Origin of the sequence: Meridianimarinicoccus zhengii, assembly GCF_003254465.1 — a bacterium.
GTDB lineage: Bacteria > Pseudomonadota > Alphaproteobacteria > Rhodobacterales > Rhodobacteraceae > Meridianimarinicoccus > Meridianimarinicoccus zhengii.
Map to the genome: position 1 here is coordinate 1 of NZ_QDFI01000009.1, position 86,897 is coordinate 86,897.

Here is an 86,897-nt window from a genome sequence, read left to right on the forward strand (position 1 = left end):
ATACTCGGTGATCGCGTTGCCGCCATTCTCGGGTGCCGCCGGCCGCGGGAACCGGATCGCGCTGGCGCTCAGCACCTCCGGCACCGGGGCGGCCATCGCGTCGGGCGCCTCGTAGGCCGGAACCGACGCGGTCACAGGGTCGGTCTCGATCTCGCCCGCCGTGTTCGTGACGGTCCACACCGCCGCCAGCGCCTGCGCCGCCAGCGCTTTCGGGATGATCGCCTCGCCGTCGGTCACGGCCAGCACACCGCCGTCGATCGTCGCCGCGAGGACGTCGCCCGGCGCGGGCACGCCCGACAGCTCGGGCACGACGAAGGTCGCCCGCACGGTCGTGCCCAGGTCCTCAATCTCGATGCGGCCGGGCGTCACCACTGCCGGCGCGCTTTCGCCAACAGTATAGAGGAACGAGACGGTGACCTCGCCTTCACTGTTCGATCCGGTCACGATGATCGTTTCTGTCTTGACGTCGACAACGCCCTCGGCGGTGAGGGTCACGCGGCCGACATCGTCGATGCTGGCCCCGGCGCCGGACACGCTCCAATCCGTTGCACCCGTGATCACCGCGGCGGCGTTCACGGTCACGTCGGGCGCGCCACCCGGCAGCGTCACGTCGGCCAGCTCGCCGATGACCTGTGGCAGCTCAAACAGCATGTCGCCGGGACTGGTCGTGCGAAACCCAGGGTAGCGTCGGCGCGGGGTGACCACGGCGACCGCGTACTCGCCGTCAAAAAGCTGCAGCGGCTCTCCGGCGGCGACGTCTTTCCAGACCCGACCGCTTGCATCCGTGGCGGCGATTACGGCACCCGGCGCAACCGTCGTCGAGCCGGAATATGCCCACCGATGTTTGACGGGCGTGAACGTGACCTGGGCATTGCCGATTGGCCTGCCGTCGGGATCCTTGATGGTGGCGATCAGCGTGCGCAGCATGTCTGGTTCCTTATTCGTGGCGCGGCGCGAGCTTCACCGTCGCCATGCCCGTGCCGTCGGCCTGAGCGCCCGTCATCACGTCGAAGATCCTGCTTCCAACCTGAACGATGTCGCCACGCTGGATGTCGAAGACATCGGATTCACGGCAGGTCAGGCGGGGCTGCGACGTGTCCAGCCGGTATTCGCCCAGCTCGGCCTCGAGAAACGGATCGTCGAAGATCGCGGACACGTCGCGGTGCGACCCGTCCCGCAATGTGATCCGCGCTTCGATGGCGAAGTCTCCCGTATCGAGAAACACGCTCAGATCGTCAAAGCGCGGATGCATGTCACACGCCGTCGGCCTGTGCGCGCAGCGCGGCGATGATGTCAGGCTTGCGCGCCCCATTGGCAAGCTCGACACCCCGCTCGTCGGCGAGTACCCGCAGTTCGGCCACGGTCATGTCGCCAAGATCGCGCGCCTCACCAGGTTCGGCGATCTCGTCATGCGCCACGACGATGGCCTTGCGCCGTGCCAGCAGGCGGCGGGCGACACTCTGCGGCACCGGGATCACATCGCCCTTTCGGGCGATGCGACCGTCGATCATGACGCCGGAAGTGATCTTGATGTGCATCGGCAGTCTCCTTGGCCGTGGCGATCAGGCCGATCAGGTTGCGGTTGCGTCGGTGCCGTACGCGAAGGCCTGTTCGTGCAGCAGCGCGATGTCCACGGACTGGAAGGCCGTGACCCTGATGCGCCCGCGACGGCTGTGCGTGTAGGGGTCGGCCAGAAGGTCCAGGCCGCCCCACATCCCGACGGCGGCCTGTGCGAACGCGCCGAAGAACAGATCGCCAGCGGCGACCTGGTTGGTGATCTCCGTCGCATAGCCGTTCACGGTGTTGCCCGGCTCCCAGATGGTCTGGCCGTTCGAGCCCGCAAACTTCTCGGTCGTCTTGAAATGACCTCGCATGGGCGCGCCCATCACATAGGCCATCGACCCAATGTCCGCGTTGTCGGCCGCGATCGCGGTCTCCATTTCCACGACGTCCGCATAGGTCGGCATGTCCGTGGTGTCCGCGCCCGATCCATCGTCGAAATCGACCGCATTGACGCCGGTGTAGTTCACGATGCCCTTGGGCTGTCCACCGGACCCGGTGCCGTAGAAGCCCGCGAGGTCGATGGTCTCGGCCATGGCGATCGCGAGGTTCATCCGCGTGAACGCCTCGGCGTCGAGCGACGTCTGAAGAATGAACTGCCGCGTGAGCTCAGTGAATGCCGCGACGGTCTTGGGCGACATCGCGATCTGGCGCAGGTCGAACGTGTCTTCCGTCGACTCGTCGTCTTCGTTCGCGATCCAGTACCCCGACGGCGCGAGGGACTGTCCGGGGATTTCAACGTTCCCCTCGAGATTTTGCATCGGACGGGCCAGCCGCATGAACACGGTGCGGTTGCGCAGCATGTCGATGAACGAGCCGCCGAGATAGTCCGTCGCGATGGCGAACCCACCCGTGTCGCCGGGATTCGTGCCGGTCACTGTCGTGTTTACCGGGGCCCGCTGCTGAGCCATCGGCGCGCGCAGCACGTCGGTCGGCACGACAAAGCCCTTACCGCCATTCGGCGCCTCGCGGGCGGCTGCCTCGCACGCCTCCATCTCGAAGCGCGCCGCTTCCTGCGCCGCGCGGCTGGTCGGTTCGGCCATTGCGCGGATCAGTCGGTTGAAGCTGAACCGCTGGGTCTCGCGCTGCGACATGCCGATATCGTGGCTGCGCGACAGCGTGGCATCGGTGCGCTGCGCCATGCGCTCGAGCAGGGCCTCGCGCATGTCCTCTGCCGAACGGCTGTCCCCGATCATCTCGAGCGCAAGGTCCGGGGCATTGTACTGTTCGCCCAGGCGCCGCAGCTCGGACACACGCGCGCGCTCTTCCTGCTGGGCGGCGGTGCGCGCGGCCTGCGTTTCCGCACCCGCCTCTTCGAGGATCTCGATCGTCTCGACGATGCTGCCGTCGTCGTCCACCTTGGCGCGAACCAGCTGGCCCGCCTCGTTCCGCATGATGCGCGTTTTCATGTGCTGCCCTTTCCTGCTTGCACGTCCCTCGGGCGGGCTGCCCGCCGGATTGCTCGTGGAGCCACCCTGCCCCGTGTCAGTTCTCGGTGCCTCTGGCGCGTCGCTGCCGTTCCTGGACCGCCCGACACCCACAGTCGGGTCCGCCGCAACCGACACGAAGGACACCTCGTAGGGCTCCCAATCCGTGACGCGCACCAGGTCGTGCTCGCCATCGCGAACCTCGATCTCGATCGTGTGCACGAGGTAACCGACGGAAATCTGCCTGCGGATGCCGTCAATCACGTCCTGGAAGATTTCGGACGCGCGCGCGCTCTGCGAAAAACGGACGCGGCACCGTCCGACTCCATCGCCATCGATCCGCGCCTCTTCCACGACGCCGACCTGATCGCGCATGTTGTGATCCATGAGCAGTGCCGCGCCGTCGTTCAACCGCTCCAGCCGCACCGCGTCGGCCGTGTGCACGAGCACCTCGTCGCCGAACCAGCGCTCCACCACGGTTTCCGACGAAAAGGCGACCTCGACCGTCCGGCCGGCCTGATCGATGCTGCGCACCGAGCCGGTCCGCCGCAGACCGCCCTCGGCGCGGCGATTGATCTGCTCGGGCGTGACCGATCGTGTCAGCGTCCGCCCGACGATCCCGTGCGCGGGGTGCTGGCGATCAGTCGTCGCCGGTTCCGTTGGCTGCGCCGGCCGCTCCGGCGCTGCCTGCGTCTTGCGGTCGGTCATTGCCGCCTCCTGTGCTGATGAGCGAATTGATGATTGCCTCGGGAATGCCGGCATCGCGCATGGCGTCGATGTCGGCCGCGATCTCGCGCCAGACGGTTTGCGGATCGTGGCCGCGCTCGCGGATGATCTGCCCCGGAGACGTGAAAAGGTTGTTCTTGGCCTCGATCGCCGCGCGCACATCCTTTCCGGGGTCAATCCAGTCCCAGCGCCGGCCCTGCCAGGCCACCCGGGAAAAGCGATCGAACCTGTCAGGCCGCGCGGGCGTGTTTCCGACAACGATCCTTCCACGCAGCAGCGCCTGCCGAAGCCACGCCAGGTATATCGGATGCACGACGGACTCGATCAGCCACTCCTGCAGATCCTTCCAGTGTTCGCGCTCGTCGAGCGTCCCCTGCCGGATGGACGAGAAGTTCACACCCTCGAGGTCCGTGGCGAGGTTGTTGTAGGCCACGCCCATGCCCGAAGCGACGCCGCGGAGCATCGCCTTGTGGAACACCGCGAATTCACCCGACGGGTACGTCGGATCATGCGCCTTGAACCGCAGGCCCGCCGGCAGCTCGTGGTAGGTACCGGCTTCGGATTCGATGAGGACCTCTTCGTCGTCATCGGGATCGGGACCGTGACCCTCTTCCCATTCAAGGAAGCCCTGCTTGTTGGCGCTTTCGCGCGCGTTCACCAGCGACGCGTTCTCGAACTCCGTAAGCTGGCCCATGCGCCACAGCGACGTTGCCACCCAAGGCAGGCCGCGGCGCTGCCCTGGGAAATCCTCGACGAAGGCATGAATGATTTCCGTGGCGGGCACCCGCACGAAAGCCTTGGCGCCGTAGTGATAGTTCGCCTCGCTGGTATCGAGCGTGGTGAACAGGTATGCGACCGGGCGGCCCCAGCGGTTGTATTCGATGCCGCTGCGAATGTAGGCGCCGTCGCGCATGTTGTCCTGGTCGTGGTCGACGGGGCATCGCTGCGGGTCGAGCACCTGCACTGCGAAACCGTCCTCTGACGCATCCGCGGCATAGACCAGCCGGATCATTATCTCGCCATCGCGCGCGGCCGTCGCGACAGCGCCGTGCAGCATCATCCGGAAGCTGTGCCGCCCAGTGACCTCGCATCGCCCTTTGCGTGTCCAGCGGTGCCAGGCGGCCTCGATGGCGTCGTTCTCGCGCTGCGACAACCGGCCATTCGCCATCCGCGCCTGCGCCTGCAGCGTCACCCCGCGCGAACCCACGACGTTTTGTCGTGCCATGCGGAGGAACGCTCGCATGTAGTCGTTGTTCATTGCCTGGTGACGCGCCCTGGCCACAAGCGGCTTCTGATGACGGCGAACGATGTCGTCGATCGGCACCGGGACGGTCGGCATCTTCTGGGAAAACCGATCCGGCAGGGCGGCCATGAACCCGCGAGCTGCGCGATGCATCGCCTTGCGCACGGCGCGGAAACTGCGGGGTGGCCCGACTGTCGTTTTCTCCGCCATCACATGACCACCTTGATCCGGCGGCCATAGCCCTTGCCGCGCTTCTGGCGCAGTTCCGCGCGATACCGATCGCGCAGCATGAGAAGATCCTTGATGGGCGTCAGCGCCAGCTGGCGATTATTGATCGTGTAGCTTTGCTGATCCTTCGTCGCACGTCCTTCGATGACGGCCTCGATCGCATCGAGCACGCGCTGCGCGTGATTGCGGCCGTCATACCCGGCGCCCTGAAGGGCCATGTCGTGGCGCATGGTCAGCTCGCCACGCGCGACCGTCAGGGTGTCCGATCCATCCGTCGCGCGCAGCTCGTACCAGTATCGGCCCGGAAGCCACGTCGTGGTTTCAGACGCATCCGCTTCCAGCATGTGCGCCGCGCCGTCCGGTATCGAGAGGATATCAATCGATATGACACCTCGCAGGAATGCCGTGACCGTCCACAAGGGCGCCGGACGCTCCGGCAGCAGCACACGCGCCGAAAAATCGGACCCGGCGGACACTTCGCTCGGAAAATAATCTGACAAGACGGCCCTCGATCAACGGCGGCGCGCGCGCGGCTTCCACTTGCGCTTCTGGACAGTCTGCCCCTGCTCCACCGTCTTCGCCTCTGGCGCGTCCGTCTGCGCCTGTGCCGCCGTCAGCGATTTCAGCAGTCGCGGTATGTTCGGGTTTAGGATCTTCAGTGCAGCGTAGGCGTAGACCCGACAGTCCAGCGCTTCGTTGCGGTCGCGTGTCTTGTGCCATTCGCGCCGCGTGAATCCCTTGACGACCCGCCGCCTCAGGGCCTCGGCCGTGGCCTGCTCGGCCCATTCCGGCGACCGGTCGAGCGGCACGTGGCAATACCCGGGGCCGTGTTCTTCGATGCGCCATCTCTGGCTGACGATCATCTTCGCTTCATCGACCCCGACCGGGAAGATGTCGACGGCGCGCACCCGGCGGCCGCGGCGGCGCGCCGGCGGCCCGACAACGGGACGGCCCCAGCCCCCCACACCCTTGATCGCGAAAAGACGGCGACGCCCCCCACCGCGGGCGTACTCATAGGCTGCCTGCGTCATGCCTTCGGTGCCGCCCGTGTCCAGGCAGGCCGCAGAGATGCCCAGCTTCGCGCCCGCCTCGTGCTCGAATGTTTCGTCGAGAAGATCATCGAGCGCCGACCATACCTCGGGACGCATCGGATCGCCCCAAAGTACGCGGTAGTCGATCGACCAGGACTCTTCGCCAAGCCCCCAGCCGACGACCTCCACCTCGAGGCGATCGGCCTGCATGTCGACGCCCGCGGTAATGACCGCGACGCCGGTGGGCGCGGGCGCCGCGAACGCTTCGGCGCGTGCGATCAGGGTCGAGGATTCGACCTGGTCGCCTTCTTCCTCCCAGGTCTCGGCCAGCGACACGTTGATGAAAGTCTGCAAGTCTCCCGCCGCCTTCTTGTCCAGGAACGATTGAGCGATGTCGCTCAGAGCGCGAAAGCAGCTATAGAGTTCGGAAAGATGGTAGGACGCGTGCCCGCGAAACGGCCGCTGCGCCACCCACGCGCCTTTCCGGATTGCGCCTATGCGCTCGTGATCGGACCAAAGCACGCCGCACCCGGTGCAGATGTAACCGGCCGTTTCAGGAAAATGCGTGCCGTCTTCATCCTTGCCCCACCACACCTGCGCCCAGTCGAGGGGCTGTTCGACGCCGCAATGCGGACATGGCACATGAAAGCGCCGCCCGTCGCCCTGGTCGTGCGCGGCCTCGATCCAACTGCCGCCCTTGATCGTCGGCGTGCTGATTTCCATCAGAAGGCGTTGATCACCGAACGTCGCGGCCCGCTGCCACAGCAGCCCCACCGGGTGCCCTTCGTGGGTCCGGTCATAGCCGTCGGTTTCGTCGCAAACGACGAAAGGCGCGGACCGTCCGCGCATGGTTTTCGGCGATCCCGACCACGAGAACATGATGAAGCCGCCGGGATAGGACTTCATTTTCTGGTTGTTCACGCCATCGCGCCCGCGCGGTTTCGCGATCAGTGCGCGCAACTTGTCGTTGGCCTCGACGAGCGGATTGAACTTGGTCTCAAGCCATGTCTCGAGGTCGCCCTGCGAGGGCTGCATCATGATCTGCGAACTCGGCCGCTGCTCTATCCGATACGCCTGCGCGCATAGTGCGAGCATCGTCTTTCCCACCTGAGCGCCCCACATGAGCGTGATCCGGTGGCAGTCCGGGTTGATGGTCATATCGAGCGGCTCGCGCTGGTACGGTGCGTTGTCGAACCGGATCAGGCCCGGGATGGCGTTGCCCACGGGCACGTAAACGGACCTCTCGGCCCATTCCGACGGCAGAAGCCGGGGCGGCGGCGCCATGCGCGCCATCACCCGCGCGACCGCGGCACGGCACGGAGCGTCGAACCTGGTCACTCCGCAGGCTCCGCATCCGCCGCCAGGACCTCGTCGATATCCGCATCGGCCAGAACCTGAAGCGCCAGCTCGACCTCCTCGATGACGATCCGCTTGATGGCGGTTTCCCCGTCGACGCCGATGAGCCGGCGCGCCAGCCGTGGTGGAAATGCTCCCAGCAAGGTCGCCCGGACTTCACCGGATATCAGCATCCAGCCCCGTTCGACCTGGTCGGCCGGGATCACTTCGCCACGGCGTTCGGCGGCGTCGAGCTCGGCCAGCTCGGCCTCGGCCGCCAACTTGCGCTTCTTCAGCTCGTCGATCGAGTGGTCGTTGGCGGACAGCGCAGCGCGCTCTTCGCGGATGTCCTGTTCCCGCCACCGGATCACATCGGCGCTGTTGAACTTCCACTGCTTTCCGCGGCCGCCGCGCTCGCGGACCGGGCAGCCCCTTCGGACCCATTCGTCCAGCGTCGGCATCGCGATGCCCAGGTAGTCGGCCATGCTGGTGCGGTTCAGGATCTGGCCCCGGCCCTTCCGGGTAGACATGGCGCGCGCCTCTCAGGGTTCTAATGACCGATCAACCTGCGGCCTCGCACAAATAAAATTCTGCGGTGTTCCCTACCCGCATGCCCCCCGCCCCTCGGAAGGACCCATTCGCCGCGCCTCACACGCCGCACAGCGCATCGAAGGTTCGAAGGAAGGCCGCGCCCTCTGTGCGGGACTGCGCGGTGTCCTGCGTCGACCATGTCGGCAGGTCTGCGCGAAGCTCTCCGCATATGGCCCCCTCAGTCGCGGAGCCGCCCGTATCCGCGCAGCTGCTCGTCATCATCGCCGCCGCCACCAGCCCGGGCCACGTCCGCCTTGCGCCGCATGTCCTCGGCTCGCTCGAGGTCCCCCACCCTTTGGTCGCGACGTTCATCCTTGCGCCCCTTGCGATGGATACCCCTGTCGCGCAGCAACATCGCCGCAAACCCGACAATCGCCGCGAGCCAGCGCCAACGCCTCTTGCCCATCAGCCATTCGATCATGCCTCCACGTCCCATGTGCGCCAGATCAGGTAAGCGAAACCCGCCACGATCACGCCCGCCAGAGCCCACTGCACCGGCTGGGCGGCACTTCCAGAGGCGGCAAGAACGGAAGCCGCCATGCCGGCGCCGCCAGTGACGATCTTGCGCAGCTCTGTGCGCAATTGGGATTTCACGCTGGGCCTGTCGTCTGCCTTCGGCGTCTCAATCGGCGCGATGTCATCGGCCCCGGTCTCGGCGCCCGATGCGAACAAAAGCGCCTGCCGCTCGACACCCTCGGTACGGCGGGTCCATCCGCGTCCGAATTTCGACCAGGTCTTCAAGGCGCGGTAATGCGCCATGCGGCCCTGGCCGAACCGCACGATCACGTCCCTCGGATCAGCCGCGCGTGCGGCGGCAAGCGTCATCTCCCCGGCAATGCCGTCCGCGTCGACACCCAGCACCCGCTGCAAAAGCTTCACGGACCGGGCCACGCCGGCATTGACGCCAAAATCGAACACGACGAGGTCGATGCCAACCGGCAGATCGTCGCCCTGCACGGTCTTCCAGTAGCTGCGATGATATATCGCCTTTGCTTCCGCGCGCGTCAGTTCGCGCACGTCCTGGACGCTCACTGCGCTGCCCCGATGGGCGGCCAGCGTCCCATGCGTGATCCCGAAGTTCGTGGCGCCACCCGGATCATCCGGATGGTCGACGAACCCGCCCTCATGCGCCAGCACGATCCCGACACAGGCCTCGAAACGCTGAGATTTCATTGTGCCGCCCCCAGATAGCTCCGCAGGAACGACTCGACCGCCTCGAGCGACCGCGCTGCCTCTTCCTGCGTTTCCTGTATCGCGATCATCCGCTGTTCCATGCGGACCGATCCCCGGCGAACCTCGGCCAACTCCTCGCGGTTCGAACGGATATCCTGGCGATCCTCGGCCTGCCGAGCGGCCAGCGCGTTGAGCGCCTTCGTCTGCGCCTCGATGGCGCTGCTCTGCGTCGCGTCCCGGGTGCCGAACCAGAAGGCGGCCGTGACGATCGTGACCAACATGCCCCAGCCAAGGCTCTTGTTGATCGTGAAGCCCCGATCGCTGCTTTCAATCATCGGTGGTGTCATGAGACTCCGCCATGTCCTCGATCTCCGCGCCGCGTTCTCGTGTCGTGCGTCCAGTGCTAAAGACCCGGTCATCGGCTCGCCTCTGGCGGGATCATCGCCGCCACGGCGCGCTCCGAACGGCACAACTCCACGGCGATCTCGGGCACCGTCCAGCCCTCCGCGTGCCAGCGCGCCGCCAGCCACGCCTCGTAGGCCTGCACGAGTTCGCGGCATTGCGGCAGCTCGACCACCATGTGCGCATGCGTGACGGAGAGCGCCCGCGCCGCCTTGAGGCCGATCATGGCCGCGAGCGGATGGGCTTCGTGCACGCGCTTCGGGATGTAGACCTGGCGCCGCCTTGGGCGGGCCCCTGTCTGGCGCGCCGCCTCGACCATGCGGATCGCGGCATGACGGCCGATGACCGTGGCGATGTCCTCGACCACCTCGGGAAGCCGGACGTCGGCCCCATCGCGAACGGCGAAATCCGCAAGCGGGAAGGCCGTGCGCGCTGGCAGGCTGCGGGCATACTCCGCGTCCGGATGCGGTGCGTTGTTGGGCAGCCGCGCCAGTGCGGTGCCGGTGCGTCCGGTGCCGTTCCCCGCCATCACGCGTGCACTCCGATCTTGCGCAGGTCCGCACGATCGACATGCCCGCCCTCGATCATGGCCCGCGCCAATTCGCCCCCGATCGCCGACGGCGCGACGAACACACCGGCCCGGATCTTGGCCGCCCAGAACGCCGCCCGCTCCTGCAGCGTCGCCGGGGGCGCCCCGCTCCGACCCGAGGCGCAAGTCGCGCCAGGCGCGCCGCCGTCCGCCCAGCCGCCATCCCGCAGCCAGTTGGCTGGCTTCTTGCGAAACCGCTCCTCGACGTCCTCGTTCGCCAGGGCCTCGGCTGCCGCGACCAGCGCCGCCGGGTCGGCGCCCCGCTTGATCGCATCGCGCCACGCCCTTTCCGCAGCAGCCCGCTCCACCGGCCTCGGATAGACCTCCCAGAAATCGTCGAAGGAAAAATCACCCTCGCGCGCTGGCACGCGCGTTACGGGTTCTTTTAGAGGTTCCCTTACAGGGTTAGTGTCCAAATTCTGGACACGGGATGGCCCCGAATTTGGACACGGGGATGTCGAAATTTTGGACACGGACCCATGTCCAGTATCTGGACACGGATCGCCCTCATGTTCCTCTTCCGTTCCGGTTTCGCCGTGTCCAACATCTGGACACGGGACTTGTGCGAACTCTTTCTCGAAGCCCAAGATGTAGCGGGTCGCAAGCTGCTTGCCGGTCCGATCATCGATCTGCCGAACCCGCCGGATCAGCCCCATGTCCTCCAGCTTCGCAAGCTGGTTGTTGATGCTCGACCGGCTCATTTCGCACTCGTGCGCCAGCGTCACCTGCATCGGGAAACAGCCGTAGGACGGGTTGTGATGATCCGCCAGGTACATGAGGACCAGCTTGGCGGACGGGCCCAGACCGCGCTGCTTGAATGCCCAGTTGGTCGCCTCGTGGCTCATGAAGGCACCTCGGTTATCGTCACGTCCACCGCGCCGTTCTTCACCGGTGCGGCCATATCCATCGACAGGCGGAATTCGGCGTCATCGACGCCCAGCGCGTCGGCCAGACCATCAAGACCGGCCTTCATCGTCGCGATCAGGTTGTCCCAGTCGCGCCGCCGGCGGTCGGGCGGACGGAACAGCAGGTGCACGGACAAACGCCGCCCCGCGAGGTTCCGCGCCCCGAACTTCCGTGCCAGCCACCCACAGTCGTGCCTGTAGGACTTGCGCAGACCGGACACCGCGCGACGGTCCACGCGCGCATTCGGCGACAGCGCGCTGGGCGGCCATGGCAGCACCACGCGCACAAGCGGCGGCGCGCGCTGGGCGCAGACGGGACACGCGGGCGCTACTGCGGACGGATCAGCCATGAATATCCTTCCTGCCCGCATCGACGGGATCGGGCCTCGCGGCACGCTCGACCGCGTCCAGCAGCTCCGTGCCCAGCGCGTGCAGGGCCAGCTCTCCTGTGCCGTCCACCTCGATCCGCGTGGCGAACGCGTCGATCGCATGGCGTAGTGGCGTATCGTCCACCGTGCGCATACGGTCCTGCAGCGCCTCGAGCTCGCGCAGATCGAACGACCCGCAGCGCGCGGCCATCGCCAGCGACAGAGCCGACAGGCGCGCGGCATGCACCGGGCAGCGCGCGCTCACGGCTCCAGCCCCTCGATCACGTCGCCCAGCGCGCTGAATTGCGCCCCCAGGCCCTGCGTCACCGGCATCGAGGCGAACAGCCGCCACGCGCCGCCGGCATCGTGCTGCCCGATCTGCAGCCAAGGGCCGCCCTCGTGCGCGGGCATGACCCGAACGACCCACGGGTCCAGCGGCATCTCGGTCACCGGGCCGGTGCGGACGGGCTGGGCGGTCATCGCAGCGCACTCCCGTGGCTCGACCAGTGCCAGTCGCCGTTCAGCGTTCCGCCGCCGCGCGTGTAGGTGTCACCCACGATCTCGGCGCTCTCGACCGCGTCGGCCGTCCGGATGCGGTGCATGACGCCAAGCACAGAATTTCTGGTCATGCCCATGCGATTGCCGATCTCGAGCGCGGTAAGGTCTTCCACCACGTGCATCTCGAGGATGCGCAGATCGCGTTCGTCCCGCGCCTCCAGCGATGGATGCCGGCTCATGTGCCCTGCCCTTTCAGATGGGATGCCCCTGCCGCCCGCGCGTCTGCGGCGCGGTTCACGACAGGGGCCCACGCGACCGCCACCGACCGGGAGGAAGGAGCCATGCGGACGTGATCTCGATGTGTGGGATATGTGCGGGGGCCAGTGCGCAGCGACGGCGCCCCCGCGGTACCGCGTACCGGGCTATGGCGAACCCCGCCGCGCCTGTCGCGTCGGACCTCAAGAGTGTTGCGCGCCCGAACGGGACTGCGCGACCCTGAAGGCATCGAATCACGAAAGGAATTGCCGATGTCCGAATTCTCGAAATACAGCGCCGCCCGCCTGAACGATCGCCAGACCACCGAACTCGTCGGTATCGCACGCGGCCTCGTGGCCGACGGCATCCTGTCCGACGCCGAGATCGAATTCCTCCACCGGTGGCTGGTCGCGGCCACCGTGGCGACACCGAACCCGCTGCTTGAAAAGCTGTTGCTCCGGATCGAGGACATCCTGTCCGACGGCATCGTGGATCCGGAGGAGCGCGCCGAGGTCCTCGAAGCGCTGCATGCCATCACTGGCCCGGACTTCGCCATAGGCGAAATGCTCAAGCCGACCACGCTTCCCTTGTGCAACCCCGCGCCGGACATCGCCTTCGACGGGCACCGGTTCACGTTCACGGGTGCTTTCGTCTTCGGGAAAAGGAAGGAATGCGAACAGGCTGTCATCGAACGTGGCGGCGACGCAGGCTCGCTGCGCAAGGACACGGCGTTTCTGGTGATCGGAGAATACGCCAGCGACGACTGGATCCACTCGTCGTACGGTCGCAAGATCGAGAAGGCGATGCAGATGAAGCAGGGCGGTGTGCCGGTCCGGATCGTCTCTGAGGCGCATTGGCGCGGATTTCTGGGCTGACGCGCCCATCTTGCGGGCACGGTCGGGATTTCCACCGTCGCCTCAAACGCCCCTGCCGTGACAGGGTCAGGGCAACAGGCGGCAGACCCGGCCGAGGGGGATGTTGCACCAATCCATCGCGCACCGATACGTGTGCGACAAGCCGGATCGCGCCATGACGGCTTCACAGCATCGCCCTGCCTCATGCCGCGTCCCGATCCGCACTCGGCGCCGCGCGACGGGCGCGCTCATCGGCCATGAACCGCTCCACGCGGGCGCGCGTTTCCGGCCAGATGCGACGGCGCAGGCGCAGGCGCTCGACCAGGCGACCGTTCGACACCGCGCAGAACCCGAAGCGATACGCGGACATGCCGGTCTCGCGAAGGAACAGTTCCACCTGAGGCAGAAGATCATCGTCTTGCATCATCATGGGGCGAAACTTGCACGCTTTAGCGTGCAGGTCAACGCACGCTATAACGTTCGTTCGCCGCACGCTGTCACGTGCTAGGCGATTAAGCATGACAAAGAACGCAACGGAAGAAATGCTGGCGCGGCTGCGCGAAGTTCTTCAGCGGGGCCTCGACGAGAATCGGTACTCGATGCGCGAGCTGAGCGCCCGCGCAAAGAGCGGTACCAACTATGTCCAGCAATTCATGAAGGGCAACAAACGCAACATGTCGCTCGAGAAATTCGGGCTAATCATGATGGCTCTCGATCAGGAGGAGATGCTCTACGTAATGATCGGGCAGCGGCTCACCGAGACAGATCGTCATCTGATGGCGCTGATTTCGAGTCTGCCCGACTCCCTGCGTCCGAATGCTGTCGGGATTCTCGAAGAGATCGCTGCGATGGGTCAGGAAGGCCGTGATCAAAGGTCAAATCTCGAATCCGTGCAAGCGCCTCCGATTTCTGGTCGGGGGACAAGCTCGACATAATTGCCAAGGCCCTGATAACATCCATGAAGCCTCCCTGTGTTCTTAATATGTTCTTATACGCTCCGGCGTGCGCGCACGTCAATCAAACCGAAGGCGCAACCACCTGCCGGGGCCGATGCTGCGCAGCCTGATAATGCGCCGTCGTGCACGCGTCGTGTGGCCAACCGCCTGGCCGGCCAGCGTCCGTCTTGCGGCGATCAAGGCTGGGATCGTGCTGGTGCCGTCGTACACGGCGGCATGGCTAACGGACAAGATGGTCTATGTCGTGCCGACCCTCGCCGCCGCGGGAATCGTGGCCGCGCAGATCAGCTTTCAAAGCGATACGCAGCGTCGCACCGATGAAGAAAGCGACCACGACGGCAACCCGAACAGCGACACACAGGTCGACGTAACCGACGACACCGACGGCTGAAATAGGCTGCGATTCGAGCGCTGGGCGCAATCGACTGAGTGAACCGCACGCTATGGCGTGCAAAAGGGATTGCACCGCACGCTTTGGCGTGCATACTGCCCCCATCACACCGATGGGAGGCCCCGATGCGCCGACAGACCGATTTCACCCCAGACCCGGCCGCGCAGGTGCGCACTGCGCTGGACATGCTGCGCACAGCACTTGCCGCAGGCCCTGACATCGACGAGCTGACCGCCGCCGCCGGCGACTGGGCCGAAGACGTGGCACACAGCGATGCCACCGAGGTCGACAAGGCGCAGTGCCAGGCGCTCGCGTGGTCGGCCGACGCCATGTTCCGCCTTCTTGGGGCGCATGACAAAGGCCTGGGCATGATCTCGGTCACGGCGCCGGGCTTCAACGGGTTGTTCTTCGAATACGACCGCAACGGCCCGAACCCGCCCGACATCGTGGCAGGCGTGGAGAACGCCGTCCGCACGGCACTGGGAAAGGCGGTGCATGCATGACCGCGCAGCTTATCCCGTTCCGCCAGACCCCGGCCATGCGCGCCCGCCTTGCGCTGATTTCCGGGTCACTGGTCCGCCGCCGCGATCTTGCACAGACGGCCGTCGACCCGACCGCCGATCCGGACGACCGCGCAGCAGCCGTGGCCGAACTGATCGAAACCGCCCTGCACCCCGACCAAGCCGCGACCTGGTCGCGCTTCGGCTGCGAGATGCTCGCCGCATGGGGCTGGACGCACGGCACCGCGCCGGGCGGTGCGGCATGACCCGGCACATCACGACATTCGGGCGCGACCTTATGCGCGCGATCAGCGGCACGCCGCTGGCCGGGCACCTGCGGCTGCGCGGCATCGTGGCCGACGCGGTGCACGGGGCCAACGGATCGCTCGACCGCGCGCTGGACAAGGTGGAACGCGCCGTGCGCGACGAACCGCGGCTGCTGGTCGAACTGCTGGACGAGCGCAAGTTCCTGCGCGCCCTGTGCCGCAGCTTCACCGAGTCCGAAGCGCGCCGCCATGGCGTCACCCTGCGCAAGTCCGACGCGATGAAGCCGGGCACACAGGATCGGCCCGCCGCCACGACTGGCGCGGCCACCACGACTTCGACCGGCCGGGCCAAGCACAGCATGTCGCCCACTCACTCATTGCCCCGTCGGTCGGGGGCCATGATGGCCGGTGCGGCGGGGGCCGCGCGCGTCGCGCTGCTGGACGTGATGCGCGTGAACGGCCAGCCCCTTCGCGCCGTCACGGCGGGCGAAGCGTTGAAATACGCGGACAAGACGAAATCCGACGCCGTCACGATCGAACGCATCTGCGCCGGGCTGAAGGAACGCGTCCCCGTGGGCGACCAGATTGACGACGCCGAGGCCGCGCGCCGCGCCGCCCCGTCGTGACCGAGATGCGCGGGGCCAACCAAACTGTGACTCCCTTTTGCGGGCTGCCCCCGCGCAGCAACATCCCGGCGAGGGCCGCTCAACTATTGACGCCCAAGTTCTCGGTGCCCCCGCCGGGACACCCCACAACCGGAGACACCCGATGACCCACATTCCCGAGACGGCCGACACAGGCCACGACATGCGCGGGGGCCACGAAAATGTTGACACCCTGACAAGCAGCGCCCCCGCGCAACCCCATCCCGGCGAGGACCAAGACCCAGTTGACGCCCAATTGCGGTGTGCCCTTGCCGGGACATGCGACGCGCTGATGGAGCTTCAGGTCCGCCGCCGCGCCTTCATCGCCGATATCGGCACGATCGAACGCCGCCTGGGGGCGCTGGCGCGCCGGATGCTCGGCTGGCACGCCGCTCTGCCCGAAGCCGAAAGAAAGCGCCTGAACACCCGCGCCGACAAGCTGGTGCGCGACCTGATGGCCGGAAAGGACCCGGGCGACGACGCCGCGCTGGCCCGCCAGACCGGGCTGGTCGATCACGTCGCCATCGCCGTGCAGGGGCTCGCGGCCTTTCGCGCAGGCCGCAAGGCGACAGAGAAAGATATGGAACGCCTTGCCGCCGACCTGCCCGCCATGGCGCTGGTCACCGCAACGCGCGGGTTTTCGGCTCGTGGGCTCGCGATCATCGTGGGCGAGGCCGGGAACCTGTCGGACTACGCCAACCCCGCGAAGCTGTGGAAGCGGCTGGGGCTGGCCCCGATGAACGGCCGCGCCGGATCGACCTGGCGCATGAAGGGCGGGCTGACCGCCGAGGAATGGATCACGCTGGGTTACAGTCCGGCGCGGCTGGGCCAGATTTACGGTGTCGTCACCGAACCGCTGATGAAGGCGAACGACGGCAAGTATCGCGCGCTCTATCTGCGCGAGAAGGCCCGATTTGCCGATGACGGCAAGGCCGCGCGCCCGATGCACGCGCACCGCCACGGCATGCGCGTGATGACCAAGGAACTGGTGCTGGACACATGGCGCGCATGGCACGGCCTGCCCCCGCGCGTCCGGAACGGGCTGCCCGCGTGCAGCCCCGGCGGGGGCCTGCCTCTTTGCGCCGCCCATACCGGGAGTGCCCCCGCCGACGACACGCTGCTGGAGGACGTCGCATGACCCACGCACACCCCACCGACCGCGCCCTGCGCACCCGCCTGCGCCGCCTGACGGACAAGGGGCTGAAGGCCGAACTGGCGCAAGTCGCGCCGGACGGGCCCACGCCTTGCACGCGCCGCCACAGGATCATCGAGGACGAGATCACGCGCCGCGCCTTCGATCTGGGATGCCAGGCGGCCCGCGCCGGGCACCGCCTGCGCGACAACCCCTACCCGGCCCGCCACGCTGCGCTGTTCTGCGCATGGCGGCAGGGCTTCGTGGCAGAGGCCGAACGGACCGGTCCGCAGCAGGTGGCGTCATGAGCGCGTATGCCGGCGTGGCCGCCGCCGCGGACCGGATGGTCGCGGACCTGCGCGCGGCGGGCCTGACGATCGAAAACGTCTCGATCGCCGTTCGGGGCGAAATGACCGCGACCACGTCCGTGGTTCGCCTCTCCGTCGAGCTGCGCGGCCGTGAGGACAGCGAACAAGATGACGACAGCACACGGATCGAGGTCACCGGGAAAATCGGTGATGTGGCGTGCGACAGTCATACGCTGACGCCGCCGGCCGCCGACATGGTGACGAGGATGGCCGATGCGAAGGCCCAGGCCGATATCGGCTTTCCGATATCGCAGGTTGCGCCGCCGCCCAGCGCACCGAACGGACCAACGTGTAAGCTTCCGGAAAAGCCCCGTTCGGAACCGGAGCCCCTGCACAAGGGCCCGCTTTCGAGTGACGAGCGAGCCCTTGTGCGCGACATGCTCGAAAAGGGCGCGACCGGGAAAGACATCGCCGCGCGCCTGAACCGCGATCCACGCCAGCTTGGCGGCGTCATCGGAGCAATGCGCAAGCAGCCCCGGAAGCGGGTCCTGACACCCCCTGCGCCGAAAGCGGCAGCATCGCCCGCGCCTAGGCCCGATCCGGAGCCTCCGCGATCGGCACCAGCAGCGGCGCCCGTCGCGGAACCGCCACGCGCTGCGGCGCCACGGTCCGACGCGGGACCGGACAACACGACTTCGGCGCGCCTGCGGGACCTGCGGCAGCGGCTCGACGCGCTGGACGGCGTCGACGGCTGGAACGCCCAGCGCGATGTTGCGCTGATCGGCTCGCTGTTCATGGGCGAAGGGCTGGACGCGGCGACGGTCGCATCCGGCGCGGCGTCGCGGGCCGATGCACGCGCGCGTTTCGATGCGCTCTGCCCGGACAAGACGATCGCGGCGCAACAGGACCTGTTCAGGGAATTGAAGCGCCGCGCGGGCGACGCGGAGGAAGCGTCATGATCCCCCGCACGGGCGATCGTCGTCGCCATCCCATCCGCACCGCCGAGAGCGCCGACCAGATCGACCCGCCGCTGGCATCGGTCTGGTCCGACCGCAACCGCGCCGACGCGCGCTGCGCCCTGATCCGCCGCTGCCTGCTGTGGGCCTGCATCGCCGCCATCGTCGCCCTGTGGGCATGGGCCGCGGTCTACGCGGCGGGCGCGGGCCTGACCGAAAGGATGCCGATATGACCGAGATCGACGCACACATCTTCCCCGGCGCGTCCGGGCTGTGGCACATGGCGCATCCCGATTTTCCCGAATTGTTCGTGTCGGGCGAAAGCCCGGATGAAATCCGGCAGGCCGTGCTGCCGGTCGCGGTCAAGATGCTTCAGGCCTACAAGCGCGATGCGCTGGAACTGCGCGCCGAACGCGACGCCCTGCGCCAGCAGCTCGAGGCCGCCGAATGCCACGCGGAGGCGCTGGAGGACGCGCTGAACGAACCGCTCTGGCGCTTCGACAACCCGATCGCACCCGTCGCCCTGGTCGGCGCCGCGCTGCTGCTGGGCTGGCTGCTGTGGAGGGTCGTGGAATGGACGATCTGACCGAGATCGACACGAGCACAGATGCCGTCATCGTTCTTGCCGCTGCGCTGCCGCACAATCCGTCGCTGGAAACCAAATGGCTGGCCGGCAACACCCTTGCCGAACTTGCCCGGGAACGCGACCGCCTGCGCGAGCTGCTTGTAGCCGCCGAGAGCCATGCGGCGGAATTGAACGAGGCTATTTTCAGGATCCAAAGCTCTTTTTCTGCTGCAGCCGCATCTGCCGCGGCGACGACCGACCTGATCTATTCAGCGCGCAACGGCGACACCGCAACAAGAAACGTGACTGATGGCGAGACTGTCATGGGCCTTGCGGCCGCACTTCGCCAAACCATGGCGCTTGCGAAATCGCCGCTCGGTGCGGATTTGCGCGAGGCGCTAGATGAATACCTCGAAGACAGAAATTCCGTGAAAACGACCGGATTCGAGGAACGAAGAGCGCGCCTCAAGGCGGTGCCGTCGCCTAAAGACCCCCATATCAAGGCCGCCCGTGTGCGCGAAATTTGCGGCGGCATCTCGGACATGACGCTATGGCGCTGGCTGGAGAACGCCGAAATGGGCTTTCCGCGTCCGGTTTACATCGGCCGTCGCCGGTACTGGCGCGAAGCCGATGTTGTGGCGTGGCTGGAACTTCAGAGGGAAAGCACATGACCAACAGTCTCAAAGATCTGAACGATCACCTGTTCGCGCAGCTCGGGCGACTGTCCGGCGACGACATGACCGCGGAACAGATCACCCAGGAAGCGCAACGCGCCGATGCGATGGTGTCTCTGGCCGACCAGATCACGCGCAACGCGGACCTGCAGCTCAAGGCGGCGAAGCTGTTCGCCGAACATGGCAACGTCGTCCTGCCGATGCTGCCCCAGATCGCGGGGCCGAAGGAATGAAGGGCCGCCACGTTCCCTACAGCGCGGCCGAGCTTGCCTGGATCGAACAGCGCAAGGAACAGCCGCGCCGCCAGCTGCACGCGGCGTTCTGCGAGGCTTTCGGGCGGAGCGACGTGTCGTTCGACAACTTCAAGGCGCTCTGCACGCGCCGGGGCTGGAAGACCGGTCGCACTGGGCGGATCGAGCCCGGAGCGACGCCGCACAACAAGGGGGTCAAGGGATGGCGCGCGCCCGGCTCGGAAAAGGGCTGGTTTCGCAAGGGCGAGCGGAGGGGCAAGGCTAACCGCCTTTACAAGCCGATCGGCACGGAACGTGTGAACAGGGACGGCTACCTCGAGCGCAAGGTGAACGACGACATGCCGCTCCAGGCCCGCTGGCGCGCCGTGCATCTGATCGAATGGGAGCGCGTGAACGGTCCAGTGCCCGATGGCCACTGCCTGAAATGCCTGGACGGCGACAAATCGAACACCGACCCGTCGAACTGGGCGCTGGTCCCGCGCGCCATGCTGCCGCGCCTGGCGGGGCGCTGGTCGCTTGGCTACGACGAGGCCCCGCCGGAACTGCGCCCGACCATCCTGGCCGCCGCTCGCCTGCAGCACGCCGCCCGCGAGCGGCGGAAGGGTGACAAGACATGACGGTCCGCCTCAAGGCGGACGACATCCGCGCGGCCATGGCAAAGCGATGGTCCAATCCGGAATGGGCGATCATGTGGGAAGTTGGCGAGGGCACGGGCGCGAAGTCCGGTCGCTATGCTGACGCTGTGATGATGAGCCTGTGGCCGTCGCGCGGTCTTGAACTGCATGGCGTCGAAATCAAGGTGACTCGCGCGGACTGGAAGCGCGAAGCGGCTGATCCGTCCAAGGCCGAGGCCATCGCGCGCTTCTGTGATCGCTGGTGGATACACACGCCGCCGGGTATCGTGGATGACCTGTCCGACCTGCCGCCCGCATGGGGCCTGCGGGAGTTCGACGGCAAGGCCTGGAAAACGATCCGCGAGGCTGACAAGACCGAAGCCGCGCAGGTCTCGCGCCCGTTCCTTGCCGCCATGCTTCGCCGCGCGGACGGGCTGATGAAGGGCATGATCCGCGAAGCCATGCGGGAGGCGGATGAAGCCCGCTATGCCGAAATGGAGCGCGCTCGCGCTGGGATCGAAAGTCGCGTTTCGAAAATGGTGAGCGCCAGAACCAAGGATCTTGAAAGGGCGGCCGAGAATGTCGCGGCCTTCGAGGCTGCCTTCGGGAAGGGCTCTTCGACTGGATGGAGTTGCCGCCCGGAGGCATGGGGCGCGGCGGCGAAGGCGCTGGCGAACGTCGGTGCCACTGGATACGGCCCGCTGGCCGAGCGGCTACGGAAGGCGGCAGATGAGATTGATGCGCTGGCCGCACTTTCCCGCGCCGCCGATGCGGAAGGGGGTGCGGTGTGAGCGATGCGATCATCAAGCCGTGCCCGTTTTGTGGCGACCCAATGTTTCGCGGTAAATTCGGTGACAGCATCCAGCACGTCGATCAGGGAAAATGTCTGATCGGCTCAATGGCGGTGCCTGTCGAGCGGATAGCTTTCTGGAACACCCGCGCCACCGACGACACCGGCTTGGCGATAGACGAATGGCGCGCGATGCTCTGCGCGCCGGACGGGACCCGCGCCACCGAGGCCGAAGCGGAGCTTGTCCGGTCGGCGAGCGAAAAGAACGAGCTCCGGTTGATGGTGGATGCGCTGGAGGCGGAGCGGGATAATCCACCGCGAGTCCGGCCCCTCATTTGGGAAAGCCCGAGCAACATCAACAACTGGATATATCAGGCTCATGCGCCTTGGGGAACGTATGGCATCCACATCTGCGGCGGAAAGCACCAAGCATGGCTTGAAGCGCACGAGAAACCGTACGAGCGCTGGCTAGGCGATGGATATGTTGGATCAGTGATGGAGGCGCAAAGCGTTGCCGACCTAGATCACCGGCGCCGCGTACTGGACCTGCTCTGCGACCGCGCCGCACTGACCGGGGAGCCGCAGGGATGAGCGACAGCACTGGATTCGTCGCTGGGCTTGGCCGATGCGGCACCACGATGGTCATGGCGATGCTCGACGCTGGCGGCATTCCCGTCGCCGGTGAGCCGCCAGACTACGAGGACATGAGACTGCGCCCCGGCATCACGGACACGCGCTGGCTGGCTGGTCAATCCGGAAGGGTGGTGAAATGGATCGACCCCACGACGACCTTCGTGCCTGACGGTCGGTATGGACCCATCGCATGGCTGGATCGCAACCCGGAAGAACAGGCGCGCAGCCAGCTTAAACTGGTGGCGGCCGATCAACCAGGAATGTCCGTATCTCGCCGCCTGCGCCGCGCATGGGTCGCGTCTTTGCGCGGCGACCGAGTGAAAGCGCGGCGAGAGGTGCAGCGCCGGGGCACCGTGCTGACACTCAGCTTCGAGGCGATCCTGCGCGACCCGCACAAGTCGGCCGAGTCGCTTGCCGCGCACTTCGCCTTGCTTGGAGCGCTCGACGTGGCGCGCGCGGCTTCCGTGGTTGAGGCGCGGTCACCGGCCTGCACTCCGGACCTGCACATGGAGGCGCGGTCAATTCGCGCCCTGACCGGGGCTGGCAAGGGATGAACCAGGACACCCAGAGATACTACGACGCCGCGGCCAAGGTGCTCGACGGCCGCGATCCCATCGCCGATCGCGGCGAGATCATGGTCACGCTCGAGGGCGCCGTGACGGCCGTCCTGCTGATGGTGATGAACGGTGACCCGCGCAAGGCCGCGGGGATGCTCAACGAGGGACTGGTGCAGGGGGTCGAGGGCCGCCTGGCGCTGTGGGCAAGTCGGAAACAGGCAAAGGAAACGCCATGACGAAAATGCTGTCGACCGAACCCTGTGCGGGGGGGGGTGAGATGCCTCGCATGAAATACACCGCAGCGGTCGAAGCGCTGAAGGCGGGCGACAGGCTTCGCGTGACGCTGCCGAACCCGGAACGCGCAAACGACCCCGGCGAATTCTACCTGGAACGCGGGGGCCCCGTGACGGCCGCGACGTTCCGCCGGCTCGTGCCCAACCTTCACCCCCAGGCCGACGGCCTGTTCGCAGACGGCCCGTCTCAGACCTACACCTGGAAGGACGCCACATGACCGAGAACACCGACGCAGCCTACAACGTGACGGCCGACGAGCTGCGCCAGTTGATCGAGCGCTGGGAAAGGCTCGATGCCGAGCGCGCCGAGATCGTCGATCAGCAAAAGGAGGTGATGGCCGAGGCGAAAGGGCGCGGCTACGACACCAAGGTCATGCGCAAGGTGATCGCCCTGCGAAAGCGCGATCGCGACGACATAGCCGAAGAGGAAGCGATCCTCGAAATGTACAGGGAGGCGCTCGGGCTATGACGGATCGCGCCGTCGCGACCCCGGATCGAAGGCAGAGCCCCAGCACCGTCGCGCGAAAGGCCGCGGCGGCGATGGTCGACCGGTATCTGGCCCACGGCGTGATGATACGCACCTACATCAACCCGCGCGGCGAGGTCGTGGTAGAACCCCTGACCGATCGGCGCGAAGACGGGCTGGACGGAGTCACCTGGTGAGAGACTATCCCGGCACCTACCGCAAGGGTTCCACCTGGTACTTCCGGTACCGGGGGCACTATTGCGGCAAGCTGCCGGGCCGGAAGGGCTCTCCCGAATTCGTCGCGGCGATGCGGCAGCACCAGGCGCGGATCGACGCCGGGCACACGCCGAAGCCGCAGAAGCGCACGATCCGGAAGCTGATCACGAGTTATCGAAAGGCTGAGCTGCCGAAGCGCGCGCCGCGCACCCAGAAGGACTATCTGCGCGTACTCGAATACCTCGAGGCAAAGGCGGGCGACCAGCCTGTCACCGCGGTCGAGCGGCGGCACGTCATCGCGATGCGCGACGCGCAAAGCTCCGTGAAGTTCGCGCGGGACTGCATCGCCGTGATGTCGGTCCTCATGGAGCATGCGATCGACATCGGTTGGCGCGCGTCCGGATCGAACCCCGCCAAGGGCGTGAAGAAGCCGAAAACCCCGGACGAGGACGCATTGAACCGCGAGCCGTGGCCGGCGGACATGCTGACCGCATACCGCGCGGAAGCGCCACTGGGCACCCGCGAACGGCTTGTCATGGAGCTCTGCATCGGAACCGGTCAACGGATCGGCGACGTCTTGAAGATGCGTTGGAGCGACATCGAGGACGGCGCGATCAGGGTAAAGCAGAACAAGACGAAGAAGCGGCTTCTCGTACCCCCGACTCGCCTGCTGACAGAAGCTCTGGCCGCGACGCGCCGCCGGTCGGTGTTCATGTTGACCAATCACAAGGCGACGGGTCCGTGGTCCTACCGCGGCGCATCGGCCGCGATCTTCAAGGTGCGCGAGAAGATCGGCGCGGCCCGGGGCGGCATGGACATCCACGCGTGGCGCCATAACGCCGCCAGCGAACTCTGGCTTCTGGGCTGCACCGTGGACGAGATTGGCGCGATCACCGGCATGAGCCCGCCTATGGTCCGGCACTACACCGCGACCGTGACCCAGATCGAGGCCGCCCGCCGCGCCCAGGAACGGCGCGAATGACCGCGGGAACAGAAAACGAACGTGCGAAACGGGGTGCGAAACCCTTTTCCGCCCCTTGTCGCGGCCCGAAAAAGGCCATATGAACACCGGGCTTGGCGAGTTGGCGGAGTGGTTACGCAGCGGATTGCAAATCCGTGTACACCGGTTCGATTCCGGTACTCGCCTCCAGTATTTTCGGTTATTTGCAGCGTCGCGCAGGCATGCGCGGGTGCTTTGGTCGGCTTCTTGGCGGCCGCGGGATAGCTTTTCCTCCCATTTGTCGATTCCACACGCACTGCCCCCGCATGGCCTCTGCCCGCCGGGCGGTGATCCTGCCCCGTGCCTGGTGCATCCCGGAGCCGGATTGACCGGTGAGGGCCTTCGCGGTCCAAGTGCAGTGCCATGCTCGATGGAGGTCGCCGCTGGCAAGGCTGCCCGCCCCATACACGATGGGCATCTCGGCCCTCGACGCCCGATGCCGGGAGCGGGTGCCGCTGCGCTACTCGCCCCGGCAGTTGCCGACGCGGCTGTCCCTGTCCGCGCCCTGATCCGCAGACTGTCTACGTACCCCCCGACGGGCCAAGAAGATTGGCCGCCGGGGGAACACCGCCTGGTCAGCACGTGGCAACAGGCACGTCCCGCGAAGCGGTCTGGGCACGACGCGGATGCAGTCCGCGTCGTGCCCAACCGGGTCGGGAGGATCCCGGCCCGCCAGCGCGGCCCGGTCAGCCCGGTCCCGCGAGGCGTTCGATGCCGCGGTCGATGGACACGGCGAAGACCAGCAGCAGCCCGGTCACGATCAGCCGCGCCTCGTTCGCCACGCCCATCAGGTTGAGCCCGTTCGACACGGTGGCGATGATGAGCGCGCCGAAGAGCGCCCCGATCACCCGCCCGCGTCCACCGAAGAGGCTCACCCCGCCGATCACCGCCGCGGCGATGGATTCCAGCAACAGCGCCCCGCCGCCGACCCCGCCGCCCGACGACACGGACACCCCGAGGATGCGGGACGCCGCGAGGATGCCGCCGAAGGCCGCCAGACCGCCCGCGATGGCGAAGGCCGTGATCTTGATCCGGTCGACCTTGACCCCGGCGCGGCGGGCGGCCTCGGCGTTGGCGCCGATGGCATAGAGATAGAGCCCGAAGCGGGTCTGCCCGGCGACGTAGCTCATGACGCCCAGCAGCACCGCGAACAGGATCAGCGGCATCGGCAGGCCGCGCTGCTGGTCGAGAAACAGCGTGACCGCCGCAAGCCCGAGCGCCACACCGCCCACGGGCACGATCACCGTACCCATCAGCGGCGCGTCGAGGCCCTGCGCGCGCCGCTCCCGCAGGTCGGCCAGTTTCAGCACCAGCATCCCGGCGATTCCGAACATCACGAGCACCCAAGCGAGCGGCCCGCTGACGAAGGTGCCCGCCAGCGTTTCGACCCCCGTGTCGAGCAGGTTATAGCGCCCGGTATTGGGCAGCATGAGCAACTGCCCGCCGTTCAGCACCAGGCCCACGCCCAGCGTGACCACGAAGGACGGCACGCCGATCAGCGTGACCCATCGCCCCGAAGCGGCCCCGATGAGCACGCCCAGCCCGATCCCCAAGGCGATGGCCAGCGGCACGGGGAGCCCGAAATCCACCACGCCCTTGGCCATCAGCACCGCGCTGATCCCGCTGGTGGCGGCGACCGAAAGGTCAATTTCGCCCACCAGCAGCACGAACACCAGCCCCAGCGCGATGATCCCCGTCACCGTGGACTGGACCAGCAGGTTGTTGATGTTGCGGGATGTCAGGAACACGTCGCTTTGCGTGGCGAAGAACAGCCACAGCGCGAGAAGCCCCAGCGCCACGGGCAAGAGCCGCAACTCGTTGCCCAGCCGTTCCGACAGGCTGCGCCGCGGCGTGGCGGTCGGCGTCGGGGTGTCGACGGTTTGCGTCGTCATGTCATCGTCCTTGTCTGATGCATCGGCCCGGTCACCCGGCGGCGTTCACGGCGGCGTCGCCGCCGACCATGGCGTTGACGACCTGTTCGCCGGTCACGGCCTTGCTGTCGAAGCGGCCCGCGTTGCGCCCCAGCCGGAGCACTTCGATCACGTCGGTATTGTCGAGCACGAAATGATGGATGTCATGGCTGATGACGAGCACGGCCAGCCCGTGGGATGCGAGTTCGCGCACCAGATCGCCCACCTGGGCCGCCGCCGAATGGCTGAGCGCGGCCGTCGGTTCGTCCAACAGCACGACCTTGGGTTCCCACAGAATCGAGCGGGCGATGGCGATGTTCTGGCGCTGCCCCCCCGACATCGCGCCCACGTTGCGGGTCAGCGAAATCCCGTCCAGCCGCAGGCGCCGAAGCACGTCACGCGCGCGGCGCTCGGCCTCGGCGCGGCGGATGCGCCCGGCGGAATACCATGGGCCCGTCAGTTCACGGCCAAGGAACAGGTTCTGCACCGCGTCGAGATTGTTGCACAGCGCAAGGTCCTGATAGACCGTCTGCACGCCCATCTCGGCCACGGCGGCGGGGCCCGCGGGATGCACCTCCCGGCCTTCGAAGAAATACTGCCCCCGGTCGGGGCGCAGCACGCCGGACATGGTCTTGACCAGCGTGGACTTGCCCGCGCCGTTGTCGCCCACCAGTGCGACGACCTTGCCCGGTGTCAGGTCGATGGACACGTCGCTCAGCGCGCGGACACCCCCGAAGGACTTGGAAATCCCGCGCAGGCTCAGGATCGGCTGCGTTTGTCGGTCTGTCATCTGGCTCCCCCCGGATGCGGCCTGTGGACCGGCCCGGCGGCGTCGCGCCGCCGGGCCGGGCGGGTTACATGTTCTGCTGGCAGACCGGCGTGTCCTCGGCCCCTTCGCAGACCTGCGCCCATGTATAGAGCCCGGCATCGACCACGACCCCGAGATTGTCGATGGTCACGTTCTCCACATCCAGAAACGCCGCCGGCACGTCCATGTACCCGTTATTGACCTCGCCATTGATGAGATCGGCGGGGATGGGATCGCCGTTCAGGACGGCCACGGCCATGTCGGCGGCCACATTCGCCATGATGCGCAGGTCCTTGTAGATCGTGTTGTCCTGCCAGCCGCGCACGATGAACTGCATCGCCTCGATCGTGGCGTCCTGCCCGCCGGTCACGATCACCTCGCCGGGGCGGTAGCCCTGGCTGATGAGCGCCGAGACCGCGCCGCCCGCTGTGCCGTCGTTCATGCCGATGAACATGTCCACCGCGCCACCGGTGCGGGTCAGGCAGTTCTCGGCAAAGGCCTGCGCCTCGACCGGATCCCAGTTGCGGGTAAAATCCTCGCAAACGACCTCCACCTTGCCGCTGTCGATCAGGGGCTGAAGGTATTCGTTCTGACCGATCTCGAACTGGGTCGTGCCGTATTCGCCCTGGTTGCCCTTGACCCGGCCGATGCGCACCGACGTCTGGTCCATCGCTTCGATAAGCTCGGCGGCGCGTTTGCCCTGGGCCTGCCCGATCACGCGCGGGTTGAAGACGACATGCGCCTCGGCCTTGCCGCCCACCGCGTCGTGTTCGTACAGGATCACGGGCACCCCGGCCTCCTCGGCGGCAGCCAGCGCGCCGGCCGCAAGATTGGCATCCGACGATGTGAACATGATCAGATCAGCGCCTTGCGTCAGCGCGTCCTCGACCAACCGCTGCTGGCGCACGGGATCGCCTTCGCCATTCTGCACGGTGACCGTCGCCTCGGGCATCCGATCCTGCATTGCGGCCACGAACAGCGGTCCGTCGCGGCGTTCATAGCGGATCGTGGTCGTGTTCGGCAGCATGAAATAGACCTGCGGGCCGTCCTGCGCCGCAGCGGGAAAGGCCCCCGCCCCGGCGGAGAGTAGCGCCATTACACCGGCCGTCTGGAAAAGTCGCGTCGTGATCGTCGTCATCTGGTGTTCCTCCCTTGGGTTGATCGCGCCGCCCGGACCCCGTCCCCGCAAGGCCCCGGCGCTGTCTTGACGGTCTTGCCCTCTAGTCGTGCGGGGCTGGCAATGGCGTGGCTTCGTAGCAGCCAAGCACACCATGGTCGAAATCGATGACGGCGCCCGTCATGATCCCGGATTCGGGGCTGGCGAGATGGACGATCCAGCGCGCCACCTCGTTCATGTTCAGCAGGCGCCCCGCGGGCAGCGCCCTGCCCGCCTCGGCCTGCCAGCCGTCTGGCATGTCGTGGAATGTCTTCTGCGTGGCGTCCTCGGCCGGGGTGTCCATCCAGCCGATGGCGAGCGCGTTCACCCGGATGCCGTCGCGCGCAAGGCTGAAGGCCGCGTTCTTGACCGTGGCCACGAGTGCAGCCTTGGACGCGGCATAGACGGTCAGGAACGGCACGCCGCCATGGGCCGTGACGGTTGCCACGTTGACGATGCTGCCCGGCTTGTCCATGGCGCGGAAATGCTTCGCTGCGTGCTGGATCAGGAAGAACGGTGCTCGGGCGTTGATGGCGAAGGTGCGTTCCCACAGATCCGCATCGCCGTCGAGGATGCCGCCCCGATCCGTGATCCCGGCGGAGTTCACGAGGATGTCGAAACTGCCGAATTCCGCGATGGCCCGGTCGATCAGCGCCTTGCAGTCGCCAAGATCGGACAGGTCGGTCTGCTGATAGACGACCCGTGCGCCATCGGTGGTCAGATCGGCGGCGGCAGCTTCGCCTGCGGCGGCGTTGCGTCCGCAGATCACGGCGCCCTTCAGGCCCCGGCGCAACATCAGTTTCACCGCTGCCAGCCCGAGCCCCTGGGTCGATCCGGTCACGACGGCGACCTTGCCCGCAAGCTGGTCGGTCAGGGGCAAGTCGGTTTCAGCGGCGGCATGGGTGGCGGCATCACCGAACGGATTGGTCCGTTGTGTCATGGTCGGCTCCTTCAGATCTCGGCCACGGTCACGGGGCGGTTTTCGCGGTAGGATTGCAACGCCGCCTCGGACAGTAAAAGCGCGCGGTGCCCGTCGTCGAAGGTCACGCTGGGCCTGCCACCCGCGGCAAGCATGTCGATGAAGTCGCGGATCTCGGCCTCGTAGGCGGCGGCGTAGCGTTCGATGAAGAAATGCAAAAGCGGTGTGCGTGCGGCGGTCGCTTGGTCGCCGTGGCGCGATACCTCGGAGGGGCGGTGGTTGTTCGACCGGACCATGCCATCGGCGCCGAACGCCTCTACCCGCTGATCGTAGCCATAATTTGTGCGGCGAGAGTTGTTCACATGCACCAGCGCCCCCGATGCGCTGCGCATCACGATCATCGCTGTGTCCACGTCGCCCAGTTCGGCGAAGACGGGATCGACCCGGTTCGCGGCCATGGCGTAGACCTCGGTCACTTCCTCGCCCAGCACGAAACGGGCCATGTCGAAATCGTGGATGGACGTGTCGCGGAAGAGCCCGCCGCAGGCTTCGAGGATCGCGCGCGGCGGGGGCGGGCCGGGATCGCGGCTGGTGATGACCAGCAACTCCAGCGCGCCGATCTCGCCCGCGGCGACGGCATCGCGGACGGCGCGGTGGCTGGGGTCGAACCGCCGGTTGAAGCCCAGTTGCAACGGCACGTCGAAATCGGCCAGCGCCGCGCGGCAGGCTTCGACCTTGGCGAGATCCACGTCGATCGGCTTTTCGCACAGGATCGGTTTCCCGGCGGCGGCGGATTTCAGGATCAGGTCCACATGGGTGTTCGTGGGCGACGCGATCAGCACCGCGTCCACGTCATCGGCGGCGAGGATCGCGTCCACATCTGTCGAGGCCCGCCCGCCGACCTGCGCCGCGCAGGCTGCTGCGCGGTCGTGATCCACGTCATAGCACCACGTCACCGCCGCATCCGGCTGCCGTGCCACGATGCCCGCATGCATCGCCCCGATCCGGCCCGTGCCGAGTATCGCGAAACGCACCATCCTGTCCTCCCTGTCGCCGCGGCGTCTGACCGGCCGCTTGTGTGATCTGCGCCAAGGTTGGCCCCGCCGCGCCGGGGGCGAAACGCGGGTTTTGTCCAGTCTGGAAATCTTCCGGGCATCGGTCGCCGCGTTTTTCGTGTTTCGATGCCGGGACAAGGTCTTGCACAGCATGAAGAGGACAGGATCGTGTCCAGAGTGGAAAATCGGCCCATCCCGGACAGTACCGGCGGGCACAGCTTTCACCGCATGTCGGGTCACGAGCTTGACCGCTTTCTCGATTTCGTCACCCGAATCCAGACGGAAACCGAAAGCTGTCTCGGCCTGCCCCCGCCGCGCGAGATGCCCGTGATGATCCAGCTTCTGCGCAGCCATTTCCGTGGGCGGCTGGAAACACCGTCCTCGCTCATCGACGCGGCGGGACTGCCGCGGGGCACGGGCCACCGGATGCTGGAAGACCTGATCGCACGCGGGCTGGTGCAGCGCCGCCCGCGCACAAGGTCGGGCAAGACGTTCTCGCTGCATCCGTCGCCTGACCTGATCCGCAACTGGTTCGACTACGCGCGCCGAATGAAATCGCTTGTCGGGTCTGCCTTCGGGATGCCCGAAGGAACCGAGTATTTCTTCGGCGCGTCCTACCTGACCGGATCGATCATCCCGCCGCTGCCGGTGATGCGCGAGCAGCTGTCCCTGCGCCACGGGCTGCGGCTGCTGCTGCATGCGGACCCGGCGTTCTTGGCGATGCAGAAGGTCAAGCAGCAGTTCGAAATGCATTTCGGCACCACGATCGAGGTGCGCGCCCTGTCCATCGACCGCCTGCGGCGCGAGATCCTCGACAACAGCCGCCGTGCGCGGTCCAGCTTCGATATCGTGACTTGCGACCTTGCGTGGATGGCCGAGATGGTGGACGAGGGCGCGCTACATCCGCTATCGGATCTCGCGGGGGCGGAAACGGCGACGGACCTGCACGATTTCCACCCCGAGGCACTGGCGACGGCGCGTTTCGGCGACCGGCTGTTCGGCCTGCCGGTGCAGACCACCCCGGAACTGCTGATCCATCGCACCGACCTGTTGGCCGAACGCGGCCTGGCCCCACCCACCACGCTGGAAGAGACATTGCAGGCCGCCCGCGCGCTGCATGACCCGGACCGAGGCGTGTCCGGCATCTGCTGGAATGGCGCGCGGGGGACGCCGGTTGGCACGACCTTCATGCTGTTGATGGCGGATTTCGGCCAGCCGGTGCTGAACCTGCCGCGCACCGCCGAGGGGTTTTCCGACCGCGACCTGTCTGCGGCCCATCTGCGTCCCGCGCTCGACAGCGACACGGCCCTGATGGCGGCGGAATTCCTGGTGGAGCTTCTATCCGTGTCGCCCGACAACGTGTTGCAGATGTCGTGGTTCGAACGCGCCAAGTGCTATGCCGAGGGGCGCGCAGCCATGGCCTACTGCTACACGCAGATCATGCCGATGTTCGAAAACGACCCGGCCTCGCCCGCCCATGGCCGGACCGGATACCAGTTGCACCCGTCCGCGCCGGGCGTGCCGCGCATGGCGCCGCTGGGGGGCTGGCACCTGTGCATCCCCGCGAACCTGCCGCAGGGCCGTCTGCCCGATGTATGGCGCGCGGCAAGGACCCTGACCTCGCCCGCCGCCACCAAGCTCTATGTCGAGAACGGGTCGCTCGTGTCCTCGCGCTTTTCGGTATGCAACGATCCGGCGGTGGCCCATGCGCGGCCGGTCATCCCGTTCGTGGACCGGATCGCGCGGGCGGGGCAACTGAAATCCTGGCCACGCCCGGCTGTGCCGCAACTGCACGATCTCGTGCGGGTCCTCGGCGAGGAAATCCACACGATGTTGCTGCGCAACAAGAAACCGGCCGCCGCCCTGCGCGATGCGCAGGCACGCTGCGACGGGCTCATGCATGGGATCGATTGAAGGCCGGGGCAATAACGCCCCACGGGTCAGTTGCGCCAGCGTCGCCAATCCGCGACCGAGCCCGCGAAGACGTTGATGTCGACGGGACCTTTCACGCCGGGGACGCGCCCGGTGCCGGTATATTGCCAGAAGGTCCAGCGCTGGCCGGGATAGACCGTGGATGGGTGGCCCGCAACCGAGCGCAGCCAGAACTCTGTGCCCGGCAGCATGCCGATGCCGGTCTCGCGGTAGAAATCGACCGTCGTGTAAATGACCGGGCGCTGGCCGTAATGGGCCGTCAGGATATCGAGAAAGCGCGCCGCCTCGGCGCGGACCGTGGCCGGATCGGGGCGGTACGGGCAATTGCGCGAGCGGTGGTTCCATTCAAGATCGAGCACCGGGGGCAGCGCCGCCGGATCGCGCGGCACATGGCTTATGAACCAGCGGGCCTGCTCCACCGCAGGGCGACACCAGTAGTAGAAATGATAGGCCCCACGCGGAATCCCCGCACGCGCGGCGCCCTGCCAGTTGTCGGGGAAGGCGGGGTCGGTGTGGTCGCCGCCCTCCGTCGCCTTGATGAGGGCGAAGGCTATGCCCGACGCGCGCACCTGCGGCCAGTCGATCGCCCCCTGCCAGCGCGACACGTCGATCCCGTGCACGGCATAATCCGAAGGTGCCCGCCCCTCCCATGGATGAGGCTTGAAGTCGTCGAACGCCGGAAAGGTCACCGCGACCGGACGGGCCGCCGCGATGGCCGCTTGCGACGATGTCGCCGCGGGGGGCGGCGGGTAGTCCCGGAGATCCGGCCCCGCGCAGGCCACGAGAAGCATGAACAGCAGAACGGCCCGAACCCGACGTGCTGCATGCTGCATCGCGCTTCCTTTCCGTTGATGCCGTCCCCCACAGCGCGGGCCGCGCGGCCGAAGGGCCGCCCGGCCATCACCGGCAAGACGCGCAAGAGAACTTCCGGTACCGTGCGACAGCTACAACGCAAGTGCCCCGCAATGACAACCGCATCATGCAGGCGGGATTGATTTCGTGATGACGCGCCGGGCGGCGCCCGGGTCGGCGAGAGGCGGCCCTTCGCAGACGCGGCAGGACCGCGGCCGCACAGGAGCCCTTGGCGGGGTCCGGTCCTGCGGCGGACCCGCGCAGCCCGGCCCGGCCGGCACCCCGCATTCACGGGATGCCGGTCATTCCATCCGATCAGGCCGTCGCCTGCCGGCGCCGCCGCGCGGCAAGGCGCAGGAGCACCAGTCCCGCCAGTGCCAGCGGCCCGGCCGCGGGCAGCGGCACCGGGGCGGTTATGGCCAGTTGCGCGCTCGCGGTGCGCTGCAGCAGGACCGCGCTGTCCGGATCGATACCAAGCGCCTTCGCCGCGCCCTCGTCGCGCCCGAAATCGATCGGGTCGAGGCCGGTCAGCGTGCCGTAAAGCACCAGCGCGCTGAGATAGGACCCGTGCTTGCTGGCATGGGTGCCGTCGTCGTACCAAAGATCGATCAGACCGTCGGTCAGCGCATCGTCCGCCCACATGCTGCGGGTCGCGATGCCGGACTGCACCGCGCGCATGAATGCCTCACCCACTGGCGCGACCCCGGCGAAACCCGGCCCCGCCGCTGCGTCGTAGCTGGCGGCCAGGTCGTCGGTCATCTCTTCCAGCGTGGCGAAGAACGTTCCGGTGGACAGCTCTGACCCGCGGGTCACGACCCCCGTATCCGGGTCTGTGTCGGTCACGAACGCCCCGTCGATCAGGTTCTGCCGCGCCCAGGTCTGGTAGAGATAGACCTCCGTATCCGGATCACCGCTGGGATTGGCAAAGGTGCCGCGGATCCGCGAACAGGTGCCCCTCGCGATCCCTGCCGCTTCGCAGGCGGCCTGCCGTTCATCATCGGTCGCGCCGGGAAAGGCATCGCGGTCGCGCACCGGCCCGACCGGATCCGTCGATTGCACGAATTCGCGCATCTTGTCGGCGTAGAACCGGAAATACTCGGGATTCGAATCCAGTTCCTCCCCCGCCGCATTGGTCTGGCGGGTCAGCGGTTCGGCGCTTTGTTCCTGCAGCACGACCTTGTCCCAGGTCTGCAGCGCCAGGTTGCCGCGCATGTCCCAGTCGGCGGGGTTTGTATTCAGGAAATGCCCGCGCAGACTCGCCGCGTTGCGCGTGGACAGGGCAACGTCGTAATCCAGCCCTGCCTGGTCCGTCAGGTGCTTGAAGATGCCCGCCACACCGCCCCACGGATGGGGCTGGTAGGGGCGCGCGCCGGTCGTGTTCTCGAAGGAGGTACCCGGCACCGGCGCGGTCAGGTCGCGCACGTTTTCCGTGTAGTAACTCAGCGCCGGGTCGTGGTGCCCGAAGGTGTAACTGTTCCCGACGAACAGGACCGACACGGGTGCGGCGTGCACCGTGGTCGCCACAAGACACGCCACCGCCGTCAGGGTGAGCCGTTTCATCACAGGTTTCCTCCCATTATTGATTATTGCGTCAAGCATTGACCGGACCGCCCGCCTGCGTCAATTGCGCAGGGCGTCGGCGGAACGCGGCGCCGGGCGAAAAGCCGCGAAGCCCCTTTCCATTCCCGCGCGCCTTCCGTTAGACCTGATCGAAAGAAAGGGTCGTCCATGTCACGCAGTATCGATTACGGCAACCTGATGCACCGGGCGATGCGGTCGCTGATCCAGAACGTGCTGGCCGGTGTCGCGCGGGATGGGCTTCCCGGCGACCATCATTTCTTCATCACTTTCGACACGCTGCACCCGGACGTGCAGATCGCCGACTGGCTTTCGGACCGCTATCCCGAGGACATGACCATCGTCATCCAGCACTGGTACGACAACCTGACTGTGACGGATGACGGGTTCGCGATCACGCTGAATTTCGGCGACCGCCCGGAACCGATGTTCATCCCCTATGACGCGATCCGAACATTCGTCGATCCGTCGGTGGAATTCGGACTGCGTTTCGAAACCCACGCCCATGACGATGACGATGACGCGGACGACGACGCGGGCGTTGGCGCCCCTATGGCCGAGGACGTGCCCCCAGGCGACGACGATGGCCCGCGCAAGGACGCTGAGATCGTCAGCCTCGACAAGTTCCGCAAGTAGCGTTGGCGCTCACGGCATTGCGCGCTGGCGCGGGCGCGCCTAAACAGCCGCCAGACACTACGCCGAGAGGACAGCGCAGATGACCGCGACCCGCACCGAATCCGACAGTTTCGGCCCCCTTGAAGTACCCGCCGACAAGTATTGGGGTGCGCAGACCCAGCGGAGCATCATGAACTTTCCCATCGGCTGGGAAAAGCAGCCCGTGGCCATCGTGCGAGCGCTCGGCGTCATCAAGCAGGCCTGCGCCGAGGCGAACATGACGCTCGGCGCGCTGGACGACATGCGCGGCAAGGCCATCGTGCAGGCCGCGTCCGAGGTCGTGGCGGGCAAGTTCGACGACAATTTCCCGCTTGTCGTGTGGCAGACCGGGTCGGGCACGCAAAGCAACATGAATGCCAACGAGGTCATCGCGAACCGCGCCATCGAGATTCTCGGCGGCACGATCGGATCCAAGGATCCGGTCCACCCGAACGATCATTGCAACATGGGCCAGTCGTCCAACGACACCTTTCCGACGGCCATGCACATCGCCACGGCGATGATGGCCCGCGACGTGCTGCTGCCGGGACTGGAAAAGCTGCACGCGGCGCTGGAAACCAAGGTCGCCGAGTTCGACGGCATCATCAAGATCGGCCGCACGCATACGCAGGATGCGACGCCCCTGACGCTCGCACAGGAATTCTCCGGCTACGCGCATCAGGTGGCGATGGGAATTGCGCGCGTTAGGTCGTCGCTGTGCCATATCCACGAACTGGCGCAGGGCGGCACGGCGGTCGGCACGGGGCTGAACACCAAGAAGGGCTGGGGCGAGATGGTCGCGGCCAACATGGCGCGCATCACCGGCCTGCCCTTCGTGACCGCGCCGAACAAGTTCGAAGCACTGGCCGCTCACGACGCGATGGTGGAATTGTCGGGGTCGCTCAAGACGGTGGCCGCGTCCCTGTTCAAGATCGCCAATGACATTCGCCTGCTGGGGTCCGGCCCGCGCTGCGGTCTGGGCGAGCTGATCCTGCCGGAGAACGAACCAGGCAGCTCGATCATGCCGGGCAAGGTCAACCCGACCCAGTGCGAGGCGCTGACGCAGGTCTGCGCCCATGTGATGGGCAACGACGCGGCGGTGGGCTTCGCAGGCTCGCAGGGGCATTTCGAACTGAACGTCTACAAGCCCATGATGGCCTATAACGTGCTGCAATCCATGCAGCTTCTGGGCGATGCGGCCTCGGCCTTCACCGACAACCTGATGGTGGGGCTGAAGGCCGACACGGTGCGGATCGAAAAGCTGATGCGCGAGTCGCTGATGCTTGTGACGGCGCTGGCCCCGACCATCGGCTATGACAACGCCACCAAGGTCGCCAAGACCGCGCACAAGAACGGCACGACCCTGCGCGAAGAAGCCATCGCGCTTGGCTTCGTGGATGCAGCGACTTTCGATGCGGTGGTGCTGCCGGAACAGATGATCGGGCCGAAGGACTGACCCTTGGCCGATGCGCCGATCAACCTGAACCGTGCGCGCAAGGCCCGCGCGCGGTTGAAGAAGGCCAGGCAGGCCGATGAAAACGCTGTGAAGTTTGGCCGGACCAAGGCAGAGCGCGCGCAGGATGACGCGCAGCGCAGCCTGCTGCGGAACCGGCTGGATGCGCATCGCCGCAATGATCGCGGTGACGACGGGGCGACGGAGACGTGACCGGATCGCGCCCCCGCAAACGGTCGCTCACCCTGCGCGGGCACCAGACCAGCGTATCGCTGGAAGACGCGTTCTGGATTGCCTTTCGCGACATCGCCGCCGCGCAAGACAAGGCAGTGAACGCACTCGCCGCCGAGATCGACGCGAAACGGGGGCTCGACTGCGGGCTCGCCTCGGCGATCCGGGTCTTCGTGCTGAACCACTTCCGACAGGCCGCAGAGCGCGGACCGGAGCCGTGACGCCCTGCTCCACGCCCCGCGTGACGGTGGAACCGCTGGCCGGGATGGAATTGCCCGCGGACAGCCCGATCCTGCGGGATCACGTGGTGGACCCGCCCCATCGCACCCCGGACTATCTTGCCAAATACGACCGCAGGACACTGGTTTACGATGTGCAGCACGACGCCGCACGGGACAGGATCACGCTTGTGGCGCCGCGCCTGCTGAACCTCTGGCCGCTGCTGCGCGACGGTCTGCGGATCGGGGACAGGCCCGCGCGGGGCCTGCGCCGACGGGTCTTTCCGAAGTGCGAAATCCTTACCCTGCCTGCGCGCGGCGACCCGGTCAGCGTGGCTTTGCCGGATGGGCGCGTCCTGTCCGCAAGGCCACGCCGCATCGACCCGACGCCGTTTCGCGGCACGAACGCCATCGTCACCATGAGCCGGGACAACCCGCTCGACTGGATTGCCGACTGGCTTCGCTTCTACGTGCGCGCCCATAGCGCCGACGGCGTGCTGTTCATCGACAACGGATCGACGGCCTATGCCCCGGAACGGCTGGCAGACACCATCGCCGCGGTCTCCGGGCTGCGCCGTGCCGCGATTCTGACGGCACCCCGCGCCTACGGTCCGCTCATCGCGGGCCAGCATGCTCGGATCAAGCCGAACTTCCTGAAGTCCGCGATGCTGAACATGGCACGCGTCGGCCCGCTGGCGCAGGCGCGCGCCGTGCTCAATGCCGATGTGGACGAGCTGGTGCAGGGACCGCCCGGCGCATCGCTGTTCGACGCGGCTCAACGCGCATGGCACGGGACGCTGAATATCGGAGGCACTTTCGCCTTTCCCGCCCCCGGCACGGATGACCCGGCGCCGCAGCGCGCGCATGTCTGGCAGGCGGAACCGCCCCGCATATCGACCCGCAAATGGGCCGCGCGTCCGGGCGGGTTGCTCAGCCGCATGGGTTGGTTCGTCCACCAGGTCGGCGGCGAGCCCTTCCGGCTGGTGCCGGAAAGCCGCCACTTCCGGCTTGTGCATTGCGCCGCGGCCAATCTCAACTGGTTCCGGGGCAAGGACAGCGCCGTCGCGGCCGCGCTCCGACACGACCGGGCGCTGCAGGACATGATGGACAGGGTTTTCGATGATTGACACCGACGTCCGCACCGTACCGCTACAGGGCTTCGTTCTGCCCGCGGGCAGCCCGGTGCTGCGCGACCACGTGCGCCCGGCCGACCGGCGCAGCGAACACTATCTCGCGCGATACGACCGCACGACCTTGTTCTACGATGCCGCCTGGCTGCCGGACCGGCGCGCGCACCTGATCACGGCGCCGCGCTTCCTGAACCTCTGGGCGCCGTTCCGGGCGGGGCTTCGGATTGGCGGGCGGCCGGTGCGACGGTTGCGCCGGCGGACATGGCTGCGCTGCGAGCAGGTGGAAATCCCCGGCCCCGAGACCGCGCTGTCGCTGCACTGGCAGGGCAACGACCACCCGATCCCGTCGCGGCGCAGCGAAACCGCGGGCTTCGCCGGAACCAATGCGCTGGTCGCCGTGAACCGCAACAACGCGCTGGACTGGATCGCGGACTGGGCCGCGTTCTACGCCCGCCGGCACGGTGCCGACGCGGTGGCGCTCTTCGACAACGGTTCGGATGCCTATGGCCCGCAGGACATCGCGGACCGGCTCGGGCGCGTCGAGGGGCTTCGCAGGGTCCGCGTGTTCTCGGCCCCCTACCCTTACGGTCCCGCCGATCACAGCAAACGGCTGGAGGTCAGCCCGCGTTTCTTCCAGACCGCCATGCTGAACATCGCGAAGCGCGATCCGCTTGCCCGGGCACGGGCAGTACTGAACGTGGATATCGACGAGATCTGTATCTCGGCTAGCGGCGGCAGCGTCTTCGACGCCGCGGCGCGCCATCCGCTGGGCATGATCACGATCCCCGGAAGCTGGGTCTATCCCGCGCCCGGCACGACAGGCCCCGTGGGGCACGGCGCGCACCGGTTTCGCGACCAGCCCGACGACCGCTGCAATCAGAAATGGTGTCAGGCACCGCGTGGCGCGTTCGGGCGGATGTTCGGCTGGGCCGTGCACCGGGTGGACGAGGTGTTCCAGAACCTCGCGACCCGGCAATCCGACATCCGGCTCGTGCATTGCAAGGGCACATCCACCGGGTGGAAGGCGAAGCGCTTCGACCTGCCCCCCGATCTGCGCGAGGACCCGGCCCTGTCCGCGGTGATGCAGGCCGAATTCCCCGACCGTTAGCCGAGGGCCGCCAGAGCCGGGAACTGTTCCAGCAGCCACCATGACAGTCGGGTGAAGGCCCCGGTGACCAGCATGATGCCGACGACCAGCAGGAGCCCGCCCATGACGCGCTCGATGGTCTTCATGTGGCGCTTCAGCCGGTTCATCACGGCCATGGACCGGGTCATGAAGGCCGCGACCAGCAGGAAGGGCACGCCAAGTCCCAGAGCATAGACCCCCAGCAGCAGCGTGCCCCGCGCGATGGACGCCTCCGTGGCCGCGATGGACAGGATCGCGCCCAGTTGCGGGCCGATGCAGGGGGTCCAGCCGAAGGCGAAGGCGAGCCCCAGCACATAGGCCCCCAGCGCCGTGCCGCCCTTGTCGCCCGCATCCAGCCGCGCCTCGCGATCAAGGATCGGGATGCGGAACACCCCGAGGAAGTGCAGGCCGAACACGATCACCACGGCCCCCGCGATGCGGGAGAACAGGACCTGGTTCTGCAGGAAGAACGCGCCGAAGGCCGACGCGGTGAAGCCGAGGAACAGGAACACCGTGCTCAGACCCAGCACGAAGAATGTGGCCGGCAGCATGGCCCGCGCGCGGTTCTGCCCGCTCTGCATGTCGCCGACGCTGATCCCGCTCATATAGGCGAGATAGGGCGGCACGATGGGCAGCACGCAGGGCGACAGAAAGGACAACATGCCCGCGGCAAGCGCCACGACCATGGCGGGCACAAGCGCCGCGTCGATGATTTCGATACCGAACATGGTGAGGGTGTAGCCCATGGCGACGGTGGCGTCACGGCACAGAGCGTCACATTACCGTGGCAACCGTGACATCCCGGTAGGGCTTCCCGGCCTGCCTTGCGGCAGACCGGGTTTCCAGCGTTGGATCAGCGTCCGACCGACCACCAGCCGCGCTTGCGGGGCTTCTGGTCGGCGGCGGGGTCCGGCTCCGGCGCGTCAGGCTGCGCTACCGCGTCGGGCTCGGGCTCAGGCTGCTCTGCCGGGACCGTTTCCGCCATGGATGAACCTGCCTGCGCCTTTTCGGCCACAGATGCCGCGTCCGGTTCAGGCGCAGATTCAGGCGCCGGGTCGGGCGTGGTCTCCGCCACGGGTTCGGGGATTGCCTCCGCCATCGGCTCGGGCGTGGCCTCGGCCGCGGGCGACACCGCGCCGCTGTCGTCGGTCGCCTCCACCTGTTCGGCGGGCGCCGTTACTTCGACATGGTCGGGCGCTTCCGCCGTCACACCGGCGGCCGCGTCGTCGGCGACCGGCGCGGCGGCGTCCACAGGTTCCGCCACTTTGGCATCGACACTTGCGTCGTCCGCGACCGTTGCCGTGGCGCCGGGCGCTGCCACATCTTCGGTGTGTTCCGCCGCGGCTGCGGGTGCATCCGTCACCGCCGTTTCAGGAGCGTGCCCGTCCGACCCTGTGCTGTCACGCCCGTCGCGCACATCATCTGCGTCCGGATAGCCGTCGTCATCGTTCCTGTCCCGCCCGGAGTTCTCGGACGCCTCGCCTTCGCCATTCGCGCCACCGCGCCGCCGCCGCCGCCGCCGCCGCTTCTTGCGGGGCTTGCCGTCGTCATCGCTGCCGCTGTCGTCCTTGCCGGTGCTTTCGGCATCCCGGTCGCGCGCGGGTGCCTGCACCTCGGTCGCGGCCTCGGCCTCGGCCAGTTCCGCCGCTTCCGCCTCTTCGGCCTCGCGGTCCAGAAGATCGTCGTCAGGCATCTGGGACATGTCGATGGAAATCACCGGATGCGCCTGCCGCACCACCCGCGTCGCGGTCTTGAATTTCTCGACCGTGAAGTTCGGGCTGATGAGCGTCGGATCGGCCTCCACCCGGACAGCCATGCCATACCGCATCTCGATCCGGGCGATATGTTCGCGCTTTTCGTTGATGAGGTAGTTGGCGATGGCGACGGGCGCCTTCACCAGCACCTCGCCCGAGCGGTTGCGCACGCCTTCTTCTTCCAGCTCACGCAGGATCGACAGCGCAAGGTTGTCGTCAGACCGCACCAGCCCCGTGCCATGGCAATGGGGGCATGGCTTGGTCGTCGCCTCCACCATGCCGGGCCGCAGCCGCTGACGCGACATTTCCAGCAGGCCGAAGCCCGAGATCCGGCCCATCTGGATGCGCGCCCGGTCGGTCTTGAGCTTGTCCTTCAGGCGCTTCTCGACCGCGGCGTTGTTGCGCCGCTCGTCCATGTCGATGAAGTCGATCACGATCAGACCGGCCAGATCCCGCAGGCGGCACTGGCGCGCGACTTCCTCCGCCGCCTCCAGGTTGGTCTTGAGCGCCGTCTCCTCGATGGAGCCTTCCTTGGTGGACTTGCCCGAGTTCACGTCGATGGCAACCAGCGCCTCGGTCACGCCGATCACGATGTAGCCGCCCGATTTCAGCCGCACGGTCGGATTGAACATCTCCGACAGGTAGCTTTCGACCTGGTAGCGCGCGAACAGCGGTTGCGCCTCGCTGTAGAGCTTCACGTTCTTGGCGTGGCTCGGCATGATCATGCGCATGAAGTCCTTGGCGGTGCGGTAACCCGCCTCGCCCTCCACCAGCACCTCGTCGATGTCGCGGTTGTAGAGGTCGCGGATCGTGCGCTTGATGAGGTCCCCTTCGGCATAGATCGCCGCCGGAGCCACGGATTTCAGCGTCAGGTCGCGGATCTGTTCCCACAGCCGTTGCAGATATTCGTAATCGCGCCGGATCTCGGCCTTGGTGCGGTTGGCACCGGCCGTGCGGATGATGAGACCGGCCCCGCGCGGCACGTCTATCTCGGCCGCGATCTCCTTGAGTTTCTTGCGATCCTGCACGTTGGTGATCTTGCGGGAAATCCCGCCGCCGCGCGCCGTGTTGGGCATCAGCACGCAATAGCGGCCGGCCAGCGAGAGGTAGGTCGTGAGCGCCGCACCCTTGTTGCCGCGTTCTTCCTTGACCACCTGCACCAGCATGATCTGGCGGACCTTGATGACCTCCTGGATCTTGTAGCGGCGCGGGCGCGGCTTGCGCGGCGGGCGGATGTCCTCGGCGGTGTCGTCGTCGGCCACGGACTCGATGGCGCGGTCGGTGGCGGCGTCGTCCTCGACCTCCTGCACGGCATCGTCGCGCGACGGGCGTTCGTCGTCTTCCGCAGGGGCGGCGGTGTCGGCGGTCGCCGCATCCACGTCTTCATGCAGAACCGCGTCCGTCCCGTCATGGCGCGCGGCCATGGTGGAGGGCGGCGTGCGCGGCGTGTCGTCATCACCGTCCGTGTTCGTGTCTGCGGCGCTGCCGTCTTCGGTCGCGTCCGCGTCCGTGTCCGTGGCGGCTTCCCCAGCCGTCTCGGGGCTGTCGGCATCCGTGGCCGGGGCGGTGTCGGCGGGCGCATCAGCGTCCCGCGGCGCGGCTTCGTCGTCGCCGCCGGCGTCCGCCGTGTCGCCCGCCGGTGCCGACGGAACGACCTCGGGCGCCGCGGCGGCACCAGAGCCGTTCGGCACGCGCTGCAGGCCCGAACTGTTCATGTCCTCGACCTCTGCGGGCGCGTCGGCCTCGCCAAGATCGACGACATCCATGCCGGGGATCGACTGCGCGGGGATGTCCGACGCACCAGCCTCGGCAGGCCCGGCGGATGCATCGTCCGGCGGCGTGCCCTCGCCCGCATCGTCTGCGCCGCGCTTTCCGCGCGACCGCCGCGTGCGCGTGCGCCGCGGCTTCGCGGGCGCATCGGCCGAGGTCTCTGGCGCAGCCGGTTCCGCAGGGTCGTCATCGTCCTGCTGGGACTGGTCATAGGCCAGTTCCTCGGCCAGCAGCGCCTCGCGGTCCGCGACCGGGATCTGGTAGTAGTCCGGGTGAATTTCGCTGAAGGCGAGGAAGCCGTGGCGGTTCCCGCCGTAATCCACGAATGCCGCCTGGAGCGACGGCTCGACCCGCGTTACCTTGGCAAGGTAGATGTTGCCCGCAAGCTGGCGCTTGTTCTCGGACTCGAAATCGAATTCCTCGACCTTGTTTCCATCGACGACGACCACCCGCGTTTCTTCCGCGTGGGTGGCATCGATAAGCATTTTCTTGGCCATGAAGTCTCTTTGCACCGGGGCGGCCCCGCGGGCGGCTCTCTGCGCGCAGCGCAGGGCGGCCGGTGTCTCGTTGCGGCGTGGCCCGCTGGCACGCTGGTTCGCGCAGGGCAGAGCGGCCTTTGGGCCGATGCTGCTGCGGTGCCTTGGCGGTCAGGGTCCATCGCGATCTGTCCTTGGCACGTTACCGTGCCGATAAATGTCCCGCGCTTTGGGCGCGGGCGGTTCATGCCCCGTAACGGGGCGTCTTTCGGCTGCCGTTCGGTGGGTGCAGCTGGCACCGGTCACGGACGCGGCAGGGAAATCCTGGGACAGCAAGGCTGCCACACCCCCATTAAACCCGCAAAGGACGAAATGACAATGCAAAACGCGCATAATCCGGACCGGATCGTTCAGATGGACCCGCAACCTCAGGTATAGTGGCTGCGCACGAGCCCGTATTTCGCCATCTTCTCGTTCAGGGTCCGCCGCGGCAGGCAAAGTTCCTCCATCACGCGGGCGATGGACCCCTGGTGGCGGCGCATCGTGTTGTCGATCAGCATGCGTTCGAACGCCTCGACATACTCCTTGAGCGGCTTTCCTTCCTGCGTGACATGGGTCATCGGCAGGCTCACCGCTTCGTTGTCGGAAATCAGCAGCGATGTCAGCGACCCCGCCCCGCGACGGCTTTGCATCACGGCACGCTCGGCCACGTTCATCAACTGGCGCACGTTGCCCGGCCATGGCGCCTGCAGAAGCTGCGCGGCCTCGTGCGGGCTGAGCTGCGGCGCCGCGGCCCCGTACTCGCCTGCGAAGTTGCGGGTGAAGTCGTTGAACAGCAACAGGATGTCGTCACCGCGCTGGCGCAGGGGCGGCAGCGACAGGTGCAGCGCGGAGAGCCGGTGATACAGATCCGGCCGCAGGTCCGCGCAGGAGCTTTCGCCATCCGAACCGCAGATCGACACGATCCGCGGGCCATCCACGCCCTGCGGCGCATCGAGCCATGCCACAAGCCGCGCCTGCACCGCGGGCATCAGCGCCTGCACGTCTTCCAGCAGCAGAACGCCGTTGCGGGCCGCGACCAGCGCCGGCACGGTACCCGTGTCGCCATCATCCGCACCGAACAGTTCGGCGATCTGTCCCGCCTCGTCCAGCTGACCGCAGAACACCTGCACGAGCGGGCGCGACGCGCGGGCCCCCACCGCATGCAGCGCGCGCGCCACCAGCGTCTTTCCGGTGCCCGTCTCGCCGTCGATCAGCACCGGCGCGTCGGCCTGTGCGAGATCGAGGATGTCCTCGCGCAGCCGCACCATCGCGGGGCTTTCCCCGATCAGCCGCGTCGCCGCCGCGTCCCCCGACGCAAGTTCGTTGCGCAGCGCCCGGTTTTCCAGCGCAATCTTGCGCGCGGCGCAGGCGCGCTGGACGATGTCGGTCATCTGCTCTGGATCGAACGGCTTTTCAAGGAAGTCATAGGCGCCGATCCGCATCGCCTCCACCGCCATGGGCACGTCGCCATGGCCGGTGATCAGCACCACGGGCAACGCGCTGTCATGGTGCATCAGCCGCTTGAGAAAGGTCATGCCGTCGATATCCGGCATCCGGATGTCGGACAGGACCACGCCGGGATAGCCCGGCCCCACGACCTTCAGCGCATCGCGGGCGTTTGAAAAGGTCTCGGTGTCATAGCCCGACAGGACCAGCCACTGGCTGATCGATTGCCGCATGTCCAGTTCGTCATCGACGATCGCTACCTTCATGGCCTCATCCTCTCCGCGCGCCTGTCGCGCCGCGTTGTGCCTGCGCGGCTATTGCGCCGCGATGCTGTCCTCGCCGAAGCGGGGCAGATGCATTTCGAACACCGCGCCACCCTCGGGACGGTTGCGCGCGATCAGCCGGCCGCCCAGATCGGCCACGATGCTGCTCGAGATCGCCAGCCCCAGCCCCAGCCCGTCGCCCGCATCTTTCGTCGTGTAGAACGGCTCGAACAGCGCGTCGAGATCGGCGATCCCGGTCCCGTTGTCCAGCACGCTCAGCGTTACCTGATCCCCGGCCACGAGGATGATGTCGATCTGCGGGTCGGGCTGGCCCCGCGTCGCATCGACCGCGTTGCGCAGCAGGTTCACGATCACCTGTTCCAGCCGGAACCGTTCGGCCAGCACATCGACGGGGGTATCGGGGCGGCTTACGGTCAGGCCGATGGATCGCTGGCGGAACTGCGGCTCCATCATGGCGAGCGATGCATCCACGGCGGCGCGCAGGTCAACCCGGCCCATGGCGTCGGTGCTCTTGGAGGCATAGGATTTCAACTGCCGCGTGATCGCCGCCATCCGGTCGATCAGGTCGTTGATGCGCTGGAAACTGACAACCGCCTCGTCCGTGCGCTGGCGACTGACAAGCAGCCGCGCCCCCGCAAGATAGGTCTTCATCGCCGCGAGCGGCTGGTTGAGTTCATGGCTGACCGCCGCGGACATCTCGCCCAACGCGGCGAGCTTGGACGATTGCGCGATGGTCTGCTCGGCCACTTCGAGATTGCGCTCCACCTTCTGCCGCTCGGCGATTTCGCGCTGCAGGAGCAGGTTCAGCTTGCGCAGTTCCGCCGATTCCCGTTGCAGCCGCAGCGACCGCCGCTCTGCCTGCCTTGAGGTCAGGTAGAACAGCCCCGCGGCGAGGATGGCGAAGACCATGATCTGCACCGCCACGACCGATGCCACCCGTTCGCGCACCGGCGTGAATGTCGAGAAGCTGACGATCCGCCATCCCTGGAACGGGATGCGGGTTTCGCTGCGCATGACCTGCTGGCCGTCGAGCACGCTGTTGTTGGCGTCAAAGGTGTCGCTGCGCGCGCGCAAGGCCCGGACGAGCGCGTTCTTCGGCGGCTCCTGGGCCAGCGCCTCCGCCTCGGTCTTGCCGCGCCAGCGCGGTTCGGTGCTCAGGATCACGACATCATTGCTGTCCTTGACGATGACCGCCTCGCTGATCCCGTCCCAACTGCGTTCGTACTTGAACAGATCGACTTCGGCGGTGATGACGCCCAGCAGCGATCCGTTCCGGGTCAGCTTGCGCGAATAGACGAATTGTGGCCGCCCACTGCCGTCGAAGGCGACGGTAAACACCGTCGAGTCGGACCGGAGCGCCTCCACCACGTAGGGCGCGTTGCGGTGTTCCGTTCCGATATCGCCCCGCTCGGACGACGCGACGGCGCGCCCGTCCCGATCCAGCAACATCAGCCGGGTCACGCCGATCTCATCCCGCGCCTCGATCAGACGCGCCGAGGTCTGGCTGAAATCCCGCGTTTCCAGTGCATTGGCCAGTACCGGGTCGCGCGACAGAAGCTGCGGCACGATGGAGGACCGGCGCAGTTCGCTCATCACGTTGCCCGCGAAAAGCGTCAGGCGCAATTCGGCCTGGTTGCGCAGGGTGGCTTCCCGGCGCTGGCCAAGCACCACCACCGTGATCGTGATGACGATCAGCGCCACCACCACGAGCGCGACCAGCGCAAGGCGCTGTCGCGTGCGGACCGGCAGGGTATCGGATGACGGAGTTGCGCCCATGGGAGCAGAATGGACCCGGATGCCCGGTGAATTCCAGAGATTTCCGATCACGTCACGCGGCGCGGCGGCGCGGGCGGTGCCCATCGGCAGGTGCCTGCCGATGGTGGCGAAAGCCCGCTCATCCGGTGCGGCGGCGACGCGATCAGGCGTCGGCCAGCGCGCCGGCCAGCGCCGCGAACAAAACCGCCCCGTCCGTTCCGCCCTGCGCAGGGTCGATGGCACGCTCGGGATGAGGCATCAGGCCCAGAACCCGCCGGTTCTCGGACAGGATGCCCGCGATGTCCCCGGCCGACCCGTTGGGATTGTCCATGTACCGGAACGCCACACGATCCTCGCCGTCGAGCCGTGCCAGCGTGTCGGCATCCGCGGTGTAGTTGCCGTCGTGATGGGCGATGGGGAAGGTGACCGCCTGCCCCACGGTGTAGCCGGAGGTGAACGGGCTGTCGGCGGTGGCCACGGTCATGGGCGCGGGCTTGCAGATGAATTTCAGCCCGGCATTGCGCATCAGCGCCCCGGGCAGCAGCCCCGCCTCCACCAGAACCTGGAAGCCGTTGCAGATGCCGATGACGGCCCCACCCCGGCGCGCGTGATCGGCGACCGCCACACAGATCGGCGACCGCGCGGCGATGGCGCCGCAGCGCAGGTAATCGCCATAGGAAAAGCCGCCGGGCAGGCCGACCACGTCCACGCCCGCGGGCAGCGACGTGTCCTTGTGCCAGACCATGACGGGGTCTATCCCCGCCGCGCGAAACGCCACGGCAAGATCGCGGTCGCAGTTGGACCCGGGAAAGACGATGACGGCGCCGCGCATCAGGCGATCTCGATCCGGTAGCTTTCGATCACGGTATTGGCGAGCAGCTTCTCGCACATCCGCCGCACTTCGGCCTCCGCCGCCGCGGCATCGGTCCCCGCCAGGTCCAGTTCGATCACCTTGCCCTGCCGCACACCGTTCACGCCGTCGAAGCCGAGCGCGCCAAGCGCATGGCGCACCGCCTCGCCCTGCGGGTCGAGCACGCCGGGTTTCAGCATCACGTGCACCACTGCCTTCATGGTCATCGGTCCCTTTCAGTTGATCAGCGTCGGCCGGGTGATCGGCTGCGCGTTCTTCGGCAGCACACCCAGCCGCCGCGCCAGCTCCGTGTAGGCATCGGCGAGGTTGCCGAGGTCCTGCCGGAACACGTCCTTGTCCAGCTTCTGGCCGGTCTTCACGTCCCACAACCGGCAACTGTCCGGGCTGATCTCGTCCGCGACGATCAGCCGGTGAAAATCGTTGTCCCAGATGCGCCCGATCTCGATCTTGAAGTCGATCAGCCGGATGCCGACGCCCATGAACACGCCCGACAGGAAATCGTTCACCCGCAGCGCAAGCGACACCATGTCGTCCATGTCCTGCTGGCTCGCCCAACCGAAGGCGGCGATATGTTCTTCCGTCACCAGCGGGTCGCCCAGCTTGTCGTCCTTGTAATAGAATTCCACGATCGGCCGCGGCAGCGCCTGCCCCTCGGGCAGCCCGAGCCGCTTGCACATGGACCCCGCGGCGCGGTTGCGAACCACCACCTCGAGCGGGATGATCTCCACCTGCCGGATCAGTTGCTCGCGCATGTTGATGCGGCGGATGAAATGGGTGGGCACGCCGATATCGTTCAGCCCGGTCATGAAGAATTCCGACAGGCGGTTGTTCAGCACGCCCTTGCCTTCGATCACGTCGTGCTTCTGCGCGTTGAACGCGGTGGCGTCGTCCTTGAAATACTGCACCAGCGTACCGGGTTCCGGCCCTTCATAGAGTATCTTGGCCTTGCCTTCGTAAAGCTTCTTGCGGCGTGCCATGCTGTCTCCGATCTGGGGTTGCGCGCGGGCAGCGCACTTGGATTGGGCGCGTATACGGCAACGGAACAAGTGTCGCAAGAACGCGCAGCGCTTGCCCCTTGCCCGCCCTGCGCACAACGCCCATAACGCTTGCGACCCATCGGGCCGAGAACGACAGGAGGACGGCAATGAACAGCTTCAAGGACCGCGAGAATGCGTTCGAAAACAAGTTCGCCCATGACGAGGACATGCAGTTCCGGGCCATCGCGCGGCGCAACAAGCTGACCGGGCTCTGGGCGGCGGAACTTCTGGGCAAGACGGGCGACGACGCCCAGGCCTATGCCATGGAAGTGGTGAAAGCCGATTTCGAGGAAGCGGGCCATGACGACGTGGTGCGCAAGCTGATGGCGGATCTGGGCGACAAGACCGACGAGATCACGGTGCGCGCCAAGATGGACGAGATGCTGACGGTGGCCAAGGCGCAACTGGCCGAGGAATGACCCGACCGGCGGGCCGCGGCGCCCGCCGCGGACCGCGCCCCGGCCTGGCCCATTGCGGGCTTGCACACCTGCGGGGCGACCACGCGTTGCGCGAGGAATGATTGCCATGACCGATCACCTGTCCCGCCGTCTGGCCGAGACGCCTGTCATCATGGCCGATGGCGCGACCGGCACGACCCTGTTCAACATGGGTCTGTCGTCGGGCGATGCGCCGGAACTGTGGAATGTCGATCACCCTGACCGCATCCGCGCACTCTATCGCGGTGCGGTTGACGCTGGCAGCGATCTGTTCCTGACCAACAGCTTCGGCTCGAACGCCGCGCGCCTGCGCCTCCACGATGCCGCCGATCGCGCGTTCGAACTGTCGCGGGTCGCTGCCGAACTGGGGCGCGAGATCGCGGATACGGCAGGACGGGACGTGATCGTGGCCGGGTCCATGGGCCCGACGGGTGACATCATGGAACCGATGGGAACCCTTTCGCACGCGCGCGCCGTCGAGATCTTCCACGAACAGGCGGAAGGCCTGAAGGCCGGCGGCGCCGACGTGCTTTGGGTCGAGACGATTTCGGCCGCCGAGGAATACCGCGCCGCCGCCGAAGCCGCGCGGTTGGCGGGCATGCCCTGGTGCGGCACAATGAGCTTCGACACCGCCGGGCGCACGATGATGGGGCTGACCGCCGCGGACATGGTCGCCATGGTTGACCGGCTGCCGCACCCCCCGCTCGCTTTCGGGGCGAATTGCGGCGTCGGCGCGTCGGACCTGCTGCGCACCGTTCTGGGTTTTGCCGCGCAGGGACCGGACCGGCCCGTGATCGCCAAGGGCAATGCCGGGATCCCCAAATACGTCGACGGCCATATCCATTATGACGGCACGCCCGACCTGATGGCCCGCTACGCGACGCTGGCCGCCGATTGCGGCGCACGGATCATCGGCGGCTGCTGCGGCACGACGCCCGAACATCTGGCCGCCATGCGCGCGGCACTCGACGCGCACACGCCGGGGCCGCGGCCCAGTCTCGACGATATCACGGCGGCGCTCGGGGGCTTTTCGTCGGCCTCCGACGGGCTGGACGGTGCGGACGCCCCTGCCCGCACCCGCCGCCGTGGCCGCTCGCCGCGCGGCTGAGGTCGCTTGCGCAGGCTCACGGGTCGCAATCCGCATACTCCGGCGCGGGTCCTGTTCCATAAAGGCGGGAACAGGCAAACCCGGCGTGGCAGGAGTATCCCATGAGTGACGAGTCCGAAGACGATCTGATCCTCGCCGACCTGCCGGATGACGAACTGGTCCAGCAGATGTTCGATGATCTCTACGACGGGCTGAAGCCCGAGATCGAGGAAGCGGTGCATATCCTGCTCGACCGCGGCTGGGCGCCCTACGACATCCTGACCAAGGCGCTGGTGGGCGGCATGACCATCGTGGGCCGCGATTTCCGCGATGGCATCCTGTTCGTCCCCGAGGTTTTACTGGCCGCAGGCGCGATGAAGGGCGGCATGGCCATCCTCAAGCCGCTTCTCGCCGAAACCGGCGCGCCGCGCGTGGGCAAGATGGTGATCGGCACCGTGAAGGGCGACATCCACGACATCGGCAAGAACCTCGTGTCGATGATGATGGAGGGCGCGGGCTTCGAGGTCGTCGATATCGGCATCAACAACGCGGTCGAGAAATACCTTGCGGCGCTGGAGACCGAAAAGCCCGACATCCTCGGAATGTCCGCGCTGCTGACGACCACGATGCCCTACATGAAGGTGGTGATCGACACGATGGCCGCGCAGGGTATCCGGGACGAGTATATCGTGCTGGTGGGCGGCGCGCCGCTGAACGAGGAATTCGGCCGCGCCATCGGGGCCGACGCCTATTGCCGCGATGCCGCCGTCGCGGTGGAAACCGCGAAATCCTTCATGGCGCGCAAGCACAACCAGATGGCCACGGCCTGACCGCTTGCGCGCCGCGCGCGCCCGCACCATGTGGAATGCAGGAGGTGCGACCATGCCTTTCTCTGTTTATCTCGGGCTGATCGGCGGCGCGATCGCCGCTGCAGCCCTGACCATCGCGCTGGCGCAGGCTGCGGGAATCCTTGCCGCGCTCGCCCCCGTGGCGCTGGTGCTTGCGTGGCTGGTGCGGCAGGGCGCCTGACGGACTCGGCCCCGCCGGCGCGGGTGCTCGTGGTGGCCTGCGGCGCGCTGGCACGCGAGATCACGGCGCTGCAACGCGCCTACGGGTGGGACCACCTGACGCTCGTCTGCCTGCCCGCCATCCTGCACAACCGTCCTGAACGCATCCCGTCCGCCGTGGCCGACACCATCGCGGCGCGCCGCGCGGGTCACGACCGGGTGTTCGTCGCCTACGCCGATTGCGGCACAGGCGGGCGGCTGGCCGCTCTCTGCGACGACCTCGGTGCGACGATGATCGACGCGCCCCATTGCTATGCCTTCTACGAAGGCGCCGCGGCGTTCCGCGACCATGCCGACGAGATCGACGCCTTCTACCTGACCGACTTCCTCGCGCGGCAGTTCGACGCCTTCGTCTGGGAACCGCTCGGGCTCGACCGCCATCCGCGACTGCGGGACATGTATTTCGGCCATTACACGAAGCTGGTCTACCTCGCCCAGACGGACGACCCGGCCCTGACCGCGCGTGCCGCCGATGCGGCCGACCGGCTCGGCCTCGGGTTCGAGCGGCGCTTCACCGGCTTCGGCGAACTCGGCGACTGGATCGCGCGCGCCTAGGCTTCCGCCGCCGCCTTCGCGTGGTCCTGTATCCGCGCGATCATCGCGCGAACCCCGTTGGACCGCTGCGCCGACAGGTGGTCGTGCAGGCCCAGGCGCCGCAACTCGGCCTGTGCATCCACGCCCAGCACCTCGCGCACCGGCAACCCGGCATAAAGCGCATGCAGCACCGCGATCAGCCCGCGGACGATCATCGCGTCGCTCTCGCCCTCGAAATCGAACCGCGCGTCCGGCCCCGCGCCATCGATCGCGGGGCGGATCCAGACCTGGCTCGCGCAGCCGTCAACCTTGGTTGCGGGCACGCGCAGCGCGTCGTCCATGGGCGGCATGGCCTTGCCCATGTCGATCACATGGCGGTAGCGGTCTTCCCAGTCGTCCAGGAATTCGAAGGTCTCGGCGATCTCTTCGAAGGCTTCGGTGGCCATGATGGCGGTCTCCTCGTGCTCGCCGCACAGGTAAGCCCGCGGCCGCACGCCGTCCAGCCCCTTCCCAAGGCCAATGGTTTGGGCTACGCGACTGTCCATGCGGATCCGATTTGCCCCTGCCCTTCGTCTTCTGTCGCTGGCCCTTGTGCTTGCCGTAACAAGCGCATGTTCGCGGCAGGATGACACCACGCTGGAGCCCGAGGGCGGCTATCCGGTCCCCTTCGCCGACAGTCGCCCGCTCGTGTCCGATGTGACCCGCGTGACGATGGAACCGACACCGGGCGGGGCGATCCTGCGCGTGACCGGCGTCACGGCGACCCAGGGCTGGTGGGACATCGCGCTCCGCCGCGAAACCGGAAGCGACACGGCATCGACCGAACGGCGCTACGTGCTGCGCGGCTGGCCCCCGGTCGACGCCGAAGGCAACCCGGTCCCCGCACCGACAGGCCCCGTCACCCTGCGCGAAGTGGACGCCGCGATCTTCCTGTCGGACAGCGACCTCGACGGCGTGCGCCGCATCACCGTGACGGGTGCGAACACCAGCCGTTCGGTGACGCGCTGATCGCCCGGCAATTGCTCAGCCGATCATCGACAGGCCGGAACCGCCCGTTTCGTCGTAGTGCCGCCTGAGCCGCTGAAGGGCGATGCGCAGCACGATCTTGCCCGACCGCGCCGACCATCCCATCGTCTTCTCGGTGGTCTCGATCCCCTCGAGAAAGCAGCAGCAGCGCAGCGCCACGTCGCCCAGCCCCGGCCCAAGGTCCGCCAGCGCCGCATGCACGCGGTCCGATGCCGCCTGCGCCCCGCCCGACCGGCCGCCGCCATGGCGATAGCCGCCTTTCTGCGGCCCGGTCATGAAGCTGTCCCAGTTCTGCGCCACGCGCGGCCCCATCTGCGCCAGTTCGAAATCCTCGCGCAGGCGCTCCCCCGCGGCCACAAGGTCATCCGACAGGAACAGCTTGCCATCCTTGTCGCGCCGGCGGGCCAGCGCGCTCAGCGGCGATTCCGCAAGATTGTACTTCACCTTGCGCACGCCATCGGCATCCCGCGACCGGCCCGTGTCCCAATCCCGGTGCTGCGCGGCGAAGGGCTGGGCGTCTTCCGCCATTCCGTCAGGGGCTTCGTCCGCGCCATTCTGCTCCAGCATCCGCTTCAGGGCCGACCGGCCCAACGCCGTGATGGCATAGCGTGAAATCCGGCCCGCGGACGGCATCGCCGCGATCCATTCGTTCAGCGCCATCACCTCGGCCACAGCCCGTGCGACCACGGTCGTCTGCGCGCTCTTGCCGCCGGGCAGGTCGCGCACCACCACCGCCTTGTCGAGGTCTTGCGCCACGGCCAGCACCGCGCCGGTTTCGGCCAGCCGCCGCAGCACCCGGAACGCCGCATCGGAAATGTCGTTGGCGGGATCGGCTGTGAACTGGGCCTGGATTGTCGCGGTCATCGAAAGGCACTCCTTGTTGGCATTGCTGATCGGGGCACGCGCGGCCCCCATAACGCTGAGACGATCGAAGGCACCGTCCACAAGCGGATCGTCGCGACGGTTCTCGCAACGGCGCACCCGTCGCAGTACGGTCGAGGCGTGGTAGCCGGTCTCGCGGGCGATCTCACGGATCGACCGACCAAGCTCCGTGTGGTACAGGTAGTGGACCGCGGCCTCTGGCACCCATTCCTCCGATCGCACCGATCCTGGTGACATCATCGCCAGTTTCGTCACGCGTTTACTCCTCGTTTCCTGCCGCCAGGCCTTCGGCGATCCCGCCCGGCTGCATGCCCGAAACCTGAAGCAACGATCATTTCAGGTTTATTAAAATTGGTCGCAGTCTTAAGCATTGTTTATAATGCCTAAATGTTGCTAAGCATTCCGTCCGCTCGACCGGCAAGGATGCAACACCCTGTGGTTGCAACGCAGTCTTCGTTCATGACCCGCAAAGGAGCGCACCATGAACGACCCGCAAAGCCTTCTGAACACCCTCAACCGCCCCCGTCTGCTGGTGACCGCCGCGCAGATCGCAAGCGCGCATTACCGCCGCGAAACCATGTTGCGGCCGTTGCTCGGCGACCCGGTACCGACCGGCCCGGCCGAAACGGTCATGGCGCTTTTCGTTCTGGAACAAGGGCTTGAAGCGGCACGGCGCGAACGGCATGCCGGTTATGGCGTCGAACGCCACGTGCGCGTGCTGGCCGCGCTGATCGCCGAGGGACAGGCGCTCGCCGCGCGCCCCGCGCGCCGTCAGGAAAAGGCGTCGGCGACCTCGGTCTTGCGCGTGGTGATGTAGGCCTGCAACGCCTCGCGGATGGCGGGATCGAGCGTCGGCTCGACATAGTCCTGCAACATTTGTCGCGCCTTCGCATTGGCCAGCATCCGGGTATCCGGGCGCCCCGCGTCTTCCCATGTCTCGAACGGGCGATAATCCAATACGCCGCTGCGCCAGAAGGCCGTCTTGAAATTGGCCTGTGTGTGCGCGCAGCCTAGGTAATGCCCGCCCGGCCCGACCTCGCGCAGTGCATCGAGCGCCATGGTCGCATCGTCAACCGCGGGGGTCTGCGCCAGCCGGTGCAGCGCCCCAAGCTGGTCGGCATCCATCACGAATTTCTCCAGCGATACGACAAGCCCGCCTTCCAGCCAGCCACAGGCATGGAGCATGAAGTTCACCCCGGCCAGCAGCCCTGTGTTCAGCGAATTGGCGGTCTCGAACCCCGCCTGCGCGTCGGGCAGCTTCGATCCGGTGAAACTGCCCGCGGACCGGAACGGCACGCCCAGCCGCCGCGCCAATTGCCCCGCCCCATAGATGATCTGCGACGCCTCGGGCGTGCCGAATGTGGGCGCACCGGAATTCATGTCGATCGACGTCACGAACGCGCCGAAGATCACCGGCGCACCGGGGCGGATCAACTGGCTGTAGCCGATGGCGACCATCACCTCGGCCAGCACCTGCACCAGTGTGCCCGCCACCGTCACCGGCGACATGGCCCCGCCCACGATGAAGGGCGACAGGATGCAGGCCTGACCGGCGGCGGCATAGACCTCCAGCGCGCCCATCATCGTGCTGTCGAAGGTCAGCGGCGAATTCACGTTGATGAGCGAGGTCAGCACCGTGTTGTTGGCCACCACGTCGGCACCGAACAGGATCTCGCACATCTCCACGCTGTGGCGCGCACGTTCGGGTTCGGTCACCGACCCCATGAAGGGCTTGTCCGACAGGGTCATGTGCGCCAGCAGCATGTCGAGATGGCGCTTGTTGGCGGGAATGTCCGTAGGCTCGCAGACCGTGCCGCCGGAATGGTGCAGCCACGGGGTCATCTGACCGATCTTCACGAAATCATGGAAATCAGACAGGGTCGCATAGCGCCGCGTGCCATCGAGGTCGAGCACGAAAGGCGGGCCGTAGACCGGCGCCAGCACCAGCCGGTCGCCGCCGATCACCACCGACTTGTCACGGTTGCGCGCCAGTTGCGTGAATTCGCGCGGTGCCGTGGCACATAGCGCCTTCAACAGCCCTCGCGGGAAATGCACCCGTTCGCCCTGCACGTCCGCACCCGCGTCGCGCCAGCGGTCAAGTGCCGCAGGGTTCTCGACGAAATTCACGCCGATCTCTTCCAGAACCTGTTCAGCGGCATCCTCGATCCGCTCCAGCGCCTCGCTGCTGAACAGATCCAGTGTCGGGATCAGCCGGTCGATGACCTGCGCGGTCTCCACCGAGACAGCCGACCGTTCCGCGCGCCGGGCGGCCCCGCCGCCGCCTGCGCGCCCGCGCCGCCGTGCCAGTTCCGCCATGATCGCACCCCGTTCATCTGTCGTATTGTTCCGCCCCGACCTATCCCCCGCGTGCCGCGGCACTCCGTGCCGGTTTGCGCCGCTTCCCACCACCAATGCGACATCCGGCACGCAAAGCCGCTTGATCCGCCGGGGGCTTGGCCCTAAGCGGCGCACATGCGCCAGCCAGACCCCCAGACCCGCCCCCAGATCCGGCATGACCTGTTGCTGATCGTCGATTTCGGCAGCCAGGTGACGCAACTCATCGCGCGCCGCCTGCGCGAACTCAACGTCTACTGCGAAATCCATCCCTACCAGTCGGTGACCGACGACAGCCTCGCGGCGCTCGCCCCCCGCGCGGTGATCCTGTCGGGCGGCCCCGACAGCGTCACCCGTCCCGGCAGCCCGCGCGCCCCGCAGGCATTGTTCGACATGGGCGTGCCCGTCTTCGGCATCTGCTACGGCCAGCAGGTGATGATGGAGCAGCTTGGCGGCCGCGTCGAAGGCGGCCACCACGCCGAATACGGCCGCGCCTTCGTCAGCCCCGCCGAGGGCCACCGGCGCGACGGCATCTTCGCGGGCCTGTTCACGGAAACGGGCCGCGAACAGGTCTGGATGAGCCACGGCGACCGCGTCACCGCCCTCGCCCCCGGCTTCGAGGTCATCGGCACCTCCCAGGGCGCGCCCCTCGCCATGATCGCCGACGAGACGCGCCATTTCTACGCCGTGCAGTTCCACCCGGAGGTGCACCACACCCCGAACGGCCGCACCATGCTGGAAAACTTCGTGCGCATGGCGGGCTTCACCGGCGACTGGACCATGGCCGCCTACCGCGCCGAGGCCATCGCCAGGATCCGCGCGCAGGTCGGCGACGGCAAGGTCATCTGCGGGCTGTCCGGCGGCGTCGATTCGTCGGTCGCCGCCGTGCTGATCCATGAAGCCATCGGTGACCAACTCACCTGCGTCTTCGTCGATCACGGCCTTCTGCGGCAGGGCGAGGCGGACGAGGTCCTCACCATGTTCCGCGATCATTACAACATCCCGCTGATCCACGCCGACGAATCGGACCTGTTTCTGAACGCGCTCGACGGTCAGTCCGACCCGGAACGCAAGCGCAAGATCATCGGCTCGCTCTTCATCGACGTGTTCCAGAAACACGCGACCGATGTGGGCGGGGCCGAATTCCTGGCACAGGGCACGCTTTATCCCGACGTGATCGAATCGGTCAGCTTCTCGGGCGGCCCGTCCGTGACGATAAAAAGCCACCACAACGTGGGCGGCCTGCCCGAAAAGATGGGCCTCAAGCTCGTCGAACCCCTGCGCGAACTCTTCAAGGACGAGGTTCGCGCCTTGGGGCGCGAACTGGGCCTGCCCGACAGCTTCATCGGGCGCCACCCCTTTCCCGGTCCGGGCCTTGCGATAAGGTGCCCCGGCGAGATCACGCGCGAAAAGCTCGACATCCTGCGCAAGGCCGATGCGGTCTTCATCGACCAGATCCGCCGCCACGGACTTTATGACGACATCTGGCAGGCCTTCGTGGCGATCCTGCCGGTGCGCACCGTGGGCGTGATGGGCGACGGGCGCACCTATGATTTCGCCTGCGCGTTGCGGGCGGTGACCTCGGTCGATGGCATGACCGCCGACTATTACCCGTTCAGCCACGATTTCCTCGGCGAAACCGCGACCCGGATCATCAACGAGGTGCCGGGGATCAACCGCGTGACCTATGACATCACCAGCAAGCCCCCCGGCACCATCGAATGGGAATGATCCCGGCGCCGCGCAGCTGACACCGGAAACGTCCAAGCCCTTGACACCGCACGCCCATGGCGTCACCCGCGCCCCATGACCGTATCCCGCCCCACCCCGCCCCGCGCGGACCAGATCAAGGCCGTGCTCTGGGCGCTCGCGGCGGTGTGCAGTTTCGCGGCCATGGCCGTCGCGGGGCGCGAGGCCGGGCGCAGTCTCGACACGTTCGAGATCATGACCTACCGCTCGATCATCGGCATCGTGCTCGTGTGCGGCGTCATCACCCTGCGCCGGCGCTGGGGCGACATCCGGCGCGACCGGCTGGGCCTACACGGCGCGCGTAACCTGTGCCATTTCGCGGGCCAGAACCTGTGGCTCTACGCGCTGACCGTGATCCCGCTGGCGCAGGTCGCGGTGCTCGAATTCTCCTACCCGATCTGGGTGGCGCTCGCCGCCCCCTTCCTGCTGGGCGAACGCATGACCCTGCAACGGGCCGTCGCGGTCGCCCTTGGCTTCGCGGGCATCCTTCTGGTGGTGCGGCCGGGCCTGATGCCGGTGAACGCGGGCACGCTCGCCGCCCTCGGGGCCGCGTTCTGCTTCGCGGGCGTCGCGCTGGCGACCCGCAAGCTGACCGCGGACCAGACCACGCTCTGCATCATGTTCTGGCTCACCGCGATGCAGCTTGTGATGGGGTTGGTGATGGCGCTCCATGATGGGGCGATGGCCCTGCCCGATGCGCGTGCCCTGCCCTTCGTGATCGTCGTGGGGTTGGCCGGGCTTCTGGCGCATGTCTTCCTGACCACCGCGCTGTCGCTCGCGCCCGCGACGCTGGTCATGCCCGTGGAATTCCTGCGCCTGCCGATCACGGCGACGCTGGGCGCAGTGCTCTATCTCGAAGGGCTCGATCCCTTCGTTCTGCTGGGCAGCGCGGTGATTCTCGGCGGGAACCTCGTGAACCTCTGGCCGCGCCGTGCGCCGCACGTGGCAGGAACGTCACGTCGCAAGTTGCCGTGACGTGACGTTGCACGTTGACCGGTAAATACGCGTGATCCTAAGCCAGCTGACAGCGTAAAGCATCCATATCGGGGGGAGACACGGGCATGCGCATCACCACCACGGCACTGGTCCTGACGGCCATCGGCGCGCAGGGCGCGGCGGCGGGCGGAATCGACCGCGCCGCCAACGCCAACGACATCATCTTCCGGGATGGCAACTACGCCGAGATCGGTGTGTCGCGCACGGTCCCCGACGTGACGGGCACCGACCGGCCAAGCGCCCTGCCCGGCCGCTACGACTACACCGGCGTGGCCGACAGCTTCACGCTGTTCAATTTCGGCATCAAGTACGACGTGAACGACCGCTTCAGCCTCGCCTTCACCGGGCAGCAGGATTACGGGTCCGACATCAACTACGACGGTAATCCCGGCACCAGCCTTCTGGGCGGCACCTCGGCGGTGGCCGACACCTATGCCCTGTCGCTTCTGGCCCGTTACAAGCTGACCGAGAATTTCTCGGTCCATGGCGGCGTTCGCGCCGACCGCGCGGATGGCAGCATCCGGCTCGATGGGCTCGCCTATGGCGGATCGACGGCATTCGGGCCGACCGGCGCACCGCTGACCGCGGCCCAGATCAGCGGCCTGACCGGCGGCGCCCGGACGACCAACGCCGTCTCGGGCTACGAGGTCGAACTGGATCAGGACTGGGGCTATGGTTTCCAGCTTGGCGCCGCCTATGAGATCCCCGACATCGCCCTGCGGCTCGCCGTGACCTACACGTCGAAGATCACCCACGACTTCGACACGACCGAAACCTTCCGGGGCGCGGGCGGACGCACCGCCAGCTTCTCCGGCAGCACGACCAGCGTGGACACGCCGCAATCGGTCAACGTGAACCTCCAGTCCGGCGTCGCGAAAGACACGCTCGTCTTCGCCAACTACCGCTGGGCGGACTGGTCCGAGTTCAAGATCAACCCCGACCAGTTCGCGGCCGTGACCGGATCGCAGCTCGTGTCCATCGACGACGCGCATACCTATGAAATCGGGATCGCGCGCCGCTTCACCCCCGCCTTCGCCGCGCGCGCCTCGGTTGTCCGCGACATCGTGGAAGGCGACAACCTCGTGTCGCCGCTGTCCCCGACCAAGGGCTACACCGCCGTGGCCCTGGGTGGCACCTACACCGTGGGCGCGGTCGAGTATTCGGCAGGCGTGCGCTATTTCTGGCTCGGCGACGCGAAGCCCGAAACCGGCACACCGGACGTGGCCCGCGCCGATTTCACCGACAACGACGCGATCGCGTTCGGCTTCCGGGTCGGGTACTCCTTCTGATCCTGCGCGCGCGGACCGTGGAAAGGGCCGCGCGACCCGCCGACGCGCGTCATACGGAAATCATACGAGAGTCATACAAGAGTCCGACACCTCAAAAACCGGGGGCCGCAGCCAATGCGGCCCCCTTTTCGCGTCGCCAACGCGCTTTGGCTTGAGCCCGCCATCCCCGCCCTGCTAGGGCTTCCGCGAAACATCGCGGGGATGACCGATGGCACGACCCACCGCCGACGAATGGCGCAACATGACCGGACGCAAGCTGCTGATGTTCGGCATGTCCGGACTTGGGAAAACCCATATTTCCAACATGTTGCGCGCGTCCGGCGGCTGGTTCCACTACTCCGTGGACTACCGCATCGGCACCCGCTACATGGGCGAGCACATCGTCGACAACTTCAAGCGCGAAGCGATGCGCAACCCGTTCCTGCGCGAATTGCTGCTGTCGGATTCGATCTACATCTCGTCCAACATCACCTTCGACAATCTCGCGCCGCTGTCCACCTATCTCGGCAAACCCGGCAACCCCGACAAGGGCGGCCTGCCCTTTGCCGAATACATGATCCGCCAGGAGCAGCACCGCGCCGCCGAGATCGCGGCGCTCATGGACACGTCCCATTTCATCCGCCGGGCCGAGGATATCTATGGCTATACAAATTTCGTCTGCGACAGCAGCGGATCGATCTGCGAGGTCGTTGACCCGGACGATCCCGATGACCCGGTGCTGAGCGCCCTGACCGACGAGACGCTGCTGATCTGGCTGCGCGGGTCGGATGCCCACACGGCGGAACTGGTGCGCCGCTTCGACCGCGCGCCCAAGCCCATGTATTACCAGCCGGATTTCCTGACCGCGAAATGGCAGCAATACCTGGACGAGAACCGCCTGACAGAACGCGAGGTCGATCCCGACGCCTTCGTGCGCTGGACCTATGCGCAGGCGCTCGCGCACCGCCAACCGCGCTATGCCGCGATGGCCCGCAACTGGGGCGTGACCATCGATGCGGACCAGCTGGCGCAGGTGCGGGATGCCAACGGGTTCGTCGAGCTTGTCGCCACAAGCCTTGAGCAGGACTGACCGGCAGTCTATCTGAGGACTTCCCAGTACCGGACCCTGCCCGAGCCATGCCCATCAAGATCCCATCCGACCTGCCCGCCCACGACGTGCTCGCACGCGAGGGCGTCATGGTCATGAGCGATCTGGCCGCAGCGCAGCAGGACATCCGCCCCCTGCGCATCGGGCTTCTCAACCTGATGCCCAAGAAGATCCAGACCGAGACGCAATTCGCCCGGCTGATCGGCGCGACGCCGCTGCAGATCGACCTGACGCTGGTGCGCATGACCGAACACGAGTCGAAGAACACCTCCGCCGAGCACATGGAGGCGTTCTATCGCCCCTTCCAGGACATCAAGCACCAGAAATTCGACGGGTTCATCATCACAGGCGCGCCGATCGAACACCTGCCCTTCGAGGCGGTGACCTATTGGGACGAGTTGCAGGAGGTCATGGACTGGACCCAAACCAACGTGCTGTCGACCTTCGGCGTGTGCTGGGGCGGGATGGCGATGATCCACCATTTCCACGGCGTTCAGAAACACATGCTCGACCGCAAGGCGTTCGGCTGTTTCCGGCATGAAAACTATGCCCCCGCGTCGCCCTATCTGCGCGGGTTCTCGGACGAGTTCGTGATCCCGGTGTCGCGCTGGACGGAAATGCGCCAGTCGGAAATCGATGCGGTGCCGGGGCTGGTGACGCTTCTGGGCAGCGACGAGGTCGGCCCCTGCCTCGTGCAGGACGACGCGCATCGCGCGCTCTATATCTTCAACCACTTCGAATACGACAATCACACGTTGAAGGAAGAATACGACCGCGACATAGAAGCGGGAAAGGTCATCAACGTGCCCGGCAACTATTACCCGAACGACGACCCGTCCCGCACGCCGCGGAACCGCTGGCGTAGCCATGCGCATCTGCTCTACGGCAACTGGATCAACCAGATTTACCAGACGACACCCTATGATATCGATGAAATCGGTCGCTAGCTTCGCCGCGGCGCTTGCCGTGGCGGCGGGCATGGCGACCCATTTCCGGGCCGGCGCGCGCGAAGCGGCGGCCGAAGCCGCGTGGCCGCCTGCGGGACAGTTGCTCGACGTGGGCGGGGTGAAGGTCCATGCCCATGTGTCGGGCAGCGGGCCGGACGTCGTGCTGATCCACGGTGCGGGCGGCAGCCTGCGGGATTTCACCTTTGATCTCGTCGGGCGGCTGGAGGATCGCTATCGCGTCATCGCCTTCGACCGGCCCGGCCACGGCTGGACCGACATGCGGGACACGCAGGGCCAGCCCTTCGACAGCCCGCAGGCGCAGGCGACCCTGTTACAGGCGGCGGCTCGGCAACTCGATGTCCACACACCCATCGTGCTCGGTCACAGTTTCGGTGGGTCGGTCGCCATGGCCTGGGCCGTCACGCAGCCCGACACGCTGGCCGGTGTCGTGCTGCTGGCCGGGGCGTCCATGCCCTGGCCCGGCACGCTGAACGCCAGCTACCGGGTCAATGCGAACCCGCTGGGCGCCGCGGTCGTCGTGCCGCTCATCACCGCCTGGGCGCCGCTGTCCTATGCCGAGACCGTGCTGGCGGGCATCTTCGCACCGCAGCCCATGCCCGACGGCTATGCGGACCATTTCGGTCTGCCCATGGCCATGCGCCGCGATATCCTGCGCGCCAATGCGCGGCAGGTGAACGGGTTGCGGCCCCATGTCGTGGCCCTGTCGGAACGCTACCCGCTGCTGTCGCTGCCGGTCGAGCTGGTGCACGGCACCGCAGACACGATCGTGCCGCTCGCCGTCCATTCCGGGCCGCTCGCGGCGCTGGTGCCGGGCGCGAACCTGACTGCGCTCGAAGGGGTCGGTCACATGCCCCATCACAGCGACCCCGCGGCCGCCGTGGCCGCCATCGACCGGGCCGCGGCGCGGGCAGGATTGCGCTGATCCGGTCGCCCCTGTAGCCATACCGGATGACAGACCAGCCTGCCCCGCCGCCGCATAGCCTGCCCTTCGAAGGTGCGATCACGCGTTTTTTCGAAACCGAGGCCCCCCCCGAAGTGCGCGCGGCGATCACCCCGGATCGCAAGACGATCCTCGGCCCGCACTACCCCTATGACGCGCGGATGGACGCGGACGATTACGCCGCCACGCTCTACGCCCTCCAGATCGAACTGGCGCGGTTTCAGCACTGGGTGCAGGACAGCGGCGCACGGGTGGTCGTGCTGTTCGAAGGCCGCGACGCCGCCGGCAAGGGCGGCACGATCAAGCGGTTCCGCGAGAATCTCAATCCACGCGTCGCCCGCGTCATCGCCCTGCCGCGGCCCAGCCCGACCGAAGCGGGGCAATGGTATTTCCAGCGCTACATCGCGCAACTGCCCACGGCGGGCCAGATCGCGCTGTTCGACCGGTCGTGGTACAATCGCTCGGTGGTGGAACGGGTGTTCGATTTCTGCACCACCGCCGAACGCGACCTGTTCTTTCAGCAGGTGCCGGGCTTCGAACGCGCGCTCGTGCAGGATGGCATCCACCTTGTGAAACTCTGGCTCAACGTGGGGCAGGCCGAACAGCTGCGCCGGTTTCTCGACCGCGAATCCGATCCGCTGAAACAGTGGAAGCTCAGCCAGATCGACGTGGACGGGCTGCGCCGCTGGAACGCCTATTCGGCGGCGATCCGCGAAACCTTCGCGGCCACTCATTTCGACCACGCCCCGTGGACGGTCATCAAGGCCGATGACAAGCGCCGCGCGCGCATCGCCGCGATCCGGGCGGTGCTGTCGGCCGTGCCCTATGCCGGGCGCAACGACGACGTGGTGCAGGCGCCCGACCCGAAGATCTGCGGCGGGCCGGACCTCTGGGATGCCTAAGCGCGGCTATCACCATGGCAATCTGCGGCAGGCGCTGGTCGATGCGGCGCTCGAGCTCATAGCGGAACGCGGACCCATGGGCTTCACCCTGTCCGAAGCGGCCAAGCTCGCGGGCGTCACCCCGGCAGCGGTCTACCGCCATTTCGACGGGCGCGAGGCGCTAATCGCCGAGGCGGCACTCCAGGGCTACGCCATCTTCGCGGACCTGATGGAATTCGCTTATGACGACGGGCGGCCCACGGCGCTTGCGGCGTTCGAAGCCACAGGGCGCGCCTATCTCGCCTTCGCGCGCAAGTATCCCGGCCATTACGTGGCGATGTTCGAAAGCGGCATCCCGGTCAACGCGTCGGCGGATCTGGCGCGCGCGGCGGAACGGTCGCGCGGCGTGTTGGAACGCGCCGCGATGGAACTGGCCCGCCACATTCCGCCCGAAAAGCGTCCCCCCGCAGCAATGGTCAGCGCCCATGTCTGGGCGCTGTCGCACGGCGTGGTGGAGCTGTTCGCGCGAGGGGCGCCCGGCGGGCGGGCGCCCTACCCGCCCGAGGACCTGCTGGAAACGGGCGTGGGCATTTATCTGCGCGGGCTGGGGCTGATCCCGCCCGATACCTGATCAGGCGCGGTTGAGCCGCACGACCTTGTCCGCCAACCCGAGCGCCTGACGTGCCGTCGCCGCGATGTCCTGCGCGCTCATGCCCGCATCGGCGTACATCTCCGCCGGGCTCGCCTGGTCGATGTAGCGGTCGGGCAGATGCACGCAGCGCACGCGCAGCTTGCCGTCCAGCGCCCCGGTCGCGGCCAGTTCGTGCAGCACCATGGACCCGAAACCGCCCTGCGCGCCTTCCTCGATCACGACAAGCGCGCCGTGCCACGCCGCCAGATCGGCCAGAAGCGCGCGGTCGAGCGGCTTTGCGAAACGGGCATCGGCCACGGTGGCCTTGATCCCGTCGCGCTGCAGCAGGTCGGCGGCCTCCAGCGTCTCCGCAAGATGCGTGCCGAGCGACAGGAAGGCCACGTCGGACCCTTCGCGCACGATCCGGCCCTTGCCGATTTCCAGCACCTTCCCGCGTTCGGGCAGCGCCACGCCCGTGCCGTTGCCGCGCGGATAGCGGAAGGCGATGGGCCCGGCGTCATGCGCGACTGCGGTTTCCACCATGTGCATCAGTTCCGCCTCGTCCGACGCGGCCATCACGGTCATCCCCGGCAGCGCCGACAGGTAGACCAGATCGAACGCGCCGGCATGGGTCGGCCCGTCCGCGCCCACCAGCCCGGCGCGGTCGATGGCAAAGCGCACCGGCAGACCCTGCAATGCCACGTCATGGACCACCTGGTCATATCCGCGCTGCAAGAAGGTCGAATAGATCGCGCAAAACGGCTTCAGCCCCGACGCGGCCATCCCGGCTGCAAAGGTCACGGCGTGCTGTTCCGCGATGCCCACGTCGAAGACACGCGCCGGGAACCGGTCGGCCATGGTGTTCAGCCCGGTGCCGCCGGGCATCGCCGCGGTGACTGCCACGATATCGGGGTCGCGCGACGCGGCCTCGGTCAGCGCCTTTCCGAAGACCGACGTATAGCTGGGGGCTGCGGGCTTGGATTTCTGCTGCGCGCCGGTCGCCACGTCGAATTTCGCCACCCCGTGATACTTGTCCGCCGATGCCTCCGCAGGTGCGTAGCCCTTGCCCTTGACCGTGCAGGCATGGATCAGCACCGGACCCGTCGCCCGCGCCCGTACTGCGCGGAGCACGCTCAGAAGCTGGACCATGTCGTGCCCGTCGATGGGGCCCACGTAATCGAAGCCAAGTTCCTCGAACAGCGTGCCCTGTCCGCCAAGGCCGGTGACAAGCTGCCTTGCACGGCGCGCGCCGTCACGCATGGGCGCGGGCAGCGCCGCCTCGAACCCTTCGGCAAGGCTGCGCATCTTGGCCAGCGGTTCGCTACCGTACAACCCGGACAGATAGGCCGACATGGCGCCCGTGGGCGGAGCGATCGACATCTCGTTGTCGTTCAGGATCACGAACAGCCGCCGGCCATGCGCGCCCGCGTTGTTGAGCGCCTCATAGGCCATTCCGGCGCTGATCGACCCGTCGCCGATCACGGCGATGGCGTCGCCTGTCGGCTTGCCCATGTCGCGCGCGACGGCGAAACCGAGCGCCGAGGAAATCGACGTGGACGAGTGCGCCGCCCCGAACGGATCGTATTCGCTTTCGGCGCGCTTGGTAAAGCCCGACAGCCCGCCCTTCTGGCGCAGGGTGCGGATACGGTCGCGCCGCCCGGTCAGCACCTTGTGCGGATAGCACTGGTGGCCCACGTCCCACACCAGCTTGTCGCGCGGCGTGTCGAACACGGCATGGAGCGCCACGGACAGTTCCACCACCCCGAGGCTGGAGCCGAGATGCCCGCCCGTATGGCTGACGGCGTCGATCACCTCGGTGCGCAGTTCCTGCGCGACGCGACCAAGATCGACATCGCTCAGCACACGCAGATCGGCGGGGCCTGCAACGCGGTCGAGCGTGGGGGTCAGGGGACGGGTCATGGCGGGGTTCCTTCGGTCGCGGGGGCGGGACAGGGATACCGGGAAACGGGTGCAGCGGTGGGTTCCTACCGGCGCTGCATCGGCGGACCGACACAGCGCCGTTCCTGTCGCCACAGGAAGGGAACCGGGGCCTTGGCCCCGAAGCGCCCGGCCCCCCTGCACGGGGACCGGACCCGGGTGAGAGCGGCCCCGCGCGGGGGCCGGTCCCTCAGTCGTAGACCGGTGCGCCGGGTGCGGCGAGTTCCGGGTAATCGGCGATCACGTTCGTGCCCTGCAGCGGCTTCTGATAGCCTTGGTGGCAGGTCTTGCACGCGACCTTCGGCACGTCTGCATAGATCGGACCCAGCCGGTGTTCCGGCAGCACGTCCGTCAGCGGCACGAGCCAGTCGTTGTTCAACTCCTGCACCATCGCGATCCCGAGCGAGGCCGTGGCCCATTGCGGGGTCACCTGCGCGGGGTCGTAGAACGCGCGGCTGTTGTGGCAGAACACGCAGTTGCGGCCCAGCGAATTGGAGAAGTAGTTCATGAGCGAATAGGTCCGCTCCGTGTCCTGCCATGTCCGCGCGCCCGGATCCGACGGGCCATCGATCGGATGGGCCTGAAGGGTGTGCACGTTGATCGGTTCGTATTCGAGCAGGTACGTCTCCAGCGCGTCCGACGGCAGCGAGGTGAACTGGCTTTGCACGGTCGCACGGTTCTGCACCGCCGACCAGCCGGCCACCCCTTCGTTGACGGGCGCGATCCGGAACCAGACATTGCTGGGCACGTTCTGGCCGCGGTGGCAGGTGTAGCAGGTCACCCCGACCTCCGCGTTGGCGTTCACATGACCATACCAGTCGTCGTTGATCGACTGGGTCATCTGGATCATGCTGCGCGCAACAACCTTGGTATACAGGTCGTCATCCGCATAATTGCCCTCGTTTGCGCCCTCATGACAGTACGTGCAACCCTCGTCCGGGGACACCCACAGCGTGATGGAGTTCATGAGCCGGTTGAAATTGCCCTCGGTCAGATCGCCCAGAACCTGCACGTTTTCATAGATGTCCCGCGCCAGCGGTTCATCGGAGGCCACCTCATAGGGCGGTTCGGCGTAGTATTCGTCGATGGCGGGGTCGGGCGTATCCAGGTCCGCTGTGAACTTGGTCACCGACATGCCGGTGCCACGTGGGCCCGTCTGCAGGCTTTCGTTCGGCAGCGGATTTCCCCAGCTTGCAAACATGGCGACGGCGAAGACCGCGGTGCCGCCCACGCCGACCAGGATGGCCGGCTTGAGCAGGTTCTTGGTCGGATGCTGGGCGTTCCAGTCATCGAACCACTCGGGGATCCAGTTCTTGGGTAGCATGATTACTCTCCCTGCCCGATGAAGGCTTCGTAGGATCCGTAATCCGCGTAGCCATAGCTGCCGTCATACATCGGCGCGAAGTGGTGTTCCTGCGCCCAGATGAACCAGTTGTCCACGACCGTTCCCGTCAGCAGGATGCCTATCCCGCCGGTGATCGGGGTCAGGACCGCGAACCACCACGCCCAGCGGTGGATGCCTTCCATCGTGGCGTTGAAGCCCATGGTCCAGCGCCAGAACAGGGCGGCGCGTTCCGATGCGGTGCCGCGGTCGTAGATCTGCTCCAGTTCCCGGTCGCCGCCATAGCGGGTCACGGCCAGGATCGTGGCGCCGTGCATCGCGAACAACAGCACGGAGCCGTAGAGGAACACGATCGAAAGCGCGTGGAACGGGTTGTAGTAGAGGTTCCCGTAGCGGATCGAGAACGCCGTGGTCCAGTCGAGATGCGGGAAGATGCCATAGGGCACCGCCTCGGACCACGACCCCATCAGGATGGGACGGAACAGGCCCAGCACGAGGAACAGCCAGATCGCCGCGGCGAAGGCCCAGGCCACGTGCTTGCCCATCTTGTGCTGCTGCGCGAGGTGGTAGCTGCGCGCCCACCAGCACATGACCGAGATCAGCAGGAAGAAGGACGAGATGATGTACCAGCCGCCATCGTTCAGCGGCGGCATGGTCAGGCCGTATTCCGGGCTCGGCGGTTCGAGCGCCAGCCAGAACAACTGGCGAATGAACTCGGGGATCGACCAGCCGACCTGCGCCAGCATGTTGAACCCGATGATGTTGAGCCACAGCGTGCCCGTCACCAGCGAGATGATCCCGAACCAGCCAAGGTAGATGGGCCCAAGCTGCGCGTTGCCGATCCAGCCCAGCAAGGTCGAGAATCCGCCCTTGCCCGCGCGTTCGTCCTGGGTGCCGAAATCGGTGGTCATGCCCATCTCGACGGGCCCGCGCACCTGCACCTGGGTGAAGATGTTCTGATAGTCAGCCATTGTTCACATTCCTATCTGCGAGGGCCAGATCGGCAGCGTGAGCCACCAGTTCCACCATTCCGGCCAGCCCTTGGTCCAGACGGGGCCCGAGATGATGATGCAGACCGCCGACCAGAAGCCCGCGTTCAGCGCCAGAAGCAGGCCCACGCGGTGGATGCCCAGCGTGCCGACCGAGTAGCCGATGAAATCGCGGAAGAACGTGTCCTCGTGGTCGGGCGACTTGGCTTCCTCGCCCTTCTCGGGATTGGCCGCCGACAGGATCAGCGCGCCATGCAGCGCCAGCGCCAGCGTCGTGGTGAAGAAGAAGGTCACCGCCAGCATGTGCGCCGGGTTGTAATGGAAGTGCAGATAGGCGTAGCCGGTGTTGCTGACCCAGTCGAGATGGCTGAAGATACCATAGGGAAAGCCGTGCCCCCACGCGCCCATCAGAAGCGGGCGGAAGATGACGAGCGTCGCATAGGCGAGGATCGCGAAGCTGAAGGCGACGGGGACGTGATAGCCCATGCCCAGCTTGCGGCAGATCTCGACCTCGCGCAGCGCCCAGCTGACGAAGGCGCCCATGGCGCAGATCGTGATGATCTGCCACAGCCCGCCCTCCATGAGCGGTGCCATGCCCAGACCATAGCTCAGGTCCGGTGGTGCTATGTTGATGAGCCAGGGATTGAACGTGCCTTGCTGCGACGCGCCCCAGAAGATCAGGACGGTGCCAAGCAGGGCAAAAAAGGCGGTCGTGACCCCGAAGAAGCCCACGTAGAAGGGACCTACCCAGAAATCGAAGAGATCCCCGCCGATCAGCGTCCCCCCGCGGACGCGATATTTTCTTTCGAAGCTGAGCAACGCCATCTTCTGTCTCCGCGTTTGGCGGCCGACCCTTTGCGGGGTCCTCAGCCGTCGTGTTGCCTTGATGGTTTGCCACGGGCGATCGGGCGGACCCGGCCGCCCGCGGCGGACCGGTTTACTGGACGCGCTCGTACTTGGCGGCCGAGATTTCAAACCAGTTGTAGCTGTCCGTGCTGAGCAGGACGAGATGGATCATCGCTGCCAGAAGGAACAGGAAGACGCCTTGTGCGACAAACACGCGGCGCGGATCGAAGATGAGCCAGATCTTGTAGAATTTTGCCATATCTTGATCCTCCTCAGAACCAGGGGCGCCAGATGAGCACTGCGAGGTGGGCGACGCCCGCCACCGCAGAGAAGAGCCAGAGCCCACTCATGTAGACAGAGTGCAGTTCCTGCGCCTGTTCGTCGGTGAGACCTGTGAACGACAGGTCGGTATCATCAGCCATAAACTTTCCTCCGGATCGTTTAGCCGAAAGCCGCAAACCCTGCGGCCGGGTCGTCCATTGGGGCGCAAGTCCCCGCCGGGTTCTGACCGCCCGTGTCCGGGCGGACAGATCGTGATCCCGGTCCTCGGACCGGGAAGTTCAGGTCCCGGTCGTCAGACCGAGAAGATCAGCGGCGTGATCCGGTCCGCTTCCGCCCAGGCGCGCGCGAGCGGCCCGTGCAGGTTCAGCGTCCGGCGCGCCGCGATGTCCATCACCCAGCCGGCGGTGGAAAAGGGCAGCGCCAGCAGGAAGATCAGCGCGAAATAAAGGTGGAACTCCGCCCCGCGGCGCATGGGGCGGCGCTGGGTCGTATGGTCCGAGGTGAAATCGGTCATGGACGAGGTCCTCCGGTCTGGGTGAGCGATGGGTCGCGGCGGCCTGCGGGTTGCAGCGCCTCGACGGTATTCAGATCGACATGGGTCGCGCCTTGCGCCAGCGCCGAGGCCTCGGCCGCATCGCGCAGGGATTTGGCCGCGGAAATCCGTGTCAGGATCGGGTGTTCGGCCACGATGCGATCAAGCGCCGCCTGGGCGTCGTTGTCCCAGGGCAGATCGCGGCGCAGCGTGGACGGTGTCGCGGCGGCGCCATCCAGATCGCTGCCGAGCGGCAGGATGTGGAAGAGCGCATCGAACAGGCCGTTGCAGATTTCCTGCAGCAGGTAGGTAGCCCCCGCATACCCCATGAAGGGCGTGCCGGTCGCGCGCCGGATGGCGGCACCGGGGAACGAAGCCGGGATGAAAGACGGCTTCGGTCCGTGCCCGGCCGTGCCTTCGGCCATGTAGATCTTCTCGTTGATCGAGCCCATCACCACCAGCGGGCGGCGCTGCGCGATCATCGACCGGATCTCCGGGTTGTTGGTCTTGGTGCCGGCACAGCGCGCGACGGCGAAGGCACAGGGGAACCCGAGATCGGTTTCCAGATACTGGCGGATGCCGCGGGTATAGGTCTCGTTCGCGACGATCCCGAAACTGGCGGTGGCGAAGAAATCCTGCGTCACCGACCGCCACAGATCCCAAACGGGCTTCAGCGTCGAGTGTTTTTCACGTTCTATAAACGGTTCCGGGTCCAGCCCGGTCAGTTCGCCCAGCTTGCGCAGGAACCGCGTGGTGGACTCGATCCCGATGGGTGCCTGAAGGTACGGCTTGCCCAGCACCTCCGCCAGCCCGCGCCCGAATTCGCGGTACATCACCACGTTGACGTCGGCGTTCACGAGATTGCGCATCTCGGCCAGATGGCTGCCCAGCGGCATCACCATGTTGATCTCGGCGCCGATACCTTCGACCAGACGCCGAATCTCGGCCAGGTCCGAGGGCATGTTGAACGTGCCGTACATCGGCCCGAGGATGTTGACCCGCGGCGCCTCGCCCTCGATGCGCTTGGTCTCCTTTGGCATCCGGCCCTTGGTCTGGCCGAATTCCGTGAAGATCCAAGTCATCGCCCGGTCGGCGGACTGCCACTGGTCCTCGTCGATGGTGCGCGGCAGGAAGCGCTGGATGTTCGTGCCCTGCGGCGTGACCCCCCCGCCGATCATCTCGGCGATGGAGCCCGTGACGACGACGGCCGGCAGGGCGGGGTCAAGCACTTCCCAGGCGCGTTTCATCGCCTCCTCGGTGCCCGATCCCATCTCGCCCTCGCCAAGCCCGGTCACCACGATCGGCAACTCGTGCGGCGGCAGTGCATCGGTATAATGCAGAACGGATGTGACCGGCAGATTCTCGCAGCCCACCGGGCCGTCGATGACGACCTGCAAGCCCTTGACGGCGGTGAAGGCATAGACCGCGCCCCAGTAGCCCCCTGCGCGATCATGATCCTGGATCAGCATCAGATCATCTCCTGCGCCTTGGCGGCGCGCGCTTGCTTGTCGAGCTTCTTCTGGTGGCTTTCGCGGAAGTCGGGCCGAAGGTTCGGCGCACCTTCCCAGATGCCTGCCGTATCGCCCTGCCCAGAGCCTTCGAAGAATTCACGCATCTTGCCCATGCGGTCTCGGTTGCCGATGGCCGCGATGACGACTTCCTGAAGGCTGCCCGCACCCGCCGGGCCCATGAGCGGCCGGGCCGAGATCAGGTTCGTGAAGTAAAGCGACGGGATACCCGCCTCTTTCGCCTTCTGCACCACCGGGGTCGTACCGATGGCAAGGTCGGGTTTCACCGCCTCCATCGCCGCGAGATCGTCTTCGAGGCTCGCACGGAAGGTCACCTTCACACCGCGATCCGCCAACCAGGCGGCATCCGCCTCGGACCACGGGGTCTTGGGACACGCCGTGCCCACATAGGGGACCCGCGCGCCGCTTTCGATCAGCAGGCGTGCGACCAGCAGCTCCGATCCCTCATAGCCCGACAGCGTGATCGTCGCATCGAGGGGTGTAGCCGCCAGCGCGCCACGGATGGCCGGCAGCACGGCGTTCTGCGCCTCGGCCACCTTGTCCGCCGCGATTCCGTAGGCATCGCCAATGGCCGCCAGCCAGGCGGCGGTGCCGTCATGGCCCACCGGCGCAGACCCGACGACCTTGCGGCCTGCCGCGTGAAACTCGCGCACGGCAGCGGTGTAGAACGGATGGATCGCCGCGGCGACGCCGCAATCGAGCGCGGCATACAATTCGCGCCATTCGCGGCAGGGGACGACCGGCCCGGCGGCCAGCCCCATGGGCGACAGCATCTGCCCGATCACCACAGGATCGGCCGGGAACATCTCGCCCATCAGCGCCACGGCGGGTCGGTCGGCCGTGCCGCCGGTCGGCCGCGGCACCGGGCCGGCTTCGGCCTCGGCACGGGCATAGTTCAGCATGGCCCCTGCAAGGATATCCTTGGCTTCCGCATGGGTCGGCACGCCGAACCCCGGCACGTCGATGCCCACGATGCGCACGCCGTTGATTTCCGTCGGCAGGAGCCGCAGCGGCACGCCCGACGCGGTCGGCACGCAGAGGTTCGTCACCACGATCGCGTCATAGCGATCCGGGTCGGCCATCTCGTGCACCGCGTCGCGGATATCCTCGAACAGCTTGCCGGTCACGAGAGACTCGGAATTGAACGGCACGTAGCCCACCGACCGCCGCGCGCCGTAGAAATGGCTGACGAAAGTCAGGCCGTAGACGCAGCAGGCCGAGCCGGACAGCATCGTGCCCACGCGGCGCATCCGCAGGCCTACACGTAAGGAGCCGAAGGCCGGGCACATGCTTTGTGGCTGGTCATGCGGCCCCTTGGGATAGTCTGCGGCATACTGGTCGAGGATCTCGGCCATGCCGGACGCGCGCGCCTTTGCCTGCATCTGCTCGCCGGGGGCGTGGCAAGTGCCGGCCTCCGGGTCAGCGATGGTGGGTATTTCGGCCTCAGGCATCGTCATAGACCACTTCAAGGCTTTCGCGCGGCGCGCTCTTCTTGCCGCGCATGTCGGCATCGGTCGCGGGTTCCAGCACCACGTCGCCGCCGGTGTCCTTGCTGTCGAACAGACCCAGAAGCCCGTCCTGGTCCAGCGGGTTCGGGTGTCCCGGCGGTGCCAGCGACACGGCGTCCGCCAGTTCGGCGAAGAGCGACCCCCAGCGGGACTCGGACGTGCCCACGATCTGGTAGTTCGCGGATTTCTTGCGCAAGTCGTCGTCGGCGGGGATCGCCGCCAGCACGGGGATGTTCACCGCCTTGGCAAAGGCCTGCGCCTCGCCCGAATGGTCGTCCTTGTTGATGACCAGACCGGCGACGCCGACATTCCCGCCCATCTTGCGGAAATACTGTACCGCTGAGCAGACGTTGTTCGCCACATAGAGCGATTGCAGGTCGTTGGAGGCGACGAGGATCACCTTCTGCGCCATGTCCCGCGCGATGGGCAGACCGAAGCCGCCGCAGACCACGTCGCCGAGGAAATCGAGCAGCACATAGTCGAAATCCCAGTCGTGGAAGCCCAGCTTTTCAAGTAGTTCGAAGCCGTGGATGATGCCGCGTCCGCCGCAGCCGCGCCCGACCTCGGGCCCCCCAAGTTCCATGGCGAAGACGCCGGAGCGCTTGAAGCACACGTCGCCGATAGCGACTTCCTCGCCCGCCAGTTTCTTGCGGGTCGAGGTTTCGATGATCGTCGGGCAAGCTTTGCCGCCGAACAGCAGCGAGGTCGTGTCGGACTTCGGGTCGCACCCGATCAGCAGGACGCGCTTGCCCTGTTCCGCCATCATGCAGCTCAGGTTGGCCAGCGTGAAGGACTTGCCGATCCCGCCCTTGCCGTAGATCGCGATGATCTGGGTGTGCTTCGTCGGCTCGCCCTGCGGCACTTCGAGCGTGGGCTCGGCGGCCTCGTCGCGCAGGCGCGAGTCGAAATCTTTGAGGTTCGGAACCGCGGTCGTGGCGGGCTTTGCCGGTGTATCGTCAAGGCTCATGCGACAGCTCTCCAGTCGAGGATCATTTTCAGGCAGGCCGGGTCGGCAAACGCGGTCTCGTAAGCCGCGGCGGCGTCTTCGGCGGCCCGTGTGTGGGTGATGAGACCGTCCAGCGACAGCGCGCCGCTCTCGACCAGCGCACGAGTCGCGGTCAGGTCGGCACGGGTCCACTCGGCGGCGATGCGGAAGCGGGCTTCCTTCATGAAGGCCGGCGGGAAGGCGAAGCTGAGCGGCGCGGTGTAGAACCCCGCCAGCACGATCTCGCCGCCTTTCACGATGCGGCCCACCAGGTCGTTCAGCAGCGCACCGTTTCCCGATGCGTCATAAATTGCGCGGTAATCGCGCCGCGGATCGTCAGCGGGGTCGATCACGTCGTATCCGAACGCGCCATCGCGCCGGTCTGCGTCGATCTCCCAGACAGTCGGCGCGGGCGCCCCGGCAGCGACGGTCAGGCGCGCGAGCAGACGGCCCAGCGTGCCATGGCCTACGATTAGGTCGGGCATCGCCTTGTCCAGCCCCGCCATGGCGTGGCGCGCCGTGGCGGCCAGCGCAAGAAGGGCCCCGGTGGCACCAAGGGTCGAATCGATCTTTACCGTGCGGTCGCCCGCGCTGACCAGCCGCCGCGCGGCGCCGCCGAACAGGCCATGGGCGCCGTCATAGCAATTGGCGCCCGGCACGAAGACATGATCGCCGACGCGCAAGCCCGAGTCCGGCCCGGCCTCCACCACCTCGCCCGCGGATTCGTAGCCGGGCACGAGCGGATAGCCCATGCCGGGAAAGGGCGGCATCTGCCCGGACCAGAACAGCTTTTCGGTACCCGTCGAGATGCCCGAATGAGCCACCTCGATCACCGCGTCACCCGGTCCGGGTGCCGTCAGACCCAGCGCGCTCAGTCCCAGCCTGCGCGGCTGTTCCAGAAGGACGGCTGTGGTCTGCATGGCGGCTCCCCCCGTTTGACACCGCCGGATCCGGGTACCGGACGAGGACGGGTCATGACTGTCAGTTTAGAGTTACATCCCGACCTGTCAATTAAATTAGACAGTTCGCGCCGAGAAGAATTTGGAGAGAATGCGCTCCGACGGCTTGACACGGGTCAGCCGGTTTTGCGCGCCTCGACCACCGAGGTCACGAAAGGACGCAAGGATTCGTGGCAGCGCAGATCCGCGAACCCGGCAGCGCGACACAGATCGGCGATCCGCGCGGCACTCCGCGCACGGCCCGTGCGCATCGCCAGCGTGTAGAATGCGAAATAGACATCGCCCGCCGGGTCGGGACGGTCCCCGCCCGCCATCGGTTCGGAAATCACGAGCCTGCCGCCCGGCGGCAACGCCGCAAACGCGGCGGACAGCAGCGCGGCGACGGTATCGTCCGCATGGTCATAGAGCACCCGCACGAGCGTGATCATGTCGGCGCCACCGGGCAGCACATCGGTCCGGAAAGACCCCGGCACGAAATCCACCCGGTCCGCCAGGCCCGCAGCGGCGATGCGTTCCGCGGCGAGCGGCGCGACGGCGGGCAGGTCGAACACGGTCGCCCGGATGGCCGGTCGTGCCGTGCACAGCGCCACGGCGAACGCCCCGGAACCGCCGCCGACGTCTAGGACGCGCCGGACACCCCCGAAACGCACGCGCGCCAGCGTATCCTGCGCCACGAGTGTCTGGCTCTCGGCCATGAGGTCGGAATAGACCTGCGTCACAGCGGGCGGCGGCGGCGTGCCGGTCGCCCCGAAGACATAGGGCCAGAATCGAGCCAGTTCGGTGTCCACCTCGCCGCGTAGCAGCGCCACGGGATCGGCCATATCGGCATAGAACGCGCCATGATGGCGGATCATCCCGGCGACGCCCGGCACGCCAGCCAGCGCCGCACCCTGGCGCGCCAGGTCGAAACGGCCGTCGCGGCGTCGGCGCAGCAGCTTCAGCGCCGCGGCGGCCTGCAGCAGCATGTCCATGCGGTCGGGTGGCAGATCGGTTTCGCGGGCAAGATCCTCGGGCCTGCGCGGGCCGTCTATCAGACGTGCGGGCAGGTCCAATTCGACCACCGCCAGCAGCACCTGTGCGCGCACGAACCCTGCCACGAGATCGAACAGCGCCGCTCCGTCGCGCCGTGCCAGCCCGCGCAGCAGCGGCATCCGCGCCACGGCGGCCTGGAATTCCGGGCGGGCGATCAGCCGCGCCAGCCACCCGGGCCGAAAGGGACGGATGGGGCGCGGCAGAACCGGGGCCGCAACAGGCACGGCCACGGGCGGGCGCGCGGCGCCACCCGGCGGCAACGCGCCGTCGGCCATCAGCGAAAACTGCGCGCGTGGACCGGGGCGACCGGGGTCAGGCGCTCCGCCTGCGCGCGCACCATGCCCGCGAGCGCCGCCTCTCCCGGACAGGCAGGGATCGACGCGATAGCCCCACCGAGAATATCCTTGAGCCGCCGGATCGCACCATCGACGCCGTATTCCGCCACCGCACTGGGGCGGGCATGCAATTCGTCCTGACCCACCGGCTTGCCCAGCGTGTCGGCATCGTACAGCACGTCGCGCAGGTCGTCGGCGACCTGAAAGGCAGCGCCGATGCGTGCGCCCAGTTCTTCCCACGCGTCGGGATCTTCATGGCCCGCGGCAATCGCCCCCATACGCGTCGCCGCCACGAACAGCGCGCCCGTCTTGGAGCTGTGATAGGCGGCAAGATCCACATCCGCCTCGCTTTCCCAGCCCTGCCCCGCGCAGATCCCGCCCGGCATCCCCGTGCGCTGCGCAAGCGTCAGCACCAGCGCGTTGGTTCGCACCGCCGCCGTCGCGTCCGTCGCCCCGGCGCGAGCCAACACGTCGAAAGCCAGCACGATCAGGCTGTCTCCAGTCAGCACGGCCAGCGCTTCGCCGTAAGCGCGGTGCACCGATGGCTTGCCGCGGCGCGTGGCCGCGTCGTCGAAACAGGGCAGATCGTCATGCACGAGACTTGCGCAATGGATGAGTTCGAGCGCCGCCGCCGCCGCATCCGCGATGCCCGGGCGGTCGTCGCCGCAGGCCAGCGCCACGGACATGAGGATCGTGGGCCGGATGCGCGCGCCCCCCGGCGTCGTGGCATAGTCCAGCGCCGAGGCCAGCCTGGTGGGCGCCACGCCCCCCCGCCCCAGCGCGATGGCACGCGTTACCGCTTGGTCAATCCGGTGGTCGATATCCATGGCACGGCCCATCTGTCAGCTTTTCGGTACATCGCTCTGTAAATGACAGTGGACAGTTCGGCGCATTGAGTCAACAATTCCTGACAGGGTGCCGCATTCGGCAAGGCAGAGGCGACAGGATGAACCAGACACTCCGGCAGGATGGAGCACCCCGCGCCGAACGCCCCGTCATCGTGATCGGCGCGGGCATCGGCGGGCTTGCGGCGGCGCTTCGGCTGGCGGCAGCCGGGGTGCCGGTGACGGTCTTCGACCGCGCGGCGGGACCGGGCGGCAAGATGCGCACCGTTCCGAGCGCGGCCGGGCCGGTGGACGCAGGCCCCACGGTACTGACCATGCGCGCCGTGTTCGACGATCTGTTCTGCGCCGCGGGCGCCCGGATCGAGGATCACGTGACCCTGCACCGGCAGGACATCCTGGCGCGGCACTGGTGGCCCGACGGCAGCACGCTCGATCTCCACGCTGATCCGGGCGCCCGCGCCGACGCGATCCGGTCCTTCGCGGGGGCGCAGGCCGCACGGGAGTTCTGCCAGTTCAGCGCGCGCGCCGCGCGGCTGTTTGACGCCTTCGACGAACCGATGATGCAGACCGCGCAGCCAAGCCTTGGTGCGCTGACCCGCCGGGTCATGCGGGAACCCGCACTGATCCCGCTGATGGCACCGAACCGGACGCTGGCGCAGATGCTGGCGGGCCAGTTCTCGGACCCGCGGCTGGCACAACTGTTCGGCCGCTACGCGACCTATGTCGGCGGCTCGCCCTACCAGGCCCCCGCCCTGCTGGCGCTGATCTGGCAGGCCGAGGCCGCGGGCGTCTGGGTGGTCGATGGCGGGATGCACGCGCTTGCCCGCGCCATCGCCGGTCTTGCCGGCGCGCGCGGCGCCGTCTTCCGCTACGGCGCAGAGGTGGATGAGATCACGCGCGACGGCACGGGCCGGGCCAGCGGCGTGCGCCTGGCCGACGGAGAGACGGTCCCGGCGGCAGCGGTGCTGTTCAACGGCGATCCGCGTGCGCTCGGGCTCGGGCTGCTCGGCCAGTCGGTGCGCACAGCCGGAAACGGCCCCTTGCGCGCCGAACGCAGCCTGTCGGCGCGGGTCTGGACCTTCGCGGCGCAGCCGGACGGCCCGCTGGCCCGCAGCACCGCCACGGGCGGGCTTGCCCATCACAACGTGTTCTTCGGCGGCGATCCGGAGGCCGAGTTCGCCGACCTGCGCGCCGGCCGCATGCCGCGCGATGCCACGCTCTATGTCTGCGCAGAGGATCGCGGAAAACCCGCGCCGCCAGACGCCATGGAGCGGTTCGAGATCATCATGAACGCCGCGCCGCTGACCGCCCGCACGGGTGCCACGGGCGCGGCGCAAGGCCCCGACGGGCCAGAGGAGCAAGACCCATGCCACACGCGGACATTCGCCACGCTGGCCCGTTTCGGGCTGAGTTTCGACCCGGTTCCAGGGCTTCCGGCGCTCACCACGCCCAGCGAGTTCGAGAGGCTGTTCCCGGGCTCCGCCGGATCCCTTTACGGGCAGAGCCCGCATGGACTGACGGCGGCCCTGTCGCGGCCAACGGCGCGCAGCGCGGTGGCGGGCCTGTACCTGGCGGGCGGGGGGACGCATCCGGGGGCGGGTGTGCCGATGGCGGCGATCTCCGGCAGGCACGCGGCAGAGGCGATCGTGACGGACCTCGGTTCGATCTCGCCGTCCCGCCGAACGGCTATGCCTGGTGGTATGTCGACGGGATAAGCCAGTGTGGCACCCGCGCGGTATCCGTCATCGCCTTCATCGGCTCGGTGTTCTCGCCCTGGTATCGGTGGTCGGGGCGGCGCGACCCGGAAAACCATGTCTGCCTGAACGTGGCGACCTATGGTCCCGGCGGGCGGTTCACGATGACCGACCGGGGCCGCGCGGCGCTGCGGCAATCCGAATCCACGCTGAGGATCGGGCCGAGTTCCGTTCACTGGGACAACGGCGCGCTGCGGATCGACATCGACGAGGTGTCGGGCCCACCCCTCATTTCGCGCGTCCGCGGCACGATCATCCTGCGACCGAAAGCGGTCACGCCGGTGGACCTGCCGCTGACGCCCGACGGCGCCCATGTCTGGCGGCCCTTCGCCCCGGTGGCCGATATCGACGTGGCGCTGGATGCGCCGGGCTGGCAGTGGACAGGCCACGGCTATTTCGACGCCAATTTCGGCACCCGCGCGCTTGAGGAAGATTTCAGCTTCTGGACCTGGGGGCGTTATCCGACGGCGACGGGTGCGAGCTGCTTCTACGACGCGACGCGGCTGGACGGGTCGAAGCTGGCCACCGCCATCCGCTTCGGGACCGATGGCAGCGCCAGCCTTCAGACCGACCCGCCGCCGCTGACGCCGATGCGGCGCAGTCTCTGGGCGGTGCGGCGCGAAACCCGCGCGGACGCCGGTGCGCCGCAGCCCCGGCAGGTCAAGGCGATGCTGGAGGCGCCGTTCTACAGCCGGTCGATGGTGGAAACGCGGATCGACGGTGAAACCACCGTCGGCGTGCACGAGGCGCTGGACCTGCACCGTTTCCGCAGCCCGCTCATCAAACCGATGCTGGCGGTTCGCGTGCCCCGGCGGCCGGGCTGGTCCTTCGACCGGGCCGAGTGACCCTGCGCTGGCCCGGGGTCGGTCTGGTCGCCGTCTTGCCCTTGTCTGGCGGGATCAGGCCGGCGTGCCCGCCTTTTCCTTCGCGGCCTCGTCCGGGTTCATGCGCAGCACGGCCGCGTTCAGCGCCGTGGCGATGGTGACCCACACGAGATAGGGCACGAACAACAGGCCCGCGATCCTGTCCTGCTGGAACAGCGCCAGCATGGTGCAGGCCACGGCCACCCAGAGAATGCCCACCACGATCAGCCCCAGCTTCATGCGCTTCAGCCCGAAGAACACCGGCGTCCACAGCCCGTTGAGCGCGATCTGCAGGGACCAGAGCGCCATGGCCAGCCCCGCGCCGGGCAACATGGCCACGCGCGCCCCGGCGGCAGCCATGCAGACATACAGAACCGTCCAAGCGATCGGGAAAACAAGATCGGGCGGTGTCCACCACGGCTTGTTGAGCCGGCGATACCAGTCGCCCGGCATGAACAGGCCGCCGGTCGATCCCGCCGCGAAGCAGGCGGCGAGAAAGATGGTGAATAGGACATATGCCATGACGCTCAGCTAGCCCAGCGGTCAGCGGTCTTCAAGGCGGAACGCCCCCGGTCGCGCCGTTCGAGTTGCCCCAGCAGGGCCACCAGCGCCTCGGCACGTCCCGTATGCGGGGCGGCATCGCGCCGCGCGGCATCCACGAGGAACGCCGTTTCAGGAAGCGGGCGGGCAAAGATCAGGGGCGAGCGCGGCATCACCAGCGTGCCGCCCGCGCGCAAGGTTGCCAGCATGAGCCAGCCCAGCTTTTCCGCGCCCCCGGTGCGGGCACGCGGCCCGACGCTGTCATGCCCGTTGCGCGCCACGCGCCCGCCGATTCCTGCATAGATGTAGCGCGCGGCGAAGATGGCCGGGCGACAGGACAGCGGCAGCGCCGCGATCCCCGCCTCGGAGCGTGCGTAAAGCTGATCCGCCTCGCGCAGCAGCCGCGCCGTCATGGCCCGGATCGCAGGGTCCGGCCTAGGGTCTGCCAGGAACGCCGCGGGGTCCATGCCCGCTTCGGTCAGCCAGTCGGTGGGCAGGTAGAGCCGCCCTTCCCGCGCGTCCTCGCCCACGTCGCGGGCCACGTTGGTCAGTTGCATCGCCACGCCCAGATCGCAGGCCCGCGCCAGCGCCGCCGCTTCGCGCACGCCCATCAGCACGCACATCATCGCGCCCACGGCCGAGGCGACCCGTGCCGCATAGGCCCGCAGGTCCGACAGGCTGGCGCAGCGACGCCCGATGGCGTCCCACGCGAAGCCCTCCAGCAATGCTTCGGGCAGCGCACGGGGCATCTCGGCATCGTCGACCATCGCGGCAAAGGCCCGGTCGGCGGGCGCGTTGCGCGGGCGGCCCGCATAGACGAGATCGAGCCGGTCTCGCAGCGCCAGAACCGCCCCGGTCTTGTCGTCCTGCAAATCCACCGCGTCGTCAGCCAGACGGCAGAACGCATAGAGCGCGAGCGCCGGGTTCCGCACGCGCGGCGGCATCAGCATGGAGGCGGCATAGAAGGACCGCGACCCATGCCGGATCGCCCGCGCGCAATGGTCGAGATCGGCCTCGGTGATACTCATGCGGACACCGCGTCGGGCACCAGTTTCCCAAGCACCTCGGCCGAGGAAATCACCCCCGGCAGGCCCGCGCCGGGATGCGTGCCCGCGCCCACGAGATACAGGCCCGCCGCCTCTTCGCTGACGTTGTGGGGCCGGAAATACGCACTTTGCAGGATGCGCGGTTCGATGGAAAACCCCGAACCGAGCGGCGACAGGTAGCGGTCGCGGAACGTGTCGGGCGTGAAGACCAGTTCGGGCCCGAGCCGGTCCGACAGGCCCGGCATGCACTGGTCTTCGAGGATCGCCAGCATCCGGTCGCGGTACGGCTTTTCCATCGTCGCCCAGTCCACCGGCGTGTCGTGCCCCAGATGAGGCACGGGGCTGAGCACGTAGAACGTGTCGTCGCCATCCGGCGCAACCGACGGATCGGTGACGGAGGGGCGATGGACGTAAAGGCTCATGTCCTCCGCCAGCTTGCCCTTGACAAAAATGTCCCTGAGCAGACCAGCATAGCGCGGCGCGTTCAGGATCGTGTGGTGCCCGAGATCGGGCCACATCGCGCGCGTGCCTTTCGTGCCGAAATACCAGACGAACAGCCCCATCGACCAGCGCGACCGCTTCAGCTTCGCCGGCGTCCAGCGCCGCTTCGCATGGTTGCGCAGGAGCCGGTCATAGGTATGCCCCGCATCCGCATTGGACACGACCACATCCGCCCCGATGACCGTCCCGTTGGCCAGCCGCACGCCGCGCGCCCGGCCCTTCGTGACAAGGATTTCATCGACTTCCGTGTCGAGACGCAGGTTGCCGCCCTGCCCTTCGATCACCCGCGCCATGGCTTTGGCGATGGCCGCGACCCCGCCCATGGCGTAGTGCACCCCGAACTGCTTTTCGAGATAACTGACGAGGATATACATCGACGTCACATGCAGCGGATCACCCCCGATGAAGAGCGGATGGAACGACAGCGCCATGCGCAGGCGCTCGTCCTTCACGCGCCGACAGGCATGGGCGTAGACGGACCGGTCCGCACGCAACATGGCAAAGCGCGGCAGCACCTTGATGAGGTCCGGAAAGCGGTGCATCGACCGGCGGCCCATGTCCTCGAAACCGAAGGCATAGCGCGCCTCGCTGTCCGCGAGGAACCGGTCGTAGCCAACCACGTCGCCGGGCGACAGGCGCGCGACCTCGGCCCGCATCGCCTCGGTGCTGCCGGACGCCTTGAAGGACGATCCGTCGGGCCAGCGGATCTCGTAGAACGGGTCGAGCGGGCGCAAATCCACATCCGTGTCGAAGTCACGCCCGCAGGCGGACCACAATTCGCGCAGGGTCTGCGGCACGGTGACGATGGTGGGGCCAAGATCGAACCGGTGCCCGTCGTGGGTGATGGACGACCCGCGCCCGCCCGGCATGTCGAGCCGGTCGATGACCGTCACGCGGTATCCCTTGGCCCCAAGCCGCATCGCGGCGGCCAGCCCGCCGATACCGGCCCCGACGACGATGGCATGCGGCGCGGTCAACCGTTCGGCGGTGGCGGCCAGGGTCTGGTCAAGCTTGGTCATCGGTCTCCCTTCGACGGGGCCCAGAGGATGCTGCGGCCAATGGGCTCCGCTTCGGGAATCCCTTCCCTTCCAGCCTAGCACGTGTCAGACTTTGTTGACACATGGAAAGGGAGTCGCACCATTCAAACCGTCAGCCTGAGCCTTTTTCGCTTTGACGGGCTCCGCGACAGGCTCTGGGCATTTGCGCAGATGGGCCTCGCGCGGCAAAAACTGTCAGCCACGCCTGACATCGGTTTCTGGAAGCTGTGCGGCTCGGGCACCGGCGAAGGCTTCACCCCGCGCCCAAACACCGCGGTCTATGCCATCCTCGCCACGTGGCCGGACCTTGCCACGGCACAGGCGCGCACTGCAGACGGCGCTGTCCATGCCCGCCACGCCGGCGAAGCCGCCGAAAGCTGGCACATTTTCCTGCGCCCGGTGTCGGCACGCGGCGCCTGGACCGGTGCCGCGCCCTTTATCCCCCATGACGACACCGGCATCGGCCCCATCGCGGCGTTGACGCGCGCCACCCTGCGCCCGGCCAAGGCCGCGCAGTTCTGGCGCCGGGTGCCCGATATCAGCCAGGTGATCGGGGCCGACCCGAACGTGTTGTTCAAGATCGGCATCGGTGAGGTGCCGCTGCTGCACCAGGTAACCTTCTCGATCTGGCCAGACGCGGCCACCATGGCGCGCTTCGCCCGCGCCGACGGGCCCCATGCCCGCGCCATCGCCGCGGTGCGTGCGGGCGACTGGTTCGCCGAAGAACTTTATGCCCGGTTCCGCCTGCTCGATACCCGCGGTACATGGGGCGGAACGGACCCCTTGAGCGAACGGACCCAAGCTGCATGACTGCCCCCTTTCCCTTTACGGCCATCGTCGGTCAGGACGACATGAAACGCGCGCTGATCCTGACGGCGGTCGATCCCGGTATCGGCGGCGTGCTGGTGTTCGGGGATCGCGGCACCGGCAAATCGACGGCCGTGCGCGCGCTCGCCGCCCTTCTGCCGCCCATTCAGGCCGTGCAGGGCTGCCCGGTCAACGCCGCCCACCACGCCGATTGCCCCGATTGGGCGCAGGTGCCCGCCGACGCGCCCATCGTCACGCGTCCGACGCCCGTGGTGGACCTGCCGCTCGGCGCGTCCGAGGACCGGGTGACCGGCGCGCTCGACATCGAGCGGGCGCTGACCCGCGGCGAGAAGGCGTTCGAGCCGGGGCTGCTGGCCGCAGCGAACCGCGGCTACCTGTATATCGACGAGGCGAACCTGCTGGAGGATCACATCGTGGACCTTCTGCTGGATGTGGCCCAATCGGGCGAGAACGTGGTGGAGCGCGAGGGGCTGTCGATCCGCCACGCCGCGCGCTTCGTGCTGGTCGGGTCGGGCAACCCGGAAGAAGGGGAACTGCGGCCCCAGCTGTTGGACCGGTTCGGCCTGTCCGTGGAAGTCCGCTCCCCCAACGATATCGACGAGCGGATCGAGGTGATCCGCCGCCGCGACGCCTATGACCGCGATCGCGCGGGATTCGTGGCCGCCCATGCAGCTTCAGAGGCGGAGTTGCGCGACCGCATCCTCGCCGCGCGCGACCGGCTGGCCGGGATGGAGACGCCCGAATCCGTTCTGCGCGATTGCGCGGAGCTGTGCGTGGCGCTGGGGTCCGACGGTCTGCGGGGCGAGCTGACACTCCTGCGTGCAGGCCGGGCGCTGGCGGCCTTCGACGGCGCCGACGCCATTGCGCGCGCGCACTTGCGCGACGTCGCCCCCATGGCCCTGAGCCACCGGCTGCGCCGCGATCCGCTGGACGAAGCCGGCAGCGGCGCCCGTGTAGCCCGCACCGTGGCCGAGGTCTTCGCCGCATGACCGACCCCGCCCGGTCAGCGGACACCACGGCCCTCACTCGGCCCGGCATGGCGGGCGACTGGGCGCGGGCGGCCCTGGCGCTGGACCTGCTTGCGGTGGACCCGGTGGGGCTGGGCGGAATGCACCTGCGTGCCCGGCCCGGTCCGGTGCGCGACGCGGTGCTCGCCCGGTTGGGTCCCGTGCCGCTGCCGATCTGCAAACTTCACCCGACGATGGGTGACGAGGCGCTGTTCGGCGGGCTCGACCTGACGGCGACGTTGGCGGCGGGCAGACCGGTGCAGCGCGCGGGACTTCTGGCGGAGCCGCGGCTGCTGGTGCTGACCATGGCCGAACGTTGCCCGGCAGGCATGGCCGCGCGGCTTGCCGCCCATGCAGATACCGGTTCTGGCGCGCTCGTGCTGCTCGACGAAGGGTTGGAGCCGGAAGAAACCGCCCCCGCCGCCCTGACCGACCGGCTGGCCTTTGCCCTGTCGCTCGACGGGGTCGGGCGGCAGGTGATCGCCACGGCGCCCCCCGCGGATGCCGCAGGGTTGGCCGCGGCGCGGGATCGGCTGGCTGACACTGCGCTGCCGGACGATGCCGCCGCGGCGATCGTGACGCTAGCAGCGCGGATGGGCGTCGCGGGACTGCGCGCGCCGCTGCTGGCGCTGGCCGCCGCGCGTGCTCATGCAGCACTCGCCGGGCGGGACCTGGCATCGGAAGATGACATTGCCGCCGCCGCAACGCTCGTGCTTGTGCCACGCGCGACACAAATGCCCGATGCGCCTGAGGAAACACAGGATGATCCACCGCCGCCAGATCCCGATGACAGGCCAGACGACACCCCGGAAGACAGCGACGATCCCGGCGAGCGGCTTGAGATGCCGGAGGAACTGCTGGTCGATGCCATCGCGGCGATGCTGCCGCCGGAGTTGCTCGCCGCCATGGCCGGACGCATGGGGCGGGCAAGCCGCGCGGCGACAGGCAGCGGCGCCGGCGCACGGAGGCAGGGCAACCGGCGGGGGTGCCCCCTGCCCTCGCGCCCAGGGCGGCCCGACAGCGGGCACCGCGTGGACCTTGTGGCCACGCTGCGCGCCGCGGCCCCCTGGCAACGTCTGCGGCGGGAAGAACGCCCGGACGCGCCCGGCATCGTCCAGTTGCGGCCCCGCGATATCCGGCTCAGGCGGTTCGAGGACCGCTCGGACCGGCTGCTGATCTTCGCCGTGGATGCCTCGGGCTCGGCCGCCATCGCCCGGTTGGCCGAAGCGAAGGGCGCGGTCGAGTTGCTGCTGGCGGATGCGTATGCGCGGCGCGATCATGTTGCCCTGATCGCCTTTCGCGGAACGGGCGCCGAGGAACTCCTGCCGCCCACCCGGTCGCTGGTGCAGACCAAGCGGCGGCTCGCGGGGCTGCCCGGCGGCGGCGGCACGCCACTCGCCGCGGGGCTGCGCGCGGGACTCGAGGCAGCGCTGGCCG

At 67.4% G+C, this 86,897-nt stretch carries 100 protein-coding genes and 1 tRNA gene; 50 read left to right on the forward strand and 51 right to left on the reverse strand.

Annotation, left to right across the window (positions count from 1 at the left end; translation table 11 throughout):
• The 17 genes from DDE13_RS04410 to DDE13_RS04490 all read right to left on the reverse strand — a co-directional run.
• Positions 1 to 927: hypothetical protein (locus DDE13_RS04410; protein WP_162630850.1), on the reverse strand; the 927-nt coding region annotated here is incomplete at its 3' end.
• A 10-nt stretch (positions 928 to 937) separates the two neighbouring features.
• Entirely contained in the window at positions 938 to 1,252 is a 315-nt protein-coding gene (locus DDE13_RS04415) for a head-tail joining protein (protein ID WP_111401879.1), read from the reverse strand.
• Position 1,253: 1 nt separating this feature from the next.
• Positions 1,254 to 1,538 carry a Rho termination factor N-terminal domain-containing protein gene (locus DDE13_RS04420; RefSeq protein WP_111401881.1) on the reverse strand — a complete coding sequence of 95 codons (285 nt, stop codon included), beginning with the start codon at positions 1,536 to 1,538 and terminating at the stop codon, positions 1,254 to 1,256.
• Positions 1,539 to 1,571: 33 nt separating this feature from the next.
• Positions 1,572 to 3,695, reverse strand: a complete 2,124-nt coding sequence (locus DDE13_RS04425; RefSeq protein ID WP_111401883.1) for a phage major capsid protein — start codon at positions 3,693 to 3,695, stop codon at positions 1,572 to 1,574.
• Positions 3,628 to 5,166, reverse strand: a complete 1,539-nt coding sequence (locus DDE13_RS04430; RefSeq protein ID WP_111401885.1) for a phage portal protein — start codon at positions 5,164 to 5,166, stop codon at positions 3,628 to 3,630. Before DDE13_RS04430 ends, DDE13_RS04425 begins: the two co-directional genes overlap by 68 nt.
• Complete coding sequence (locus DDE13_RS04435) at positions 5,166 to 5,528, reverse strand: hypothetical protein (protein WP_235868584.1); 363 nt, start codon at positions 5,526 to 5,528, stop codon at positions 5,166 to 5,168. Before DDE13_RS04435 ends, DDE13_RS04430 begins: the two co-directional genes overlap by 1 nt.
• A 168-nt stretch (positions 5,529 to 5,696) precedes the next feature.
• Entirely contained in the window at positions 5,697 to 7,553 is a 1,857-nt protein-coding gene (locus DDE13_RS04440) for a phage terminase large subunit family protein (RefSeq protein ID WP_235868585.1), read from the reverse strand.
• Positions 7,550 to 8,035, reverse strand: a complete 486-nt coding sequence (locus DDE13_RS04445) for a terminase small subunit (protein ID WP_162630851.1) — start codon at positions 8,033 to 8,035, stop codon at positions 7,550 to 7,552. Before DDE13_RS04445 ends, DDE13_RS04440 begins: the two co-directional genes overlap by 4 nt.
• Before the next feature lie 284 nt (positions 8,036 to 8,319).
• The gene (locus tag DDE13_RS04450) at positions 8,320 to 8,562 is read right to left on the reverse strand and encodes a hypothetical protein (RefSeq protein ID WP_111401889.1); all 243 of its coding nucleotides are present in this window, start codon (positions 8,560 to 8,562) and stop codon (positions 8,320 to 8,322) included.
• A complete protein-coding gene (locus DDE13_RS04455) occupies positions 8,559 to 9,314 on the reverse strand; it encodes a glycoside hydrolase family 108 protein (protein WP_111401891.1) in 756 nt (251 codons plus the stop codon). The genes DDE13_RS04450 and DDE13_RS04455 overlap by 4 nt, the downstream gene beginning before the upstream one ends.
• Positions 9,311 to 9,649 carry a hypothetical protein gene (locus tag DDE13_RS04460; protein WP_111401893.1) on the reverse strand — a complete coding sequence of 113 codons (339 nt, stop codon included), beginning with the start codon at positions 9,647 to 9,649 and terminating at the stop codon, positions 9,311 to 9,313. Before DDE13_RS04460 ends, DDE13_RS04455 begins: the two co-directional genes overlap by 4 nt.
• Before the next feature lie 80 nt (positions 9,650 to 9,729).
• Positions 9,730 to 10,248 carry a hypothetical protein gene (locus DDE13_RS04465; protein WP_162630852.1) on the reverse strand — a complete coding sequence of 173 codons (519 nt, stop codon included), beginning with the start codon at positions 10,246 to 10,248 and terminating at the stop codon, positions 9,730 to 9,732.
• A complete protein-coding gene (locus DDE13_RS04470; RefSeq protein ID WP_111401897.1) occupies positions 10,245 to 11,150 on the reverse strand; it encodes a helix-turn-helix domain-containing protein in 906 nt (301 codons plus the stop codon). The genes DDE13_RS04465 and DDE13_RS04470 overlap by 4 nt, the downstream gene beginning before the upstream one ends.
• On the reverse strand, positions 11,147 to 11,560 hold the full coding sequence (locus DDE13_RS04475; RefSeq protein ID WP_111401899.1) for an endodeoxyribonuclease RusA: 414 nt from the start codon (positions 11,558 to 11,560) through the stop codon (positions 11,147 to 11,149). The genes DDE13_RS04470 and DDE13_RS04475 overlap by 4 nt, the downstream gene beginning before the upstream one ends.
• Positions 11,553 to 11,843 (reverse strand): hypothetical protein, encoded by a 291-nt coding sequence (locus tag DDE13_RS04480; protein ID WP_111401901.1) that lies wholly within the window; start codon positions 11,841 to 11,843, stop codon positions 11,553 to 11,555. The genes DDE13_RS04475 and DDE13_RS04480 overlap by 8 nt, the downstream gene beginning before the upstream one ends.
• A complete protein-coding gene (locus DDE13_RS04485) occupies positions 11,840 to 12,058 on the reverse strand; it encodes a hypothetical protein (protein WP_111401903.1) in 219 nt (72 codons plus the stop codon). Before DDE13_RS04485 ends, DDE13_RS04480 begins: the two co-directional genes overlap by 4 nt.
• Positions 12,055 to 12,315 carry a sigma-70 family RNA polymerase sigma factor gene (locus DDE13_RS04490; RefSeq protein WP_111401904.1) on the reverse strand — a complete coding sequence of 87 codons (261 nt, stop codon included), beginning with the start codon at positions 12,313 to 12,315 and terminating at the stop codon, positions 12,055 to 12,057. Before DDE13_RS04490 ends, DDE13_RS04485 begins: the two co-directional genes overlap by 4 nt.
• Before the next feature lie 288 nt (positions 12,316 to 12,603).
• Between DDE13_RS04490 and DDE13_RS04495 the strand changes: the two genes are divergently transcribed.
• The gene (locus DDE13_RS04495; RefSeq protein WP_111401905.1) at positions 12,604 to 13,206 is read left to right on the forward strand and encodes a BRCT domain-containing protein; all 603 of its coding nucleotides are present in this window, start codon (positions 12,604 to 12,606) and stop codon (positions 13,204 to 13,206) included.
• 181 nt (positions 13,207 to 13,387) lie between these two features.
• Here DDE13_RS04495 and DDE13_RS04500 read toward each other — a convergent pair whose 3' ends face one another.
• Complete coding sequence (locus tag DDE13_RS04500) at positions 13,388 to 13,615, reverse strand: hypothetical protein (RefSeq protein ID WP_111401906.1); 228 nt, start codon at positions 13,613 to 13,615, stop codon at positions 13,388 to 13,390.
• Between the two features lie 88 nt (positions 13,616 to 13,703).
• Here DDE13_RS04500 and DDE13_RS04505 point away from each other — a divergent pair, with 88 nt between their 5' ends.
• The 22 genes from DDE13_RS04505 (at position 13,704) to DDE13_RS04610 (ending at position 24,547) form a co-directional block, all read left to right on the forward strand.
• Positions 13,704 to 14,120: a hypothetical protein gene (locus tag DDE13_RS04505; RefSeq protein WP_162630853.1), complete on the forward strand. Its 417-nt coding sequence runs from the start codon at positions 13,704 to 13,706 to the stop codon at positions 14,118 to 14,120.
• Between the two features lie 115 nt (positions 14,121 to 14,235).
• Positions 14,236 to 14,532: a hypothetical protein gene (locus tag DDE13_RS04510; protein ID WP_111401910.1), complete on the forward strand. Its 297-nt coding sequence runs from the start codon at positions 14,236 to 14,238 to the stop codon at positions 14,530 to 14,532.
• A gap of 125 nt (positions 14,533 to 14,657) precedes the next feature.
• On the forward strand, positions 14,658 to 15,035 hold the full coding sequence (locus DDE13_RS04515; RefSeq protein ID WP_111401912.1) for a hypothetical protein: 378 nt from the start codon (positions 14,658 to 14,660) through the stop codon (positions 15,033 to 15,035).
• Positions 15,032 to 15,298 (forward strand): hypothetical protein, encoded by a 267-nt coding sequence (locus DDE13_RS04520; RefSeq protein WP_111401914.1) that lies wholly within the window; start codon positions 15,032 to 15,034, stop codon positions 15,296 to 15,298. The genes DDE13_RS04515 and DDE13_RS04520 overlap by 4 nt, the downstream gene beginning before the upstream one ends.
• Complete coding sequence (locus DDE13_RS04525; RefSeq protein ID WP_162630854.1) at positions 15,295 to 15,924, forward strand: hypothetical protein; 630 nt, start codon at positions 15,295 to 15,297, stop codon at positions 15,922 to 15,924. The genes DDE13_RS04520 and DDE13_RS04525 overlap by 4 nt, the downstream gene beginning before the upstream one ends.
• Before the next feature lie 142 nt (positions 15,925 to 16,066).
• Positions 16,067 to 17,080 carry a hypothetical protein gene (locus DDE13_RS04530; RefSeq protein ID WP_111401918.1) on the forward strand — a complete coding sequence of 338 codons (1,014 nt, stop codon included), beginning with the start codon at positions 16,067 to 16,069 and terminating at the stop codon, positions 17,078 to 17,080.
• Positions 17,077 to 17,382, forward strand: a complete 306-nt coding sequence (locus DDE13_RS04535) for a hypothetical protein (protein WP_111401920.1) — start codon at positions 17,077 to 17,079, stop codon at positions 17,380 to 17,382. Before DDE13_RS04530 ends, DDE13_RS04535 begins: the two co-directional genes overlap by 4 nt.
• Before the next feature lie 14 nt (positions 17,383 to 17,396).
• Entirely contained in the window at positions 17,397 to 18,341 is a 945-nt protein-coding gene (locus tag DDE13_RS04540) for a helix-turn-helix domain-containing protein (RefSeq protein WP_162630855.1), read from the forward strand.
• On the forward strand, positions 18,338 to 18,571 hold the full coding sequence (locus tag DDE13_RS04545) for a hypothetical protein (protein ID WP_111401924.1): 234 nt from the start codon (positions 18,338 to 18,340) through the stop codon (positions 18,569 to 18,571). Before DDE13_RS04540 ends, DDE13_RS04545 begins: the two co-directional genes overlap by 4 nt.
• Entirely contained in the window at positions 18,568 to 18,924 is a 357-nt protein-coding gene (locus DDE13_RS04550; RefSeq protein WP_111401926.1) for a hypothetical protein, read from the forward strand. The genes DDE13_RS04545 and DDE13_RS04550 overlap by 4 nt, the downstream gene beginning before the upstream one ends.
• Positions 18,912 to 19,574, forward strand: a complete 663-nt coding sequence (locus tag DDE13_RS04555; RefSeq protein ID WP_111401928.1) for a helix-turn-helix transcriptional regulator — start codon at positions 18,912 to 18,914, stop codon at positions 19,572 to 19,574. Before DDE13_RS04550 ends, DDE13_RS04555 begins: the two co-directional genes overlap by 13 nt.
• Entirely contained in the window at positions 19,571 to 19,810 is a 240-nt protein-coding gene (locus DDE13_RS04560; RefSeq protein ID WP_111401930.1) for a hypothetical protein, read from the forward strand. Before DDE13_RS04555 ends, DDE13_RS04560 begins: the two co-directional genes overlap by 4 nt.
• Positions 19,807 to 20,445 (forward strand): HNH endonuclease signature motif containing protein, encoded by a 639-nt coding sequence (locus DDE13_RS04565; protein ID WP_111401932.1) that lies wholly within the window; start codon positions 19,807 to 19,809, stop codon positions 20,443 to 20,445. The genes DDE13_RS04560 and DDE13_RS04565 overlap by 4 nt, the downstream gene beginning before the upstream one ends.
• Positions 20,442 to 21,233: a hypothetical protein gene (locus tag DDE13_RS04570; protein WP_111401934.1), complete on the forward strand. Its 792-nt coding sequence runs from the start codon at positions 20,442 to 20,444 to the stop codon at positions 21,231 to 21,233. Before DDE13_RS04565 ends, DDE13_RS04570 begins: the two co-directional genes overlap by 4 nt.
• Entirely contained in the window at positions 21,230 to 21,823 is a 594-nt protein-coding gene (locus tag DDE13_RS04575; RefSeq protein ID WP_162630856.1) for a hypothetical protein, read from the forward strand. The genes DDE13_RS04570 and DDE13_RS04575 overlap by 4 nt, the downstream gene beginning before the upstream one ends.
• Positions 21,820 to 22,419, forward strand: coding sequence for a hypothetical protein (locus tag DDE13_RS04580; protein WP_111401938.1), 600 nt, complete (start codon positions 21,820 to 21,822; stop codon positions 22,417 to 22,419). Before DDE13_RS04575 ends, DDE13_RS04580 begins: the two co-directional genes overlap by 4 nt.
• A complete protein-coding gene (locus DDE13_RS04585) occupies positions 22,416 to 22,658 on the forward strand; it encodes a hypothetical protein (protein ID WP_111401940.1) in 243 nt (80 codons plus the stop codon). Before DDE13_RS04580 ends, DDE13_RS04585 begins: the two co-directional genes overlap by 4 nt.
• Before the next feature lie 50 nt (positions 22,659 to 22,708).
• Entirely contained in the window at positions 22,709 to 22,933 is a 225-nt protein-coding gene (locus DDE13_RS04590; protein ID WP_162630857.1) for a hypothetical protein, read from the forward strand.
• Positions 22,930 to 23,184 carry a DUF2312 domain-containing protein gene (locus tag DDE13_RS04595; RefSeq protein ID WP_111401944.1) on the forward strand — a complete coding sequence of 85 codons (255 nt, stop codon included), beginning with the start codon at positions 22,930 to 22,932 and terminating at the stop codon, positions 23,182 to 23,184. Before DDE13_RS04590 ends, DDE13_RS04595 begins: the two co-directional genes overlap by 4 nt.
• Before the next feature lie 71 nt (positions 23,185 to 23,255).
• Positions 23,256 to 23,378: a hypothetical protein gene (locus tag DDE13_RS23550; protein ID WP_268951226.1), complete on the forward strand. Its 123-nt coding sequence runs from the start codon at positions 23,256 to 23,258 to the stop codon at positions 23,376 to 23,378.
• Positions 23,375 to 24,379, forward strand: coding sequence for a tyrosine-type recombinase/integrase (locus DDE13_RS04605; protein WP_111401948.1), 1,005 nt, complete (start codon positions 23,375 to 23,377; stop codon positions 24,377 to 24,379). Before DDE13_RS23550 ends, DDE13_RS04605 begins: the two co-directional genes overlap by 4 nt.
• Before the next feature lie 94 nt (positions 24,380 to 24,473).
• Positions 24,474 to 24,547: transfer RNA gene (locus DDE13_RS04610), tRNA-Cys, on the forward strand.
• A gap of 536 nt (positions 24,548 to 25,083) precedes the next feature.
• On the opposite strand, the gene DDE13_RS04615 is transcribed toward DDE13_RS04610, so the two are convergent.
• The 5 genes from DDE13_RS04615 to iolG form a co-directional block, all read right to left on the reverse strand.
• Positions 25,084 to 26,289 carry a sugar ABC transporter permease gene (locus tag DDE13_RS04615; protein ID WP_111401950.1) on the reverse strand — a complete coding sequence of 402 codons (1,206 nt, stop codon included), beginning with the start codon at positions 26,287 to 26,289 and terminating at the stop codon, positions 25,084 to 25,086.
• 31 nt (positions 26,290 to 26,320) lie between these two features.
• Positions 26,321 to 27,097 (reverse strand): ATP-binding cassette domain-containing protein, encoded by a 777-nt coding sequence (locus tag DDE13_RS04620; protein ID WP_111401952.1) that lies wholly within the window; start codon positions 27,095 to 27,097, stop codon positions 26,321 to 26,323.
• A 64-nt stretch (positions 27,098 to 27,161) separates the two neighbouring features.
• Positions 27,162 to 28,253: a substrate-binding domain-containing protein gene (locus DDE13_RS04625; RefSeq protein ID WP_111401954.1), complete on the reverse strand. Its 1,092-nt coding sequence runs from the start codon at positions 28,251 to 28,253 to the stop codon at positions 27,162 to 27,164.
• Positions 28,254 to 28,335: 82 nt separating this feature from the next.
• The gene (locus DDE13_RS04630; protein WP_111401956.1) at positions 28,336 to 29,211 is read right to left on the reverse strand and encodes an SDR family oxidoreductase; all 876 of its coding nucleotides are present in this window, start codon (positions 29,209 to 29,211) and stop codon (positions 28,336 to 28,338) included.
• Positions 29,212 to 29,222: 11 nt separating this feature from the next.
• Positions 29,223 to 30,227, reverse strand: coding sequence for an inositol 2-dehydrogenase (gene iolG, locus DDE13_RS04635; RefSeq protein WP_111401958.1), 1,005 nt, complete (start codon positions 30,225 to 30,227; stop codon positions 29,223 to 29,225).
• A gap of 186 nt (positions 30,228 to 30,413) precedes the next feature.
• Here iolG and DDE13_RS04640 point away from each other — a divergent pair, with 186 nt between their 5' ends.
• The gene (locus DDE13_RS04640) at positions 30,414 to 32,159 is read left to right on the forward strand and encodes an extracellular solute-binding protein (RefSeq protein ID WP_235868586.1); all 1,746 of its coding nucleotides are present in this window, start codon (positions 30,414 to 30,416) and stop codon (positions 32,157 to 32,159) included.
• Positions 32,160 to 32,185: 26 nt separating this feature from the next.
• Here the strand turns inward: DDE13_RS04640 and DDE13_RS04645 are convergent, their stop codons facing one another.
• Together DDE13_RS04645 and DDE13_RS04650 are read right to left on the reverse strand one after the other, a co-directional pair.
• Entirely contained in the window at positions 32,186 to 33,010 is an 825-nt protein-coding gene (locus DDE13_RS04645; RefSeq protein ID WP_235868587.1) for a glycoside hydrolase family 25 protein, read from the reverse strand.
• 334 nt (positions 33,011 to 33,344) lie between these two features.
• Entirely contained in the window at positions 33,345 to 34,589 is a 1,245-nt protein-coding gene (locus DDE13_RS04650; protein ID WP_111401962.1) for a hypothetical protein, read from the reverse strand.
• A 168-nt stretch (positions 34,590 to 34,757) separates the two neighbouring features.
• Between DDE13_RS04650 and DDE13_RS04655 the strand changes: the two genes are divergently transcribed.
• From DDE13_RS04655 to DDE13_RS04680, 6 genes are all read left to right on the forward strand, one after another.
• Complete coding sequence (locus DDE13_RS04655; protein WP_111401964.1) at positions 34,758 to 35,243, forward strand: SspB family protein; 486 nt, start codon at positions 34,758 to 34,760, stop codon at positions 35,241 to 35,243.
• Positions 35,244 to 35,322: 79 nt separating this feature from the next.
• Complete coding sequence (gene fumC, locus DDE13_RS04660) at positions 35,323 to 36,717, forward strand: class II fumarate hydratase (RefSeq protein WP_111401966.1); 1,395 nt, start codon at positions 35,323 to 35,325, stop codon at positions 36,715 to 36,717.
• Positions 36,718 to 36,720: 3 nt separating this feature from the next.
• Positions 36,721 to 36,927: a DUF4169 family protein gene (locus DDE13_RS04665; RefSeq protein ID WP_111401968.1), complete on the forward strand. Its 207-nt coding sequence runs from the start codon at positions 36,721 to 36,723 to the stop codon at positions 36,925 to 36,927.
• Positions 36,924 to 37,166: a ribbon-helix-helix domain-containing protein gene (locus tag DDE13_RS04670; RefSeq protein ID WP_111401970.1), complete on the forward strand. Its 243-nt coding sequence runs from the start codon at positions 36,924 to 36,926 to the stop codon at positions 37,164 to 37,166. Before DDE13_RS04665 ends, DDE13_RS04670 begins: the two co-directional genes overlap by 4 nt.
• A complete protein-coding gene (locus DDE13_RS04675) occupies positions 37,163 to 38,290 on the forward strand; it encodes a hypothetical protein (protein ID WP_111401972.1) in 1,128 nt (375 codons plus the stop codon). The genes DDE13_RS04670 and DDE13_RS04675 overlap by 4 nt, the downstream gene beginning before the upstream one ends.
• On the forward strand, positions 38,283 to 39,401 hold the full coding sequence (locus DDE13_RS04680) for a hypothetical protein (RefSeq protein WP_111401974.1): 1,119 nt from the start codon (positions 38,283 to 38,285) through the stop codon (positions 39,399 to 39,401). The genes DDE13_RS04675 and DDE13_RS04680 overlap by 8 nt, the downstream gene beginning before the upstream one ends.
• Here DDE13_RS04680 and DDE13_RS04685 read toward each other — a convergent pair.
• From DDE13_RS04685 to purC, 7 genes are all read right to left on the reverse strand, one after another.
• Positions 39,398 to 40,147: a cytochrome c biogenesis CcdA family protein gene (locus tag DDE13_RS04685; RefSeq protein WP_111402020.1), complete on the reverse strand. Its 750-nt coding sequence runs from the start codon at positions 40,145 to 40,147 to the stop codon at positions 39,398 to 39,400. The genes DDE13_RS04680 and DDE13_RS04685 overlap by 4 nt on opposite strands.
• A gap of 125 nt (positions 40,148 to 40,272) precedes the next feature.
• Complete coding sequence (locus DDE13_RS04690; protein WP_111401976.1) at positions 40,273 to 43,440, reverse strand: Rne/Rng family ribonuclease; 3,168 nt, start codon at positions 43,438 to 43,440, stop codon at positions 40,273 to 40,275.
• A gap of 407 nt (positions 43,441 to 43,847) precedes the next feature.
• Entirely contained in the window at positions 43,848 to 45,173 is a 1,326-nt protein-coding gene (locus tag DDE13_RS04695) for a sigma-54-dependent transcriptional regulator (protein ID WP_111401977.1), read from the reverse strand.
• Positions 45,174 to 45,221: 48 nt separating this feature from the next.
• Positions 45,222 to 47,051 carry a sensor histidine kinase gene (locus tag DDE13_RS04700; RefSeq protein ID WP_235868588.1) on the reverse strand — a complete coding sequence of 610 codons (1,830 nt, stop codon included), beginning with the start codon at positions 47,049 to 47,051 and terminating at the stop codon, positions 45,222 to 45,224.
• Between the two features lie 58 nt (positions 47,052 to 47,109).
• Positions 47,110 to 47,778: a phosphoribosylformylglycinamidine synthase subunit PurQ gene (purQ, locus tag DDE13_RS04705; protein ID WP_111401979.1), complete on the reverse strand. Its 669-nt coding sequence runs from the start codon at positions 47,776 to 47,778 to the stop codon at positions 47,110 to 47,112.
• A complete protein-coding gene (gene purS / locus DDE13_RS04710) occupies positions 47,778 to 48,017 on the reverse strand; it encodes a phosphoribosylformylglycinamidine synthase subunit PurS (protein WP_111402022.1) in 240 nt (79 codons plus the stop codon). Before purS ends, purQ begins: the two co-directional genes overlap by 1 nt.
• A gap of 15 nt (positions 48,018 to 48,032) precedes the next feature.
• Positions 48,033 to 48,794, reverse strand: a complete 762-nt coding sequence (gene purC / locus DDE13_RS04715; RefSeq protein ID WP_111401981.1) for a phosphoribosylaminoimidazolesuccinocarboxamide synthase — start codon at positions 48,792 to 48,794, stop codon at positions 48,033 to 48,035.
• A gap of 167 nt (positions 48,795 to 48,961) precedes the next feature.
• Between purC and DDE13_RS04720 the strand changes: the two genes are divergently transcribed.
• The 5 genes from DDE13_RS04720 to DDE13_RS04735 all read left to right on the forward strand — a co-directional run bounded on the left by DDE13_RS04720 (position 48,962) and on the right by DDE13_RS04735 (position 52,000).
• A complete protein-coding gene (locus DDE13_RS04720) occupies positions 48,962 to 49,273 on the forward strand; it encodes a DUF1476 domain-containing protein (RefSeq protein ID WP_111401983.1) in 312 nt (103 codons plus the stop codon).
• A 106-nt stretch (positions 49,274 to 49,379) separates the two neighbouring features.
• Positions 49,380 to 50,399 carry a betaine--homocysteine S-methyltransferase gene (gene bmt, locus DDE13_RS04725; RefSeq protein WP_111401985.1) on the forward strand — a complete coding sequence of 340 codons (1,020 nt, stop codon included), beginning with the start codon at positions 49,380 to 49,382 and terminating at the stop codon, positions 50,397 to 50,399.
• A gap of 101 nt (positions 50,400 to 50,500) precedes the next feature.
• Entirely contained in the window at positions 50,501 to 51,208 is a 708-nt protein-coding gene (locus DDE13_RS04730; protein ID WP_111401987.1) for a corrinoid protein, read from the forward strand.
• A gap of 52 nt (positions 51,209 to 51,260) precedes the next feature.
• Positions 51,261 to 51,407, forward strand: a complete 147-nt coding sequence (locus DDE13_RS22770) for a hypothetical protein (RefSeq protein ID WP_162630858.1) — start codon at positions 51,261 to 51,263, stop codon at positions 51,405 to 51,407.
• Positions 51,383 to 52,000, forward strand: a complete 618-nt coding sequence (locus DDE13_RS04735) for a DUF1638 domain-containing protein (protein ID WP_111401989.1) — start codon at positions 51,383 to 51,385, stop codon at positions 51,998 to 52,000. The genes DDE13_RS22770 and DDE13_RS04735 overlap by 25 nt, the downstream gene beginning before the upstream one ends.
• Here DDE13_RS04735 and DDE13_RS04740 read toward each other — a convergent pair.
• Positions 51,997 to 52,425, reverse strand: coding sequence for a SufE family protein (locus tag DDE13_RS04740; protein ID WP_111402023.1), 429 nt, complete (start codon positions 52,423 to 52,425; stop codon positions 51,997 to 51,999). The two genes, DDE13_RS04735 and DDE13_RS04740, sit on opposite strands and share 4 nt — an antisense overlap.
• A 97-nt stretch (positions 52,426 to 52,522) precedes the next feature.
• Here DDE13_RS04740 and DDE13_RS04745 point away from each other — a divergent pair, with 97 nt between their 5' ends.
• Complete coding sequence (locus DDE13_RS04745; RefSeq protein ID WP_111401990.1) at positions 52,523 to 52,987, forward strand: hypothetical protein; 465 nt, start codon at positions 52,523 to 52,525, stop codon at positions 52,985 to 52,987.
• 15 nt (positions 52,988 to 53,002) lie between these two features.
• On the opposite strand, the gene DDE13_RS04750 is transcribed toward DDE13_RS04745, so the two are convergent.
• Complete coding sequence (locus DDE13_RS04750; protein WP_111401991.1) at positions 53,003 to 54,127, reverse strand: DUF6456 domain-containing protein; 1,125 nt, start codon at positions 54,125 to 54,127, stop codon at positions 53,003 to 53,005.
• Positions 54,128 to 54,368: 241 nt separating this feature from the next.
• Between DDE13_RS04750 and DDE13_RS04755 the strand changes: the two genes are divergently transcribed.
• Positions 54,369 to 54,704, forward strand: a complete 336-nt coding sequence (locus DDE13_RS04755) for a DUF6477 family protein (RefSeq protein ID WP_111401992.1) — start codon at positions 54,369 to 54,371, stop codon at positions 54,702 to 54,704.
• Here the strand turns inward: DDE13_RS04755 and DDE13_RS04760 are convergent.
• Positions 54,659 to 56,203 carry a trimethylamine methyltransferase family protein gene (locus tag DDE13_RS04760; protein ID WP_111401993.1) on the reverse strand — a complete coding sequence of 515 codons (1,545 nt, stop codon included), beginning with the start codon at positions 56,201 to 56,203 and terminating at the stop codon, positions 54,659 to 54,661. The two genes, DDE13_RS04755 and DDE13_RS04760, sit on opposite strands and share 46 nt — an antisense overlap.
• Before the next feature lie 156 nt (positions 56,204 to 56,359).
• Here DDE13_RS04760 and guaA point away from each other — a divergent pair, with 156 nt between their 5' ends.
• The 8 genes from guaA (at position 56,360) to DDE13_RS04800 (ending at position 64,762) form a co-directional block, all read left to right on the forward strand.
• Positions 56,360 to 57,952, forward strand: a complete 1,593-nt coding sequence (gene guaA, locus DDE13_RS04765; protein WP_111401994.1) for a glutamine-hydrolyzing GMP synthase — start codon at positions 56,360 to 56,362, stop codon at positions 57,950 to 57,952.
• Between the two features lie 75 nt (positions 57,953 to 58,027).
• Positions 58,028 to 58,945: a DMT family transporter gene (locus DDE13_RS04770; RefSeq protein WP_111401995.1), complete on the forward strand. Its 918-nt coding sequence runs from the start codon at positions 58,028 to 58,030 to the stop codon at positions 58,943 to 58,945.
• 86 nt (positions 58,946 to 59,031) lie between these two features.
• The gene (locus tag DDE13_RS04775) at positions 59,032 to 60,255 is read left to right on the forward strand and encodes an OmpP1/FadL family transporter (RefSeq protein WP_111401996.1); all 1,224 of its coding nucleotides are present in this window, start codon (positions 59,032 to 59,034) and stop codon (positions 60,253 to 60,255) included.
• Between the two features lie 208 nt (positions 60,256 to 60,463).
• Positions 60,464 to 61,324, forward strand: a complete 861-nt coding sequence (locus DDE13_RS04780; protein ID WP_111401997.1) for an ATPase — start codon at positions 60,464 to 60,466, stop codon at positions 61,322 to 61,324.
• A 47-nt stretch (positions 61,325 to 61,371) separates the two neighbouring features.
• A complete protein-coding gene (gene metA, locus DDE13_RS04785) occupies positions 61,372 to 62,289 on the forward strand; it encodes a homoserine O-acetyltransferase MetA (protein ID WP_111401998.1) in 918 nt (305 codons plus the stop codon).
• Positions 62,273 to 63,232 (forward strand): alpha/beta fold hydrolase, encoded by a 960-nt coding sequence (locus tag DDE13_RS04790; protein ID WP_235868589.1) that lies wholly within the window; start codon positions 62,273 to 62,275, stop codon positions 63,230 to 63,232. The genes metA and DDE13_RS04790 overlap by 17 nt, the downstream gene beginning before the upstream one ends.
• A gap of 26 nt (positions 63,233 to 63,258) precedes the next feature.
• Entirely contained in the window at positions 63,259 to 64,152 is an 894-nt protein-coding gene (ppk2, locus tag DDE13_RS04795; protein ID WP_111401999.1) for a polyphosphate kinase 2, read from the forward strand.
• Positions 64,145 to 64,762, forward strand: coding sequence for a TetR/AcrR family transcriptional regulator (locus DDE13_RS04800; protein ID WP_111402000.1), 618 nt, complete (start codon positions 64,145 to 64,147; stop codon positions 64,760 to 64,762). The genes ppk2 and DDE13_RS04800 overlap by 8 nt, the downstream gene beginning before the upstream one ends.
• Here the strand turns inward: DDE13_RS04800 and dxs are convergent, their stop codons facing one another.
• The 13 genes from dxs to DDE13_RS04865 form a co-directional block, all read right to left on the reverse strand.
• Entirely contained in the window at positions 64,763 to 66,682 is a 1,920-nt protein-coding gene (gene dxs / locus DDE13_RS04805) for a 1-deoxy-D-xylulose-5-phosphate synthase (RefSeq protein WP_111402001.1), read from the reverse strand.
• Between the two features lie 208 nt (positions 66,683 to 66,890).
• Entirely contained in the window at positions 66,891 to 68,024 is a 1,134-nt protein-coding gene (pufC, locus tag DDE13_RS04810) for a photosynthetic reaction center cytochrome PufC (protein ID WP_111402002.1), read from the reverse strand.
• 2 nt (positions 68,025 to 68,026) lie between these two features.
• Complete coding sequence (gene pufM / locus DDE13_RS04815) at positions 68,027 to 69,013, reverse strand: photosynthetic reaction center subunit M (protein WP_111402003.1); 987 nt, start codon at positions 69,011 to 69,013, stop codon at positions 68,027 to 68,029.
• Between the two features lie 3 nt (positions 69,014 to 69,016).
• Positions 69,017 to 69,856, reverse strand: a complete 840-nt coding sequence (gene pufL / locus DDE13_RS04820; RefSeq protein WP_111402004.1) for a photosynthetic reaction center subunit L — start codon at positions 69,854 to 69,856, stop codon at positions 69,017 to 69,019.
• A 112-nt stretch (positions 69,857 to 69,968) separates the two neighbouring features.
• A complete protein-coding gene (pufA, locus tag DDE13_RS04825) occupies positions 69,969 to 70,136 on the reverse strand; it encodes a light-harvesting antenna LH1, alpha subunit (protein ID WP_111402005.1) in 168 nt (55 codons plus the stop codon).
• Between the two features lie 13 nt (positions 70,137 to 70,149).
• On the reverse strand, positions 70,150 to 70,299 hold the full coding sequence (gene pufB / locus DDE13_RS04830; RefSeq protein ID WP_109811280.1) for a light-harvesting antenna LH1, beta subunit: 150 nt from the start codon (positions 70,297 to 70,299) through the stop codon (positions 70,150 to 70,152).
• Between the two features lie 152 nt (positions 70,300 to 70,451).
• Positions 70,452 to 70,673: a cytochrome PufQ gene (gene pufQ / locus DDE13_RS04835; protein ID WP_111402006.1), complete on the reverse strand. Its 222-nt coding sequence runs from the start codon at positions 70,671 to 70,673 to the stop codon at positions 70,452 to 70,454.
• Positions 70,670 to 72,160 carry a chlorophyllide a reductase subunit Z gene (bchZ, locus tag DDE13_RS04840; protein ID WP_111402007.1) on the reverse strand — a complete coding sequence of 497 codons (1,491 nt, stop codon included), beginning with the start codon at positions 72,158 to 72,160 and terminating at the stop codon, positions 70,670 to 70,672. Before bchZ ends, pufQ begins: the two co-directional genes overlap by 4 nt.
• Entirely contained in the window at positions 72,160 to 73,677 is a 1,518-nt protein-coding gene (bchY, locus tag DDE13_RS04845) for a chlorophyllide a reductase subunit Y (RefSeq protein WP_394340282.1), read from the reverse strand. The genes bchZ and bchY overlap by 1 nt, the downstream gene beginning before the upstream one ends.
• Positions 73,664 to 74,695, reverse strand: a complete 1,032-nt coding sequence (locus DDE13_RS04850) for a chlorophyllide a reductase iron protein subunit X (protein WP_111402008.1) — start codon at positions 74,693 to 74,695, stop codon at positions 73,664 to 73,666. The genes bchY and DDE13_RS04850 overlap by 14 nt, the downstream gene beginning before the upstream one ends.
• Complete coding sequence (bchC, locus tag DDE13_RS04855) at positions 74,692 to 75,633, reverse strand: chlorophyll synthesis pathway protein BchC (protein WP_111402009.1); 942 nt, start codon at positions 75,631 to 75,633, stop codon at positions 74,692 to 74,694. Before bchC ends, DDE13_RS04850 begins: the two co-directional genes overlap by 4 nt.
• 155 nt (positions 75,634 to 75,788) lie before the next feature.
• On the reverse strand, positions 75,789 to 76,979 hold the full coding sequence (locus DDE13_RS04860; RefSeq protein WP_222626032.1) for a methyltransferase: 1,191 nt from the start codon (positions 76,977 to 76,979) through the stop codon (positions 75,789 to 75,791).
• Positions 76,979 to 77,866 (reverse strand): polyprenyl synthetase family protein, encoded by an 888-nt coding sequence (locus DDE13_RS04865; protein ID WP_111402027.1) that lies wholly within the window; start codon positions 77,864 to 77,866, stop codon positions 76,979 to 76,981. Before DDE13_RS04865 ends, DDE13_RS04860 begins: the two co-directional genes overlap by 1 nt.
• Positions 77,867 to 77,985: 119 nt before the next feature.
• Between DDE13_RS04865 and crtD the strand changes: the two genes are divergently transcribed.
• Positions 77,986 to 79,599 (forward strand): 1-hydroxycarotenoid 3,4-desaturase CrtD, encoded by a 1,614-nt coding sequence (gene crtD / locus DDE13_RS04870; protein ID WP_111402010.1) that lies wholly within the window; start codon positions 77,986 to 77,988, stop codon positions 79,597 to 79,599.
• Positions 79,596 to 80,483, forward strand: coding sequence for a carotenoid 1,2-hydratase (gene crtC, locus DDE13_RS04875; RefSeq protein ID WP_111402028.1), 888 nt, complete (start codon positions 79,596 to 79,598; stop codon positions 80,481 to 80,483). The genes crtD and crtC overlap by 4 nt, the downstream gene beginning before the upstream one ends.
• Positions 80,484 to 80,537: 54 nt before the next feature.
• Here crtC and tspO read toward each other — a convergent pair whose 3' ends face one another.
• Genes tspO through DDE13_RS04890 form a run of 3 tightly spaced genes read right to left on the reverse strand, consistent with a single transcriptional unit; the run spans position 80,538 to position 83,607 of the window.
• Complete coding sequence (gene tspO / locus DDE13_RS04880) at positions 80,538 to 81,023, reverse strand: tryptophan-rich sensory protein TspO (RefSeq protein ID WP_111402011.1); 486 nt, start codon at positions 81,021 to 81,023, stop codon at positions 80,538 to 80,540.
• Positions 81,024 to 81,028: 5 nt separating this feature from the next.
• Positions 81,029 to 82,069, reverse strand: coding sequence for a 15-cis-phytoene synthase (crtB, locus tag DDE13_RS04885; RefSeq protein ID WP_111402012.1), 1,041 nt, complete (start codon positions 82,067 to 82,069; stop codon positions 81,029 to 81,031).
• On the reverse strand, positions 82,066 to 83,607 hold the full coding sequence (locus DDE13_RS04890; RefSeq protein WP_111402013.1) for a phytoene desaturase: 1,542 nt from the start codon (positions 83,605 to 83,607) through the stop codon (positions 82,066 to 82,068). The genes crtB and DDE13_RS04890 overlap by 4 nt, the downstream gene beginning before the upstream one ends.
• A gap of 120 nt (positions 83,608 to 83,727) precedes the next feature.
• Between DDE13_RS04890 and crtA the strand changes: the two genes are divergently transcribed.
• The 3 genes from crtA to DDE13_RS04905 all read left to right on the forward strand — a co-directional run.
• Positions 83,728 to 84,435 carry a spheroidene monooxygenase gene (gene crtA, locus DDE13_RS04895; protein WP_162630859.1) on the forward strand — a complete coding sequence of 236 codons (708 nt, stop codon included), beginning with the start codon at positions 83,728 to 83,730 and terminating at the stop codon, positions 84,433 to 84,435.
• On the forward strand, positions 84,432 to 85,442 hold the full coding sequence (gene bchI, locus DDE13_RS04900; protein ID WP_111402015.1) for a magnesium chelatase ATPase subunit I: 1,011 nt from the start codon (positions 84,432 to 84,434) through the stop codon (positions 85,440 to 85,442). Before crtA ends, bchI begins: the two co-directional genes overlap by 4 nt.
• Positions 85,439 to 86,897: VWA domain-containing protein (locus tag DDE13_RS04905; protein WP_235868590.1), on the forward strand; the 1,459-nt coding region annotated here is incomplete at its 3' end. The genes bchI and DDE13_RS04905, both read left to right, overlap by 4 nt.

What these genes read in the sequence shown, in the direction of transcription:
- DDE13_RS04415 (WP_111401879.1), bottom strand. Translation starts at nt 1,252, where the DNA reads ATGCATCCGCGCTTTGACGATCTGAGCGTGTTTCTCGATACGGGAGAC.
- DDE13_RS04420 (WP_111401881.1), bottom strand. Translation starts at nt 1,538, where the DNA reads ATGCACATCAAGATCACTTCCGGCGTCATGATCGACGGTCGCATCGCC.
- DDE13_RS04425 (WP_111401883.1), bottom strand. Translation starts at nt 3,695, where the DNA reads ATGACCGACCGCAAGACGCAGGCAGCGCCGGAGCGGCCGGCGCAGCCA.
- DDE13_RS04430 (WP_111401885.1), bottom strand. Translation starts at nt 5,166, where the DNA reads ATGGCGGAGAAAACGACAGTCGGGCCACCCCGCAGTTTCCGCGCCGTG.
- DDE13_RS04435 (WP_235868584.1), bottom strand. Translation starts at nt 5,528, where the DNA reads ATGCTGGAAGCGGATGCGTCTGAAACCACGACGTGGCTTCCGGGCCGA.
- DDE13_RS04445 (WP_162630851.1), bottom strand. Translation starts at nt 8,035, where the DNA reads ATGGCCGACTACCTGGGCATCGCGATGCCGACGCTGGACGAATGGGTC.
- DDE13_RS04450 (WP_111401889.1), bottom strand. Translation starts at nt 8,562, where the DNA reads ATGATCGAATGGCTGATGGGCAAGAGGCGTTGGCGCTGGCTCGCGGCG.
- DDE13_RS04455 (WP_111401891.1), bottom strand. Translation starts at nt 9,314, where the DNA reads ATGAAATCTCAGCGTTTCGAGGCCTGTGTCGGGATCGTGCTGGCGCAT.
- DDE13_RS04460 (WP_111401893.1), bottom strand. Translation starts at nt 9,649, where the DNA reads ATGATTGAAAGCAGCGATCGGGGCTTCACGATCAACAAGAGCCTTGGC.
- DDE13_RS04470 (WP_111401897.1), bottom strand. Translation starts at nt 11,150, where the DNA reads ATGAGCCACGAGGCGACCAACTGGGCATTCAAGCAGCGCGGTCTGGGC.
- DDE13_RS04475 (WP_111401899.1), bottom strand. Translation starts at nt 11,560, where the DNA reads ATGGCTGATCCGTCCGCAGTAGCGCCCGCGTGTCCCGTCTGCGCCCAG.
- DDE13_RS04485 (WP_111401903.1), bottom strand. Translation starts at nt 12,058, where the DNA reads ATGACCGCCCAGCCCGTCCGCACCGGCCCGGTGACCGAGATGCCGCTG.
- DDE13_RS04490 (WP_111401904.1), bottom strand. Translation starts at nt 12,315, where the DNA reads ATGAGCCGGCATCCATCGCTGGAGGCGCGGGACGAACGCGATCTGCGC.
- DDE13_RS04495 (WP_111401905.1), top strand. Translation starts at nt 12,604, where the DNA reads ATGTCCGAATTCTCGAAATACAGCGCCGCCCGCCTGAACGATCGCCAG.
- DDE13_RS04500 (WP_111401906.1), bottom strand. Translation starts at nt 13,615, where the DNA reads ATGATGATGCAAGACGATGATCTTCTGCCTCAGGTGGAACTGTTCCTT.
- DDE13_RS04505 (WP_162630853.1), top strand. Translation starts at nt 13,704, where the DNA reads ATGACAAAGAACGCAACGGAAGAAATGCTGGCGCGGCTGCGCGAAGTT.
- DDE13_RS04510 (WP_111401910.1), top strand. Translation starts at nt 14,236, where the DNA reads ATGCTGCGCAGCCTGATAATGCGCCGTCGTGCACGCGTCGTGTGGCCA.
- DDE13_RS04515 (WP_111401912.1), top strand. Translation starts at nt 14,658, where the DNA reads ATGCGCCGACAGACCGATTTCACCCCAGACCCGGCCGCGCAGGTGCGC.
- DDE13_RS04520 (WP_111401914.1), top strand. Translation starts at nt 15,032, where the DNA reads ATGACCGCGCAGCTTATCCCGTTCCGCCAGACCCCGGCCATGCGCGCC.
- DDE13_RS04525 (WP_162630854.1), top strand. Translation starts at nt 15,295, where the DNA reads ATGACCCGGCACATCACGACATTCGGGCGCGACCTTATGCGCGCGATC.
- DDE13_RS04530 (WP_111401918.1), top strand. Translation starts at nt 16,067, where the DNA reads ATGACCCACATTCCCGAGACGGCCGACACAGGCCACGACATGCGCGGG.
- DDE13_RS04535 (WP_111401920.1), top strand. Translation starts at nt 17,077, where the DNA reads ATGACCCACGCACACCCCACCGACCGCGCCCTGCGCACCCGCCTGCGC.
- DDE13_RS04545 (WP_111401924.1), top strand. Translation starts at nt 18,338, where the DNA reads ATGATCCCCCGCACGGGCGATCGTCGTCGCCATCCCATCCGCACCGCC.
- DDE13_RS04550 (WP_111401926.1), top strand. Translation starts at nt 18,568, where the DNA reads ATGACCGAGATCGACGCACACATCTTCCCCGGCGCGTCCGGGCTGTGG.
- DDE13_RS04555 (WP_111401928.1), top strand. Translation starts at nt 18,912, where the DNA reads ATGGACGATCTGACCGAGATCGACACGAGCACAGATGCCGTCATCGTT.
- DDE13_RS04560 (WP_111401930.1), top strand. Translation starts at nt 19,571, where the DNA reads ATGACCAACAGTCTCAAAGATCTGAACGATCACCTGTTCGCGCAGCTC.
- DDE13_RS04565 (WP_111401932.1), top strand. Translation starts at nt 19,807, where the DNA reads ATGAAGGGCCGCCACGTTCCCTACAGCGCGGCCGAGCTTGCCTGGATC.
- DDE13_RS04570 (WP_111401934.1), top strand. Translation starts at nt 20,442, where the DNA reads ATGACGGTCCGCCTCAAGGCGGACGACATCCGCGCGGCCATGGCAAAG.
- DDE13_RS04580 (WP_111401938.1), top strand. Translation starts at nt 21,820, where the DNA reads ATGAGCGACAGCACTGGATTCGTCGCTGGGCTTGGCCGATGCGGCACC.
- DDE13_RS04585 (WP_111401940.1), top strand. Translation starts at nt 22,416, where the DNA reads ATGAACCAGGACACCCAGAGATACTACGACGCCGCGGCCAAGGTGCTC.
- DDE13_RS04590 (WP_162630857.1), top strand. Translation starts at nt 22,709, where the DNA reads ATGAAATACACCGCAGCGGTCGAAGCGCTGAAGGCGGGCGACAGGCTT.
- DDE13_RS04595 (WP_111401944.1), top strand. Translation starts at nt 22,930, where the DNA reads ATGACCGAGAACACCGACGCAGCCTACAACGTGACGGCCGACGAGCTG.
- DDE13_RS23550 (WP_268951226.1), top strand. Translation starts at nt 23,256, where the DNA reads ATGGTCGACCGGTATCTGGCCCACGGCGTGATGATACGCACCTACATC.
- DDE13_RS04615 (WP_111401950.1), bottom strand. Translation starts at nt 26,289, where the DNA reads ATGACGACGCAAACCGTCGACACCCCGACGCCGACCGCCACGCCGCGG.
- DDE13_RS04620 (WP_111401952.1), bottom strand. Translation starts at nt 27,097, where the DNA reads ATGACAGACCGACAAACGCAGCCGATCCTGAGCCTGCGCGGGATTTCC.
- DDE13_RS04625 (WP_111401954.1), bottom strand. Translation starts at nt 28,253, where the DNA reads ATGACGACGATCACGACGCGACTTTTCCAGACGGCCGGTGTAATGGCG.
- DDE13_RS04630 (WP_111401956.1), bottom strand. Translation starts at nt 29,211, where the DNA reads ATGACACAACGGACCAATCCGTTCGGTGATGCCGCCACCCATGCCGCC.
- iolG (WP_111401958.1), bottom strand. Translation starts at nt 30,227, where the DNA reads ATGGTGCGTTTCGCGATACTCGGCACGGGCCGGATCGGGGCGATGCAT.
- DDE13_RS04645 (WP_235868587.1), bottom strand. Translation starts at nt 33,010, where the DNA reads ATGCAGCATGCAGCACGTCGGGTTCGGGCCGTTCTGCTGTTCATGCTT.
- DDE13_RS04650 (WP_111401962.1), bottom strand. Translation starts at nt 34,589, where the DNA reads ATGAAACGGCTCACCCTGACGGCGGTGGCGTGTCTTGTGGCGACCACG.
- DDE13_RS04655 (WP_111401964.1), top strand. Translation starts at nt 34,758, where the DNA reads ATGTCACGCAGTATCGATTACGGCAACCTGATGCACCGGGCGATGCGG.
- fumC (WP_111401966.1), top strand. Translation starts at nt 35,323, where the DNA reads ATGACCGCGACCCGCACCGAATCCGACAGTTTCGGCCCCCTTGAAGTA.
- DDE13_RS04680 (WP_111401974.1), top strand. Translation starts at nt 38,283, where the DNA reads ATGATTGACACCGACGTCCGCACCGTACCGCTACAGGGCTTCGTTCTG.
- DDE13_RS04685 (WP_111402020.1), bottom strand. Translation starts at nt 40,147, where the DNA reads ATGTTCGGTATCGAAATCATCGACGCGGCGCTTGTGCCCGCCATGGTC.
- DDE13_RS04690 (WP_111401976.1), bottom strand. Translation starts at nt 43,440, where the DNA reads ATGGCCAAGAAAATGCTTATCGATGCCACCCACGCGGAAGAAACGCGG.
- DDE13_RS04695 (WP_111401977.1), bottom strand. Translation starts at nt 45,173, where the DNA reads ATGAAGGTAGCGATCGTCGATGACGAACTGGACATGCGGCAATCGATC.
- DDE13_RS04700 (WP_235868588.1), bottom strand. Translation starts at nt 47,051, where the DNA reads ATGGGCACCGCCCGCGCCGCCGCGCCGCGTGACGTGATCGGAAATCTC.
- purQ (WP_111401979.1), bottom strand. Translation starts at nt 47,778, where the DNA reads ATGCGCGGCGCCGTCATCGTCTTTCCCGGGTCCAACTGCGACCGCGAT.
- purS (WP_111402022.1), bottom strand. Translation starts at nt 48,017, where the DNA reads ATGAAGGCAGTGGTGCACGTGATGCTGAAACCCGGCGTGCTCGACCCG.
- purC (WP_111401981.1), bottom strand. Translation starts at nt 48,794, where the DNA reads ATGGCACGCCGCAAGAAGCTTTACGAAGGCAAGGCCAAGATACTCTAT.
- DDE13_RS04720 (WP_111401983.1), top strand. Translation starts at nt 48,962, where the DNA reads ATGAACAGCTTCAAGGACCGCGAGAATGCGTTCGAAAACAAGTTCGCC.
- bmt (WP_111401985.1), top strand. Translation starts at nt 49,380, where the DNA reads ATGACCGATCACCTGTCCCGCCGTCTGGCCGAGACGCCTGTCATCATG.
- DDE13_RS04730 (WP_111401987.1), top strand. Translation starts at nt 50,501, where the DNA reads ATGAGTGACGAGTCCGAAGACGATCTGATCCTCGCCGACCTGCCGGAT.
- DDE13_RS22770 (WP_162630858.1), top strand. Translation starts at nt 51,261, where the DNA reads ATGCCTTTCTCTGTTTATCTCGGGCTGATCGGCGGCGCGATCGCCGCT.
- DDE13_RS04740 (WP_111402023.1), bottom strand. Translation starts at nt 52,425, where the DNA reads ATGGCCACCGAAGCCTTCGAAGAGATCGCCGAGACCTTCGAATTCCTG.
- DDE13_RS04745 (WP_111401990.1), top strand. Translation starts at nt 52,523, where the DNA reads ATGCGGATCCGATTTGCCCCTGCCCTTCGTCTTCTGTCGCTGGCCCTT.
- DDE13_RS04750 (WP_111401991.1), bottom strand. Translation starts at nt 54,127, where the DNA reads ATGATGTCACCAGGATCGGTGCGATCGGAGGAATGGGTGCCAGAGGCC.
- DDE13_RS04755 (WP_111401992.1), top strand. Translation starts at nt 54,369, where the DNA reads ATGAACGACCCGCAAAGCCTTCTGAACACCCTCAACCGCCCCCGTCTG.
- DDE13_RS04760 (WP_111401993.1), bottom strand. Translation starts at nt 56,203, where the DNA reads ATGGCGGAACTGGCACGGCGGCGCGGGCGCGCAGGCGGCGGCGGGGCC.
- guaA (WP_111401994.1), top strand. Translation starts at nt 56,360, where the DNA reads ATGCGCCAGCCAGACCCCCAGACCCGCCCCCAGATCCGGCATGACCTG.
- DDE13_RS04770 (WP_111401995.1), top strand. Translation starts at nt 58,028, where the DNA reads ATGACCGTATCCCGCCCCACCCCGCCCCGCGCGGACCAGATCAAGGCC.
- DDE13_RS04775 (WP_111401996.1), top strand. Translation starts at nt 59,032, where the DNA reads ATGCGCATCACCACCACGGCACTGGTCCTGACGGCCATCGGCGCGCAG.
- DDE13_RS04780 (WP_111401997.1), top strand. Translation starts at nt 60,464, where the DNA reads ATGGCACGACCCACCGCCGACGAATGGCGCAACATGACCGGACGCAAG.
- metA (WP_111401998.1), top strand. Translation starts at nt 61,372, where the DNA reads ATGCCCATCAAGATCCCATCCGACCTGCCCGCCCACGACGTGCTCGCA.
- DDE13_RS04790 (WP_235868589.1), top strand. Translation starts at nt 62,273, where the DNA reads ATGAAATCGGTCGCTAGCTTCGCCGCGGCGCTTGCCGTGGCGGCGGGC.
- ppk2 (WP_111401999.1), top strand. Translation starts at nt 63,259, where the DNA reads ATGACAGACCAGCCTGCCCCGCCGCCGCATAGCCTGCCCTTCGAAGGT.
- DDE13_RS04800 (WP_111402000.1), top strand. Translation starts at nt 64,145, where the DNA reads ATGCCTAAGCGCGGCTATCACCATGGCAATCTGCGGCAGGCGCTGGTC.
- dxs (WP_111402001.1), bottom strand. Translation starts at nt 66,682, where the DNA reads ATGACCCGTCCCCTGACCCCCACGCTCGACCGCGTTGCAGGCCCCGCC.
- pufC (WP_111402002.1), bottom strand. Translation starts at nt 68,024, where the DNA reads ATGCTACCCAAGAACTGGATCCCCGAGTGGTTCGATGACTGGAACGCC.
- pufM (WP_111402003.1), bottom strand. Translation starts at nt 69,013, where the DNA reads ATGGCTGACTATCAGAACATCTTCACCCAGGTGCAGGTGCGCGGGCCC.
- pufL (WP_111402004.1), bottom strand. Translation starts at nt 69,856, where the DNA reads ATGGCGTTGCTCAGCTTCGAAAGAAAATATCGCGTCCGCGGGGGGACG.
- pufA (WP_111402005.1), bottom strand. Translation starts at nt 70,136, where the DNA reads ATGGCAAAATTCTACAAGATCTGGCTCATCTTCGATCCGCGCCGCGTG.
- pufB (WP_109811280.1), bottom strand. Translation starts at nt 70,299, where the DNA reads ATGGCTGATGATACCGACCTGTCGTTCACAGGTCTCACCGACGAACAG.
- pufQ (WP_111402006.1), bottom strand. Translation starts at nt 70,673, where the DNA reads ATGACCGATTTCACCTCGGACCATACGACCCAGCGCCGCCCCATGCGC.
- bchZ (WP_111402007.1), bottom strand. Translation starts at nt 72,160, where the DNA reads ATGCTGATCCAGGATCATGATCGCGCAGGGGGCTACTGGGGCGCGGTC.
- bchY (WP_394340282.1), bottom strand. Translation starts at nt 73,677, where the DNA reads ATGACGATGCCTGAGGCCGAAATACCCACCATCGCTGACCCGGAGGCC.
- DDE13_RS04850 (WP_111402008.1), bottom strand. Translation starts at nt 74,695, where the DNA reads ATGAGCCTTGACGATACACCGGCAAAGCCCGCCACGACCGCGGTTCCG.
- bchC (WP_111402009.1), bottom strand. Translation starts at nt 75,633, where the DNA reads ATGCAGACCACAGCCGTCCTTCTGGAACAGCCGCGCAGGCTGGGACTG.
- DDE13_RS04860 (WP_222626032.1), bottom strand. Translation starts at nt 76,979, where the DNA reads ATGGCCGACGGCGCGTTGCCGCCGGGTGGCGCCGCGCGCCCGCCCGTG.
- DDE13_RS04865 (WP_111402027.1), bottom strand. Translation starts at nt 77,866, where the DNA reads ATGGATATCGACCACCGGATTGACCAAGCGGTAACGCGTGCCATCGCG.
- crtD (WP_111402010.1), top strand. Translation starts at nt 77,986, where the DNA reads ATGAACCAGACACTCCGGCAGGATGGAGCACCCCGCGCCGAACGCCCC.
- tspO (WP_111402011.1), bottom strand. Translation starts at nt 81,023, where the DNA reads ATGGCATATGTCCTATTCACCATCTTTCTCGCCGCCTGCTTCGCGGCG.
- crtB (WP_111402012.1), bottom strand. Translation starts at nt 82,069, where the DNA reads ATGAGTATCACCGAGGCCGATCTCGACCATTGCGCGCGGGCGATCCGG.
- DDE13_RS04890 (WP_111402013.1), bottom strand. Translation starts at nt 83,607, where the DNA reads ATGACCAAGCTTGACCAGACCCTGGCCGCCACCGCCGAACGGTTGACC.
- bchI (WP_111402015.1), top strand. Translation starts at nt 84,432, where the DNA reads ATGACTGCCCCCTTTCCCTTTACGGCCATCGTCGGTCAGGACGACATG.